The 110640-nt window shown below is 49.8% G+C and carries 95 protein-coding genes, 1 pseudogene and 1 riboswitch; of the genes and pseudogenes, 30 read left to right on the top strand and 66 right to left on the bottom strand.

The genetic code is table 11. The features are described from left to right. Together DFQ01_RS32295 and DFQ01_RS21025 are read left to right on the top strand one after the other, a co-directional pair. Positions 1-148: pseudogene (locus DFQ01_RS32295) on the top strand (transposase); the annotation flags it as partial. After that, positions 108-317: a transposase gene (locus DFQ01_RS21025; protein ID WP_174812787.1), complete on the top strand. Its 210-nt coding sequence runs from the start codon at positions 108-110 to the stop codon at positions 315-317. The pseudogene DFQ01_RS32295 and the gene DFQ01_RS21025, both read left to right, overlap by 41 nt. 82 nt (positions 318-399) lie before the next feature. Here DFQ01_RS21025 and DFQ01_RS21020 read toward each other — a convergent pair whose 3' ends face one another. Beyond that, positions 400-978, bottom strand: a complete 579-nt coding sequence (locus DFQ01_RS21020) for a restriction endonuclease (protein WP_110045881.1) — start codon at positions 976-978, stop codon at positions 400-402. A gap of 276 nt (positions 979-1254) precedes the next feature. On the opposite strand from DFQ01_RS21020, the gene DFQ01_RS21015 reads away from it, so the two are divergent. The 6 genes from DFQ01_RS21015 to DFQ01_RS20990 all read left to right on the top strand — a co-directional run bounded on the left by DFQ01_RS21015 (position 1255) and on the right by DFQ01_RS20990 (position 6661). Continuing rightward, on the top strand, positions 1255-1557 hold the full coding sequence (locus tag DFQ01_RS21015; protein ID WP_146216906.1) for a hypothetical protein: 303 nt from the start codon (positions 1255-1257) through the stop codon (positions 1555-1557). Next, positions 1547-1870 (top strand): hypothetical protein, encoded by a 324-nt coding sequence (locus DFQ01_RS21010; RefSeq protein ID WP_146216905.1) that lies wholly within the window; start codon positions 1547-1549, stop codon positions 1868-1870. The genes DFQ01_RS21015 and DFQ01_RS21010 overlap by 11 nt, the downstream gene beginning before the upstream one ends. Before the next feature lie 434 nt (positions 1871-2304). Further along, the gene (locus DFQ01_RS21005; protein ID WP_110045888.1) at positions 2305-3744 is read left to right on the top strand and encodes a SpoVR family protein; all 1440 of its coding nucleotides are present in this window, start codon (positions 2305-2307) and stop codon (positions 3742-3744) included. 662 nt (positions 3745-4406) lie between these two features. After that, positions 4407-4718: a DUF4183 domain-containing protein gene (locus DFQ01_RS31405; RefSeq protein WP_217490359.1), complete on the top strand. Its 312-nt coding sequence runs from the start codon at positions 4407-4409 to the stop codon at positions 4716-4718. A 73-nt stretch (positions 4719-4791) separates the two neighbouring features. Further along, the gene (locus DFQ01_RS20995; RefSeq protein ID WP_110045877.1) at positions 4792-5076 is read left to right on the top strand and encodes a DUF4183 domain-containing protein; all 285 of its coding nucleotides are present in this window, start codon (positions 4792-4794) and stop codon (positions 5074-5076) included. Between the two features lie 487 nt (positions 5077-5563). Continuing rightward, positions 5564-6661, top strand: a complete 1098-nt coding sequence (locus DFQ01_RS20990) for a peptidylprolyl isomerase (RefSeq protein ID WP_110045876.1) — start codon at positions 5564-5566, stop codon at positions 6659-6661. Between the two features lie 77 nt (positions 6662-6738). Here DFQ01_RS20990 and DFQ01_RS20985 read toward each other — a convergent pair whose 3' ends face one another. Both DFQ01_RS20985 and DFQ01_RS20980 read right to left on the bottom strand, forming a co-directional pair. Beyond that, complete coding sequence (locus DFQ01_RS20985) at positions 6739-7731, bottom strand: cysteine peptidase family C39 domain-containing protein (protein WP_110045875.1); 993 nt, start codon at positions 7729-7731, stop codon at positions 6739-6741. 13 nt (positions 7732-7744) lie between these two features. Then, positions 7745-8521 carry an RNA polymerase sigma factor gene (locus DFQ01_RS20980; RefSeq protein ID WP_174812788.1) on the bottom strand — a complete coding sequence of 259 codons (777 nt, stop codon included), beginning with the start codon at positions 8519-8521 and terminating at the stop codon, positions 7745-7747. Between the two features lie 352 nt (positions 8522-8873). Here DFQ01_RS20980 and DFQ01_RS20975 point away from each other — a divergent pair, with 352 nt between their 5' ends. Continuing rightward, entirely contained in the window at positions 8874-10475 is a 1602-nt protein-coding gene (locus DFQ01_RS20975; RefSeq protein ID WP_110045873.1) for an MDR family MFS transporter, read from the top strand. Between the two features lie 6 nt (positions 10476-10481). Then, positions 10482-11081, top strand: coding sequence for a PadR family transcriptional regulator (locus DFQ01_RS20970; protein ID WP_110045872.1), 600 nt, complete (start codon positions 10482-10484; stop codon positions 11079-11081). An 84-nt stretch (positions 11082-11165) separates the two neighbouring features. On the opposite strand, the gene DFQ01_RS20965 is transcribed toward DFQ01_RS20970, so the two are convergent. Together DFQ01_RS20965 and DFQ01_RS20960 are read right to left on the bottom strand one after the other, a co-directional pair. Further along, complete coding sequence (locus DFQ01_RS20965; protein ID WP_174812789.1) at positions 11166-13727, bottom strand: endo-1,4-beta-xylanase; 2562 nt, start codon at positions 13725-13727, stop codon at positions 11166-11168. Between the two features lie 361 nt (positions 13728-14088). After that, positions 14089-14754, bottom strand: coding sequence for an ABC transporter ATP-binding protein (locus DFQ01_RS20960; RefSeq protein ID WP_110045870.1), 666 nt, complete (start codon positions 14752-14754; stop codon positions 14089-14091). 308 nt (positions 14755-15062) lie between these two features. Between DFQ01_RS20960 and DFQ01_RS20955 the strand changes: the two genes are divergently transcribed. Further along, positions 15063-15686 carry a hypothetical protein gene (locus tag DFQ01_RS20955; protein ID WP_110045869.1) on the top strand — a complete coding sequence of 208 codons (624 nt, stop codon included), beginning with the start codon at positions 15063-15065 and terminating at the stop codon, positions 15684-15686. Between the two features lie 175 nt (positions 15687-15861). Here the strand turns inward: DFQ01_RS20955 and DFQ01_RS20950 are convergent, their stop codons facing one another. Next, positions 15862-16899, bottom strand: coding sequence for a glycoside hydrolase family 88/105 protein (locus DFQ01_RS20950; RefSeq protein WP_110045887.1), 1038 nt, complete (start codon positions 16897-16899; stop codon positions 15862-15864). 166 nt (positions 16900-17065) lie between these two features. Between DFQ01_RS20950 and DFQ01_RS20945 the strand changes: the two genes are divergently transcribed. After that, positions 17066-17935, top strand: coding sequence for a helix-turn-helix transcriptional regulator (locus DFQ01_RS20945; RefSeq protein ID WP_110045868.1), 870 nt, complete (start codon positions 17066-17068; stop codon positions 17933-17935). A gap of 301 nt (positions 17936-18236) precedes the next feature. Here the strand turns inward: DFQ01_RS20945 and DFQ01_RS20940 are convergent, their stop codons facing one another. From DFQ01_RS20940 to DFQ01_RS20885, 12 genes are all read right to left on the bottom strand, one after another. Continuing rightward, positions 18237-18581 carry a hypothetical protein gene (locus DFQ01_RS20940; RefSeq protein ID WP_110045867.1) on the bottom strand — a complete coding sequence of 115 codons (345 nt, stop codon included), beginning with the start codon at positions 18579-18581 and terminating at the stop codon, positions 18237-18239. 104 nt (positions 18582-18685) lie between these two features. Further along, positions 18686-19180 (bottom strand): hypothetical protein, encoded by a 495-nt coding sequence (locus DFQ01_RS20935; RefSeq protein ID WP_110045866.1) that lies wholly within the window; start codon positions 19178-19180, stop codon positions 18686-18688. 85 nt (positions 19181-19265) lie between these two features. After that, entirely contained in the window at positions 19266-20033 is a 768-nt protein-coding gene (locus DFQ01_RS20930) for a hypothetical protein (protein WP_110045865.1), read from the bottom strand. 2 nt (positions 20034-20035) lie between these two features. After that, positions 20036-26101, bottom strand: a complete 6066-nt coding sequence (locus tag DFQ01_RS20925) for a S8 family serine peptidase (protein ID WP_245946817.1) — start codon at positions 26099-26101, stop codon at positions 20036-20038. 10 nt (positions 26102-26111) lie between these two features. After that, positions 26112-28001: a LamG domain-containing protein gene (locus DFQ01_RS20920; protein ID WP_110045863.1), complete on the bottom strand. Its 1890-nt coding sequence runs from the start codon at positions 27999-28001 to the stop codon at positions 26112-26114. 363 nt (positions 28002-28364) lie between these two features. Further along, entirely contained in the window at positions 28365-28910 is a 546-nt protein-coding gene (locus tag DFQ01_RS20915) for a VRR-NUC domain-containing protein (protein WP_110045862.1), read from the bottom strand. 221 nt (positions 28911-29131) lie between these two features. Continuing rightward, on the bottom strand, positions 29132-29713 hold the full coding sequence (locus tag DFQ01_RS20910; RefSeq protein ID WP_110045861.1) for a hypothetical protein: 582 nt from the start codon (positions 29711-29713) through the stop codon (positions 29132-29134). 107 nt (positions 29714-29820) lie between these two features. Further along, on the bottom strand, positions 29821-30618 hold the full coding sequence (locus tag DFQ01_RS20905) for a TerC family protein (RefSeq protein ID WP_110045860.1): 798 nt from the start codon (positions 30616-30618) through the stop codon (positions 29821-29823). A gap of 29 nt (positions 30619-30647) precedes the next feature. Continuing rightward, on the bottom strand, positions 30648-31910 hold the full coding sequence (locus DFQ01_RS20900) for a TerD family protein (protein WP_110045859.1): 1263 nt from the start codon (positions 31908-31910) through the stop codon (positions 30648-30650). Positions 31911-31977: 67 nt separating this feature from the next. After that, positions 31978-32556 (bottom strand): TerD family protein, encoded by a 579-nt coding sequence (locus DFQ01_RS20895; protein ID WP_110045858.1) that lies wholly within the window; start codon positions 32554-32556, stop codon positions 31978-31980. A gap of 55 nt (positions 32557-32611) precedes the next feature. After that, positions 32612-33187, bottom strand: a complete 576-nt coding sequence (locus DFQ01_RS20890; protein ID WP_110045857.1) for a TerD family protein — start codon at positions 33185-33187, stop codon at positions 32612-32614. 332 nt (positions 33188-33519) lie between these two features. Then, positions 33520-34332 carry a tyrosine-protein phosphatase gene (locus tag DFQ01_RS20885; protein ID WP_245946816.1) on the bottom strand — a complete coding sequence of 271 codons (813 nt, stop codon included), beginning with the start codon at positions 34330-34332 and terminating at the stop codon, positions 33520-33522. A 397-nt stretch (positions 34333-34729) separates the two neighbouring features. Here DFQ01_RS20885 and DFQ01_RS20880 point away from each other — a divergent pair, with 397 nt between their 5' ends. Genes DFQ01_RS20880 through DFQ01_RS20870 form a run of 3 tightly spaced genes read left to right on the top strand, consistent with a single transcriptional unit; the run spans position 34730 to position 36715 of the window. Beyond that, a complete protein-coding gene (locus DFQ01_RS20880; protein WP_110045855.1) occupies positions 34730-35233 on the top strand; it encodes a hypothetical protein in 504 nt (167 codons plus the stop codon). Positions 35234-35249: 16 nt separating this feature from the next. Beyond that, positions 35250-35666 carry a hypothetical protein gene (locus DFQ01_RS20875; RefSeq protein ID WP_110045854.1) on the top strand — a complete coding sequence of 139 codons (417 nt, stop codon included), beginning with the start codon at positions 35250-35252 and terminating at the stop codon, positions 35664-35666. 35 nt (positions 35667-35701) lie between these two features. Further along, a complete protein-coding gene (locus tag DFQ01_RS20870) occupies positions 35702-36715 on the top strand; it encodes a phosphotransferase (protein WP_110045853.1) in 1014 nt (337 codons plus the stop codon). Positions 36716-36729: 14 nt separating this feature from the next. Here the strand turns inward: DFQ01_RS20870 and DFQ01_RS20865 are convergent, their stop codons facing one another. The 5 genes from DFQ01_RS20865 to DFQ01_RS20845 all read right to left on the bottom strand — a co-directional run bounded on the left by DFQ01_RS20865 (position 36730) and on the right by DFQ01_RS20845 (position 41290). Next, the gene (locus tag DFQ01_RS20865; protein WP_110045852.1) at positions 36730-37740 is read right to left on the bottom strand and encodes a hypothetical protein; all 1011 of its coding nucleotides are present in this window, start codon (positions 37738-37740) and stop codon (positions 36730-36732) included. 25 nt (positions 37741-37765) lie between these two features. Beyond that, positions 37766-38734: a hypothetical protein gene (locus tag DFQ01_RS20860; RefSeq protein ID WP_110045851.1), complete on the bottom strand. Its 969-nt coding sequence runs from the start codon at positions 38732-38734 to the stop codon at positions 37766-37768. A 2-nt stretch (positions 38735-38736) separates the two neighbouring features. Continuing rightward, on the bottom strand, positions 38737-39648 hold the full coding sequence (locus DFQ01_RS20855; RefSeq protein ID WP_110045850.1) for a helix-turn-helix transcriptional regulator: 912 nt from the start codon (positions 39646-39648) through the stop codon (positions 38737-38739). A gap of 148 nt (positions 39649-39796) precedes the next feature. Then, the gene (locus DFQ01_RS20850; protein WP_110045849.1) at positions 39797-39985 is read right to left on the bottom strand and encodes a hypothetical protein; all 189 of its coding nucleotides are present in this window, start codon (positions 39983-39985) and stop codon (positions 39797-39799) included. Between the two features lie 171 nt (positions 39986-40156). Next, the gene (locus DFQ01_RS20845) at positions 40157-41290 is read right to left on the bottom strand and encodes a zinc-dependent alcohol dehydrogenase (protein WP_110045848.1); all 1134 of its coding nucleotides are present in this window, start codon (positions 41288-41290) and stop codon (positions 40157-40159) included. Between the two features lie 132 nt (positions 41291-41422). On the opposite strand from DFQ01_RS20845, the gene DFQ01_RS20840 reads away from it, so the two are divergent. Then, positions 41423-42967 carry an FAD-dependent oxidoreductase gene (locus DFQ01_RS20840; RefSeq protein WP_110045847.1) on the top strand — a complete coding sequence of 515 codons (1545 nt, stop codon included), beginning with the start codon at positions 41423-41425 and terminating at the stop codon, positions 42965-42967. A 751-nt stretch (positions 42968-43718) separates the two neighbouring features. Here DFQ01_RS20840 and DFQ01_RS20835 read toward each other — a convergent pair. The 4 genes from DFQ01_RS20835 to DFQ01_RS20820 all read right to left on the bottom strand — a co-directional run bounded on the left by DFQ01_RS20835 (position 43719) and on the right by DFQ01_RS20820 (position 49124). Further along, on the bottom strand, positions 43719-44945 hold the full coding sequence (locus DFQ01_RS20835; protein ID WP_110045846.1) for an MFS transporter: 1227 nt from the start codon (positions 44943-44945) through the stop codon (positions 43719-43721). A 137-nt stretch (positions 44946-45082) separates the two neighbouring features. Continuing rightward, positions 45083-45439, bottom strand: coding sequence for a helix-turn-helix domain-containing protein (locus tag DFQ01_RS20830; protein WP_245946814.1), 357 nt, complete (start codon positions 45437-45439; stop codon positions 45083-45085). A 121-nt stretch (positions 45440-45560) separates the two neighbouring features. Further along, positions 45561-47759, bottom strand: coding sequence for a beta-glucosidase BglX (bglX, locus tag DFQ01_RS20825; protein WP_110045844.1), 2199 nt, complete (start codon positions 47757-47759; stop codon positions 45561-45563). 15 nt (positions 47760-47774) lie between these two features. Beyond that, complete coding sequence (locus DFQ01_RS20820) at positions 47775-49124, bottom strand: glycoside hydrolase family 30 protein (protein WP_110045843.1); 1350 nt, start codon at positions 49122-49124, stop codon at positions 47775-47777. A 74-nt stretch (positions 49125-49198) separates the two neighbouring features. Between DFQ01_RS20820 and DFQ01_RS20815 the strand changes: the two genes are divergently transcribed. Next, positions 49199-50056 (top strand): AraC family transcriptional regulator, encoded by an 858-nt coding sequence (locus DFQ01_RS20815; protein WP_110045842.1) that lies wholly within the window; start codon positions 49199-49201, stop codon positions 50054-50056. A gap of 76 nt (positions 50057-50132) precedes the next feature. On the opposite strand, the gene DFQ01_RS20810 is transcribed toward DFQ01_RS20815, so the two are convergent. The 9 genes from DFQ01_RS20810 to DFQ01_RS20770 form a co-directional block, all read right to left on the bottom strand. Continuing rightward, positions 50133-51032 carry a YhcN/YlaJ family sporulation lipoprotein gene (locus DFQ01_RS20810; protein WP_174812791.1) on the bottom strand — a complete coding sequence of 300 codons (900 nt, stop codon included), beginning with the start codon at positions 51030-51032 and terminating at the stop codon, positions 50133-50135. Between the two features lie 44 nt (positions 51033-51076). Next, positions 51077-51886, bottom strand: coding sequence for a polysaccharide deacetylase family protein (locus tag DFQ01_RS20805; RefSeq protein ID WP_110045841.1), 810 nt, complete (start codon positions 51884-51886; stop codon positions 51077-51079). Between the two features lie 148 nt (positions 51887-52034). Continuing rightward, positions 52035-52391 carry a YmaF family protein gene (locus tag DFQ01_RS20800; protein WP_110045840.1) on the bottom strand — a complete coding sequence of 119 codons (357 nt, stop codon included), beginning with the start codon at positions 52389-52391 and terminating at the stop codon, positions 52035-52037. Positions 52392-52489: 98 nt separating this feature from the next. Next, the gene (locus DFQ01_RS20795) at positions 52490-53425 is read right to left on the bottom strand and encodes a transglutaminase family protein (RefSeq protein ID WP_110045839.1); all 936 of its coding nucleotides are present in this window, start codon (positions 53423-53425) and stop codon (positions 52490-52492) included. Further along, a complete protein-coding gene (locus tag DFQ01_RS20790; protein WP_110045838.1) occupies positions 53422-54405 on the bottom strand; it encodes an alpha-E domain-containing protein in 984 nt (327 codons plus the stop codon). The genes DFQ01_RS20795 and DFQ01_RS20790 overlap by 4 nt, the downstream gene beginning before the upstream one ends. A gap of 22 nt (positions 54406-54427) precedes the next feature. Next, positions 54428-55885 carry a circularly permuted type 2 ATP-grasp protein gene (locus DFQ01_RS20785; RefSeq protein WP_110045837.1) on the bottom strand — a complete coding sequence of 486 codons (1458 nt, stop codon included), beginning with the start codon at positions 55883-55885 and terminating at the stop codon, positions 54428-54430. 442 nt (positions 55886-56327) lie between these two features. Continuing rightward, complete coding sequence (locus DFQ01_RS20780) at positions 56328-57671, bottom strand: MATE family efflux transporter (RefSeq protein WP_110045836.1); 1344 nt, start codon at positions 57669-57671, stop codon at positions 56328-56330. A gap of 213 nt (positions 57672-57884) precedes the next feature. Continuing rightward, positions 57885-58694, bottom strand: a complete 810-nt coding sequence (locus DFQ01_RS20775) for a class I SAM-dependent methyltransferase (RefSeq protein ID WP_110045835.1) — start codon at positions 58692-58694, stop codon at positions 57885-57887. 232 nt (positions 58695-58926) lie between these two features. Then, positions 58927-60822, bottom strand: coding sequence for a PrkA family serine protein kinase (locus tag DFQ01_RS20770; protein WP_110045834.1), 1896 nt, complete (start codon positions 60820-60822; stop codon positions 58927-58929). 267 nt (positions 60823-61089) lie between these two features. Here DFQ01_RS20770 and DFQ01_RS20765 point away from each other — a divergent pair, with 267 nt between their 5' ends. Next, positions 61090-61959: a DUF2161 domain-containing phosphodiesterase gene (locus tag DFQ01_RS20765; RefSeq protein WP_110045833.1), complete on the top strand. Its 870-nt coding sequence runs from the start codon at positions 61090-61092 to the stop codon at positions 61957-61959. 840 nt (positions 61960-62799) lie between these two features. Beyond that, a complete protein-coding gene (locus tag DFQ01_RS20755; RefSeq protein WP_110045831.1) occupies positions 62800-63129 on the top strand; it encodes an HIT domain-containing protein in 330 nt (109 codons plus the stop codon). A gap of 88 nt (positions 63130-63217) precedes the next feature. Here the strand turns inward: DFQ01_RS20755 and DFQ01_RS20750 are convergent, their stop codons facing one another. From DFQ01_RS20750 to DFQ01_RS20735, 4 genes are all read right to left on the bottom strand, one after another. Then, positions 63218-64438: an aminotransferase-like domain-containing protein gene (locus DFQ01_RS20750; RefSeq protein ID WP_174812792.1), complete on the bottom strand. Its 1221-nt coding sequence runs from the start codon at positions 64436-64438 to the stop codon at positions 63218-63220. Positions 64439-64526: 88 nt separating this feature from the next. Further along, complete coding sequence (locus tag DFQ01_RS20745) at positions 64527-65861, bottom strand: ABC transporter substrate-binding protein (RefSeq protein ID WP_110045829.1); 1335 nt, start codon at positions 65859-65861, stop codon at positions 64527-64529. Positions 65862-66006: 145 nt separating this feature from the next. Then, positions 66007-66846 (bottom strand): carbohydrate ABC transporter permease, encoded by an 840-nt coding sequence (locus DFQ01_RS20740; protein ID WP_110045828.1) that lies wholly within the window; start codon positions 66844-66846, stop codon positions 66007-66009. 1 nt (position 66847) lies between these two features. After that, on the bottom strand, positions 66848-67729 hold the full coding sequence (locus DFQ01_RS20735; protein ID WP_110045827.1) for a carbohydrate ABC transporter permease: 882 nt from the start codon (positions 67727-67729) through the stop codon (positions 66848-66850). A gap of 187 nt (positions 67730-67916) precedes the next feature. Here DFQ01_RS20735 and DFQ01_RS20730 point away from each other — a divergent pair, with 187 nt between their 5' ends. Both DFQ01_RS20730 and DFQ01_RS20725 read left to right on the top strand, forming a co-directional pair. Continuing rightward, positions 67917-69740, top strand: a complete 1824-nt coding sequence (locus DFQ01_RS20730; protein ID WP_110045826.1) for a sensor histidine kinase — start codon at positions 67917-67919, stop codon at positions 69738-69740. Then, entirely contained in the window at positions 69737-71374 is a 1638-nt protein-coding gene (locus DFQ01_RS20725) for a helix-turn-helix domain-containing protein (protein ID WP_110045825.1), read from the top strand. Before DFQ01_RS20730 ends, DFQ01_RS20725 begins: the two co-directional genes overlap by 4 nt. 271 nt (positions 71375-71645) lie before the next feature. Here DFQ01_RS20725 and DFQ01_RS20720 read toward each other — a convergent pair whose 3' ends face one another. Both DFQ01_RS20720 and trmL read right to left on the bottom strand, forming a co-directional pair. Then, a complete protein-coding gene (locus tag DFQ01_RS20720) occupies positions 71646-71894 on the bottom strand; it encodes an AbrB/MazE/SpoVT family DNA-binding domain-containing protein (RefSeq protein ID WP_110045824.1) in 249 nt (82 codons plus the stop codon). Positions 71895-72041: 147 nt separating this feature from the next. Then, the gene (gene trmL / locus DFQ01_RS20715) at positions 72042-72512 is read right to left on the bottom strand and encodes a tRNA (uridine(34)/cytosine(34)/5-carboxymethylaminomethyluridine(34)-2'-O)-methyltransferase TrmL (protein ID WP_110045823.1); all 471 of its coding nucleotides are present in this window, start codon (positions 72510-72512) and stop codon (positions 72042-72044) included. A gap of 210 nt (positions 72513-72722) precedes the next feature. On the opposite strand from trmL, the gene DFQ01_RS20710 reads away from it, so the two are divergent. Continuing rightward, positions 72723-73457 carry a response regulator transcription factor gene (locus tag DFQ01_RS20710; protein ID WP_110045822.1) on the top strand — a complete coding sequence of 245 codons (735 nt, stop codon included), beginning with the start codon at positions 72723-72725 and terminating at the stop codon, positions 73455-73457. Positions 73458-73541: 84 nt separating this feature from the next. Here the strand turns inward: DFQ01_RS20710 and serC are convergent, their stop codons facing one another. From serC to liaF, 12 genes are all read right to left on the bottom strand, one after another. Then, positions 73542-74630, bottom strand: a complete 1089-nt coding sequence (gene serC / locus DFQ01_RS20705) for a 3-phosphoserine/phosphohydroxythreonine transaminase (RefSeq protein ID WP_110045821.1) — start codon at positions 74628-74630, stop codon at positions 73542-73544. Positions 74631-75490: 860 nt separating this feature from the next. Further along, entirely contained in the window at positions 75491-76915 is a 1425-nt protein-coding gene (glnA, locus tag DFQ01_RS20700; protein ID WP_110045820.1) for a type I glutamate--ammonia ligase, read from the bottom strand. 260 nt (positions 76916-77175) lie between these two features. Continuing rightward, positions 77176-78237, bottom strand: a complete 1062-nt coding sequence (aroF, locus tag DFQ01_RS20695; RefSeq protein WP_110045819.1) for a 3-deoxy-7-phosphoheptulonate synthase — start codon at positions 78235-78237, stop codon at positions 77176-77178. A 356-nt stretch (positions 78238-78593) separates the two neighbouring features. Continuing rightward, positions 78594-79157 (bottom strand): DUF2062 domain-containing protein, encoded by a 564-nt coding sequence (locus tag DFQ01_RS20690; RefSeq protein ID WP_110045818.1) that lies wholly within the window; start codon positions 79155-79157, stop codon positions 78594-78596. Then, on the bottom strand, positions 79157-80110 hold the full coding sequence (locus DFQ01_RS20685) for a 4-hydroxy-3-methylbut-2-enyl diphosphate reductase (protein WP_110045817.1): 954 nt from the start codon (positions 80108-80110) through the stop codon (positions 79157-79159). The genes DFQ01_RS20690 and DFQ01_RS20685 overlap by 1 nt, the downstream gene beginning before the upstream one ends. A gap of 30 nt (positions 80111-80140) precedes the next feature. Next, a complete protein-coding gene (locus DFQ01_RS20680; protein ID WP_110045816.1) occupies positions 80141-81640 on the bottom strand; it encodes a sensor histidine kinase in 1500 nt (499 codons plus the stop codon). A 4-nt stretch (positions 81641-81644) separates the two neighbouring features. Then, a complete protein-coding gene (locus DFQ01_RS20675; RefSeq protein WP_174812795.1) occupies positions 81645-82334 on the bottom strand; it encodes a response regulator transcription factor in 690 nt (229 codons plus the stop codon). Between the two features lie 71 nt (positions 82335-82405). Then, positions 82406-84181, bottom strand: a complete 1776-nt coding sequence (locus tag DFQ01_RS20670; protein WP_245946813.1) for a S1C family serine protease — start codon at positions 84179-84181, stop codon at positions 82406-82408. A gap of 134 nt (positions 84182-84315) precedes the next feature. Then, positions 84316-84729: a YugN family protein gene (locus DFQ01_RS20665; protein ID WP_110045813.1), complete on the bottom strand. Its 414-nt coding sequence runs from the start codon at positions 84727-84729 to the stop codon at positions 84316-84318. Positions 84730-84845: 116 nt separating this feature from the next. Next, a complete protein-coding gene (locus tag DFQ01_RS20660) occupies positions 84846-85508 on the bottom strand; it encodes a response regulator (protein WP_110045812.1) in 663 nt (220 codons plus the stop codon). A 4-nt stretch (positions 85509-85512) separates the two neighbouring features. Continuing rightward, positions 85513-86547: a sensor histidine kinase gene (locus DFQ01_RS20655; RefSeq protein ID WP_110045811.1), complete on the bottom strand. Its 1035-nt coding sequence runs from the start codon at positions 86545-86547 to the stop codon at positions 85513-85515. Between the two features lie 6 nt (positions 86548-86553). After that, a complete protein-coding gene (gene liaF / locus DFQ01_RS20650) occupies positions 86554-87639 on the bottom strand; it encodes a cell wall-active antibiotics response protein LiaF (protein ID WP_219993706.1) in 1086 nt (361 codons plus the stop codon). A gap of 378 nt (positions 87640-88017) precedes the next feature. Between liaF and DFQ01_RS20645 the strand changes: the two genes are divergently transcribed. After that, the gene (locus tag DFQ01_RS20645; protein WP_110045810.1) at positions 88018-89313 is read left to right on the top strand and encodes an ammonium transporter; all 1296 of its coding nucleotides are present in this window, start codon (positions 88018-88020) and stop codon (positions 89311-89313) included. 57 nt (positions 89314-89370) lie between these two features. Here the strand turns inward: DFQ01_RS20645 and DFQ01_RS20640 are convergent, their stop codons facing one another. Beyond that, entirely contained in the window at positions 89371-89742 is a 372-nt protein-coding gene (locus DFQ01_RS20640; RefSeq protein WP_245946812.1) for a hypothetical protein, read from the bottom strand. 220 nt (positions 89743-89962) lie between these two features. Here DFQ01_RS20640 and DFQ01_RS20635 point away from each other — a divergent pair, with 220 nt between their 5' ends. Then, positions 89963-90412, top strand: coding sequence for an Lrp/AsnC family transcriptional regulator (locus DFQ01_RS20635; protein WP_110045809.1), 450 nt, complete (start codon positions 89963-89965; stop codon positions 90410-90412). Positions 90413-90546: 134 nt separating this feature from the next. On the opposite strand, the gene DFQ01_RS20630 is transcribed toward DFQ01_RS20635, so the two are convergent. From DFQ01_RS20630 to metA, 7 genes are all read right to left on the bottom strand, one after another. Continuing rightward, positions 90547-91104 (bottom strand): 3D domain-containing protein, encoded by a 558-nt coding sequence (locus tag DFQ01_RS20630; RefSeq protein ID WP_281272031.1) that lies wholly within the window; start codon positions 91102-91104, stop codon positions 90547-90549. A gap of 127 nt (positions 91105-91231) precedes the next feature. Further along, a complete protein-coding gene (gene thrS / locus DFQ01_RS20625) occupies positions 91232-93169 on the bottom strand; it encodes a threonine--tRNA ligase (protein ID WP_110045808.1) in 1938 nt (645 codons plus the stop codon). Between the two features lie 543 nt (positions 93170-93712). Continuing rightward, positions 93713-94627 carry a putative sporulation protein YtxC gene (ytxC, locus tag DFQ01_RS20620; protein WP_110045807.1) on the bottom strand — a complete coding sequence of 305 codons (915 nt, stop codon included), beginning with the start codon at positions 94625-94627 and terminating at the stop codon, positions 93713-93715. Between the two features lie 1455 nt (positions 94628-96082). Continuing rightward, a complete protein-coding gene (gene mqnC / locus DFQ01_RS20615) occupies positions 96083-97219 on the bottom strand; it encodes a cyclic dehypoxanthinyl futalosine synthase (protein WP_110045806.1) in 1137 nt (378 codons plus the stop codon). 222 nt (positions 97220-97441) lie between these two features. Continuing rightward, the gene (locus tag DFQ01_RS20610) at positions 97442-98644 is read right to left on the bottom strand and encodes a MalY/PatB family protein (RefSeq protein ID WP_245946811.1); all 1203 of its coding nucleotides are present in this window, start codon (positions 98642-98644) and stop codon (positions 97442-97444) included. Between the two features lie 4 nt (positions 98645-98648). Next, positions 98649-99809, bottom strand: coding sequence for a PLP-dependent transferase (locus DFQ01_RS20605; protein WP_110045805.1), 1161 nt, complete (start codon positions 99807-99809; stop codon positions 98649-98651). A 76-nt stretch (positions 99810-99885) separates the two neighbouring features. After that, positions 99886-100809, bottom strand: coding sequence for a homoserine O-acetyltransferase MetA (gene metA, locus DFQ01_RS20600; RefSeq protein ID WP_110045804.1), 924 nt, complete (start codon positions 100807-100809; stop codon positions 99886-99888). Between the two features lie 141 nt (positions 100810-100950). Beyond that, positions 100951-101065, bottom strand: a riboswitch (SAM riboswitch). Positions 101066-101594: 529 nt separating this feature from the next. On the opposite strand from metA, the gene corA reads away from it, so the two are divergent. Continuing rightward, complete coding sequence (corA, locus tag DFQ01_RS20595; protein WP_110045803.1) at positions 101595-102530, top strand: magnesium/cobalt transporter CorA; 936 nt, start codon at positions 101595-101597, stop codon at positions 102528-102530. A gap of 123 nt (positions 102531-102653) precedes the next feature. On the opposite strand, the gene DFQ01_RS20590 is transcribed toward corA, so the two are convergent. Further along, positions 102654-103895 carry an MFS transporter gene (locus DFQ01_RS20590; RefSeq protein WP_174812933.1) on the bottom strand — a complete coding sequence of 414 codons (1242 nt, stop codon included), beginning with the start codon at positions 103893-103895 and terminating at the stop codon, positions 102654-102656. Between the two features lie 318 nt (positions 103896-104213). Here DFQ01_RS20590 and DFQ01_RS20585 point away from each other — a divergent pair, with 318 nt between their 5' ends. From DFQ01_RS20585 to DFQ01_RS20575, 3 genes are all read left to right on the top strand, one after another. Continuing rightward, the gene (locus tag DFQ01_RS20585) at positions 104214-105116 is read left to right on the top strand and encodes a LysR family transcriptional regulator (protein WP_110045801.1); all 903 of its coding nucleotides are present in this window, start codon (positions 104214-104216) and stop codon (positions 105114-105116) included. Between the two features lie 16 nt (positions 105117-105132). Then, positions 105133-105942 carry a histidinol-phosphatase gene (locus tag DFQ01_RS20580; RefSeq protein ID WP_110045800.1) on the top strand — a complete coding sequence of 270 codons (810 nt, stop codon included), beginning with the start codon at positions 105133-105135 and terminating at the stop codon, positions 105940-105942. A 219-nt stretch (positions 105943-106161) separates the two neighbouring features. Beyond that, a complete protein-coding gene (locus DFQ01_RS20575; RefSeq protein WP_110045799.1) occupies positions 106162-107037 on the top strand; it encodes a DMT family transporter in 876 nt (291 codons plus the stop codon). 98 nt (positions 107038-107135) lie between these two features. On the opposite strand, the gene DFQ01_RS20570 is transcribed toward DFQ01_RS20575, so the two are convergent. The 3 genes from DFQ01_RS20570 to DFQ01_RS20560 all read right to left on the bottom strand — a co-directional run bounded on the left by DFQ01_RS20570 (position 107136) and on the right by DFQ01_RS20560 (position 109397). Continuing rightward, positions 107136-107963: a DUF695 domain-containing protein gene (locus tag DFQ01_RS20570; protein WP_110045798.1), complete on the bottom strand. Its 828-nt coding sequence runs from the start codon at positions 107961-107963 to the stop codon at positions 107136-107138. Positions 107964-108221: 258 nt separating this feature from the next. Continuing rightward, on the bottom strand, positions 108222-108950 hold the full coding sequence (locus DFQ01_RS20565; protein WP_110045797.1) for a pirin family protein: 729 nt from the start codon (positions 108948-108950) through the stop codon (positions 108222-108224). 48 nt (positions 108951-108998) lie between these two features. Next, complete coding sequence (locus tag DFQ01_RS20560; RefSeq protein ID WP_110045796.1) at positions 108999-109397, bottom strand: DoxX family protein; 399 nt, start codon at positions 109395-109397, stop codon at positions 108999-109001. Positions 109398-109603: 206 nt separating this feature from the next. On the opposite strand from DFQ01_RS20560, the gene DFQ01_RS20555 reads away from it, so the two are divergent. Next, positions 109604-109912, top strand: coding sequence for a winged helix-turn-helix transcriptional regulator (locus tag DFQ01_RS20555; RefSeq protein WP_110045795.1), 309 nt, complete (start codon positions 109604-109606; stop codon positions 109910-109912). 461 nt (positions 109913-110373) lie between these two features. Then, a partial coding sequence (locus DFQ01_RS20550; protein WP_110045794.1) for a transposase occupies positions 110374-110640 on the top strand: 267 nt, incomplete at its 3' end.

The raw sequence follows: 110640 nt of genomic DNA, 5'->3' as shown, positions 1-110640 counted from the left end.
GGACCAACTCTGCTTGCCAATGGATCTCGAAGAGGACATTCCCTCGAATCACCTCGTTCGTGTCGTCAATGCTGCCGTAAATCGGCTGGACGACAAGATCTTCGCCAGTGCTTATCCTGGCGGTGGCCGAGACAGTTACCATCCCAAGTGAACCGGAGAGTGTGTTTGGGCAAATAAAGAATAACCAGGGATTCCGGCGGTTTCTGCTTCGAGGCTTGCAAAAAGCAAGCCTTGAGGTCGGGTGGCTATCGCTTGCCCTTAATTTGTTCAAGAAGGTAGCGGTAGATAGAAAAATAGAAATGACGGTTCAGGATTGACCTCCCTGAACCGTCATTTCTTACTTTTTTCAATAAATTGATCTAGCTTATGAGTGAGCTGACCTACTTTTGGGACAGCCTCTTATACTTGAGGCAATGGCAGCAGTTCGCCCACGCTCTCCCGTTTATCATCTAGATAGTCCATCCATATTTCCACCAATTGCGTGCCGTTAATGAGATCGATGTTAAGCCCTTTGGCATAGGCATACGCATTCGGAGTAAACTTACTTGTGGTCACTACGTACCCTCCTACCGCATCCTGCTTCATCATCTGAGAGTGAATGATCGCGATAGGCTCATAACCAACTGGATCTTTGCAGCATTTCACTTGGCCAAGATAAAGCCCTTTGTCCGCTTGCTCCTCGATATCAATCCCATAATCGCCCGAACCTTTGGTGACGAATGTTCGCCCACCACGCACGGAAGTCATAATGTCCGCTACAAAATGCTCGAACAGCAGCGGGTCTTCTTCCTTATCTGCGTCTTCTTCTCTTTTGAAACGATTATATAATCCGATCCTCAATGTCTCCTTCATATCTTCATGCGAAGTAAAAGCCTCAAGTGCATGCGCACGATAGCTATTCAGTAATTTCCTCTGCTTATAATCCCGGAATAGGAGATAACAAATTGCTGCGATAGACAAGCTTAATAGGATATTCATACTCATCCTCCTTCTAGCCTTCAGCCTGTCCATAACGCTGGCCGTTCAATCCAATCTATCTACTGACTAAGCAACGCCAAGGTGCTTCAATTGGTGCATGAAAAACCCGACTCCAATCTAATCCAGAGGATTAAATAATTATAATTCATATGTCATTTCATCCGTCCCTTCATAGATAATACTATTTAAACGAATGAGCTAAATTAGCTTCCCATACCAGTGGTATATTAGCAAACGTGCTGTTGTGGTACAATGGATGAAAGGACGGTGATGGTGATGTCTTTATCCAAACACGAACTGGAGCAGAGCTTTAAAGACAAGTCCGTTGTAGAGCTTGAAGATCTCGTTCATCTTATCGAAGACCATTTCGGATACGATGTTCGATTAACTCGTAAGGAAGATCCCTCCCGCTTAACCGATATTCAGAAGAAGAAGATGACTGCAGCAATCTTCAATGATCCCGATGTCATTCATCAACTAACGCAAGCTGAGTTAGATCGGCAAAGAGGCATCTCTACCTACAGTGATGATGAGGAAGAGTTCGCACGCCTGATTGCCGAGGTCAAACATGACAAATAATCGTTACACGGTTCTATGGTCAAGTCATGCAAGAGTTTCTCTTGCACATATGCAGACATTCAAGGTGGATCCGATGAACGTCTTCCGCCGTTCCAAATCCATACTATCCTCAGAACCAGATAACAAGGCATATGGAATCTCGGACTTCCCTGGCTTTTCATTTAACGGCTATGCATGGACACTAGTCGGAAATGTTGTCATTGTATATAAGGTTGATGCAGCGATGCACAATGTTTATGTGGACGCCTGTTATTTCGCTAACTCTGGCAATGCTCATCATATCTTCTGGGGAATTGATCCCGATGAAGAATAAAGAATGCCAAGAAGCATGCATTGAAGCAGTAGTCTTGGCATTTTGTGTCCGTATTTATTTTCCCTCGCGATAATTCAACTTGCGTAATCGTATTAGCTCCGCAACACGCTCACGCTCGTTTTCCAAACAATAGACATATATCCACTAGCTGACTTTTCCCAAATAGAGCCCTTTGTCTGCATATTCCTCTATATCGATACCGAAGTCATCTGATCTCTTCGTGGCAAGGTTCTTCAACCGTGCACTGACGTCATAATGTCCGCCAGCGCCTTATTCATTTTTCGCAAATCAAAGCATGCATAACCGATTTCTATACGATATCTACCATTATATCTTCTATACTACTTTCCTTTTGGTTTAAGCAGGCATATCCTCCTCCCCTGAGACATACCTATGGTATGAAACGTATTATCTCGCTCGGAGGGATCATGCCGATGAAACAAGATGAAATTCGCCAGCTCGAACGGGCGATTGATGAAATTACAGAGATCGCCCAAGGGTTCGGCCTCGACTTTTATCCGATGCGCTACGAGATCTGCCCCGCTGACATCATCTATACGTTCGGGGCGTATGGCATGCCAACTCGGTTCAGTCACTGGAGCTTCGGTAAGACGTTCAATAAGATGAAAATGCAATATGACTTCGGTCTGAGCAAAATTTACGAGCTCGTCATTAACTCCAACCCGTGCTATGCTTTCCTGCTCGACGGCAACTCGCTCATTCAGAATAAGCTGATCGTCGCTCACGTGCTTGCGCACTGCGATTTTTTCAAAAACAATGCCCGTTTCAGTCAGACGAACCGGAACATGGTCGAGAGTATGTCCGCCACCGCGGAACGCGTTGCGCAATATGAGCTGGAATACGGCTCCGAGCGGGTCGAGAAGTTCATTGACTCCGTTCTTGCCATCCAGGAGCACATCGATCCGACAATCATCCGTCCGTACAACCTCGACAAGACGCGTTATATCGAAATGCTCGTGAAAGAAAATGCCCGATCCCTCAACCAACCGGAGGTCGAGGGCGCTTACGACGATCTGTGGTCGCTTGATCCATCGGACAACAGCGAGAATGCTCAGGATGCGAACACCATCCGGTTCCCGCCAGAGCCGGAGAAGGATCTTGTCTGGTTCATTGAAGAGTACTCCACCATTCTCGAGGACTGGCAGCGCGACATCATGTCGATGCTCCGTGATGAGATGCTGTACTTCTGGCCGCAGCTCGAGACGAAGATTATGAACGAAGGCTGGGCTTCGTACTGGCATCAGCGGATTATCCGCGAGCTCGATCTGACGAGCGAAGAAACAATCGAGTTCGCTAAGCTGAACAGCTCCGTTGTCGTGCCGTCACGGCATACGCTGAACCCGTACTACCTCGGGTTGAAAATCTTCGAGCACATCGAGAAGCGCTGGGATAATCCGACGCAGGAGGAGCGCGATCGGTTCGGCATGAAGCCCGGCAAAGGCCGGGAGAAAATCTTCGAAGTACGCGAAGAGGATGCGGACATCTCGTTCCTGCGCAACTACCTCGACAAGCAGCTGGTGAAGGATCTGGATCTGTACGTTTTCGAGAAGAAGGGTCCGGAGTGGAAAATTACCGACAAAACGTGGGCGAACATCCGCGATCAGCTCGTCACCTCCCGCGTCAACGGCGGCTTCCCGAGCATCGTCGTGCAGGACGGCGATTTCAACCGCGTCGGCGAAATGTATCTGAAGCATCGCTACGAAGGCGTTGAGCTCGATCTCAAGTATCTGGAGCGCACTCTCCCTCATATCGTATCGCTGTGGGGCAAGTCGATTCACCTCGAGACGGTGATCGAGGATAAGAAGATCGTGTTCAGCTGCGACGGGAAGAAGACGAGTCGGAAGTTTATTTGACCGAGCTTTCGAAACGATAGAAAACAACCCGTCTTGAGCCAACAAGACGGGTTGTTTTTGCATTTTCATCCAGATCGTCTTGCATGCCGAAATAGGCTGCCCCATCGGCTTATCTATATCGTCACCCACGCATTTGTTAATAAATAGAAACAAATACAAAACGTAGTTCATTCGTCCACTCTCCGAATTCGCTTACCGCATAAGAATAGGGCATACGCACCGCGTTCCTAAGGAGAGTGATTTATTTGAGGCGCCTGAGCAAAAGGAACGCCCGATTGAGAAAACGTAATTGCGGACGTTTGACGCGGAAGCGTGTATCTGCAAATAAAGACAAGAAACCAGCACGCATTAGAAAACCTCTTCTGAGTAAACGTAGATCAGGACACATCAAGCGTTGCAGGAAAATGATTCAGCCGCCCTCGCCCCATCATTCACTCGAGGTATCTGATCCATATCTTGTTCAGGTCAGCCCGGTATTACTTAAAGACGAAACCCGATACGTTTCCTTCGAAGAAACGAAGGCAGGATATGCAGGCCCGCAAGGGGATACGGGTTCAATCGGTCCTCATGGTCCGCAAGGAGATACGGGTCCGACCGGACCGCAAGGACCTCAAGGACCTCAAGGACCTCAAGGACCTCAAGGACCTCAAGGGAGCGTATCAGTGCCGGCAATCGTCGTCACATCGTCCATAAACCGCTATTTCTATATTCCGGATATCGATCTTGATTTAATATCGTCGATTACGCTTCCCGCCAATCTATTTACGGACGATACAGGAAATGCAGCAGCTGAATTTATAGGGCTCGGCCAAGGCAGCTATAACAACCTGTATGTCAATGGGATCATGCAGCCCGGCGGCATATATACCGTTAGCCCCGCCTCTTTGTTTTTTCCATCGCAGGACAGCATGATCTATGCCGGAACGTCGATCGTATTAGAAATCGTTCAATTGACTGCGCATGTCGACAATTAGAATATTTTGGAAAAATAGCCCTCGCATTGCTCGTCCATTTGGAATCTACTAGATGAGAAAGGAGTGATGATATATGCCAATCGTACAACCGTATCAAAATACTCGGAGATTCACTGCCACAATCGGTGATGGAACGGGTACAGGCGCGACGTTTGCAATCGCAGCTACAGTATTCACGAACGACACAGGGGGTACCGCAACAGCATTTCCGGGATCGTTCAATTATTACAATCTGTACATTAACGGGGTCATGCAAACGAGCGACACTTCGACAGTGACAACCACTACGCTCACTATCCCGGGAGGCGACGCTCTGGACCCCGGCGTTCCGATCATGGTTCAGTTTGTCGTCTCCTAAGGCTAGCCGAAATTAACTTTGTTGGACAAGGCTGCCTCACATCTTAGGCCCCTCGGGGCCTTTTTTGTGTGGACGACCGTTGAACCTGCGCCGCTTCTGCGGCGGATGAAAGATTGATCGGAAAACCCGAGAGTCGATTAATGACTTTTGGGATTTGCTTGTGTTCCGCGTTCCGTGTTCCGTTTTCAACACGTTCTTACGGTTGCAACAGAGCTTATTAGGTTGAAAAAGCGTCATTCCCAGCTCTAACAGTTGCTATATTGCTTATGGGATCATTTTGAATACATAAATGGGCCTCCAGCATCGGATAACCTTTGTCGCAACCTTTAGCGCTTCATTCGTGCCAATAATGCTGCAATAGGCGCTGTGGCGACCGTTACATCCAGCATATCGCTCCAAACGAAATGATAGGATATGTTCTTGCAGAAATTCACTATATAATGGTACTTGATAGACACATTCATCGAAATGGGGTCATTAAGCGATTATGTACAAGCTCAAGCACGTCATCGTTTCCTTCTGCGCGGGCGCATTGTTCTTCAGCGGCGTCAGCTATGCGGCGGATCCTAGCAAGATTGAGGTTATCGTCAAACCGTTGAAATTGTTCTTCGACGGCGTCGAGAAGAAAGTGCCTGACTCGCAGCCGAGCATCGTGTACAACGGCACCACATATGTACCGCTTCGTTTTGCAGCGGATGCGTTTGGACAAGGTGTGCGCTACGACGGTGCCAAGTCGTCCATCTACTTCACTACGCCGAAACAGCAGTCGGGCACCGATCTCGTTGCGACCGTTAATGGCATAGGTATCCAGCAGCAGCAGCTGTTCGAAGCACTCATTAAAGGCGGCAATGGAGATACGGTTCTCGGAGGGCTTATTACATACGAGCTTGTAAAGCAGGAAGCTGACGCACGCGGTATCTTGATCACCACGGACGATATTCAACGTGAACTGAACAATATCATCAATAACATGGGCTCCCGTGAAAACTTCGAGTTAGCGCTGCAGCAATATCATATGACCGAAGATGATCTCTATCCTGATCTGCTCGAGCAGGCTCAGCTGCGCAAACTTCTCCTTGCACAAATTAACATAACGGACAGTGCCATCCGTTCTTATTACAATCAGTACAAAGACTCGTTCAATACACCGGAGCAAGTACATGCCTCTCATATTCTTGTGGCGACTAAGGATGAAGCCGACGCGATCTATACGCAGTTGATCAATGGCACCGACTTCGCAGCGTTAGCGAAGGAGAAATCGATCGATACAGGGTCTGGCGCAAATGGTGGGGATCTCGGATATTTTGCACGCGGGGTCATGGTTTCTGAGTTCGAAGACGCTGCATTTTCGCTCAAGGTCGGTGAGATCAGCTTGCCCGTACAGTCGCAGTACGGCTATCATCTCATTCTTGTAACGGATCATAAAGCGGCTGTCACTAAGACGCTCGAGGACGTCAAAGATCAAATTAAGGAGACGCTAACCTCTCAGAAAATCTACGAATTGTCTCCATCCTATATCGACGAGCTCCGCGCCAAGGCAGACATTAAGAATCTACTGGGAACAAACAGTACAAGCAGCAAGTAACTTTATTTGCACAAAAAGAACAGCCGCCACGCCGGACTCCCTCCGGGCCGTGTGCGGCTGTTTCACTATTCTGAGCATTACGCCTCTGCCATGTTCAATTGCTCAAGCAGACGCTCTAACACGGCAATGCCAGCTGTCTCGCTGTCTCTCGCCACCGTCAACAGCTTAATCGCTTCCGCCGCTTGAACAGGGTCGTTGGGCTCGCCGCCATGCGGGAACGGGAAACGCAGTTGTAACGCGCGAAACGCTTCAACCACCCGTTCGAAATGCGGCAGCGCCTCCTGCGACAAGCTGCGAATCGCCAATTGTTCCTGACCGTCTCCGGTCCACTTCTCAGACAGTGAGCGAAGGAACTCCACCGCATACTCCCTTGCGTCACCAACAATTCTGGCGTTGTCAGCATTACCGAACGGATTGACCTTCCCACCTTCGAAAGCTTGTATCCACGCATCATAACCCGCCAAACCGTGCTTGAACGTATCCGATAAGGTAGGGGCCTTTCCTCGAGCGAACTGCACAATGCCAGCGAGCGCTGTCTTGAGCGCCGCCAATGGGTCCACCGTCAGCTCTCCAATGATTCGCAGCATAAAGACGAACTTCATCTGAAGCTCATTCAGCTTCGCATACGGCAGCGGACCGTCCTGCGCTCGGTCGCTGCAGTACAGCTCCTGCTTCTCATCGTCATAGCCGTAAATAACGCCGAATTCTGCCGTAAACAAGCTCCAGCCGATAGCAGGTATGCCGCGGTCGATCGTCTCTTGGGCGAAACGAATAGCCTGCTCCAGCTTCTCCAGCGGCGCCGGGGTTGGAAACCCGTACAGCTGCTCGGCAGCGAAGCCAAGATTGTTCAGACCCTTCTCGAGCAGTTCCGTCGGAGAGAACATCGTTGGCCCCGCAGGGCTTACATCCTCAGGATGAATATTGATACGGAAGGCATGTCCGGTCAGTCCCATCACATCCGTGAGCGTATAGCTATCCTTCTGACTGGTATACTGCAGCACGGCATAAATGGCACCTGCCGCAGCCGTGTACGTTCGGTTCTTCCGTTCTTCTTGCGTTATCCCCGTCATCTCTTTTCTCTCCTCATAATCGGACTGGCGGCGCAAGCACGCGTCTCGTTGGACGACCTGCCTGCTTCTTCTCTTCCGCATATCCTCGAAAATAGACGCGAATTCGCTCTCGCTGCACCTTTTTACGCGAACGAGAGATCGACGTATGAACAGCGCCAACCGACATGCCGAGCGCATCCGAAATTTCGATAGGAGACAATTGACGGAATACATGAGCTTCGAACACGGCGCGCTCCTTTGCATTCAAGCATAAGAGCAGTTCATACAGCCCTTCGAACATCTCCTTGCGCATTAGTCGGGCCTGTGGGTCCGTCTCATTGTAAGGCACCTCGCCATGCCGCTCGACTATTCGGAATAACATCCGATCAAGAAGCGAGCAATCATTCCACTCTTCTTCCGTGAGCTTGCCCAATCGGTGCGCAATCTCCGAGAAGGTGCTTGCTCTCCCGCCAGGACCGCTCCTGCGAAGCTTCATCATCGCCTGGTTGCGAACGATGCGCTCCAGCCAATACCGGAATCGGCTCGGCTCCATCAACGTCTCGATTCGTAGAAAAGCCGACACTAGCGCCTCTTGTACGATGTCTTCCGCAAGCTGCCCGTCCCTTGTAATCGTCGAGGCTACCCCTAGAGCTCTTGCCCGATGTCTGCGCACCAGCTCGCCGAACGCTTCTCGGTCACCGGTCCGTGCCAGCTCGACCAACTGCTCATCCTTCAACTCGGCTGCTGCGCCCTCATTGTCGAGCTCATCTTCGACGCTGCCCCACGCTGCAGCTTCCGTCACAACATGCATTACCGTCACCTCCTCCCGACTCATCTCGTCATCCGTCGATTCGCGGATGTATGATAGATGCCACTCGCACGGCAATCCTTACAGGTTCCGAACTATTATTTTTATTTTACCCCAATATCAGGTAGTAGGGAGATTATTCCATGCGAATCAAATCAAATACTAGCGCTATTCGCATCTAAGTCCTTCCTCCATCTCCACTCAACCGGGAAAAAATTTAAGATCACGTAAACCGACCATTTCCTGCAAATAAGGGAAGCGAATCTCCAAAATTAGCGGTTGTAATAAACTCAAATTTGAGTATAATAAGCAACGGCAATGAAATATTTGAGTCATACTTGAAAGGAAGTTGACAATGGATGCAAAGAAAAGCAACGTGAAGCTGGTCGTCGCAGGCCTGCTCCTCGGGCTGTTCATGGCATCGCTCGATCAGACGATCGTCTCGACCGCGATGACCACCATAATTAAGAAGCTTGGGGGCTTCGAGAGTTTCGTGTGGGTGTACTCCGCGTACATGATCGCGATGGTCGTCTCGACGCCGATTATCGGTAAATTGTCCGATATGTACGGACGCAAACGCTTTTTCCTATTAGGACTCGTACTGTTCATCGCAGGCTCTGTCCTATGCGGCACCGCTCAGAACATGGATCAGCTCATCATCTATCGGGCCATTCAAGGGATTGGCGGCGGCGCGCTGATGCCGATCGTATTTACGATTATTTTCGACCTGTTCCCAGCTGAGAAGCGGGGCAAAATGATGGGTCTGTTCGGCGCCGTATTCGGCATCTCCAGCGTGTTCGGCCCAATCTTGGGCGGCGCGATTACAGACAACTGGAGCTGGCGCTGGATTTTCTACATCAACGTTCCAATCGGCATTCTTTCGATTCTGTTCATCGCACAGGCTTATCATGAGAATAAGAATCCGCGTAAGCAAAGCATCGACTGGCTCGGCGCTATTACGCTCACAGCTGCGATTCTGTTCCTGATGTTTGGTCTTGAGCTCGGCGGTACGGACGGATGGGCATGGGATTCACTGAAGACGATCTCGCTGTTTATCGCTGCTATCGTGTTCCTCGGCTTGTTCCTCCTTGCTGAGAAGAAGTCGAAGGATCCGATCATCAAGCTCGGCCTGTTCGGTAACAAGCTGTTCACGAGCAGCATGATGATTTCGCTCTTGTACGGCGGCGTTATGATCGCAGGCGCAACGTATATTCCGATTTTCATCCAAGGCGTATTCAACAAAACAGCGACTGAAACGAGTACCGTACTTATTCCAATGATGCTTGGCGTCGTCGTCAGCGCCCAAGTCGGCGGACGAATCGCACACAAATTCGCATACCGCAGCGTTATGCTCGTATCCGTATGTGTACTCATCATTGGCACATCGCTGCTCGGCTACGCGCTCAGCGATGAAACGAGCCGTCTGGTCATTGCACTGTACATGATCATTATCGGTCTCGGCATGGGCGTATCGTTCTCGCTGCTTAACATCTCGACACTTAACGCCGTTCCGCCGCAATTCAAAGGTTCGGCATCGTCGCTCATCATGTTCTTCCGTACGATCGGCTCCGCACTTGCCATTGCCGTGTTCGGCGCGACGCAGAAGCATAATTTCCAAGAGGGTATCAGTTCCCTGCCGAACTTGAGCCCAGAGCTCGCTGAGAAGATCAAAGGCGGTCAAGCGCTGCTCGACCCTGAGGTACAGCAGCAAATGGGCATGCCAGCAGACGTTGTGAAATTGCTAATCGGCAAGCTGTCCGACTCCATTATTCACGGTGTATTCCAATGGACAGTCCTACTGCCGGTCATTGCATTCGTCTTCGTACTGCTGATGGGCCGCGCACGTCTAGAGCTGTCGAAGCCAGGCACGCAAGGCGCACCAGGCGGTCAAGGTCAGGGTCCTTCCGGTGCCGCAGGCGGCGCAGGCAAGCCAGACCCATCCTACCAGAAAGGTTGATCGATCATGTCAATGAGGCTGCTAGTTCTTGGACTGCTTATGGAAGGCAACAAGCATCCTTATGAAATCAGACAGACGATCAAAGCCCGCAACTGGAATGAAACGTTCAAGCTTCGCGACGGCTCGCTGTACTATGCCGTAGACCAGCTCCGAGAAGACGGACTGGTCGAAGCAGCAGAGATCGTGCCTGTTCCGGGCGAGAATCGTCCGGACAAGACGATTTTCCGCATTACGGACGCTGGCCGGGAAGCTTTCATTAAGCTCGTCCATCAGCAGTTCGAGCAAAGCTCCTATCCGCAGCATCCGGTCTTCATGGCGCTGCCGTTCGTGCGGCACTGTGAGCCGGAATCGATTATTGCTCACATCGAGAAGCAAATCGCAAGCTGTGAGGAGCGGCTTGCAAGACTGCGAATGATTTACGAGCTGAAGAGTCCATATATTCCAGCGGGTTCGTCCATGTTCGTCCGCGGCTGCATTCAATTCAGCGAGACGGAATTGAACTGGCTCAATGACGCGCTGGCGGAAGCCCGCTCCGGTAAGCTGTTCGAGGGTCCCAAGTGGTCCGCCGAGCAGATCGAGGCATTCCGTAAAGAAATGGGATTTTAAACACATAGAAGAAGCCGTCAGGCAGCGGAATATATCCGGCTGCTTGACGGCTTTTTCATTTGAACATACCCTATACTTATTCGATTAAGACGGCTCAACGCCCCACACTTTAACGCCGCTCTGGTACAGCGTGACCTTCGTCCAATCCGTGTATGTCGTCTTCGTCGCGTCGAACGAGTAATCGTTCGCTTCGTTGAAGGTCGACCAATCCGACTTATGCATGCGCAGCTGAATCTCGCCCGTCTGTGCACCAGGCTGGAGTGTTCCGGCCGACGACGAGAAGCTCAGCTCGACGTAGGTGTCAGCGTTCGTAGCGGACAACGTGCCGAACGTACGCAGCACATTGCTGCCGCCGATTTGCGCATAGTCGATCCACGAAGTCATATCCGCTGTGCCTTCCTTCGTGAAGTAGTAACGGATCGTCAGATCGCTAAGGTTGATTGCGGTCGTGCCTGTATTTTTAATATTGAAAAATGGCTGGATTGCGTTATCGGTTGCGTTCGTATTCCCTGCGCGGTATTGAAGCACGAGGCTCGACGTTCCGGTGCTGCCAGCCGTAGGCGTAACGCTCGCTTGTGAGGAGTTCGCGCTTTCGCCCGCACTGTTCACTGCGCTGACCACATAGTAGTACGTCGTGCCATTCGTCAGTCCTGTATTCGTGTAGCTCGTCGTTGTGACGCCCGTTGCTACCGTAGTATACGTACCGCCGCTTGTCGTCGCACGCTTGATATTATACGACGTTGCGCCGGATGAAGCCGTCCATGTGAGTGTCGCCTGTGTGTTACCTGCCGCCGCCGCTACACTCGTTGGTGCTGCCGGCACAGTCGTGCCACTCGTCGGCGTCACACTCGCTTGTGTAGAGTTTGCACCTTCGCCATTCGCGTTCACAGCGGAGATAACGTAGTAATAGGTTGTACCGTTTGTGAGTCCCGTGTTCGTGTAGCTGGTCGCCGTTACGCCTGTCGCTACATTCGTGTATGGACCGCCGCTCGTCGTTGCGCGTTTGATCGTATACGAGGTCGCACCTGTCGATGCCGTCCAGCTCAGTACAGCTTGCGCGTTGCCCGCTGTCGCCGTTACGTTCGTCGGTGCCGCCGGAACCGTCAATGCATTGACAAGCGACCAGTACGCAGACTTCGATTGAAGATTATCATCGAACAGCAGCGGCCAGTCGAGACGAGTGACTGGAGATGTACGCAGCCAGCTGTGAGCATCGTCTTGCCCCCAGAACGTAACGTTCGAGATCTGATCCTTATACTTCTTGAAAATCTCAAACAGCGCGGCATACCGCGTTGCCTGCTGAGTCGCAAGGGTAGTCGACAGCGACGTGTAGCTCTGGCTGCTGCTCGTATAGATACTCATATCGAGCTCTGTAATTTCTTGCGTAACGCCGAGATCCGAGAATTTCACAATCGAATCCTCGATTTGGCTGAGCGCCGGGTAATCGATATTGATATGCGTCTGCTCGCCGATGCCGTCGATTGGAACGCCTTTGGCTTTCAGACGCTGGACGAGATCATGCAGGAACTGCGCTTTGGCCGGAATATGCGTGTTGTAGTCATTAATGAACAGCTTCGCATCCGGGTCCGCAGCATGCGCGTACTCGAATGCTTTCTCGATATACTCATCGCCTGCGATCTGGTACCATAGGCTTCTCCGCATCCCGTCGGATTGCGATTCGTCAATGACCTCGTTCGCGACATCCCACGCATAGATCTTGCCTTTGTAGCGGCCAACGACGGCGTCAATATGCGCTTTCAACCGCGCATACAGCACTTCCTTCGTTACGAGCTGGCTGTTGCTGTCGTAGAACACCCAGTTCGGCGTCTGGTTGTGCCAGACGAGCGTATGACCGCGAACCTTCATGCCGTTATCGACCGCGAATTGCACGGCTTCATCTGAGCTTGTGAAGTTGAAACTGCCTTCCGTCGGCTCTGTCGCATCCCACTTCAGCGCATTACCTGGCGTTACGCTGGCGAAATGCTTTTTCATTAAATTCGCGTTCTCGCCGTACATCTCATCATTCGTGAATGCCGTACCGATCGGGAAATACGAAGCGAATGCCGTCTTCAGCGGCGTAATGCTCGCCTCGATTGGCGTCGCGCTCTTCTCGACGATGGAGAAATCGTCCACATAGAACGAGATCGTCGCACCCGCGGATTCAAAATAAATCGACAGCGCATCCGCCGCACTACTCAGCCGATACGTTGCCTCTACCTTCACCCAATCGCTTGCGCTCGCAGACACCGTCGCGAGGTTCTCGTACGTCGTTGTCGTGCCAACCGTCTTCTGCATCGACAGCGTCACATTCGTATTCGCCGTGCCGGAAGTCAGCTTCACATAGCCGGTCACCGTGTAGCTTGTCCCAAGCGTGAACTGGGACAACACATCCTTGCTCGCACCTTGGTAAGTTGCCGTTCGGTTCGCAACGAGCATCCCTTGCGATCCTGAACGTGCACCGGCCGTCCCGGCCAATGTAACGCTCTCACTGCCAATGCGTGGGGCCCAGCCCTGCAGCGTTCCGTCCTCGAACGTACTTGTTAATTTCACCGTATCTGCATGGGCAACCGGCAGCGTACTGCTCGGCGGCACGATTACCGCTGCTGCCAGCACGACGCCTAGTGCGGCAATTCCTAATTTTCTCACACAATTAACTCCCTTCTTATCGTTCATACTTCCCTATGCTGTTCATGCGTACTTGTTGTGTCTGGATGTGATATAGCTATCGCTTGTCTTAAGCGTGCTTTCCCCTCCTCTCCTGTGCGCGCGGCGAGTGATATGGGGCACTGTTACCGCTTTCACTACCAAAGAAGTTATCGTGAATCGCAGCATTGTCATAGGCAATTTGATGACTTGTTAATGGTAATTTGGGTACTAAATGAAAAAAACATGAGAGCGCGGCCCCCATGTTTTGTCGTTGCAATCGATATGGTTCAAAAGTGAAGTGACCTCCTCTCGCTAATAGGGCCTCGCAGCAGAGTATGAAGCTCTCCGTCTCTCACTTCTCCTACGCAATCTTCCCATCACGGATCGAGATGATCCGCTCCGCGCAGGCAGCTACGGCATGGTCGTGGGTAATCAGAATGATCGTCATGCCATTCTTATGCAGGTTGGCGAGAAGATTCATAATTTCAATTCCATTACGGGTGTCAAGCGCACCAGTCGGCTCATCCGCCAGCAGAATAGAAGGAGAAGCGACGAGCGCCCGGGCTATAGCGACTCTCTGCTGCTGCCCGCCTGACATCTCAGACGGCTTGTGACGGACATGGTTGCTTAACCCTACGGCCTCCAGCATATCCAGTGCAGCTGCCCGTCTTACTTTGCCGGACTTCCCTTGGTAAACAAGGGGAAGCTCAACATTCTCATAGGCAGATAACCCCGGCAGCAGGTTATAGTTCTGAAAAACAAACCCAATCTTCCGGTTCCGCACGTCCGCCAATTTATTATCGCTTATCGCCGATACTTCTTTTCCATCCAGCCAATACGAACCACCATCCGCTTTGTCCAAACAGCCCATAATGTTCATCAGCGTCGATTTGCCCGAACCGGAAGGCCCTTGAATCGCCACAAATTCCCCCTGCTCCACCTCAAGCGAAACCTCGTTCAGCGCCGTAAACCGTTCCCCGCCCATCCGAAAAAACTTCGTAATATCCGTCATTTGCACGATTGCCATCCTGATCCCCCTTTACTATAGAGGCTATTCAGGAGGCTCGGTTTATTTTCTACTATCTTATTGAAGCTGCGAAAGTTGAGCAACTAACTTCTCCCTCAATTCCAACTATGCAAAACCAGCTCAGTAATATACAATAGATTCTATGATTTATATAAAATGGTTAATTTAAGTATCAATTACCAAACCGGAGAGGATGTGATTGGGCTGATAAATACGAGCATCATCTATCAAAATAAAGGAGGTGACCCTAAAGAACATTTCAGATTTTGCATTTCCTTTCAACTACTAGGATCATAGGAGTGTGGCAAATGAACAAACTGCTTTCTTTCAGATCTTTTCGAATTGTTATGGCTTGCTTGCTGCTTTTGGCATTTTCCGTACCAGCGACAGTTTCCGCCAGCAATCTTGGAGATCGGCTCACTATAGGCAGCAGCTTTGCGAAAGGCGACTATCTCGCCTCCCAAGACGGCAGATTTGCGGCCATTTGGCAGAATGACGGGAATTTTGTCATCTATCAGAATGGTTCTTCTATATGGAGTACCAGCACTAACAATAGTTCAGCCATTTCGTTCAAGTTTGAACCGACTGGCAAACTGGTGATGTACACATATGGCGGATCTTATCAATATGTATATCAATATGCTTACCGCTATGGATTCAATCCTACAACATTGCAATACGAATATTACTGGGGTTGGGATTGGGATTATATCTGGGTAACTAATTATTCAACTCAGCAACCCCTTTGGTTAACCGATACCGCCTCATGGATTCCAACTCATCACGGCAGTGGTTTGCCAGCTAACACAACTGGTGACACTCTGGTCATGCAAAATGATGGTAATCTGGTTCTCTATAACACAACCTTAACAAATACCTACTATCCCAATAGTTGGATTCCTGTCTGGGCTTCAAATACGGGCGGGCGCTAGATTGGAGAGAGAGCCGCATGCAAATGCGGTTTTCTTATCTGTGAAAAGAATGATGAACGCAGGAAGAGTCTCATCTTTGACGGATGAGACTCTTCTGTAAAATGGCGATAGGATGCCTGGGAAACGAGTTTATCGTTTCCATGTATAACGTACTCAACTTTCGCAGCTCTGCAGTTTATATGGCACTAACCACTTTCGTATTCTGAAGCAGCGCGACCAAGTAAGCGAGCGTCAAGCCTTGGCCCCAGCCTTGCAGACGCTTCTTAGAGATAACCTTGTAATCTTCTACACTATGCATAACAGCAGTGCCCGCCGATACATTGCGAACCGAGCCGTCATCGTCGATGTTGGCCAGAATGCCCTCATACGCCTTCGCCATATAGTTTTGATGAAGCGGATGCGCGTAGATCGTCATCGCAGCTGCAATACCAGCGGAAGCGGACGTTTCTTCATAAGAGGACTCATCGTTCAGCACCGTACGCCACAATCCATTCGGCGACTGCAAGCGGACGAGCGAGCTCAACTGATCGCCTACTGCCCCGCCGAGTTGCATCCACATCGGCATGAATGGATTGAGCATTTTGTGCGCTTGCGCCATCGTATAAGCCGCCCACGCATTCGCTCTGCCCCAATAGATGCCGGACAGATGATCGCCTCTCACATTATCCCAAGCATGGTAGAACAAATTCGTCTTCGTATCCTGCAGAAACTCCTCATGCCAGTAGAATTGGTTCAGCGCATCCTCAATGTATTCCTTATTGTCCAGCTTGAAGCCAAGGCGTAGCAGGAAATACGCAGCCATGAAGAGCGTATCCGCCCATGCTTGCTCTGGGAAATCATTCTTCGAAGATACGGTATGCTGGAATACGCCTTCCCCGAATCGAATTGCATCCTTGCGGAGATATTCCGCTTTCATCAGTGCAAGATCGAGGTACTTCGCATCGCCTGTCGCCTCGTGCAGCGTCAGCATCGTATGACCCATCGCACAAGCATTGACCATCATTGGCGGGAGTCCAAGCTCTAGATACTCGTCCACCCAATGGACCAAATAATCGATATAATCTTGATTCTTCGTCACTTCCCAAGCTTTAGAGATCCCGTAGAAAGCTACGCCACAGGACCAATTCCATGTAAAATCCATCTCCATCGTTCTGCGTACAACGCGATCGATCAGCTGTTTAACTTCCTCTTCGTTGCAATTGAATTTGCGCATCGAATCCATCTCCCACCGTAGTGTCTGCTCTTCCCATTCCTTGTTCATGCTTCGAGATTAGCATAAGATAGGTGTGATTTCTCCGCATTTATGCGCAGTTATTCAATAAACCATGCAAATATTGATATAATAGACTTAGCTATCTTCAGGGAGATGAGAACTTGCCATGACAACCATCCAATCACTGCCCGACTCGCTGCGCTTCGGGTCGATGACCGAGCCCTTATGGATTGAGTTCGACCGAAGAGTCGGCTATCATTCCATGAACGAGACACACTACCATCGATCGTATGAAGTCTTTTATCTATATAGCGGCTCTAGAAAGTTCTTCATTCGCGACTCCGTCTACCACATCCAGCCGGGCGACATCATACTCGTCGACTCCAACGTCGTCCACCGAACCTCTGAGCTGAGCGAACCGAATCATGAACGTGCTGTCCTGCACTACGACCTTCCGTTCTTTAACGGAATGGCACCGGAGGAGACGGAGCTGCTGCTCGTTTCCTTCGCCGCGGATCATCCGATTATCCGGTTGAATATCCAAGAGCAAATGCATGTAGAAGCGCTGCTTGGTTCACTGCTGGGAGAGTTGAATGAACGTCCGCCAGGCTACTTGCTGCATGTTCGCAACAAATCAACTGAGCTGCTGTTGTTCATCGCTCGCTATATCCTGAAACGTAAGGCCGCGCCCGACAACACCCTTTCACCTGTCCAGCAGAAGGTTACAGCGATAACCCGCCACATTAACGAGCACTTCATGGAACCGTTGTTACTGGATGATCTCGCGAAGCAATTCTTCATTAGCAAAGGACATCTGTGCCGCGTCTTCAAGGAGGTCACCGGCTTCGGCTTCAGCCAGTACATCAATATCACTCGAATCAGAGAGGCGGAGCATCTCCTGCGGTCAACGGATTGGAGCATTACGTTAATATCGGAGCAATGCGGATTCGAGAACTTCTCGCACTTCGGAAGGGTGTTTAAGAAGATGGTGGGGATGAGCCCGAGGGAGTTTAGGGGGTTGGAGAGGGAAAATTAGAAAGTTATTATTTTCCATATTTCCTTAGGACGATGTATCAATGGAGGGATCTTTTTTATATGAAGGACGAAAGTAATTACAAGGACTATGACTCTTTTAAAGTGCTGCGTGAACAGGTCATGACTATATTACCATTACATTTATGAAAGCTACGAATGGACATTAAAAGAGATGACTTTAGGTAAATTCAAAAGCCATCTCTTGGCAACTTCAGGATTATAGAAAATGGGATTTAATCTTGCATAAATGAAGTTTCAGTTTATTGTTACACTCGCAAGTGATAATTATTATATTTCTATCCTCAATATTCTTCTCCCTCGTCACCGATTACGTAGGCATTGAGAAGAAGTGCAATTTGCTTCATTTTTTGAATTACCTTTGCATCAGGATATTTCACTACAATTCGTCCATCACGAAAGTCTAAGTAAGTTTGAGTAGTCTTCCCTTCATCTTCAGTATAGCTTAGAACAGCAATTCCATTATTATAATAATGAAGTTTACTGGAATCGAAGCTCTTCTCTAATTCATTAACAAAGTGGATGTTGGTATCGTGAGAAACAATTGTTCTCCATTCAATTTCTGTAATCGGACTGGACATACTCCTAAACCAGGGTTTTATTTTGGTAATATGAACATCGTAACCCATGTTACACCTCTCCAATACCAATAGATTCATACTACTATCTATCAACTTACCTTTTTCGATATTCGATTTATTAAATTAACACTATCTCCAGTGTGACGCCAATATTATTTTGAGAACAAATCGGCTAATTTTCCGGAAGATTTTCTGAATATAATTGTCAACATCAATGCGGTGATAGGTATGATAAACACGTAAAGTTCTCCAAAATCAAAATCTGAATAACTCTTTATAACAAAGAAGATAGTGACCCCTAATAATTGGATTGTAGTTTTAACTATAAAAATTGTGAAGATTATCTGCAAGCAACAAAACACCATGTACGTTAATTCTCTCGAACAAAGCGAGACTTCCCTCTCTGCTCCATTAACGCTAAAGGCAAATCTTTCAGCTTTAACATAAAGAATTAATCCAATAATAAGTGAAGCCATATTCGAAAAAAGAAGCTTCCCATTAGCCAAAATGTAAAAATGTTCAAAACTATTGACTCCAAAGTCCGTTATTAAAATTACAGTAGAGATGCCACCAGAAATACAAATATAACTAGCATAAAGCCTGAATATAATCTTTATTATTTGAGTATATGTTATATTATTTTCCACCAATTATCACTCCCACTTCTTTGCTTACAAGGAAGGGACACTAGGGGAATGCATCTGCTAATCCCACCTATGTGCCCCATCATTATTATTTAGTTTTTAATAACTCTTTAACATTTTCTGCGACTAAATCTAAATTTGTAGCACTTCTAAATGCCCATTGTCTATTTCTATTCTCAACATCTTCATAATTTAACGGGTTTGAGTAAAGTTTTACAAAGTATCCTCCATTTTTTAATGAAAGTACTTCTTCACACTCACTAAAAGCCTCGAACTCTTTACGATTAAAGTAATTAAAGTATTCGTTTCCATACCACATCATTGAGCAAGAGCCGAACCAAAGACCTCTATAATTATGATTGTGTCCTGGAAACTGCTCTATATCAACATTCCATCGATTTCTCATCTTTGGTATTGGAATAACTTTTATATCTTCTAATGAGCGATTACGACGCTTATAAACATCAACCGAACTATTATTTTGCCAAAAATGATCTTCAGTCGACACAATATATGCAAACAAACCATTGTTACTTACAAAAACCTCTGTGATTTCCTCAAAAAGATCACTAGAACTAAATAATTCAAAATTAATTCTACTGAAGAAAATTATTTGATTATTTTCTTTATTAACTGTCATACTATTTCCCGATGAATCTGACAGTGTGAAAATAAATGAAGGTTGTTCTGTGAAGATTGAGTTAATAAAGTCTACTAGCTTATTCTTTGTGTATACATCATCTAGTACATCAATTCTATTTGGACTAAACTTTAGTAGTTTTTCTAGACATAAATCTATATCAGAAATTTTCAGATTATCATACACTAACTTTAATCTAAATGATATTTCACTCATTTCTAAAACTCCTCTACTTGTATTATTATACCATTAGCATCTGCAAGCTCTTTTAGATATTCAATGTCTATATCATCTGCCTGTCCTGGCTTGACCCAAATATCTAAGATTCTGTTCTCATTCGCTACCTCCACTCCATCAACTTGAATATTAGCATCTCTTAATGCTATTACATAGTAAGTTAATTGCAGATACATTGCGTCTCTATTCGCATATGCTTTTGAGTCTGTATCCATAGTTTTAACACTGATCACCGTGTGATCTCTATCATAAAAATCAATGACAGGAAAGTAACCACCCATCAATGCTCCAACATTATCCCAGTCTGCATAATAAGATGTAGCTAAGAAGTATTCGATTAGCTTTCCTCTCTCAGTAGGCGAGAGACTCCAAGCTTTTTTACTAGCAAATATTTGTGTTACATATTCTCCAGCCATTTGACCTATAGCTTCTCCTGGGGTAGCTGGTTGGGATGCAGCATAATTATACATGAGCATAAGTGAATCCCAAAAACCTGGTGTATCTAGAAGGATTGTGTACTTTCTTTTTCCCTCCACATCAGTTGTCCATTTTACTTTGTGATTACCTGATGGATCTAGATAAATAAGCGGATTATTCTCCACATACGTATAAAGATTCAACGTCAAGGGATTCGTAATATCCCCTTCATACGTATCCTTATTTATAAAACGTCCCTCACTTGGATCATACCAGCGGGCTCTCAAGTATTGAAGCTGTGTCGTTGAATCCCACATCTCGCCTGAATACAGGAACGGATTGTACACCTTCTCGGACACTATATTAGGGCTACCCCATAGATCATAGGTGTATTGATTGACGAGTCCTCCGCTCTTATCGCGCAGCTCCGTCACATCTCCGTGCCCGTTGGTTAAGTAGTAATAGTTCTGACTCTGGGCGTCTATTGTACTGATCAGCCCGTTACCACGAACGTATTGCGCCTTCACGGATACAGTACCATCTGAATTGACGAGACCGATTGCCACTACATTCGTACCATCATAATAATAGCGGTTTTTCACGCCACTATCATCACGTTCATATAAGAGGCCGTCTCCGTTGTACGTATATTTTACCACTTTACTATCAGCGGTTGTAACTTGTGTCAACTGATTCCAATCATCGTATTGATAGGAAACCTCAGATGCCGTTCCAAGTGTCGCTGAGGATTGGAGTGTCGTCCGATTCCCTCTGCTATCGTAAGAATAGACTTCGCTATTGAGACTAGAGGTTTGGATTCGATTCAGTCCGTCATACGTAAATGTGCCGCTCTTGACATTATCTCCGGTTTCATTGAGCGATTGCATATTGCCATTCTTGTCATACGTATAGGAGTAGCCTTGGGTCGTGCTTGAACCGTTCTTCTTCTGCGTAAGAGAAGTTAGATTTGCACCATTGTATACGTATTCCACCGTATATCCGTTGCCGAGCGTCGACATTTTGGCCAAACCGTTCTTATAATAGTCATAATGTGCTGCTGTTGCGGAGCTCGATTTGACCGTGTCCAATTGGTTCATGTTGTTGTAGGTATACCCGACATTCAGACCGAATAGGCCGCTCATCGTTATCCGGTTTCCGTTCTCGTCATACGTGTATGTCAACGACTTCGTATCTGGGAATGTTACATTGCTTAACAGATTCCGATATGAATCATACTGGTAGGAGGTCGTCCCCGTTCCATCGGTCATCGTTTTGCGGTCTCCGTCCGCAAAATACGTATAGCTGATCGTGGAATTCGGTGATTGCTTGGACATTAACCAGTTGCGTGCATTATAGACGTAGTTGAAGGTCTGACCTTTAAGATCGGTTGTCTGAATGACATTTCCGTTACCGTCATAGAAGGTCTTGTCGGTCTTGCCATCCGGTCCAGCCTGTTTAATCAACCTTCCTAACTCATCATAAAATTTCGTGTCTTGTGTTTGATCCGGATGAATGATAGCCGTAACCAGATCCAAAGGATTGTACTTATACTGCGTTACTTCTGCTGCTCCTGTTTGCTTATCCGGTATTTGCGTAACCGAAGTTAGTCTTCCCAGAGCATCATAGCTGTAGGTGGTCTCGTTCTGATTCGGATCCGTCTCCTTTATTGTCAAACCAATAGAATTATACTGGAACGATTGGGTAGTCACTTCGTTTTTATTGGTCGTAGTCGTTACTGATACGAGTTGTCCCAGCTTGTCGAAGGTTTGAACCGATTTGTTCCCTTCGGCATCAATACTAGTCTTCGTTCGATGAATAACATCTTCTTCCTCGCTGCTCACACCTAAGTTCGGAGCAGTCACAGTAACTTTCGTACCCGTCGGAAGCAACTGATACCCGTAAGTGGTACGATTGCCCTTGGCATCTTCGGACCAAGCCAGTCGACCGTAATCATCGTAATCCTGTTTGGAGACGACATTAAAGACTGTAGTCAAATATCCTGTGGACTGCAACCGTCCGAGTGGATCATAGTCTATCTCTTGTTTCCTACCTTTTTCATCGGTAGATGTAATCGTGTTCTTCGTATCCGAATAAGCGACGGAAGCTTTTGTCACGCCTAAATCTGACAATTTCGGATACTGGATGCTCGTAAGCCGCCCGTATAGATCATAGGCATAGCTCGTCGTATTTCCATTTCCGTCCGTAATACTAGACAACAAACCGGTTTGAATATCATAGGTACCGCTAACGGCAACTGTTGAACTCGCACTATTGGCATCTATAACGGAGTTGGTTTGCTTTGTTGGAAACGCAGATTTATATGCCGTGCCATAGGTTAATGTCTGTGTATTAGTACTTACACCATCTGATACACTGGCAGATACGATATTCCCATAAATGTCTCGATCATAATGATATTGTTTAAGCAATGTTCCGTTATAGCTATTTTGTCTTAAATAAATATCAGCGATCCCGCCATACGAATCACGTTCATACGTCGTAACTAGCGTTTGCGTGGCGTCGATCGGTTGGGTGACCCTGTATAGCAGATGTGTCGAAGCGTCATAAGACTGCTGCGTCGTCACATTTAATGCATTTGTAGTAGAAGTAATATGCCCATAATCGTCGTATACCTGCGTCGTTACAACGGCCTCCGACTTCTCTTGCGTTTGCGTATTCGTATTCTGAATGGTAGTCGTATTCGGTATAGGCTTCAAAGTATCATTATATTGATAGCTCTGCGTTTGTTGTAAGCCCCCCGCAGTTGCGGACACGCTGGTTAACGCAAATGCCGTCGTGGTGGAGAGAGCCTTGTAATCTCTCAAGTACGTGAAGACCGTCGAACTCAGCCCATCCGACATTGTTGAAGAGAAAGTTTTGCTTGTATTATATTCACCACTCCCCATATCTGCATTGTAGGAGAGCGTTTGCACATTGACATCTCGCGTTGTCGGTGAATACAGCGCATCGGTATAATGATCATAGCGTTTGGTAAGACGGTATACTTCTCTCCAAGAATTTTGTTGATTTCTTGTAGTTGGAGCATTCTCGTACTCATAATGTGTCACGACTCCAGTAGGCCCTTGAACAGCAGTTAATAAGGCATATTTGTTCGACCCTGGCGTTCCCAAGTTTTCTTTGAAGTCTTTGATCTCATATTCATAATTTGTAGTGTTACCTTGTACATCCTTTACTGAACTTAATGTTTCAATCGTGCTTTGTTCATATGGTTCGGCCGGATTCGTATATGTCCCTGACGATTTCGTATAGATGACTTGCTTACTTCCAAGCGTCAAAGTGACCTGGGTAGGCGTGTAAGCAATATTAATTGTATTTCCTACGGGATCTTGAATGCTGGTCAACACATCCACATAGGAACCTTGCGTGGAATACGTGAACGTGATCGCGTTCTGATAATTATCCGCAATTTGAATCACTTTCCCACCCGCTGAGAAATAATACGTCAAACCTCCAGTTACCTTAACTGCAGTAGTTGACTGTACCCCATTCACAGTGATGGAAGTATTTGATGATACGGCGATATCATTCCAAGGATACTTCGACAACTTCGTCCCATCGATTTGGTAAGTCCCTTTCCCAGGCAGATGAAGGAATCTCAAACTTACGCCGTTTTCCTTCTCATACTCGATATATGGAACATTCCAGGACCAGCCTTTACCAATCGGAAATTGTATCTCATCCGCCGGTTGCCCCCATAGACGAGACTTGAACCCAAGATAGACTTCAGAACTCTGACTATAAACGAAACTCGGGGTTGAGGAGACTCCTACTACATTCCGAGTATAAACGCCTTTGCTATCTGGTCCTGACCAATCTGTTGTCGCATAGACTTGCCCTACTTTAGAGCCCAAATAGCTTCCGAACCGTTGCGCTGACCATACATTATTCATAAGACTGCCGCCAGAGTAAGGTTCTGCAGCCGAATTATAGGACACTTTTCCGGTGCTGTCAGATCCAGCTACTTTAGTTGGCTGTGTCGTGTCTGTCTTCGTTTCCTGATATTTGAAATAATTGAATGTGATGTTACATACACAATATAGGAAAGGCTCCATGTTTTCCTTATAGAAGATAGAATCTTCGGTGCTATAGGTACGGCTGAGTGTAAAAGACAAGCCATTCCTACCTGGTAATGTAAGATCGCCAGCCGAGATCGACAATCCGCCCGTCATCGTTGAGATGTCTTCGTTTAGTGCAGATTGAACCGAGTAAGGGGCTTGATCGGTTTTGAAGCGCATCGCCTGAAGACCTAGCTGTGAATTAGCGTCCAACGTATACGAAGCTGCTGGTTTAATCAATTGTTCTTCTAAAGGTTCATCATTGTCTGGAACGAATTCTGTCACCGTCTCAGGGAGATTCATGATTGGCAGATCACTATCGGATGTTTGGTCATCCGGTATATCGATCGGTGTAGTCGAATTCGCATCGTCTATAATGTTCATTACGGCTTGATAGGCATTAACCAGTCCATGTCCATAAACCGTCGGATCGCCAAGTGGTTTAGCTGTGGATTGCAGCTGGCTGCGCAGTTCATCTACGGTCAATGCCGGGCTCTTCTCTTTCAGAAGCGCCGCTACTCCTGTTACCTCTGATGCGGCAAAGGAAGTCCCGCTCTCCGGAATCCATTGATCCTCGAGGGACAAAACATCAACGTTGACGCCAGGTGCGACTAAATCTACTTTCCCCCTGTTGGAGAAGTCGGCAATCTGATTATTCGAATCGACCGCCCCTACCGAAATGACAGTGTCATAAGCTGCTGGATAACCGGCTTGAAAAGCTTGATCGTTGCCTGCTGCCGCGACAACTAATATGCCGTTTTGTTGGGCTTTATCGATCGCTTCCTTCAGTGCCTGCGAATAGGCCGTTCCCGTAAAGCTCATATTGATAATATCCATATGATTATCAATAGCCCAATCAATACCTTGAATGACTTGACTGTATGCGCCCGCCCCAGTCTGGTCCATAACTTTTACCGCATAAAGCTCTACATTAGGAGCAACACCTACTAAACCTTGCCCATTCCTAAGAGCGGCTAGCACACTTGCCACCGCCGTACCATGTCCATTCAAGTCATCATAAGTAGATTCATTGTCAACGAATGATGCCCCGCCACTAACAAATAGATCGCTAGATTCCGTATTTACACCCGTATCAAATACCGCGACCTTCACGCCTTGACCGGATACATTCTCTTCGAATGCTTTAGGTACATCGATTTGAATTTCTGAGAGACTAAAATCTTCGTCCGCCTTGTTAATTGCGGAATCCGGTTCAATATATTCCACATTGTCGTCCTGTTGAAGCGCGATCAGATCCTCTGATGTGAGCTCAACCTCAGTAAGTGAAATATTCTTATAATGTTTCTTTTCTTTCTTTGTTCTCTTGTCGAGGCTCTTCTTTCCTTTATCTGCATCCTTGAATTTAACAAGGTAATTCCCGTTTTCGCTTACTACTTGAGGTGTATCCGTTGCAGCCTCTGTTGCTTTGTCAGCAGAAACCTCACCTAAGCCATAAACATTGGACGAAAGCATCGAAATAATAAGTACGAATATAATAGGGTACTTGAATCTAAATTTTCTCACACCAAAACCTCCAACTAGAGTTAATCGCATCAACGACCATTTAACTTTCGATGATATAGAAATCATCTGTAACCATTTTCAGACTAGTTCGCGAAGATGTATTATCGGGGTAAACTCTGTACATATCGCTAATAATCTGATTCTGATCAAGTTTTTTATTCCATACCTGGACATTCGCTAGTTTCCCACTAAATTCGTATTTCCTCTTGGATCCTACTTCAAATGCACCTACACTTAATGTTTTTGACGCTAACACGGACGAAGTTGTCGTACCTGCAAGCTGTTGGATATTTTGCTTAACCCCATTGATGTACAATTCAGCTGTTGTTGTTGTCGGAACACCATTCGGGAATACAGCAGCGACATGGACCCAGGTTTTTTTATAACTAGTTGCATCAATACCGATTATGTCTGATTTAAAGGTATTAAACCCAAAATTACCCGAGCTGAAGTACAGGCCATATTGTGTACTCCATGCGAATGGCATATCACCCGATCCTCCTGCCCAATACATCCAGAACTCAACCGTGTTATATCCCCCGCTAGTGGTATTCACATCAACATCGGAATACGAATACGCATTTGTTACTAGCGTTGTTGCCTTTGACGGTTCCGATGCTAACAACCATTCCCCTGCCAAATTAGACTCACTGAGAGACAACGTTCTATACATATCGTTTTGAATATCTGCTTGTGTTCTACTACTATTCCAAATTCTTAAATCGGATAGCTTTCCGCCGAAGAGAGAAGAAGTTTGGCCTGCGTCGCTTTGATAGCCTCCAATATATGCAGTGGTGGAAGTTGCAACGCTTGAGGCTGTTGTACCTGCAGCTTGTGTCAACGTTTGTTTGACGCCATTCACATATAGCTGACAGGTATCCGCTTTAATCGTACTGTTCGGGAACACAGCCGTAATATGAATCCACTTATTCTTAAGATCTGTTGATGAAATCCCTATAAGATCAGAACTATTCGTACTAAATCCAAAATAACCATTACGGAACACGAGCTTGTAACCAGAGCTCCAAGTAAACGGGATCGAGTTCTCAACGCCATCCCAATACATCCAGAAGTCAACCGTATTGCCCCCACTGCTTACCTTATTCGTATCTAAATTAGCCAAGCTAATAACCTTTGTTTTATCAAAAGGCAATGAACTTAGCGGCTCACTTGGCATCAACCATTGACCTACCAGATTGGATTCATTGCCTTTCATTTCCTTGTAGAAATTACTTTGAATTTCTTGTCCCGTTCTCGCTTTATCCCATATTCTGAAATTCGCTAATTTCCCACCAAAAGCATACTTCTGAACGCCATCTTGTATATAACCACCAATGGTAGCAGATTTCGAAACAGGCCTTAATACAGTTGTTGTTCCTTTAACCTGTTGAATATTCTGCTTAACTCCGTCGATATACAATTCACAATTCGAAGGTGTTAATACACTGTTATTGGGGAAAACAGCCGCCACATGAACCCATTTATTAGCGAGTCCCGCAGAGGATACTCCGATAATGTCTGAACTAAAAGTATTGAATCCGAAATAACCACCTGAGAGGTACATACTTAATTTGGTGCTGAATGTAAAGGGCATAGCAGTACTTGAACTTCCATCCCAATACATCCAGAACTCAACTGTAGTTTTACCCGTTGTGGCCAAAGAGAGATTTGGAGAGATAGTAAGCACTTTATCTTTTGCAAACGTCAATGATGATTTGGGACTTATGTTTACTTTCTGTTTCTTCGTCGTGTTCCCATTAGCATCGTATATGTACTTGATATACGTCCCGTCGGAATTCTTAACGTATAGCAATTTCCCATCGTTTGTGTAAATGTAAGTCAAACTTCCCGCTGCGTTAGCTACTCCTGAAATAAGTAGTAAGAAACATAATAGAGCAATAGACATGAGTGTTATTCGTTTTGTGCTCATTCACTTAATCCTTTCTCTAATGGAGGTATGTAAATCATAGTTTAATCTCAATCAAGCAACTCCTAATCCCATTCTCACAACTAAGCCACCCTTTCATATAAATGGAAAACACCAAAATATTTTATAATATTTTAATTAATTTTACCATAATAATTTACAGACTGAATCATATCCAAATCCAAGTCAGTTAATATCATCACACGAAAAGATACAAATACTTCTTTTAAAAGAATATTCTCATTTCTCTAATACACCTCCAACAATCGCACTATGTCAGAAAGAAAGGGAATAAGTAATAGGCTGCTGCATTGGCTATTCACCAACGCAGCAGCCTATTTTAAAGTCCCTTGATTCTATCAGCACTTATGCGAACTCCCAGCTTATAGCTTTAGCTGTCTCCGCATCCTCCTCAGCGTAAACCTCACAAACTTCCACATCGCAGTTAAGTAATAACGCAAGCAGCGCCAGCCCTCGTGCCTGTGGCTCACGAAGATGGTCCTTCCTAGCTCTTTTCACTTCGACAAACTTAACGTAGGAGCAATCCTCGGAGAAAATCATTAAGTCCGGCAGTTCGAACTTGATGTTTCGGAATGAGGGATACAAACTCCTGCTTGCAATAAAAAGCTCATCTCCAAACCTTTGCCTCAGTATTTCATCTGACTCAGGGAAAGTTCCGATTTTGTTACCGCCAAAAATTCCGAATCTGTGCGTATAGCGATAACCTAACGATTCGTAATGCTTTCCTGCTATATACTCTACAAATCCGGTAACGGCATAGTTCCCATCACGACCCATCAGACCCTTTAGGTACTCATCAGAGCAATCTGATCTACTACCTTCCAACCAGTTCTGTAATTCATAAGGCTTATAAGTAATGATATTAGTAGGAAAAGTCATTGTTAAACCCATTGCAATTCTCCTGTTCACATTAATGTAGCGTACATACACTTACTCTCTTATAACGCTGGACCATTCATTGTTGTGATAGATATAGGGGATTCAATATATACTTTCCAGTTTTTGATCAATGATATTACTTAAAGAATCGCTAAAGCTGCAATTAAAAAGACTCCCTAGATAGATGTGCTCATCTACTAAAGAGTCAACAGCTGCGTATTTAATCTCGACAACTAAAACCTCTTCCGATTCCCCCCGCCAAAATCAAAATCCTTATGACCCGCGATCCGCTCTCGCGTTTCCTTGAACGTCCGCTGCAGGCTTTGGATCTTATCGAACTCTGGATCGCCGGGACCGAGGTTTTGCATGAAAACATATTTCAAGATCTCGCCGTAGAACTCGATCTTCTTGTCCAGCTGGGTCAGCTCGAGATCAATGATGTCGTCGATCGTATTGTACTCAATGAACTCCCGTATATCGTCAATTGAACCTGCCTCTGGTTCGGGCTCCCAGTCTGGCTCACGTCTTGCGCGCGTCTCGGGCTCCGAGGAGGATGGTTCCAGGTCGATTGTCGTGCGAAGACTCGACATGGCGATGCCCTGCTTGGCCAACATGATCTGGAACTCTTTGTTGCGAATCAGATCGGCAATGACGCTGCGGCACAGGTCGCGATTGCCCAGCAGCATGCCGTCGAACGGGTGAAGCGTCCATACGCCGTGGCGGAGGAACAGATTCAGAATAAATTTCTCACTGCCGTAAACATATTCGATATTGATCGTCGAATCATTCACGATTTCGAATGAAAATGGAATCATCAATTTTCCCCCAATCGTTAAGAAAACGCGCCAACGGGAGGTAACAACAAGTCCCTCCTATTATCATACAGGAGGGACTGCTTCATGGATATAAATGTTAGAGAATCTTAAGCCGTCTTCGCCTCGGATTCGTTCTTGCCGCGCACTGCGCTGTAGATCATCGTGCCGACGAACACCGCAATGAGCAACCCGAAGAACAGGTAGTGCGACACTTCGAAGCCGAATGCGCCGGCAATCATCTTCGCACCGATAATAACGATAAGGATGAATGCTGCTTGCTCAAGCTCAGGGAACTTGTCGATCAGCTTGAGGAACAGCTGCGCGACGCCGCGCATCATCAATACGCCGAGAATACCGCCGAGGAACAGGACCCATACTTGGTCGCTGACACCAAACGCCGCCAGGACGCTGTCGATACTGAACGCAATGTCCATCAGCTCAACGGCAAGCACCGTACGCCAGAAGCCAAGGCCTTTATTCTCGACTTCGCCTTCCTCGCCATCGTCCTTCTTGCCGATATACGGCAGGATCGGTACCCCGCCAGCCTTCACGAACTTAACTTCAAGACCGAACAGATTGCTGAGCGCAATCCACAGCAGATATACGCCGCCGGCTACTTTGATCCACGTGATTTTGACCAAGTACACACCGATACCGATCGAGATGAAGCGGAACAGATAAGCGCCGATAATACCGTAGAACAAAGCCTTCTTCTGCTGCTCCTTCGGAAGATGCTTAACCATGACGGCAAGCACAAGCGCGTTATCTGCCGACAATAGACCCTCAAGAATAACGAGCGTTAACACAAAGCCCCAGTTGGTTGGACTGGAGAGGACAGCCGACAGGTTGTCCCAGTTGAAGAAATCCGAGAAATTGTTAATGACACTGTTGAAAAAATCGACCATTGCTGCTTCCTCCACCTATAGGCTCACGATTATTTGGATCCTGCGACCCAACGCATTCCCCATCCGTATGCCTGATCTAATTCGCGATGTCCACTGAAATGACGAACGATCCGTTCGATGCTGAACGTCTCATTGCCTTGGTTCTCGATCATCGCGATTGCACACATCCGATGGTTATTGTCGTATTCGTCCAGCCTTACGATAATATCCGGCCCGCCATCCTGCTTCAGCGTTACGATGCCGTCTGCTTCGGACCAGCGGGATACGCCTTCGTAGATGAAGGTGAAGACGAGAATCCGCTTAATTTCGGCCACTTTAGCGCCATTAATTCGGATATTCTCACCCGTCTTGACCGAGCCTGTCCGGTCGTCACCATCCAGCACTATGTACGGCGCACGGTCGAGAGAGCCGAACCTTTCCCCTAACGCTTGGATAACGCCCTTCTCGCCATTCTTGAGCTCATAGAGACATGCAAGGTCTAGATCGATCGCTTCGCTCTTGCTGCCCCAGAAGCCGGATTTCTTCGTCTGCTGGTTCCAGTTCAGATTGATCAGAATCTCACCTAGTCCGCCGGACTTCTTCTGAAGGTTGATTTTCTCGCCCTTCTTCTTAAGTTCGATCTTAGACAGGTTCAATTGAACTGGCTGCTGCTGCTGCTGCGGCTGTGGCGGAATGACTGGTGGCGCTGCAGGCTTCGGCGGTGCTGGCGGAGGCGACTGCTGCGCGTTCACGGGCGGCACAGGTGCCTTGTCCTGCGTCTCAATTCCATAAGAAGCGCACAGTGCGTTCAGACCGCCGGAATAACCAGCGCCGATCGAGCTAAACTTCCATTCGCCATTGTATCGATATAATTCTCCTACGACGATAGCTGTCTCAATGGAGAATGGATTGCCGAGGTCATAGCGCAGCACTTCTTGGCCTGACGCTGCATTCGAGAATCGGATGAAGGCACCGTTCACTTGACTGAAGTTCTGGCGCCGCTGCTCGCCTTCGTAAATCGTAAGCGTAAACGCGATTTTATCCACTTGCGGGGATACTTTGTCGAGGCTAATCATTAACTGCCTCTCTGTTGCTCCAACCTCCGAGTAAGCGATGAAGGCGTTGGATGGGTTGCCATAAAAGATCAAATCGCTGTCTCCGCTCACTTTGCCGCTAGACGCAAGCAGGAATGCGGAGCAATCGAGCTCGATGTTCGCGGACGATGCCCAGCCTATCGTAACCTTCAGGTTGGACAGGGAGGGATTGCCCTTCGTAATGTCGGCTTTTTGTCCCTTCACTACCGAAACAGACATCCAGATTCACCCTTTCTTCGTATCAAAAATTCAGGGGATACGGTTACCCGTTCCCCTGCCGTTCATGCTATACGCTCAGCCCGTAGTTACGAACGAGCGAGATCAGGCCGCCAGCGAAGCCGCTGCCGATCGCTTGGAATTTCCAATCGTTCCCGTGACGATAAAACTCGCAGAACACAACCGCCGTCTCCGTCGAGAAGTCCTCGCCTAGATCGTAACGGAGCACTTCCACGTTATTCGCTTCGTTCACGACGCGTACGAATGCGCTGGAGACTTGTCCGAAGTTCTGATAGCGTGTTTCCGCCTCATGGATCGTAACCGTAATTCCGATCCGGCTGATGTGAGCAGGAATTTTGCTGAAATCGATAACGATCTGCTCGTCGTCGCCATCGCCCTCGCCTGTACGATTATCGCCTGTGTGCAGGACCGCGCCGTTATAAGCTTGAAGGTTATTATAGAAGACAAAGTCCGCTTCGCTCTTCGCTTTGCCGTCCTCGTGCAGCAGGAATGCCGACGCATCAAGGTCGAAGTCGCTTCCTCCGCTGTATTTGTTCGTATCCCAGCCAAGGCCGACGATTACTTTGGTCAACCCTGGGTTCGTCTTCGTAAGGTCAATGCGCTGACCTTTTGCTAGATTGATGCTCATTCTGCTCACTCCATTTTTGTAGAAATAGTGATTACGAACGATTAAGTAGTTGCTATTAAGCTAGACCGTAGTCACGCACAAGGCCTGCAAGTCCGTCTTTATAGCCGCTGCCGATCGCGGAGAACTTCCACTCGCCGGAGTGGCGGTACAGTTCACCAACAACGATGCCCGTCTCGATCGAGAAGTCTTCGCCAAGGTCGAAACGAATCACTTCTTCGTCATTCGCCTCGTTCACAATACGCACATACGCATTGGACACTTGGCCGAAGTTTTGATTGCGCTCTGCCGCTTCGTGAATCGTGATCGTGAATGCTACTTTCTCAACGTTAGCTGGAACGTTGGCCAGATCAACCTTGATTTGCTCATCGTCTCCGTCGCCTTCGCCGGAACGGTTATCGCCCGTGTGGACAACAGAACCATTCTCATTTTGTGGGTTGTTATAGAAAATAAAGTTTTTCTCGTGCTCTACTTTACCCGCGCCGTTCGTGCAAAATACGGACACGTCGAGGTCGAATTCGCCGCCAGCATCATATTTGTTCGTATCCCAGCCCAATCCAACAAGAATCTTCGTGAGTCCTGGGTTCGTTTTCGTAAGATCAACTTTCTGTCCCTTAGCTAAATTAACTGCCATAGCATATCCCTCTTTTCTAGTTCTTTAGTCCCGCTACTTTCATATATTATCATACCAAGGTAGGATAACCCATAAGATTTACACCCTATTTAATTAAAGTTTAGCTAAAGTTATTTGTTAAACCTCAATTAAAATAGATGTTTTTTAACAAATCAGCCAGACAATCTTACATTTCTGCTGCCTGACACTGTTCCAGTTCCCTTATTCCAATTACACATATTGTAATATCGGCTAAACCACTCATTCATTAAAGTTTAATCCTATAATTTGTTATCAACTAAAAAAGCCTCCGTAAAGAGAGTCTCCTCCCTCTACGAAAGCTATCCATTCCATCATTCATGCGCCTCTCGCTCATCCGAGACTAAGCTCTCGCGCAGCACCTCAATCGTCCGCTCATCTACCCCGCAAGCCTGCACGAGATAGGATTCAATTGTCCCATACTTCGCAAACAGCTCGTCCAGCACTTCCTCCAAGTATTCATGCCGAACCTCCAGCAGCGGCAGCAGCCGCTCTCGGGATAGACGGAAACAGGTGAAGATTCGTAAGTATCTGATCGCACGATCCGTCTCGCTTTCATTCAGCGGGTTAGACAGCATATAGTCCGTCATGACCTCGTTACGCGGAACGCCGGCCAGCAGCTGCAGAAGAGCAACGATCATTCCCGTCCGGTCTTTGCCGCTCGCGCAATGAATCAACGTTGGTGCACCGCCTTGTTCAGCGAGCAGCGTCATGACAGCTCGAATCTGATCGGTGCTATCGAATAACACCTTACGGTAAAAATCTCGCATGATCTGATGAAAATCAATCGTTCGAACGGTGCTTAGAATCTGCTTGAAAATTTGAAACCTCGTATAGTCCTCATCGTTCTGATAAAACGGGATGTTCACTGTCCTCGTGCTGCTCTCCACAAAACGCGGGAGCCTTGTTCTTCTCTCGTTGGGCGTGCGGAGGTCACAGATGAGCTTCAGATTCAGACCATTGAATTTGTTCAGGTCCTTCAGTTTCAGCTTATGCGGTTCATTCGAGCGATACAGGATCCCCGTCCTCATGACACGTCCGTCCACAATCGGCAATCCCCCGACGTCGCGGAAATTGATCAAGCTGTCCATTTTGCGTATGCCTCGATCCACATTCACTGCTGCCACATGATTCAATACCCACAACCTCCTGACGAGCCAGCTTGACTCCTCACCAATCTAATAATTCCAATTACACATATTGTAAGATACATTAAACCATTATCGTAGCAAAGCGCAATCCTCAACGTCTATTCCAGCACGAAAAAGCTTCCGCAGAGAGATTCTCATCCCTCCACGGAAGCCGATATCGCGCTACTCCCTGACTACTCCACACTCAAATCCTTCCGATAAATCCCTGTCATAACGCCGTTCGTCATGGGTGCGTGATTAAAGAAACTTCAGTTTTTTCCAAAAAATTCCTATTTCAAAATGAAACTTTTTACCATTAACCGGTGTCTACAGCTATATACAGCAAGGCAGCGGAGCATTCGGCTTATTTTCAAACCAATAGAGGAGGATTAAGATGAGAGGAAAAGTGTGGCTGCTGCCACTATTGCTGCTGCTTCTAGTAGGATGCAGTGCGGGGTCGAATGAACGCAGTGAAACGACGACTACACCCTCTGCAACCAACCTTACGTATGATCCGCAGAAGGTCAAAGTTGGCGATCAGCTTGGCCTAATGACGATCAAGAGCGCTCAGGTCACGCCGTTTATGGAGAACCAGCCGCTTGTCGATATTGAATTTACATCAGAGCCTATCGAAATCAGCGGTACCTACCATCATGATCCCGATCGAGACGGGATCACGTTCATACCTGATTCGAGTTCGCAGCAGCTGTTTCCTAAGCACAATCTATTCGAGTACGAGACGAGGTTGTATTTTACAGAGGAGAAGGATGCCAGCTTATTCGGAAATCAAGAAACAGGCGAAGCCACCATCGAGATTGAAGGCTATCATGAGATTGTGAATTACAAGGATGAGGTCACACAAAATAGCCGATTAATTCGAATGAAGGACATTCATTAGGAGTGAAGCGCGTCGCATGAGATATTTGATTCTATGGTTTGCATCCGTCGTCATGTTCAATGGAGCCTTCATCGGACTTGAACTACTGGAGGGCAACAAGATTACGACAACGGAATATTACGGACTGCGCAATATGGGCGTGGCCTTCTTGTTCATCACCTTTTTCTTATCGATCGTCGTTTCAGCTATATATCTACTTGTTACAGCCGCGCTGCATCTATTGGCTCGTCGCGTCTGGCCGCTCCACTATGCGCTATACTGTGGCTTGGGAATATACGCAGGATCGTATTTTTTTGACGTCTTGTACAATGAATCCTTCGTGAGAGAATTTCATCTCCATAAGAGCAGCGCGTATATGCTATTCGGTCTGGCCGGGGCGCTGTACAGCATTCTGGATACCGCGTTTGGTAAGGCGAAGGCGCTGAAGCAATAAGCTGACAGCTTGGATGAACAGGAGGAATCGCAGTTATGACAGATACGATCGATACGATTATTGAACACTATTTTCCGCTCGATCATGTAAGCACAGAGCCCGTTCCCTTCGGGCTAACGAATACGACAAGGTTCGTAACGGTGCAGGACCGTAAATATGTCGTTCGTCATTATAACCGTTATACGAAGTCTCAGGATAGCTTGAGCTTAGAGATGAAAGTGACGTCGTTTCTAAACGAACTGCCGCTAGCTTTTGAAATCCCTGCGTTTCTGCCTACAAGGAATGGCGAGGGATATGTGATATTATCGGATGGGACACTGGGGGCGCTCGTCACGTACATCGAAGGCGCTGCTCCCCCGCTTTCAACGCTTGCTGATGCGAACGCGTTAGGACAAGTCGTTGGTGAAGTTAGCGTGAGGCTTAGAGAATTTGGAGAACTGAAGGATTGCCATCCTTACACGGGCATTCCTTTCACCGATTTCTATCGGCTTCATCCTCTTGCCACTCGAGAGGCAGCTGCTGCTTTCTGGGAGACGCCGCCTTTTCCCATTACGGATGAGCAGCGGCGTATATATGAGGAATCGCTCGCTTCGGTTGAAGCGAATCGCGATGCACTGTCCGCCTTGCCTAGACAAGTGGTGCACCACGATTTGCTTGTCTTCAACCTGTTAGCTGTTGAGCAGCGTATAACGGGCGTGTTGGATTTCGATTTCCTTGCGGAAGATATTCGGTTCCTGGAGTTCGCGATCAGCCTCAATCATGTGCTCCACATGTCAGGCGGCTCGCTAGAGATGGCGCAAGCTTTCATTGAGGGATATGCCTTGTATGGCGGCTGCACCTACGAGGAAATGCAGCAGCTTCGCACCTTAACCCGCTTGTACCATATTGCTGTCTTACATATCTATATTGGACAAAATCGTTCTGGCAAAGACAACGCAGCTGCGTTTGCTTATATTGCGAATCAGCTCATCGAGCGGGACAACTGGCTGCAGTGTCACGAAGATCAGCTGAAGACGCTGCTAGAACCGCTATTGCGGGCGGTAAAATAGCACGTCGAGTCGAGTTATCGCAGCCCCACATCATGGAACCGATTGTCGACCGTCTCACGAACAAGCTGCCGAAGCGCTTCGATCGCCTGCGTCTCGGCCTGCTTGGCCTCTTGGAATAATCCGCACAGCTCATCTACTTGATTGATTGCCGCAGCCTCGATACCTGTGAAAAGCTCCGCAACACGATAATAATGCGCTGCCGCCTCAACAGCCGCCGGCCATCGCCGCTCCGCCTCGGACATATACGCCGCAATGTCCCGCTTCGCAACCGCCATGCATCGGAATGTCTCGCTTGCCCCCGCCTGATCATAATCGCCGCTGCGGAGTGCCTGAAGGATTGCATCATACACCGCTGCTCCGCAAGCATAGTCCTTCTCCGGCAGCGTACCGTCATGCGTCTCCCATTTGAATATCGCCTGCAAGAACGACTCCTTCATCACAGCCGCCTCATCCATTGGAATACAGCCTTCGAATATCTGATAATACCAATACGGAGATGGATTCTCGCGATCTTCTCCAACTCCGAAATCCCTATCGTTGAACGGCTTAACCTCATCAGACCATCCATCGGCATAGAACAACCTGACTGAGTCATTCCCAGTGCCGCCACTACCTGAGCCGTCTTCGACATCCTCATAGCCCACAATCGCAACGAATTGCCCGTTATGCCAGCAGATAGCCGCAATACCGCGGTCGATCGAAGAGCGTATATCTCCGATCGCCTGCTTGCGATAGAGCGGGAACGTTCGCTTGAAGGTGAATTCCGCCTTGGAGCTGCACATTACCCCAATGAAATCCGCCGCGAGAAAATGCTCCGCATGCCAGTTGTACGCCGTCGTCGACTCGGCCGTCAGCCTGCGATGGACCGCCATGCGAAAGCCGTTCACCGTCATCCCCGCCAGCATCGGCTTGGACAACGTCGTCCAGCCTGCATGCGTCAATACCGCATGCATCGCATCAAGATACGGTCTCGACTCCGCCTTCATATGAAAATGCTGAAGTTTATTTGCTGTAAGGGATACCATCGCTTCCACGCCTCCAGTCTCAACACTACCTTGATGAATGTGTGTTCCATCTTGTCTCAATCGTCCGAGACGGATCGGCATAACGTACGGACAGCTTGCTGAACTGTTGAATCGCCCGATCTTCCAGCTGCGCCGCTGCCGCAAGCTTATCCTTCATCGCCGACACGCCTCCGCTATGCTCGAAGCTTATATCCGCGATGAGCCCACTCAGTTCTGCGTAATACTTGTAAGCCTCCGCTATCTCGGGCCACAGAGTCTGCATCTCTGAGAGATAATCGCGAATCTCTTGCCGTGCATACCGATACGAATCTAGGATGTATCTTCCTCCGCCCTCATCGAAGTCGCCGCTCTTCAGCGCACCAATGAAAAACTCGTATGCAAGCTTGCCGGATGCGATGTCCTTGTTCGGCAGCGTTTTGAACGGCGTATGCCAATCGTGGATCGCTAACCGCGCCGATTCCAGCACTTGCTCCTCAAGCGGTACAGCGACTTTCTCCCCGAACATCTGTACATACCAGAACGGCGTGAAATTCAGACCCAGATTGTCATACAGCACAATATGATCCTCCTGCGACCATCCATCCTGTAAGAAGAACACGCCGTCGTCATCGTCATACCCATGAATAATACCAAACTCTGGAATCCAATGGATGACGCCTAGACCACGGTCAAGGCTGGCTTTTATCCAGTTGACTGCATCCTTCTGGTAATGTTCGAACGTCAGATGACGAGTGCGGCCCCCATCCCATATCGTGAGCAGTCCAAGATTGTCTACCGCTGGACCATGTTCAAGTCCCCATTGACCGTACGCCGTCACGGACAGAGGAAGCAGCCGTTCATGCACTGTGAACTTGAAAGCCATGCCCGATAAACCCGACAGCCTATACTTCGGTCCCTCGAACAAGCCTGCAGCGGTTAATATCGCATACATGCTATCGACGAATGATTTGGATTCCCGTTTCATTCGTATATGGTGTAAGTAGACGCTCGACAACGTTACCGCTCCTTATCCAATCGCGTCAGCACGGCCGAGCAATGCAGGCGCAGCTTCTCCCGCAGCCATTTCGGCGCGAGCAGCTCGTCCCACTCGGCCACCATCAAGTGCCGCACAAACGCATTCGTATCGTAAAAATCAACCTCGTACAGCAGCGGATCAACATCTGAGCACGCTGAAGAAAATCCGTTCCATGTCTCGCCGCATTCAAGCGGCTCCACGAGACGGACCTTCGCTGTGAAAGGCTTTCGCGCAGGCGCCCCGCTCTCATTCCCCGTGGACGCTCGAACATTCGTCAGACTCGCGATCGCAGCCGTCTGCTCAACAATCGTCGCATGCGCGATCGCAGATAGACGGAAATGCCGCTGCTCCTGCCCGTTATCACAGTACGCCGCTACGTAATCGTCATTATAGCGAGACAGCAGCCGAGTCGGCTGAATCGTTAACTGCTCGCCCTCATAAACAAGTTGAACGAGCCGCGAGCGCTTGATCGCCTCCGTCAGCAGCAGTACCAGCTGCATCATGCGCGGATCGGCATTAAACATCGGCAGCCGATCGTATAGTTCCGACTCCGATTCATCCGTGAATCGGTCTAGCAATCGGGCGACGCGATGCGCCGTATCGGCGTGATCGTAGTTATACTGACTGTACCGATGGACGAGATACTTCAATACCCGCTTCTCGTCCTCCGTCATATAGAGATGCGGCAGCACATAGGCCGAATCGTCATAGCTGTATCCGCGCCGCTTGGCATCATAGACAAGCGGCGCTCGCAGCGAGGCTCCCATATATTCAATATCGCGCTGCGCCTGCCGCTTCGATATTTCGAACCGCTCCGCCAGATGGTTGCTGTTCGGATAGCGGGCTTCTCTTATTTGCTGATCGAACCATTGAATCCGGTGCGTGTTGCTCATTGTCCGTTCGTCACCTCATCGCCAAGCTGCTTCTATTGTATTAAGCGTAACGGAAGCTAGAAAAGCTTGGCAACTTTTTTTCCAACATGAGAAAAGAGCCCTTCCTCTTACTAGCAAGAAGAAGAGCTCCTTACAGGTTCGCGGTCGTTCAGACCGGAATACGATCGATCGCTTCAACCGCTGCGTTCTGGCATCTTTTGCATACCTTGACGGACTTACCGTTTGTCTGGGAACGTGTATACAGCAGCTTAATGCGCGTCGCATGGCAGACCGGGCATGTGCCGCGGCCGCGCGAAGGCAGGCTCCAGAGAACGCGGCCTCGTTTTGTTTTGACCATTGTGAGTGACAACCCCTTGTTCGATGATGAGCGTTGGTGTAGATCGTGGTGTACATGCTCATCATACGGGAGTTGGTACGACATAGAATGTCGCAGCAGTTTCAAGATTTCAAGATAGGCATAACGTACCCTAGTAAAAAATGAGGGAGATTCCTCTCCCTCATTCCAATATTACGGCTTCAACACAACTTTCACGCAGCCATCCTCATGGTTATTAAAGATATGATAAGCATGCGCTGCCTCTTCAAGCGGAAGCCGATGGGTGATGATCGCTTTCGGATCAAACTCGCCCTTCACGATTCGCTGATAGAGCTCGGGCATATAGTGAACCACCGGTGCCTGGCCCATTTTCAACGTAATATTGCGCGCGAAGAAGGCGCCGAGCGGGAACATGTTGTAGGTGCTGCCGTATACGCCTGTAATTTGAACCGTCCCGCACTTACGGACAGCTTTCGTAGCGATTTGGATTGGACCAAGCGTTCCTCCCTGAAGCTTGAGCTTTTGCTCCAACCATTCGAGCGGCGACTTCTTCCCGTCCATCCCCACGCAATCAATGACAACGTCTGCTCCGCCATGCGTGATTTCTTTCAGGTATTCCCCCATATCGTCATCCCGCGTGAAATCATACGTTTCAACCTTGTTGATCTCCTTCGCATGCTTTAGCCGATAGTCCAAATGATCGACTGCGATGACGCGCTTCGCCCCTTTCATCCAGGCGAACTTCTGCGCCATCAGTCCCACAGGCCCGCAGCCGAGCACAATAACGGTATCGCCGGACTTCACCCCAGCGTTATCGACGCTCCAATAGGCCGTCGGGAGAACGTCCGATAGGAAGAGCAGCGATTCATCCTCCAGCTCGCAGTCCTTCGGAATGACGAATGGTGCAAAATTGCCGAAATGCACGCGCAAATATTGAGCCTGCCCGCCCGGATAATTCCCGTATTTCTCCGAATAGCCGAGATAACCGCCCGAATCATAGTGAGGATTGCTGTTATCGCATTGGCTCTCCATCTGGTGCTGACAATAATGGCATCGTCCGCACGAGACGTTGAAAGGAATGACGACGCGGTCGCCTTTTGACACTCGGGTAACACCTGGTCCTACTTCCTCCACAATTCCCATGGGCTCGTGGCCGATGACATAACCCGGCGGAAGCGGAATGCTTCCTTCATACAGATGCAGGTCCGAACCGCAAATCGCTGTACTTGTAATGCGTACAACGATATCCTCTTTATCCTCAATGGCGGCATCCCGCACTTCTTGTACTTCAACCTGCTGCACGCCTTGGAACGTGACCGCCCTCATAGATACACCTCGCTTTGATGGTTAACATCTGTAGTATCGGTATTAATAGGCGCACTATGCTCAAGCCTGTCATAAGTTTTTGGATTATATGGCATCATATAGAAAAACCACAAACCAGGAGACTGTATATCCATGACGAACGATTCATCTCTATCCTATGCCGGACTGCCCGAGGCACCAAGCTCCTATTGGCTCGAGTCGACGGAGCGTGAGCAGTTTAGTTCCCTAGACAAAGACGTGGAGGTTGATGTTGCTGTCGTTGGCGGCGGCATTACCGGCATCACACTGGCTTGCCTGCTCGCAGAAGAGGGCAAGCGCGTAGCGCTGCTCGAAGCGGGACGTCTTCTTACGGGCACAACAGGGCATACGACGGCCAAAATATCCGCGCAGCACGATCTCATTTACGACGAGCTCATTCACCATATCGGTGCGGAGAAAGCCCGCTTATATTATGAAGCGAACAGCGAAGCGCTTGCCTTCATCCGTGAGCGCGTCAGCAAACATCATATTGAATGCGATCTGACTAGGGAGGATGCTTACGTCTACACGACGACGGTAGACAATATTGAGAAAATCGATAACGAATGGGTCGCCTATCAGCGGCTTGGCATTCCCGGCGAGCGTGTTGAACGCATTCCTTTTGAAATTGATTCTAAAGCCGCGATCGTCATGAGCGATCAAGCGCGATTCCACCCTGTTGCATATTTGCAGCATCTGGTCAAATCTTTCGTTGAACGGGGCGGACTCGTGTTCGAGAATACGACGGCCCTAAGCATCGATCATGGAGATCCCGCCAGTATAGTGAAAACGGCTGCCGGCCATACCGTGACCTGCCGAGATGTCGTGTCATGCTCGCATTTTCCTTTTTACAGTGTGCAAGGGTTCTATTTCGCTCGTATGTATGCAGAACGGTCTTATGTGCTCGCACTTCGGATGAAGGATGAATATCCTGGCGGCATGTATCTAAGCTGCGACGACCCGCCCCGCTCGATCCGACAAGTTCATTACAATGGAGAGAATCTGCTCATTGTCGGCGGCGAGAAGCATAAGACGGGGCAAGGAATTTGCACGATTAAACACTACGAAGCACTGGAGCAATTCGCACGGGAGACGTTCGGCGATCTGGAGATTGCGTACCGCTGGTCCGCTCAGGATTTGACGACACTGGACAACATCCCCTACATCGGGCGCGTTACCCAGAACGAGCCGTATGCCTTCATCGCTACCGGTTATCGCAAATGGGGCATGTCTACGGGTACAGCTGCCGCGCTGCTGCTGAAGGACATGATTCTTGGTGTCGACAATAAATATGAGGAGCTGTTCTCGCCGTCGCGCTTCTACGCCGACCCTGCATTCCGCCACTTCCTCTCGACCAATACCGATGTCGCTGTGCATCTGCTCGCAGGCAAATTGGAGCTCGTTCGCCGCCATCCGGACTCGGTTGAGCCTGGCGAAGGCAGTGTCGTGCAGGTGTATGGCAAACGCGCAGGCGCTTACCGCGAGGATGACGGAACGCTCCATCTGGTCGATACGACCTGCACGCATATGGGCTGCGAAGTGGAATGGAACGAAGGCGACCGGACCTGGGACTGCCCGTGCCACGGCTCGCGTTTCTCCTACAAGGGCGAGGTGCTCGAAGGTCCAGCGAAGAAGCCGTTGAAGTCGTATACGGAGTAAGCATGCGGAGTTGTTGTGGTGCAAAAATGAAGCCGCCGGCGCCTCGTGCGTCGGGCGGGAAACATACGTAGGTACGGTGCGTAACTTCAACCTAAATGGCGTATACGGACGACGACTGTCGTTGTAGATCTGATCGATCTGCACCAAGTCGGTCATGTACGCCTCTTTCTCGTTGCACATGTGCACCTTACACGAGCAACGTCTCTGTACTAACGTAGTGCAGAAATGCACCATATCCTGCTCCACCCGCTGCCGGACCTCAAATATAGTGCATATCTGCACTATATTTTGCCGAAAGTTCTACCCAAACTCCCATAAGGTGCAGATATGCACCTTATCAGTCATTTTGCAGCATCAGCCAAACAATAAGGTGCAGAAATGCACCTCGTTCACCGTGCCGTAAACCAGCTAACCAAGCCGTATCACCACCAGCCTGCACGACCAACGAAGTGCACCAACTGGCGCAGCTTATCGTAGTCCCATTAATGGGCGGTGACTGTTGGGCACGCACGAAGTAAGTATGCAGGCGATAGACCGTGCCTAGGTACTTCGAACAGAAGCTTTGCCGCGAATGCGGCAAGGGCGGGCGCACGAATCACATCATCAAAATCGCGTCCTTGTAGGGAGTCCAGAGGGCACACGCCCTTTGGGGCCCTCCCTAGCAGGGAGGGTTTGGGTGGGTAGAAATTCAACAACACAAACAACCCCCGTCCTGCACGAGCAACGCTCGTGTAGGACGGGGGCTCCAACTCTATTTCCCCTTTTCAGCCTCGCCCATCTGCTTCGGCCGTATCGCGAACAATGCGACTGCGCAGCTTGCGAGGCTGACTGCGGTGAAGATCCAGAACATGAGCCGCTCGCGGTCGAGCATGACCGAGGCGAGCAGCGGTCCTGCCGCAACGCCAATGAACCGCATGCTGCTGTAGAGCGACGTAATGGTACCGCGCTGCTTTTTGTCGATCCCCTCCGTTATGAGCGCATCCAAACTTGGCAGCACCAGCCCAATGCCCGCGCCAGCAATCGAGATTAGCAGCATCAGCATGAACAGTCCTTTGGGCGCAAGCATTGCAATCGCCGCCATGGAAGCAGCCGCTGCCGCTGTGCCGATTACTGTCAGCCACTTCATGGCTGTCTTGTTGCTCCCGATCTTCTTGCCAACGATGAAGGAAGCGAGGCATATCGCACCAAGCGGAATGGCCAGCACCAGCCCTTTGATGACCCCATCAATGTGGTGCTTCTTCTCCAATACCGATGACAAGTCATACAAAAAGCCGAACATGATGTACATGCCAAGACAGCCGATCGCGAATATGGCGTACAGCCATCGGCCGTTCTCAGACAGAATGGCCCGCACTCCCTTAATGAATTCCCGCACTGACGCTTTCGTTTGCTGCTGCCCCTTCGGCTTATTGACGAAAACAGCGACCGCAACGATCGAGATGAGACAAATAAACGGAATAACGATCAACGGCAAATACCACACAACAAGCGCCAAGGCGGATCCGGCGATCGGACTGACGACCTTTCCGAGCGTATTCGAGCTCTCGATCATCCCAAGTCCACTGCTCACCTGCTCCTCTTCCTTCAGCATATCGCCAACCAACGGAAGAACGATCGGGAACGCCCCCGCCGCACCAATTCCCTGAATGAACCGTCCTGCGATGATCCACCAATATGCAGCATGTCCATCCATTAACCAGGCCGCACAACCAGACACTACACCACCGGCGGCTGCGATGGAAAGTCCGACAATAATAATGAGCTTGCGTCCGAAACGATCGGACAAATATCCTGCAATTGGGATACAAATAATCGATACAGCGGCATACACGGTAATGATGAGGCTTGATTGGAGCGACGTAATACCCAGCTTCCGCTGCATTAACGGCAGCACAGGAATAAGCATCGAATTAGCCAACGTCATAATTAACGGAATTGTGGCAAGCGCGGCCAAATCCCGTTTTTTCTTCTCGTGCAAGTGGGTCCACCTTCGTCCTTCATATGCTGCACACTCCGTATAGAGTGTCACCAATCTGACATCTCATACGCTTCGGGCACAAGGTAACTTCTATGCGTTTTATCGGATTTCGGCATCATCCGCACTCATCCAGCCGCTTAACCCAACTTCTTATAACTCCCCGGCGTCATCCCGTACGCCTTCTTGAACGTACGCGTGAAGTACGTCAAGCTCTTATAGCCCACTTGGTCAGCCACTTCATAAATCTTGAACCGCTGAGACTGCAGCATCTCCTTCGCACGATTCATGCGCAGCCCGACGAGGAAATCGTTGAAGCTGATGCCTACCTGATCTCTGAACAACACGCCAAAATAGTTCGGGGAGTACGCGAATCGATTCGCTACTTCCTTCAACGTAACGCCGCGCGCCAAACGTTCAATCACATACCGTTCAATATCCGTATACAAGGACCAGACCGGCTTATTGACCCTGCTCGCTTCCACCGCTTGCTTCATATGGTTCACCACTTTTTTACAAAAGGGCACTGACGCTCGATGCCACATCGATGGTCAATGCCCTTCATTTTTTATAAAAATAATGTCAATGAACGAGCTGCTTCCCGACTCTAAGAATGCTCTACTCCACTACAATCGACACCGCATCGCCGCTGCTCGCGTTGGGACCAACCCAAATCGTGAAGCGTCCCGGCTCAACCGTCCGCTTCATGTCTTTATCAAGGATCGCCAGCTGCCGCTCTCCGATCTCGAAGGCTGCGTATCCCGATTCGCCTGGCGCAAGCTGCAATCGGCAGAAGCCGATTAGCTTCTTCAGCGGCTGCGTGACACTCGCAACCTCGTCGCGAATGTAGCATTGCACGATCTCCGTACCCGCGGTATCACCTGTATTGGTTACCGTAACAGATACACTACTCTTGCCAGCCACACCGATTGAAGCATCCGACACCGTAATTGCGCTGTATTGGAAAGCGGTATAGCTCAGTCCATAGCCGAACGGATACAGCGGCTCAGTCGTCGAATCGATATAGTACGAGGAGTACACGCCGCCAGGAGGTCTGCCCGTCTTCTTACGATAGTAGTAGATCGGCACTTGACCAACGCTGCGCGGAACCGTAACCGGCAGACGCCCGCTCGGATTGTAGTCACCGAACAGTACATCCGCGATCGCATTGCCGCTCTGAACGCCCAGGTGCCAAGCTTGCATGATAGCCGATGCATATTGCTCCAGCCATGGCAGCGCAAGCGGACGACCGCTCATGAGTACGGCCACAATGGGCTTGCCAAGCGCAGCTACCGCTTCAACGAGCTGGCGCTGTGCACCCGGCAGGTCCAGCGACGTACGCGAGCGTGACTCGCCGCTCATCTCAAGCGATTCGCCTAGCGCCAGCACAACGACGTCGGATTGCCGCGCTGCTTCAAGCACCTGTTCGATATTCGCTTCCGTTAGACCGCTGGCTGCCATCGTATCGACACTTACGCTGCAGCCTTCCGCATAGTGAACCGCTGCGCTGCTGCCTACTGCGTGGCGAATGCCATCAAGCAGACTGACGACGTCCTCTGGCTTGCCGTCGAACGCCCAGCAGCCAAGCGGGTCTTTGCGATTATGTGCAAAAGGTCCAATAACCGCGATCGAGCTGCCGCTCTTCTGCAGCGGAAGCACCTGCGCTTCATTCCGAAGCAGCACGATGGACTGCTGCGCAGCCTCTCGCGCCAGCGCTGTGAACTGTACCCGCGCAGCTTCAGCAGCTTCGACGGAAGGTACTTCAACGAACGGCTGCTCCAGCAAGCCGAGCTTGATTTTGACCGCTAGAATGCGAAGGACCGATGTGTCGACGACAGATGCTGGTACGCGACCTTCACGAACAAGCTTCGGCAGGTGACGCATATAGAAGCCCGAATGCATGTCCATATCGCAGCCCGCCAGCACAGCCAGCTCACATGCCTCTTCTTCACTGCCAGCGACCCCATGAACGATCAGCTCTTGCAGCGCATTATAGTCGCTCGCCACAATGCCTTCGAAGCCCCATTCATCACGTAGAATGGTCTTCAGCAAATACTCGTTCGCACAAGCCGGGATACCATTGATCTCGTTGAAGGAGGCCATAATGCTTAGCGCACCTGCTTCAACCGCCTCGCGGAAAGGAGGCAGGATGACATCGCGCAGCTCGCGATCCGACAGATCGACTGTGTTATAATCGCGTCCCGCTTCCGCCAGACCATATCCAGCATAATGCTTCGGACAGCTGGCCGTTGCCTGACCTGGCGCATCTGCTACTTGCGAGCCTTCGACCCATGCTCTGCTGTACTGTGACGTCAGCAATGGATCTTCGCCGATACTTTCAGCAATCCGCCCCCAACGAGGGTCGCGGCTTACATCGATCATCGGTGCGAATACCCAAGCAACGCCGTCCGCCATCGACTCGCGGGAAGCCGCCTCTGCGGTGCGATAAGCAAGTGCCGGATTCCAGGCTGAAGCTTGCGCCAATGGAATCGGGAACACCGTCTTATAGCCGTGGATAACATCGCGTCCGATAAGCAGCGGGATGCGATGCTCCGTATGTTCCGCTATGAGCCGCTGCAGTTCATTCGCTTCTTCTGCACCAGATAAGTTGAAGATAGAGCCGACGCGCCCTTGACGGATTTCATCCCGAAGCAGATCCCGTACCGAGACGCCTGTCTCCGGGTTAATCGGGTTAAAGCCCCAATCGTACTGCGTCATCTGTCCAACCTTCTCATCAAGCGACATGCGGGCAATCAATTGCTCCGCCTGCTGCCTGATTTCAGGTGTCAGCCATGCACGAGTCGAACGCTCTGTCATCGCTGCCGCCTCCTCCTATAGATTGAATAACAGCGTTTGGATGCCGTGTGCTGGAATGCTGCCTTCCGCTACTTGCTCGCGGTTGCGAAGCACATAAGGCTGCTGCTCGTCCGTACGGTTAAGAATAACGACAACAATTTCGCCATCCGGATTGCGGAATGCGGTCGTTTGAAGATTTTCCGTATATTTCGTGCATCCAATGCGGACCGCACCCGGACGAATATATTTGCTGAAATGTCCGATGTAATAGTAAGACGATTGGAACGTCAGCGAGTCGTTCTTCGTATCCGCAATGATTGGCGTATCGCAGTAGTTGCCGACATGATTCGGTCCGCCCTGCTCATCGAGCACGATGTTCCAGTCCGTCCAGCCTTCCATGCCGTTGTTCAAGTTGCCGATGATATCATGCGCATACCGTTCGCCGCTCTTCCAAGAGCCGAGCTGTACGCCGCCCTCATGGCAGCCTTCTGTGAAGATCAGACCTTTCGACGGGTAGCGGTGCTTCACCGCCTGCAGCGCTTCGAAGTGGTCGCCAGAGTACCAGTGGAAGCCGAGGCCCCAGATATACTTGGTCGCTTCTGCATCTTCGAATGCCGTTCTAGCACGATCGTAGACGCGCTCTTTGTTATGATCCCAGATCATAACTTTCACATCTGCACGGCCAGCACGATGCAGCTCCGGTCCGAGATAGTCACGAACGAAGTCGCGCTCTTCCTCAGCCGTATAGATGCACGAATCCCAGATCTGAACGGCTTTCGCCTCGTTCTGAACGGTAAGGCCCCATACCGGCAGACCTTCAGCCTCGTATGCTTCAATGAACTTCACATAGTAACGAGCCCAAGCATTGCGATATTCCGGCTTCAGCTTGCCGCCGTTGTTCATCTCGCCAGTCGTCTTCATCCAAGCAGGCGGGCTCCATGGCGATGCATAGAACGTGAAGTTATCGCCCGCAAGCGCCTTCGCTTGTTGAATGTAAGGAATCATCAGCTCGCGGTCGTGGCCGATGTCGAAGCTTTCGAGCTCTGCATCGTCATCCTGAACATACGTATAGTTGCCAAGCGAGAAGTCACAGCTGTTAATGTGCGTGCGGCAAATCGTGTAGCCGATGCCGTCCTTCTGATCATAATAAGCATCAAGAATACGCTTACTGTTCGCTTGGCTCAGTTTCGATGCCGTTACAACGGAAGCCTCCGTGATAGCGCCGCCAAAGCCAATAATGGATTGGAACTCTACATCTTCATATACGTTAATCACTTTATTCTCAATGCCTTGTACATCATCGCGCAGCTCAATTGGAAGCGCCTCTGTTAACCGGTCCTGTGTGCCTTGTGCCGTTTGAATCGTTCTTACTGTACGAGTCGTCATCTGCCTTGCTCCCCTTTCCTAATTCCTCATGCATTTATTATAATAGGAGCCAGTCAATCGCTTGAAGAAACAATATGCTTGAAAACATCAACAATCTGACTGAAGTTATCCGAGTCACAGTGAGAGGGGAGCCAGACATCACGATGCAGGAGATTCATGTCGACCTCAGCGAATATTCGAAGCACCAGCATCCATTTCACCATTTATTTGATCAGGGTCTAGATACATACATCGTTCGCCTTCAAATTGAAGGATTCTGCCAAGCCTTAGTTGATGGTGAAATTCGCGATATCAAACCGGGGGATCTGCTGCTGTTCAAACCAGGCGATATCTACGATTTGCGCATCGGTTACGGACAGGAAACGTTTACACAATCCGGTGATTACTATGTAATGAGCAACGGGCCAGGCATGAAGGAATGGTGGGAGATGAAGCCTCGGCCAACGCTGACGAAGATCGCGGAGGACACTCGTCTGCAGGCGGTATGGCGGCAGATTATTTTGGAGAAAAGAAGACTTGATGGCGGTAACCCCGCAGTTGTCACTGCGCTAGCCTGGTCCCTTCTGCTGCTGATCGATCGTGCTATTGAAGAGGCCCCAGAGGATCAATCACCCGCTGCCTATCATGCACTTCGCATGCGGCAGTATATCGAGGAGCATGCGGCTGGCGAGCTGACGCTTGCCGATGTGGCTCATCATACCGGGCTGAGTGTGTCGCGTGCGGTCTATTTGTTCAAACAGCATTTTGGCACTTCAATCATTCGTTATACGCAGCAGCTTAGGCTTGCCCACGCCATGAAGCTGATGGATCACAGTCTGTTATCACTTGAGCAAATCGCATCAGAGACGGGACTTGGCAGCTATGCTTATTTTCACCGTCTGTTCCGCGAACGATATGGCATCTCCCCTGGAGCATATCGAAACAAAAAATGAATGAGTATCTCCAAACAGCAAAAAGGACAAGCCGCGCTCAGCTGTGCAGCGGCTCATCCCTCGTTTGGTATTTGTTTTAGCGGAGTGGGGCAGTTACGGCATTGCCGATATCATCAATGATGGCACGAATATCATTGCCAAACGTACGAATCGGGTGTCTCAGCCCATCCGTACCGTTCGTGCCATACAAGTTATACGTACCGTTCGTCCCCAACGATTGGTAGCTATTGTTCAGACGATTATTCAGTCCAAGCGCATTTTCAGTACCATTGTGCGTGCGGTTGAACGTGCCATTGCCAAGACCGTACGTAGTCGTGTTGTCATAACGGCCGTTCGTGCCTAGACCATTATACGTTCCAGTCGTTCCGTATGGACGTACGGAAGTGCCATTATTGACACCTGTACCTGTACCCGTACCCGTACCCGTACCCGTACCCGTACCCGTACCCGTACCCGTACCCGTTAATTGTCCATACAACGAACGAATACGCGTATGAATATTTTTGTCGCTTGTAATATGAAGCTTTAAGCCCTTCGCCTCGGCGCGTACACTATCATGAACCTTCTGCTCGACCTTGCGAGTATTCTCGCCAGTTTTCACATCGACACCAATAATCGCATCATTGCCATAGACAACTGCCGTTGCATGACTTACTCCTCTAACAGCTGCGGCTTTCTTCGAAAGCTTCTCTGCCAATGCACGGTTATACGAGCTTGCATTGACGTTGTTGTTCGTGTTCGTGTTCGTGTTGGCATTCATGTTCGTACTTGTGTTTGTACGGTTGAGGTGATCCATGCCAGTTACGCTGTTCAGGCTATAACGATTAGCATCCTGGTGGTAGTTCCTTACCGATTGAGACTGATACCGGTTCGTTGTTACACCGTTTTTGTTACGTTCATTGTTGTACGTACCACAAGCCGTCGTTGTCGCCATCATCAAAGAAAGCAGCAGCACTGCGCCAGTTGTTTTGCGCAAGCTCAATCACCTCCGCAACATATAATGCGAGGATTAGTTCGCCGTTACTCAGGTAATAGATGACTCTGCTGCTCTGGGTTGGCATCCCGCATAAGCTCGGAGACCGTAACGAATCGGAATCCCCTGCGTGCAAGCTCGGGCAGGATCGTCTCAAGCGCTTGGATCGTCTGCGACTTCCCCTCGATATGGTCATGAAACAACACGATGTCTCCATTATGTGCATTGCGCAGTACCTTGTTCGTAATCTGAGCAACGCCAGGGCGTACCCAATCCCTCGTATCTTGATGCCATGACCAAATAATCGGTTTCAATCCCATCGAGTTGGCGGTCGTAACCAGCTTTTCATTAAACATGCCGCCTGGCGGGCGGAATAAAACGGAATGCTGTCCCGTCGCTCGTCGAATCGCCTCTTCGGTCTTCTTCAGATCCGCTTGAATTTGGGCTGGAGAACTGTTCTGAAAATACGTATGGTTGTATGTGTGATTGGCAATTTCATGCCCCTCTGACACGATACGCTGCGCCGTAGTCGGGAAAGCGTCCACCCTTTTACCAACAACAAAAAATGTACATCGCGCCTCATACCGCTTCAATAAATCCAATATGGCATTCGTCTGCGCAGGATCAGGCCCGTCATCAAAGGTTAGTGCAATAAGGGGCTGGTCGGTTTTGACCTCCCATACGACATCGCCACGTTTCTCATAATAATAACGATCTTTCTTGACCGGTACCGCCTCTGCATGTGCATGAGCGCTTACCTGGTGGAACGGGTGCAATAGTGTCGAATACGGAACCAAGGACTGCGGGACAAGCAGAGCGATGCATGCCGCAGTGGCTGCCCAAGTACGAAATGGCATGTCAGTCTCCCTTTTTTTTCTTTCAGGTTGCCCGACTGCTGTCATGTTTATGCGGGTGCAAGCCCGTTCGCATTTTACTCGGTATTGAGAACAAACGAAAATAAGCCTCCTTCTCCGAGAGCGTCGGCGAAGGAGGCGCAGCTGCAAGTTATACTAATGGCTTATCGATCAACGTTGCAAATTTAAACTGATGCACATGTCCATCGTTGAGCGTCGTTGTGCCTTGCACAAAATGAACATGTTTTCCGTTTCCAACGGGAATAGCAGGTCCTGTGCGAATTTTGCGCACTTTATGAAGATGATTGAAGAAATCGGTATTCGTCAGCTTGATCTCGTGCACATGGCTGTCGCCGACTGGAATAACCTGGCCCGTTACACCTGCGAATCGATGGTTGTGACGGTCGTTACCTTCCTCCGCTAATTTCGTGCTTGCGACGAACTCGTGAACATGCGTTTGTCTCCGTCTGCAACGCCCTGTGTTTCTGCCTTTTCTAAGATTGCTCATTCAACCGATGCCTCCCATAGTTCGTTAGGATACTCAGCATCATATTAAATGAGAGGCATCACTGCACAAGACGTTCGCTTATCTCCGCGCCATTATAGTCATTCGTCAACTCTCCGAACATCGACTGTCACTTGCAAGCGCTGCTTGCCTGTGCCCTGATAAATCCCCTTTACCGGAACGATGTCCTTATAGTCGCGGCCATGGCCAAGCTTCACATACCGCTCCCCGATTGGCGACTCATTCGTCGGATCGAAGCCGCACCAGCCAAGCTTCGGCACATAAGCTTCCACCCAAGCATGCGATGCCTGCTCGAAGTCTGCACTGCCGCCTTGAAGATCGCCGACAAAGTGATAGCCGCTTACGTACCGCGCAGGAACACCTCGGGCTCGGCATACCGCCAGCATCAGATGGGCAAAATCCTGACAAACGCCGCGCCGATTCGTAATCATCTCCGACGCCTTCGTCCGCACGTTCGTCGCGCTCGGATCGTAGATAAAGCTGGAACGGATATACTTGCTCAGTGCAGACAACCATTCATACACACCAACCGCAGGCGTCACATCCACCGTCACATTGCCTTCCGCTGCAATAGCGGTTTCACGCACAGCGCCAACGACCGGCACTTGGTCCATGAACGCAATAATCTCCGGCGTAATTTCGGTATACGCGGTCGGAAGCAGAAATTCGATGAACCGATCGACCGATTCATCCGAAGTCAGCCGGGCCCACGCTTCCGCCGGCTTGAGCCGCTGCTTATGCCCGCTTTCTTCTTTATTGAAAGACTCCGTCGTCACTACCGTTAGATTCGTCCGAATGGTCAACTTCGTGTGAGGAGCGTTAACAGAGAATGCATGTACGCGGTTGCCGAAGCCGTCTTCATACGTAAACAAGGAAGCGTTTGGCTCGATCGAGATCGAATGGTTGTAGCACGCCTGCCGCTCGTTCGTACACGGGGTGAGCCGAATTTCATTGACACTGTCTGTAATGGGATCTGCGTAGCTGTATCGCGTCGTATGTGAAATTTGCAGCTTCATGCACTGGCTTCCCCCATTCGAAAGAACGTCTTGGCAAACGCTACCCCAAGCGATTCGCATGCACTGAGCAGATGCGCGGTAATATGACCATCACGATCTAAGACTAGATCTTCCCGCTCCAAGCAGCCGATGTCGGCGATGACTTTGCCCACCTGCCGCAAGATTCGGTCATGCGCCACACGCAGCTGCTTATCCTGCAGATCCAGTGCTCGAATATGTTCAACAAGCTCTTGCAGGGCAAAATGGACGGATCGCGGAAAAATGGGGTTGAGCACGACAAATTCCACGATAGCTTCTACCGCAACACTGTCGAGATAATAGCGGCGGAACGACTGGTATCCACTTACCGATTTCAACACGGCATGCAGATACGGGTACGCATTCGTGCTGTTCCAGCCCTCGCCTTCTGCTGCATGCTCAACAGCTTGCATAATGCGCAATGTATTCTCCGCACGCTCTAAGTATTTTCCGCACTCGATAAAATGCCACTCATTCTCTCGAGGCATCACGGACTGGCTGTACCCTTGGAATAAAGCCGTCCAATCTTTCGTCTGGCCAAAAAACTGATGAGGCGATTCACGGGTCAAATCTTTGGACTGCTTCTCTCGCAGCCATAGATAGAAGCCGTTAATCGTATCCCACAGCTCGCTAGGCACCTTCTCCCTAAGCGTTCGCAAGTTGTTCCGAGCATGATTAACGCATGAAACGAGTGAATTCGGATTGTCACGATCGAGCGTCACATACATGAGCACTTCCTGCTCATCGTACGAGTCATATTGCTGCTCGAATGCCTGCCTGCTGCCTAGCGCATCGACGATGCGTGCCCACTTGCACATCGTCTCTACCGGTTCATCACCGCTGCTTGCATTCAGCTCTTCCTGCTGCAGATGATAATGTACATCGATCAGCCTCGCATGGTTTTCTGCACGCTCCATATAACGGCCGATCCAGAACAGCGCTTCGGCATTACGGTTCAACATGTCAATCCCTCCTCGAAAGCATTTAACGACTGAGCACCCACGTATCCTTCACGCCACCGCCCTGCGAAGAGTTGACGATTAGCGATCCCTCATTCATCGCAACACGTGTGAGACCGCCCGGAATAACATGGGACTCCGTCCCTTTCAATACGAAAGCTCGCAAATCAATATGTCTTGGCACCATGGCGCCATCGAGCATGATCGGTGCACGCGATAGCTGCATTGTCGTCTGCGCAACATATTTCTCTGGTGTCTTGCGGATGGCATCAGCGAACATAGCTATTTCTTTCGATGAAGCAGCAGGACCAATCAGCATCCCATAACCGCCGGACAATGAGGTCTCCTTCACAACAAGCTCCTCCAGATGGGAGAGCGCATATTCCCTGTCCTCTTTCCGGGTCAGAATATAGGTCGGTACATTATGAAGGATCGGCTCTTCGCCGAGATAGTATCGGATCATGTCTGGCACATAGGCGTAAACGGCCTTATCGTCCGCTACACCAGTGCCTGGCGCGTTCGCGATCGCGACATTGCCCGCCCGATATGCATTCATAAGTCCTGGCACACCCAATAAGGAGGTTGGATTAAATGCAAGCGGATCAAGGAAATCATCATCGATGCGACGATAGATAACATCTACCTGCCGCAGGCCGTTCAAGCTGCGAATGTAAATTTTGTGGTCCATATAGACAAGATCGCGACCCTCAACAAGATGAAGGCCCATTTGCTGTGCTAGGAATGTATGCTCGAAGTAGGCAGAATTATAAGGGCCTGGGCTAAGAAGTGCGATGACAGGATCTTTTTTACCCGTTGGACTTAGCGATTTGAGCGCGCTGAGAAACACGTTCAAGCTGCGTTCAACGTCCTGCACCGAAGAGGACAGGTACAAATCGTGGAATAGCTCACTCATCATCGTACGCCCTTTGTATAAGTAAGAGAATCCCGATGGTGAGCGCAAATTATCTTCCAGCACATAATATCGACCACGCTCGTCACGAATGAGGTCTATGCCGGATGCTGTTATATAGATGCCGCCAGGGACGTCGACCCCGACCATCTCCGGACGAAAATACGTATTCGATACGATCATCCGGCGCGGAATAACGCCATCCTTAACAATATGCTGTTCATGGTAAATATCATGCAAGAATGCATTCAGCGCTTGCACCCGCTGGCGGAGACCACGTTCAATCGCTTCCCATTCATGCTTCGGAATGACACGTGGAATAAAGTCGAATGGTATCGTCCGCTCCAGTGGCTCCTGCTGATTCGGTTCATAAAGCGTGAATGTAATGCCCTCTTCCAGCATTCTCTGGTTCAGCGCTTGCTGCCGAGCGGCCAGCTCTGCTGGCTTCATTCGGGAAAACAACCGATATACCGGATCATAGTGCGGACGAACGGTGAAGTCCGTGTCGAACATTTCGTCGTAGAACGATTGTGAATCATAATACGGTGTCTGCGACTGTCTGGCCGTCGACATGTCAACCGCCTCCTCCTAGGTGGTGCAGCAACCTTTCTCAATCGTGCCATCCGCCGTTACGCTAAGTATATGTCACGAATTGTTACACAATAGCCGCAATTTGGGAATGAATTTGATTTGATCCTACTATATTCTCGTCTTAGATGTCAACTTATATAACATAAAGTAGAAGGTTCTGGTACAAGGAAGACAGGACCCAACGAATTGGATCCTGTCTTCTCGTTATCCGGGCTCCGAGCTGCGCCTTTCACCTTCACCTAATGATGATTCGACAGAACGACTTCCTTTTCCTTCCTGAAAGTTCGTCCGAACGCGCCTCGAAATGGCAAAAGTACGCCTTACTGGAGTATATGTGAGCCCCTATGGAAATATGCTTGCCTTACTGGCAATATTTTTGTCAAAAGTTGACGGAACCGTTCGCACGGTGCCGAATCGTCACTTTTTAGTGGCCAGCCGCTTCTTTCACACGAATCAATGACCAATCCGTTCGATAAAAGCGGATCATTACGCCAATGCCGAATACGGTCAAATACAAATACAAAGCAAGCCACGCTCCCATGCTGCCCCAGTCAAATACGAACAGGAACAGGTAAGCAAGCGGTACGAAGATGACCCAGGAGCAAATAACCGAAATGCGCAGCAGGAACGTTGTCTCGCCCAAGCCCCGCATACAGCCTGCGTATACGTTAAGCAGTCCATCAAAAATTTGGAGATAAGCTGACACGCTGATCAGATGTGCAGCAAGCTTGTACACATCCGGGTCGCTCGTATAGATGTGTGCAATTGGCATCGCGAATATGAGTTCAAGCGTGCCTAGCGCAATAAGGAACAAGGTACCGAGAATCGCCACATCGGTGCCTGCTCTGCGGCCAAGCTTCGGCTCTCCCTGTCCGACATGGCGGCCAACGAGAATCGTTGCCGTCGAACCAAAAGCAAATGCAGGCATAAAGCCAAATGACATAATGCTGAGCGCTACCTCATTGGCTGCCAGCGCTTGGTCGCCAAGCCGCGCAACGAATGCGGTGAACAGATACATGGCGAGGCTGAGCGAGAATTCTTGAACACCCAGCTTGCCGCTCTCTGCAGCGATCAACCGCATTTCCCGCCAGTCCAGACGAGCTGGAACACGTGTCTTGTACTTGCGATTCAATGGGAACCAGAAGACGAATGCGCAAACCAGTGCTTGAATGCCTTCCCCAAGCAGAATGGCGAGCCCGGCTCCCTTCAGCCCAAGATCAGGCATTCCCCAATGGCCATAGGTGAGCGTGTAGGTACCGAGCAGCATAATCGCATTGGCGATAATCGATATGACCATGGACATCCGTGTAGCCCCGATACCCCTTAGGAAGCCATGGAAGGCAAAGTTGAAAATACCGAATGCCATCGCGTAGAAACGCAGCTCCGTATAGAACGACCCTGCCTCGACCAGCTCAGCGGAACCGCCGGTTAACCGGAGCAGATCGTCCGCGAACAGCCATCCAACCGCTATGAGGAATACGGCGAACAATGCACATAAATAGAAGGCGAAGTATGTACGCTCGATCCCTTTGCGCATGTTGCCTGCCCCATCATTTTGTGCGACAAGGTAGTTGACCGTGTGACCGATGCCGGAGAAGATGGCAAATGCGTTGTACATGATGATGTTAACGACACCTACAATTGCGATAAACAAAAAACCTAGCTTGCCGACGATAATAAGGTTGAGCGTACCTGTCATCGTCTGTCCTGCGAATGCAACCAGCGACGGGATCGCCAGTGCGAGAATCGTTGTCCAGCTTCGTAACATGTTAGTCTCCTCTAGTGCTGAAGTTGCCCTAATTGTGCAGGAGGGAACGGGACATGTCAACTGCATTGACGTTGGGAAATTGTAATATGATTAGAAGTGTTCATACAAGACAGCTGCCTGCCCTAAATAATTGTACTAATCTGAAAGCGGACAAGTGTTTAACAACCAAATAGCGGCCACCATGGGCCGCTATTTGTGATCTCTTGTATCGTGTTATTTGCGCGTTGCCGTTACCCGCAGACGGCGATAGTCAACATTCCACTCGCCATTGCTGTACAGCGCCGGACGAAGACGTTCCTCCGCCCAACGGACGACTGCATCCGCCTCTTCGGCCGGTAATGCGGACAGAATGCCATCTGCGAATGTAGCTAACCATCCCCGCAGTCCATTGTCTCCATTCGCCTGCTTCGTCGGCCGATCGAACAAAACAGCTGAATTCGCCTCGAAGCCCGCTTGCTGCAGCACCATCCCATATTCCCCGATCGTCGGGAAATACCAAGGGGATTGATACGGCTGGCTGACGCCAACAGCATCAAACGCCTCGCGAAGCGCATCTGTCACCGCCTTGATGTTGCCGTGGCCTCCGAATTCAACGACAAGACGACCACCAGGCTTGAGTGACGCCGCCATGCTAGCGGCTACCCCTGCCGCATCCTTCATCCAATGGAGTGCAGCATTGCTGAATACCGCATCAACCGGCTCGTCAGCAACATAGCGCTGTCCATCGGCTACCTCAAACTTCAGTGCCGGATATTTGGTACGCGCACTGGCTATCATCGATTCGGAGAAATCGATACCGAACACCTCTGCCCCTTTCTCCGCAATAGCGGAAGCGAGGTCTCCAGATCCACATCCCCAATCAATGACGGTCTCACCTGGCTGTACTTGAAGCAGCTCGATTAACGGTGCACCATACGCCGATACGAATGCCATCTCTTTATCGTAGACTTCCGGTTTCCATTTCTGCTGTTGGCCTGCTGCCTTCTCTCCGTGTTGATCCATGCTCACTCGTTCGTTAACCATCTCTCCCACGCCCCTATCAGTTGCGATTCGTTTCCTTAAGATGGTTATACCATGAGTAAAGTTGATTGGTGAAATATATAATGTCTATTTACTTAATAGTTTGTAACTATAAATGGAGAACATCTAATAACTCAGCGTCGTATCTTCGCATGTTGGGCTGCTGTCGATAGAAGCAGCAATCGCCCTGACCGGCCGAATGGCCGTATCAGGGCGATTGCATGTTGGGCAACGCTTATCGGTTCAACAGGCTTCCCACATAGCGCAGCAGCTCATTCGCGCACACTGGGCAGTAATGGTGGTCGTCGATCAGACGTTTCGTTACTTCGTTGATCCGCTTCAGCTGCGTCTCATCCGGCGTTTTCGTGGACGTCGTAATCTTCACGATATCCTTCAAATCGGCGAACAGCTTCTTCTCAACCGCTTCACGCAGACGCTCGTGGCTCGAGTAGTCGAACTTTTTGCCTTTGCGCGAGTACGAGGAGATACGGATCAGAATCTCTTCGCGGAACGCTTTCTTCGCATTCTCGCTTACGCCGATTTGCTCCTCGATGGAACGCATCAGTCTTTCGTCCGGATCAAGCTCCTCGCCCGTGAGCGGGTCCTTGATTTTCGTCCAATTGCAGTAAGCCTCGATGTTGTCGAGATAGTTCTCGAACAACGTGCGAGCGGACTCTTCGAACGAGTAGACGAACGCCTTCTGAATTTCTTTCTTCGCCAGCGTGTCGTACTCTTTGCGGGCGATCGAGATGAAGTTCAAATACTTCTCGCGCTCATCCTTCGTGATCGACGGATGCTGATCAAGTCCTTCCTTCATGGCACGCAGCACGTCGAGTGCGTTAATGCACTGAAGGTCTTGGCGGATCAAAGCGCTTGAGATTCGGTTGATGACATAACGAGGATCGATGCCGGACATGCCTTCCTCGATAAACTCGCTTTGCATTTCCTTCAGATCGGCTTCTTTGAAGCCTTCAACCTCTTCGCCATCGTACATGCGCATTTTCTTCACGATGTCGATGCCTTGCTTCTTCGTCTCTTTTAGACGAGTAAGTATTGAGAATATCGCCGCGGCCTTCAAAGCATGCGGCGCAATATGAATGTGCTTCATGTCGCTCTGCGCAATCAACTTCGTATAGATTTTTTCTTCGTCCGTCACTCGCAGGTTGTATGGAATCGGCATGACGATCATCCGTGATTGAAGCGCTTCATTCTTCTTGTTGGCGATGAACGCTTTGTACTCCGATTCGTTTGTATGCGCAATGATGAGCTCATCCGCTGAGATCAACGCAAACCGACCGGCTTTGAAGTTGCCTTCCTGCGTCAGTGACAGCAAGTTCCACAGGAACTTCTCATCGCACTTCAGCATCTCTTGGAACTCCATCAGACCGCGGTTTGCTTTGTTCAGCTCTCCATCGAACCGATAAGCACGCGGGTCGGATTCGGAACCGAATTCGGTAATCGTCGAGAAATCGATGCTGCCCGTCAGGTCAGCGATATCTTGCGATTTCGGGTCCGAAGGGCTAAATGTGCCGATACCGACGCGATTTTCCTCCGAGACGATGACCCTTTCTACTTGTACGTTCTCGATGTCGTTGTTGAATTCCGTCCTCAGCCTCATCTGGCAGGATGGGCACAAACTTCCTTCAATACGTACACCAAGCTCACGTTCAACTTCTTGACGAAGCTCATGTGGGATGAGATGCAGCGGATCTTCATGCATCGGGCACCCTTTGATGGCGAAGACAGCACCGCGCTGTTCACGCGAATACTGCTCTAGACCGCGTTTGAGCATCGTAACAATCGTTGATTTACCGCCACTGACTGGACCCATGAGCAGCAAAATTCTTTTGCGAACATCCAGTCGTCTGGCAGCCGAATGAAAATACTCCTCAACCAGCTTCTCGATCGCACGATCGAGGCCGAATATTTCCTGCTCGAAGAAGCGGTATCGCTTATGCCCGCCTACCTCCTCGACGCCATACGATTCAATCATATCGTACACCCTGGCGTGCGCGGTCATGGCCGGTGTCGGATCATTTCTCAACAGGTCTACATACTCTTTGAACGTCCCTGTCCAGGCAAGCTTATCACTCTCTGCTCGATACTCTGATAACCGTTTGAATATATCCATGCCTTGCCTCCTCCCATCGCTCGCGATCTGCCCTATCCCTGATTCCGCCTTGGGATTTCTCTGTACCGCCCACCGTGCCTAGATGCTGATTATGAAGTATTACATTCCTATGCGTAGCCGAGCAGGAAATTGACCACTTTTTTAGACGACTATTCGCTAACGCTCGACACACCGCATTCGTTCTCCTATAATGAAACTCGACTAATACGAATAGGTGTTCCTGCAGAGGACACGGACGGCTGCATTGGGGAACAGGAGGAAGACGGGATGGCTGTAAAGGAAGAGGCGGAATTGTACGAGCCGGTGAAGCGGTATTTCGAGGCGCAAGGTTACGAAGTGAAAGGCGAAGTGCTGCATTGCGATCTCGTTGCAATCAAGCCTGGAGCCGAGACCGAAGACGGCATGGATATCGAAGAAGAAGTTATAATTGTAGAAATGAAACGAACGTTCAATCTCGCACTGCTGCTGCAAGGTGTGGAACGGCTGCGTATGAATCCGTTGGTCACGCTCGTCGTGGAGCGTAATCGGAAGAAGAGCGGCGCCGTTAACCAGCGCTTCGGCGACATTACGGAGCTGTGCCGGATGCTGGGACTCGGACTAATGACCGTTACGTTGTTCAAAACAAAACCAGCGCTCGTCGAAATGTTGTGCGAACCAGGCGATCCGCCCCGAGCCCGTTACCGGGCCAAGCGTCATGATCGACTGCTTCGCGAGTTCCGTGAGCGCTCAGGCGACTACAATGTCGGCGGCAGTACGAAGCGCAAGCTAATGACCGCCTACCGGGAGAAGTGCCTCCGCATGGCTGACGCGCTGCGCCATGGCCCAGCCTCGCCCGCTTCGCTTGCTCGGCAGACGAGCAATAGCAAGGCCGGGGAGATGCTGCGGACGAATTATTATGGCTGGTTTGAGCGGGCAGAACGAGGCATATATCGGCTCACCGTGAAAGGTACGGCGGCGCTGACGGAGCATGCGGAAGTGATTGCCGGATGGCCGGCGCAGGAGGCAGCGGTGGCTGTTGATGTTGAGGTAAGTGAAAGTTCTAAGCCAAGTGAAAGTGCTAAGGCAAGTGAAAATGCAAGTGATTATATGGTGAAGCCGAAGAAGAGAAGTAGGAAAAGGAAACCGGAGAAGGTTTAGGTTACTGGCGGGGGAGATACGTTTGAGCTATAGCCCGCTTCGGTGCGGAATGTTCTTCCGATCGCTGTTGTCCTCGGATTGTTCTGATTATATAAATTCAGAAAAGGTAACAATCCGAGTGACAAAGGCGACCACTTCGTTTCTCCAGAACAATTCCGCACCTTCGCTTTACGGGTGCCTTCATGCCTCCTTTTTAAAATAGGTTTGGTCGCTCGTCTTATAACCTGACTCGCGTAAGTAGAAAGTTACTGGCGGGAGAGATACGTTGGTGCTATAGCCCACTGCGGCGCGGAATGTTCTTCCGATCGCTGTTGTCCTCGGATTGTTCTGATTAGAGTAGATCAGAATAGGTAACAATCCGAGTGACAAAGGCGACCTAAAAGCTTTCCGGAGGAAAGCTGCATCGGAAGCATATGCTAATCGTTTCTCCAGAACAATTCCGCCCCTTCGCTTTACGGGTGCCTCCATGCCTCTTGTTTAAAATAGGTTTGGTCGCTCGTCTTATAACCTGACTCGCGTAATGAAATTTCAATACACTCCCTCCTTTCTGGGTACCGACCCAGTAAAGACGGCGCTAACGGTTCCCTCAGCGCTTATTTAGATAGAAATAGCCCATTGCAAACGCTAACGGTTGCGGGTGGGATTATTTGCTTATTTTATATTTGAAAGCCCCATTTTCGAGCTAAGTAAGCTCTAGCGCAACCGTTAAAAACTTAGATACTTACAGAATCACGACATAGCCTCTATGGCAACCGTTAGCATCCGTCCCCGAGGAGATAGAGTTTGAACAATCAAAATTAGTGTTAATAAAAGGGAAACAGCACTTGTGGAGGGTTAGTGATGACGGAGGATTTCTACTGCGATGAAGTGTTAAGTGGTCGGACAGCGGTACAGAAAGTATGGGAGACGGATAACGTTCTAGCCTATCATCACACTCGCCCTTTCTATCCCATTCATATTGTTGTGATTCCGAAACGGCACATTCCGTCTCTACTAACCTTGGAGCAAAACGATAATAATCTCTTAATTGAGTTGATGGATGTGGTTAAAAAAGCGGCGTCTCAAGTTCAGGCTGAGCATGGCGCATGCCGTGTGCTGACAAACTTAGGTAAGTATCAGGACTCCAAACATCTTCATTTTCATGTTTATTATGGCGAAGCATTACGTTAATTTTTCTAGTACTTGTCTTAAATAGCTGCCGTTGGAGAAGCGTCAGCGACCGGAAGAATGATCTGCCATCGGAGCGGCCGCACATCTCTCACCCGTCACTCCACCGCCCAGTAAAATCTCTTATCGCTTCACCGACAATCTCTATTCCCCGCTCAATCTGTTCAACGCTGCAGCCCGTAAAACACAACCTCACCCTATTCCGCATAGCCTCACCTGCATAGAATTGACTCCCTGGAGCGATATCCACACCCATTATCATCGTTAATCGCCGCAGCGCGTCGGCGTCCAGCCCATCCGGCAGCGTCAGCCAGAGAAACTTGCCGCCTTCCGGCTCCGACCATGTCACGCCCGCGATCTGTTGGATTCGCAGCTGCCGCTGCATCGCGTACATTCGCTCACGATAGGTATCGGCAAGCCTCCTCACATGTGCATCGAGATCGAAATCAATCAGCAGCTCAGCCAGCACCAACTGGTTCCTTACACAGGCTTCAGCATCAGCTGAATCAACCTCCTCCCCTTCTTCCAAACAACACTCACCAGTACCCACACCAAGTCCAACCATCATCGTCCGTTTCCCCGCAACCCAACCAACCTGCACCGAAGGCGCAACAATGCTCTCGAAGCTGCTGACATACACCACACCGCCCGCCTCTCCTGCCAACGCATACAATGTCGGTACACCGGGTGCATCTCCATGAAACTTCAGCTCTCCGCACGAATCATCCTCGATTATGCAAACTCCATGAGCGCGACACAAACCAAGCACCTCCTGCCGCCGCTTCAAGCTCCACACTCGCCCCGTCGGATCACCGTACGTAGGCGCAACGTACAACAAGCGAGGCTTCACGGAAGCCGCACCTTCACCTGCCAGCAATCTCTCCAGCTCTTCCACCTGCACGCCTTGGTCATCACAATCCACCCCAATCACCTGCACCCCACATCGCACCAACACCGACAGTCCTGCCAATCCCGTTGGTCGCTCAACTAACATCGCGTCCCCAGACACTGTCAGCCTACGAACCACCCATTCCAACGACTGCTCCAACCCGCTGGTCAGCACAATCCCATCCTCTACCACCGACACCATGCTCCGCTTCCGCATCCGTTCCGCAATCCACTCACGCAGCGAAGCCAGCCGATCCTCAGTATCTTCCCCAAACGCCCTGCCTTCCGCACAATCCTCAAACCACGCATTCACCCTCGCCGCAGCGACCCGAAGCGCATCCCATGGCACCAGCTCCAGCGCCATATCATCTTCCGCCAACGAAATAGGCTCCGCCGCGTCACCCATCGAGAACCGTTCCGCCACACCCATCGCCCCCTTAGCCGATAAACGCAAAAAACGTTCCGTTACCACATCATACGCGGTAACGGAACGTCTTCAGCTATAACCTATTTTATTTCTTCGCCAGATTGCTCCAGCTCTTATCTACGGTTTCGAAGAATGCTGCTTTGTCCAGCTTCTTCGCGATGTACGCTTGCATTGCGGAGCCAAGCTCTTGCGTCAGACCTTCTGGGTAGCTGAACCAGTTCCAGCTCTTCGTTTTGCCTTCTTTGCTGTAGGCAATAACGTCATTGGCAATGTCGCCGAGAATGGCTGGGTCTTTCACTTCAACCGACTTGAACGCAGGGATGAACTTGAACTCTTCAACCGTATACTTTTTGCCGATATCCGATGTTGCGAGCCAGTTCAGGAATTCCTTCGCTTCTGCTTTCACCTTCGAGTTGTTGTTAATTACCCAGTTGTTCGGAACGCCAACATACAGATTGTCATTTTTCGCTGCATCATCGCTGATTGGCATTGGCATGAGTCCAAGGTTCAAGTCCGGGTTGATGCCATCGATTTGCACTTGCGTCCAGTTGCCTTGCTGCATCATCGCCGCTTTGCCGGAAGCGAACAGCGTTACTTGCGTGTTGTAGTCCGTCGTCAGCGGGTTCGGATTGCTGTACTCAAGCGTCAGATCAAGCAGGTTCGTCCATTGATCGAATACAGCGTTGCCTTCCACTTTGCCCGTGCCAGCATTCATCGCGTCTACAAAGCCCTTCGGATCATCTTGGTTCGCAACGGCAACGTTGAAGTTATGAATGCCGAGAATCCACCATTCTTGATAGCCGTTAGCAAAAGGCGTAATGCCCGCGTCTTTCAGCTTCTTCGCTGCATCCGCCAGCTCCGTGATCGTCTTCGGAACCGTCGTGATGCCCGCTTGCGCAAACAGATCTTTGTTATATACGAAGCCGTAGCCTTCGAGATTCATTGGCATGCCGTAGATTTTGCCGTCCTTCGTCATTGGCTCTTTCGCAACATCGACTGCGTCGGAAACCCAAGGCTGATCGGACAGGTCCTCCAGATGGCTGAGCCACGTTTCCATTTCATTAAAGCCGCCGTTGTTGAAAATATCTGGCTCTTCGCCGGAAGCGAACTTCGCTTTAAGCGCCGCGCCATAGTCTGCACCGCCGCCCACCGTCTCGATATCGAGCTTGACGTTTGGATGTGTTTTCTCATATTCGTCTTTCAAACGATTAAGCGCTTCCGCGATTTCGACCTTGAATTGGAACATATGAATCGTAACCGGTTCGCCGCTTGCTTCTTTGTTATCTTGGTTTTCCGTCTGATTCGTTGCTGTACCCGTGCTAGTGTCTGTGCTCGTATCTGTCTTCTTGGATGAATCGCCACATGCTGCCAAAGCACCAGCCAGTACGCAGGACATTAGGATAAGCGATGTTTTTCTCATAGAAAGAGCCTCCCTTTTTTTCTTAAAAATCCAAGAACTGTTTGATCTCGCGTTTGTTCGAACAATCTCAGTATAGCGAACCGGTTTCCTCGGTCACACCGACCACATTGAACAAAAAGGTGGAATTTGTTGATATTTGATCACACTATCCCTTAACCGAACCTGCTGTAATGCCTTCGATAATGTGCTTCTGCAGGAACAGGAAGAAGAGCACAATCGGCAGTACGCCCATTACTAGACCCGCCAATGCGAGATCCCATTGCTTCGTATATTGACCGAAGAAGGAGAACGTCGACAGCGGAATCGTCCGCAGTCCTGCACGGCTGAGCATCAGCTGCGGAAGCAGGAAGTCATTCCAGATCCATAAGCTGTTCAGGATAATAATCGTCATCGTCATTGGCTTGAGCAGCGGGAACACGATACGCCAGAACACTCCGTATGGCGAACAGCCGTCTACAACAGCAGCTTCTTCGATCTCCAGCGGGATCGACTTCACGAAGCCGTGGTAGAGAAAGATCGTCAAGGACGAGCCGAAGCCGATATAGCATACCCAGATTCCTGGAATGCTGTTCACGAGGTGGAACCAGCTGCCTACCTTCATGAGCGGAATCATGATCGACTGGAACGGAATAACCATCGCTGCAACGAATACGGCAAACAAAATGCGGTTGTACAAGTTGGGCTTGCGAACCATCCGGTAAGCGGCCATGGAGCCGAACAGGGTCAGACCAAGAATGCTGCTAACCGTAATAACGAATGAGTTGCGGAACGCTCGTGGGAAGTTCATTACATCGAACGCCTTCGAATAGTTGTGCCAATTCAGCGCTTTCGGCAGCGCCGCCGCATCTAGCAGTATATCGGCATATGGCTTAACCGAGTTGACGAGTAGAAAATAAAACGGAACCAAGAACACAAGTGCGAGCAGAACTGCTGCTCCCTCCAGCGTCCACGTACGTGCACGCAGGGTACGATTGATTGTCTTCATCTTAAGCCTGCACCTCCCGCTTCTTCGTCAGCTGTACTTGAACCGTCGTAATCGCAGCGACAACGAGGAAGAAGATGAGCGCTTTCGCCGTACCCAGTCCATAACGGTTGTTCTGGAATGCCTCTGCGTAGATGTTAAGCGCAACCGACTGCGTCGAATTGAATGGTCCGCCTTTCGTCAGCGACAGGATGACGTCGAATGCCTTGAACGACCAGGAGAGCGACAAGAACAAGCCAATCGTGATAGCCGGCATAACGAGCGGAAGCGTAATGTGGCGCAGTCTCGTCAGCGCGTTCGCTCCATCGATCGACGCTGCTTCATTTAGCTCCTTCGGTACATTGATCATCGCCGCAATGTAGATGACCATCAAATACCCCGCACCGCTCCACATGCTCACGATGACGATCGCCCAGAAGGAAGTCGACTCGTCTCCGAGCCACGGCAGATTGAACAGATGCCAGTTCGTTGCCGTGCCGATGGCCGCGAACCCTTTGACGAATATAAACTGCCAGATGAAGCCGAGCAGCAAGCCCCCGATTACGTTCGGCAGGAAAAATACAGTCCGGAGCGCTCCGCGCATCCGAAGCGGCTGCGTCAGCAGCAATGCCAGCAGGAAAGCTAGTACGTTCGTTAGTATGACAGCCGCCGCTGTCAGCTTGGCCGTAAACAGGAAGGAATTCCGGAATCCTTCATCCTGTACCGCCGCCTTGAAATTGTCGAAACCGACGAAGGAAGCCGTATCGGCGACGCCGTTCCAATCGGTAAAGGCATAATACATTCCCAAGAAGAACGGAAGCAGCACTATAATTGCAAAAGCCGCTGTCGCAGGTCCTGTAAACACAAGCTGCTGCAGCCAGCTGGACAGCCACCATTTTCTAGTCATTGTCAATGTCCCCCTATCACTTACTTTGTAAGCTTAGTATAGGGAATGCGCAACAACGTGCACACCGACGACAATGACCTCAAAGGTGGAACATATTGATATCTGAATGGACAATCTCTATAATAGCCAATATTCATACTCATGTCCTAATCGACGTCATCATTACATTTACGAAGGAGAAGGTTGAATGCGGTTACACGCCCTGCGCCGCAGTCTGCGCGCCAAGCTGGTCATCTTCCTGCTGCTTGCGATCACCCTGCCGTTGACTGCTTCCATTATCATTACGAACCTGCGAACATCCTCCATCGTAACCGACGACAAGGTGAAAACCGCAGCGAATTTGCTGTATCAGGGCAAGACGAATCTCGAGCATTACATGACGACGGTGACGCAGGCTTCACTGCTTGTTTACAACGGAACGACAGGCGGCGGCGACACGCTGTATCGCATCCTTGAACAGGGCCGCGAGGACTACTTGTCCGAGCAGGAAATATATACAAGCCTTCAATCCATCGCTGTCGCTGTGAAGGAAGTGCATCAAGTCTACCTGCATGCAGCGAAGGCAGGACGCGGATACGTTATTGTCGGCGGCAACAAAAAGAAAACCGATCAGCCGCAGCCCAGCAATGCGTATCTGCTGGAGCAGGTGAGCGTAGCTCCCGTGTTCGAGCCCACCCATAAAAGCGGTGATTACGGCATTCTGCAGCCGCCTTATTCCGTTAGCAAGCGTGTCGTTTCGATTCATCGCAAAATCATTGCAATTCCATCCGACGTACAGATCGGAACACTGTCCATTGATATTAATACATCGATCATCGACGCCATCTGCCAGCAGCTCTATGACAATACGAAAGAACAGCTGTACCTGCTGTCCAAGGACGGCACGGTTGTTTATGGTCCAACCTCCGCTGAGATTGGCTTGAGCTGGCAGGATACAACCGGCAAGGAGCTTCTTCGGACGATCAAGGGAAGCGGATCCTCGGTCGCAAACAGCGATACGTTCCGCGGCGTTTATGTATATGATCAGTTAGAATTGAACGGTCTCGACTGGACGCTCGTTAAGCTTATTCCGAACTCGACGCTGCAAGCCGGCACACGCCAGGTTACGATGGTGAATACGGTCGTCTTAACCATCTCGGCCATTATCGTTGCGATCGTGGCGGTGCTTATCTCCTTCTGGATTACGTCGCCAATTCGCAAGCTGACCGAATATGCAAACCGAATTCAATCCGGCGAGCTCGACATCGATATCCGTCTCAATCGAACCGACGAGATCGGCGCACTTGCACGCCGCTTCCGACTCATGATGGAGACGATCAACAACCTCGTCCTGCGCGAGTATCGACTGGAGATCGCGAATAAGACCAATGAGCTGAAGGCGCTGCAAGCGCAGGTTCAGCCGCATTTTCTATACAACGCTTTGCAGATGATCGGAACCTCAGCCCTTCAAAGCGGCGCACCTGGCGTATATCAGCTCGTCATGCTGCTCGGCAAGCTGATGCGCTATTCCATGAGTGGTTCAAACAAGCCTGTAGCGCTGGCGCAGGAGATTGAACATACGACGGCATACCTGGAGCTGCAGCAGCAGCGGTTCGGCGATAAGCTGCAGTATACGATTGATATGGCACCGGGTACGGGGATACTTCCCGTTCCACGCATGATTTTACAGCCACTCGCAGAAAATGTGTTTAAGCACGCCTTCGATCCTGCAGGCGGTGTCCTGCGCGTAACCGTTCAAGCCTTGCGCCGTGATGAGCAGCTGCTCATCAGCGTTGAGAATGACGGGCCTCCAATCCCAGACAGCCGATTGGATGAGCTCCGAACGCTGATCCATCAACAATCGGAGCGCAGCGATCAAGAGCATATTGGCTTGTCCAATGTATTGTCGCGGCTGCGGCTCAATTGCGGTGAAGAAGCAAGCATGACACTCGAAGGTGGCGCAGGCGGCGGACTACGTATCACGCTGCATGTGCCGATTCGGCAGGATTCGAATGAGGAGGTGCAGCTATGATTGTCCTGATCGTTGATGATGAGCAGCATGCGCGCGAGGCCGCGAAGCTGCTTGTCCCGTGGGAGCAGCTCGGTGTAACCGAACTGCTCGAAGCCGAGAATGGCGCAGAAGCACAAGTCATGATTGCTCAGAAGCATCCCGCTATTATCGTTACGGATATGCATATGCCGCTGAGCGATGGGATGCAGCTTATCGAATGGGTCAGCGACAATGAGCCCGATGCCAAACTGATCGTGATTAGCGGTTATAACGATTTTAAGTATGTCCGCCACACGCTCAAGCACGGCGGAATCGATTATTTGCTTAAGCCGATTGATCCCGCGCAGCTGCTCACCGCCGTTCACCGGGCAATCGAGCTTCGGCAGCAAGAGGAACAAGAACGGATCAAGAAGATCGAGCAAGGCATTACGATGAATCAGTACAAGCCTGTGTACCGTGATTATTTGTTCGGCCAGCTCATTGCGCCCAAGCATAGCGAGACAGAGGCGATTATTCGGCAGCTGGCGGATCAGTTTCCGAAGATCGCCAGCGCATCAGAATGCCGAGCTGCCTTGTTCCCGCTCCATGCAGTGATGCACAAGCTGCTCCGGCGATTTGGCGGCGATCGCGATTTAGCCGTCTTCGCCCTGCAGAACGTGCTGAACGATTTCATTGTGAACGAATGGTGCAATGGCTGTGCTTTCCGCTCCCCTTCTGATCCCGAGGAGCTTATCGTGCTCTTCTGGCAGCAGGATAACAACGGTCAATGCTGTGAAGGATGTACGGAACAACTCGTTCAGGCGCTGCGGAACACATTCGATATGCCCTTTTACGCTGGATTGAGCCGTGTATTGCCCTTCCCGCAAAGTGCTGCAGATGCAGTTGAATCTGCAAGACGAGGCTGTCTAAGCCGCAATCTGTTGGCGGATGGCGGCACAGCTGTCTGGAGCGAAGCTTCTGCTGCCGCACAAGCGCAGGAAGCCGCGGCCTCTCCGCTGCCGGACCTGACAACGCTTGCTGAGCCGATCCGGCTTGCGCTGCTCGGTCGAGACGAGCCTTCACTGCGTGCCACACTAGAACCTTGGTTCCGTGCAGCAAGCAAGTTGACTGTCATCAGCCCGCTTCAAGTGGAGCGCTGGCAGAAGCAGCTCGACATTGCCGCATCAAGATGGCAGCATCGAGACAATGAAGAGCAGGAGAAATCGCTTGTTCAGCCGTTCTCGCTCCCCTTCATCTATGATGATCACGGCACGCTATCTCTTGAACGAACGAAGCAGCATTGGCTTGAGCGGCTGCTTGAGCATGCGGAAGCGATGGCTCGTCTGCAACGACAGGAACGCAGCGTAATCGCCGATATGATCGAATATATTGAGCGTCACTTGCAGGAGGATCTGTCTCTCCAGCAGCTTGCTGCACGTTTCTTCCTAAGCAGGGAATACGTCTCCCGTCGGTTCCGTCAGGAGACCGGCGTAACGCTGTCCGAATATGTCGAACGGCACCGGATGGAGCATGCAACGAAGCTGCTTGCGAACCGCTCGTATAAGGTTGCAGACATCGCTGAAATAGTCGGATATACGGATGAAAAATATTTTAGCAAAGTGTTCAAGAAGCATACGGGATTGTCGCCGCAGCAATATCGAAAATCCGACTCGTAACAAGTTGTTCACAATTATAATCGTTTTCTTTTTCCAATAGGTTGGTTATAATAAAAACAATAATTGGAGGTGTGCGTGATGTCGATCAAATTTCTTATCGTACTCACTACCATGGTATTGTTCGTCGTAGCAATCCTGACAGCGTCTTACAATGACGATAAAACGAAGGGCTTGTAATTCGACCATAAGTAAACGCAAAATAGCGGCGCAGGGAGCTTCACTCTCCATGCACCGCTATTTTTGTTGATCGCAATAACAACGTTCTCAATTATTATCGACGAAGCTGACTCATCTCCGTTACACATTCTGCACACAGATAACGGTCCTTGAACTCACGTACCTCTTCCATGTTACCGCAGAATACGCATCTTGGACGGTAGCGCTCCAGAATAATATGGTCACCCTGCACCAAAATTTCGACAGGATCTCCCTCGTTCATTGAATACCGTTTACGCAGCGATTTAGGCAGTACAATACGGCCCAATTGGTCAACCTTCCGAACAACACCTGCCGGTTTCATGTTCCTTCACCCCTAATGTCTTCATTCGCAACCAGCTTTGAGAAACCTATGCTTTATTAACTTTCGATGGTTTTCGAGCTTTTCCTTCCCACATCCGTTATTTCTTAAAATCCTGCAATAATTATGACATTCTACCTCTGCTGTAGCTTATTTATCGAACAAACCTGGAAAATCATTCTGCCGAAGCGCTTCATACACAACGATTGCAGCCGAGTTAGCCAGATTGAGCGAACGCACTTTATCCGTCATCGGCATCCGAATGAGCGTATCCGGATGATCGTCGAGCAGCTGCTGCGGAAGCCCTTTCGTTTCTTTACCGAAAACAAACAAGTCTCCATCTCGATATTCAAAATCACTGTAGCGATGTGTTGCGCGTGTACTTGCCATGAAGAAGCGGTGTCCTTGGAACCGTTCCTTCACTTCGTCAAAGCTGTCGTAATACGTCAAATTTACAGCATACCAATAATCCAGACCCGCGCGCTTCAGCGTCGCGTCGTCCGTACGAAAGCCAAGCGGCCGAACCAGATGCAGATGCGTCCCCGTCGCAGCGCAGGTTCTAGCGATATTGCCTGTATTTGCCGGAATCTCCGGCTCAACTAATACGATATGGAATGGCATTGGGAATTTTGTCCCCTTTCACTATTTTTGAACTACTTCTATTTGTTTACAATTTATGAGTAACATTTTTACATCCGCTTAACGTTACCATAATGCTGCGCGTACGGTACTGCCTCATAATGAAGCAACATAACCGATCATTCATCGATGTTTTTCGTTAACCAATGAATTGTTACCGCTAAATATATCTGTAAGAAGGAGCCTTAGCCGATGACCAAGAAGAAAATCCTGATCGTCGATGACGAACCATCCATCTCGATGCTTATTGAGTTCAATCTGAAGCTGGCAGGTTACGATGTACGCTGCGTTCACGACGGAGAAGCCGTTTTCGAACTGCTGAAGCCATTCCGTCCTGATCTCATCGTTCTCGACCTGATGCTGCCTAAGATGGACGGTATCCAAGTATGCCGTGAGCTTCGTCGTCAAAATAATGCAGTGCCCATCATTATGCTCACTGCTCTGCAGGACGTTACAGACAAAATCGCCGGCCTCGACAATGGCGCGGATGATTATATGACGAAGCCGTTCAGCCCGCAAGAGCTTATCTCACGCATTCAAGCGATCTTTCGCCGCACGCAGTCACTCCCAGGCGCAGGCGAGCCTGTCGTCTACGAATACGGCCGGTTGACCGTTCTGCCTGAGCAGCGTGAAGTGCGCATCGACGGCAAAGCGATCGAGCTGACGCCAAAAGAATTCGAGCTGCTGCTGTTCCTGTGCCGCCATCGCGGTAAAGTGCTCAGCCGCCAACAGCTGCTGCATGGCGTATGGGATTATCATTTCCTCGGCGACACGCGTATCGTTGACGTTCATGTCAGCCACCTTCGTGACAAGATCGAGCGTAATGCGCGCAGCCCGGAATACATTATTACGATTCGCAATGTCGGCTATAAGCTGACAGGACCGCAAGCAGCCGAACCACCTTCACCTACGCAAGCAACGATCTAGCCTATGCATGACAGAAGACCGCCCTCTTCCCCCGGTTGGGAGAAAAGGGCGGTTGTTGTCGTTCTATTAGAAGCTTGCGGACGCTTAGCCGTGGCGCTTCTGGAATTCAGCCATAAATTGCACGAGTGCTTGGCAGCTTTCGAGTGGAACCGCGTTGTATGTCGAAGCGCGGAGACCGCCTACGCTGCGGTGGCCTTTGAGACCAACAAAGCCTTCTGCTTCCGATTCCTTCGCGAACAGCTTCTCGAGCTCTTCGGATTGGAGACGGAACGTGAGATTCATAATCGAACGGCTCTCTGGTTGCGCGAATCCGCGGTAGAAGCCGCCGCTGTTATCGATTGCGTTATAGATAAGGTTCGTTTTGTCGCGGTTGTATTGCTCCATTGCAGCAACGCCGCCTTTTTCCTTCAGCCATTTCAGTACCAGGCTAACCATGTATACCGAGAACGAAGGAGGCGTGTTGTACAACGAATCGTTCTTCGCATGCGTGTCGTAACGAAGCATCGTAGGGATCGTTTTAGGGCTGTCTTGTGCAAGATCTTCACGGAGAATAACAATCGTTACACCCGATGGACCAAGGTTCTTCTGAGCGCCTGCGTAGATCATGCCGAATTTCGACACGTCAACCGGACGGCACAGAATATCACTCGACATATCCGCGATCAGTGGCACATTGCCCGAATCAGGATACGATTGATACTGCGTACCTTCGATCGTTTCGTTCGACGTCACGTGCAGGTAAGCTGCGTTCTCTGGCAGAACCAGCGACGATACGTCTGGGATACGGTTGAATTTGTCCGCTTCCGACGATGCCACGATAGCCGTCTCGCCGAACAGTTTCGCTTCTTTATATGCTTTTTCCGCCCAGCTGCCCGTCGCTACATAAGCGCCTGTCGTGCCTGGACGAAGGAAGTTCATTGGAATGGAAGCAAATTGCGTGCTTGCGCCGCCTTGAAGCAGCAGTACTTTGTAATTGTTCGGAATATTGAACAATTCGCGAAGCAGCGATTGCGCCTCATTGTTCACTTGCTCGTACAGCGCGCCGCGGTGGGACATCTCCATAATGGACATGCCTGCTCCATGGTAATCTACGAATTGCTCCTGTGCCTGCTGCAGTACCTCAAGCGGCAGTGCTGCTGGTCCAGCGTTAAAGTTAAATGCGCGTTTCGTCACCGTACACACTCCTGTCATCATTTTCAGAAATGAAAGCCTCTCCCCTGTTTCTCTCCGAGATGAAGCATGTCCGTTTCCGTTTGGATATGGTTATGATAGCAAGTTTAAGCTCATGCATCAAGTGTCTAAAAGTCGAACAAACTATATTATCTTGTAAAAATCATTCGGATTTTAGGATTTCACCCGTCTGATTCCTCCTTGTTGGGAGGAGTTTAAGGGACGCTGCCTCTTTAACCCCGATTTTTCAATTATTCTACCCACCTCTAAATCCTCCCTGCTAGGGAGGACCCCATGGGGCTCCCGCCCCCTGGACCCCGGAAGGTTGTCGTGGGAGAGACGTTGGTGAAGGTATGATAATGCGCGATAGGAGTCGTGTGCCCTTTGGGGCACACCTTTTGTTCGAGTCGATGCTAAGATTACTTGCCATGTTGGCAGAATCGAGTCGGACCTTCGATGAGTTCAGACCCTTGGCAGGATGCAGCTGAGGTTCTGCGCGATAAGAGTCGTGTGCCCTTTGGGGCACACCTTTTGTTCGAGAAATAACTATTGATACGCGAGTTCATGATGTATTCGACCTGTAATGAATCCTACAGACGCTATTTACAGGGTTACGCAGTCTGTTTATTTTTAACGGATCACAGCGACCTTATTTATGGTGAACCTTCGGTTTTCACCTCAAAATGGTGTCAATAACGTCTCTCTGATCCGTTACATGTTAAACATCGATAATATTTCGTATATAACGTCTACTCAGTCCGTTACATTCAGACGAATTTTGCGTTATTTGCCATCAAGACCAAGGTCGTACGCAAAAAGCGGACCCGAGGGTCCGCTTTGATAAACGAATGATTGCAATAAGATTAGCAGCCGAAGTACAGTTCGTACTCGTGTGGATGAATGCGCACTGCTACTGCTTGTGCTTCTTTGCGTTTAACCGATACATAGTTGTCGATGAAATCTTTCGTGAAGACGTTGCCTTCCGTCAGGAACTCATAGTCAGCCTCGAGTGCGTTGAGCGCTTCGTCGAGCGTACCTGGAACGCTGCGGATTTCACGTTTTTCTTCATCCGACAGATGGTAGATGTTTGTGTCGAAAGGACCATAACCAAGTGCCACTGGATCGATTTTACGTTTGATGCCGTCGAGACCTGCAAGCAGCATTGCTGCGAATGCGAGGTAAGGGTTAGCCGTGGAGTCCGGTGTACGGAACTCGATGCGGCAGCCTTTAGGCGTAACAGCAGCGATTGGAATACGAACTGCTGCGGAACGGTTACCTTTGGAGAATACAAGGTTAACTGGTGCTTCATAGCCAGGAACCAGACGTTTGAACGAGTTCGTCGAAGGGTTCGTCAGCGCGATCAGTGCTGGTGCATGGTGCAGAATGCCGCCCATGAAGTTCATAGCAAGCGGGCTCAGGTTCGCATATGCTCCTTTCTCGTAGAACAGCGGGGAATCGCCGTTGAAGATCGACATATGAACATGCATACCGCTGCCGTTGTCGCCGAACAGTGGCTTAGGCATAAACGTTGCTACTTTGCCGTATTGGTGAGCTACGTTGTGAACGATATATTTATATTTCAGCAGGTTGTCAGCTGTTTTCGTCAGCGTGTCGAAGCGGAAGTTGATTTCGCCCGCGCCAGCCGTGGATACTTCGTGGTGATGACGTTCTACACGAAGGCCCGATGCTTGCATTACGCTAACCATTTCGCTGCGAATGTCTTGTTGGGAGTCAACCGGTTGTACTGGCACATAGCCGCCTTTTACAGGCACTTTGAAGCCCAGGTTGCCGCCTTCTTCTTTACGTCCCGTGTTCCAAGCTGCTTCTTCCGAATCAACTTCGAAGTACGATTTATTCATGCCGCTCTCGTAGCGAACATCGTCGAAGATGAAGAACTCGGACTCAGGCGCGAAGAATGCCGCCGTGCCGATTCCTGTCGTTTGAAGGTACTCTTCTGCTTTTTGTGCGATCGAGCGTGGGTCGCGGTCGTAACGATCGCCTTCTGGCGTGTGGATGTTGCTCATTACGATCAGCGTTTTATGAGCTGTGAACGGATCGATGTACGCCGTTTCAGTGTCAGGAATCATTACCATATCTGAGCTTTCAATACCACGGAAACCAGTAATAGAGGAACCGTCAAATGCTACACCATTTACAAAAGTATCAGCGTCTACCTCAGTGGATGGCAGCGTAATGTGGTGAGCGCGGCCTGCAAGGTCAACGAATCGGAAGTCGACGAACTCGATGTTGTTTTCTTTAATTGTATTCAATACGTTTTGAACTGACATGTTAAAATCCTCCCATTTCCGAACATTAAAGTTGGTTTGATCAGTAATCGTTCAAGTTTTCTTTCGTTCCATGTGGCTATTATAAGACCGACAGATTTACATGGTCAATAGTTATGTCAGGTATTTTTTGTACTTATGTAAGGTTTGCTCACAAGTTTTAGCTAAAGTTCACATCTCTGCCACGGTTCTTGCTTAACAAAAAACCGCGAACCCCTTGTCTCATAAGGGTTTCGCGGTTTTGGAAACATATGCCTTGAGTATTATTTGGTCCATGTAGCAAATGCTTCTGCAGGCTCTTTCGTCGTGTCGAATCGCTTCCCAACGATAGGTGCAAGCTTCTCAAGATCTTTGAGCAAGTTTGCGAATTGATCCGGGAAGAGCGACTGTACGCCGTCTCCTGTCATCGAATTATCCGGATCGGTGTGCATTTCGATAATCAAACCGTTCGCTCCGGCTGCAACCGATGCTTTCGACATTGGTTCAACCAATTCTCTGCGGCCAGTACCATGACTTGGGTCCGATATGACCGGAAGATGGCTGAGCGACTGCAATACTGGAATAGCTGACAAGTCTAACGTATTGCGCGTGTAGGTCTCGAACGTTCGGATTCCGCGCTCGCAGAGCATTACGTTCGGATTTCCACCGGCGAGAATGTACTCGGCTGCATTCAGGAATTCATCGTACGTAGCGCTGAAGCCGCGTTTCAGAAGAACAGGCTTGTTAATTGTACCGAGCTTGCGCAGCAGATCGAAGTTCTGCATGTTACGCGTGCCGACTTGCAGGATGTCCGCGTATTCCGCACATACATCTACGTATTCCGGCGTCATGACTTCCGTAATCGTCAGCAGTCCGTGCTTCTTGCCTGCCTCTGCCATCATGATCAGCCCTTCAACGCCAACGCCTTGGAAGCTGTAAGGTCCCGTACGGGGCTTGAAGGCACCGCCGCGAAGCACTTGGCCGCCAGCGTTCTTCACCAGGCGAGCGATCTCATCGATCTGTTCTGGCGACTCAACCGCGCAAGGTCCGCCCATAATGACGAGATTGTCTCCGCCGATTTTTACCCCTTTAATATCGATAACCGTATCTTCCGGATGGAACTCACGGCTAGCAAGCTTGTAGGACTTCGAAATCTTAACGACGTTGTCGACGTCCTTCAGTTGACGCAGATGCTCGCCAAGCGTTGGCTCCGCCTTGCCAATAATACCGATGACTGTACGATCCGTCCCACGTGATACATGCGCTTGCACGCCCGACTTCTCAATAATTTGAACCAGTTCCTGAATTCTTTCTTCCGTAATGTTCGATTTCGTAATGACGATCATCTTCATCTCTCCCTTAATTTATTACGGTAGCTTCCTTGTTTGTGATAGGCAGCAAAAGCTGCATCGGAAGCATCCGCTATTCGCAATCCTGTTTGGACAGGCGTTTTCACACTTCAACGCTTTTATGCTTTTTAACTTTTATGCTTTTAAGCTTTTATGCTTTTAACCGCTAAAGTGAATATACAGCATGCCGCCTCTTTTCGTCAACCACAATCTGAAAAATAATCGGTCCTGTATGTCCTTCGCACTAGAATCTGGCATTACAAGCTGCACTTACCTGATGTTAAGGTTACTGCCATCACTATCTAACAAAAAAAGCTGCAACCAAATGCGAACATTGGTTACAGCCTTTTCTTCTATTGTTCGGTTACAGACTTAGGCGCTGGCGTTTCGCTGCCCCGCTTCAGTTTCCGGTTTCTCCGTCTACGCTCTGTGAAGAACCCAATACCGTACTTCACAGGGAAATAGAACAAAATGCCGAGTATGATCCCGTTAATGGATCCACCGACGATCAACTTCAAGTTGATCGCAATGAATCTGTTAACGAAATGCGGCAAGAACGGAATATGGACCCTCAGATGATCTGGAAGAATCCAGCTGCCAATCATTCCGCTGATGAACGCAATCGGAATGAAAATAATTTTGCCAACGACGAAACCAACCAGCGCTCCTGCCATACTGGCACGCAGCAGATAAACGAGCGGGAACATCAGGAAGAACGCAAGGCCAAAGGTAGGCAGCGTAATCATCTCGATGGCGATCCCAATCGAAAATCCGAGTGCGACAATGGACGGTCCGCCTGGTGCACGCATCAGCATAATGAACTTATGGCGAATCCAGCGTTTCAAATGCAGCGGCTTGCGTGCGCGACGGCCCTCAACGGAGCCGCCCTTCTGCGCACGACGATTCGCGGCACTCATTAGGCACCTGCCGTTTTCGTGCGAATCGTAGGAAGAAGCTTATTCATATTGATCGTACGCCGCTTCTCCCATGTAGATGGATCATTCGAATCGAATTGCTCGATAAATGCAATAACTTCCTTCGTAATTGGCGTCGGCGTCGAAGCGCCGGATGTAACCGCAACACGCTCCAAGCCTTTGAGCCATTCGATGTCCAGTTCGCCAAGATCGGCAATACGGAACGCTTTGACGCCTGCGATTTCTTCCGAAACTTGAGCCAAACGGTTGGAGTTATTGCTGCGGGGATCCCCGACAACGATAACAAGCTGCGCTTGATCAGCCTGACCGGCAACTGCCTCTTGGCGCACCTGTGTCGCAAGGCAAATCTCGTTATGGACTTCCGCATGCGGGAACTTCTCCTGCAGCTTCGCAATAATGACGCGGATATCCCACTGTGACATCGTCGTCTGGTTCGTGATAAGCAGCCGCTCATTCGTGAAATTCAGCTTCTCAATGTCCGCTTCTTTCTCGATCAAATGAACATGCTCCGGCGCAATGCCAATAGCACCCTCCGGCTCCGGATGACCACCTTTACCAATATAAATGATTTCAAAACCTTCTGCCGTCTTCGTCCGGATCAGGTCATGCGTCTTCGTAACGTCAGGGCATGTTGCATCCACAACGGTCAGCCCTTTGTCTGCAGCGCGCTTCCTTACTTCAGGCGATACGCCATGTGCTGTAAATATAACCGTCCCTTGTTCGATCTGCTCCAATATCTCCAGACGATTCGGGCCGTCAAGCGTAATAACGCCCTCCTGCTTGAACGCTTCCGTAACATGTGCGTTATGAACTATCATGCCTAGTATGTGAATAGGTCTAGGAAGATCCTGATTTTTGGCGGTTTGCAACGCAAGCACCATTGCATCAACGACGCCATAGCAGTACCCGCGGGGTGATATTTTGACTACTTCCATACTCCAGCACCTGCTTTCTGCCGAAACCCGCTAGTTTGGTCGGCGATCCATTCCCTCCATTATAACCGAATCAGCGTGTCGAGAAAAGGCGACCGGTAACCATACCGTAAAGGTCGTCCCTTCTCCTTCGCGTGTCTTCACTTCGACAAAGCCGTTATGCTCATCAATAATCCATTTGGCGATCGACAATCCGAGGCCCGTTCCCGCTGTTTTACCTCGCGAGACGTCTGCACGATAGAACCGCTCGAATATTTTGGGTACCTCTTCACGATTCATACCTATGCCTGTATCGCGTATAATAATGCCCGCTCGATCCTCACGACTTACCGCACTTATCTCAACAGTACCGCTAGGCGTGTATTTGAATGCATTCTCGATAAAAATGAACAGCAGCTGACGCAAGTAATCCGCACTGCCGTATACCTGCACCCCTTCAAGTGCAGAGAAACCATTAATGATCCATTCTGCGTTACGGGGCAAATGCTGTGCGCGTCTGCACACATCCTCTACGATTGGAAGCAAGTCTTGATTGGATTTCTCCATGACAAAGCCCGCATCCGCGCGTGCAAGCGAGAGCAGATCATTGACGAGTCGGCTCATGCGAATCGCTTCTTCCGATATGTCTCGCATCGCTTCTCTGGACATTTCTTCGCGTGCCGCTTCCACTTCGCTAAGTGCCGGCGACAAATTGTCGCCGTCGACCATAGGCCGCCACATTTTCTCCAGCAGCTCGATATTGCCGCGAATGGTCGTAAGCGGCGTCCGAAGTTCATGCGAAGCATCCGAAACGAATCGGCGCTGCGAATTATAGGCATCATCCAGCTCGTTGTACGCTGTCTGCAATCGCTCTAGCATGCCATTAAGTGTATCTGTCAGCCGTCCGATTTCATCATTCGGCGTTTCTCTCGGGATTCGGTAGCTTAAATCTGAGCCCGTCTCGATTTTGCGTGAAGCTCGAATGACGTTCTCGATTGGCCTTAATGCTTGACGTGCAAAAAATAATCCTGTAGTGAATGCGATCAGCACTGCTGCTAGCGAAGCTATAATTAGAATCGTACGTAGATCGTAAAGATAGTCCGCCTGGCTGCCTGTGAAAGCGCCAATCTGAACAACCCACACATTGTTGTTGCTATCAAGAAGCGAGAGCTCGCAAAGCATGAATGGATAACCCTTCACCTTCACAGTGCGATAGACAAGCTCCTTCTCAGCCGTCTTATCCGGCATCGGGAAACTTAACTGTCTCGCAGTCATATTAGATGTTTTGTCGAAAATATACCCGCCTGTCTTATTGACCACTTGCACATATAATTCACTCTGAATGGAGGTATTCGTTAATTCATTAAGGTAAATCCGACCATCCCAAGCCCCTCTGCTCTCCGCAATCAACTGCTTGGCCCCATCCTGCAGCCGATTTTTTACCTCACCATACGAATTCACATACGTAATAAAGTAAATGGCACCGCCGAGCAGCATGAGCGTCACCGTTAGCAGTCCAGAGTACCATAATGTGAGCCGAAGTCGAATCGACATGTTGTCAGCCGCCTTCCCCACGGAGTACATAGCCCGTACCGCGAACAGTCTGAATGATCCGTTTCTCCGACCCAGTCTCCGTCTTCTGCCTCAACATGGCAATGTAGACCTCAAGCACGTTGGACTCACCGCTATAGTCGTAGCCCCAAATTTTGTCCATGATCGAATCTCTCGTCAATACGCGGCGTGGATTTTGCATGAACAGATGAAGCAGATCGAATTCCTTCGCCGTCAGCTCAATCCGTCTGCCACTTCGGAGTGCCTCACGAGAATCGAGATCAAGCGTCAAATCTTCAAATTGGAGACGGTTGTCCGACTCCTGCTTGTCCGGCTTGCGGCGCAGCAGCGCGCGCACACGCGCAAGCAGCTCCTCCAGCGCGAACGGTTTAATGAGATAATCGTCTGCACCAAGATCAAGACCTTTCACCCGATCTTGAATGTCGTCTTTCGCCGTCAGCATAAGAACCGGGACACTGCTTCCCGCTTCACGGACGCGTCTGCACACTTCCCAGCCGTCCATGATAGGCATCATTACATCCAGAATCAGCAGATCCGGGTCTTCCTGCTGCAGCAGCTTCAAGCCGCTTTGGCCATCATTAGCGATGTTCACTTCATAGCCCTCGAAGGCTAAGCTGCGGCGCAGCAAAGAAGTTATTTTCTCATCATCATCCACGACAAAAATACGTTGTCTCATCGTCATCCGCTCCCGTTACAGTAGAAAAACGCAGGCGGTTATTCGCCGGCCTGCGTTCGTCATTATCATTATTATTGTTGTTGTTGCTGTTGTTGTTCCGTCGAGAATTGGTTCTTGTCGCCGATCGTGACCGTCAGTTCGATCTTCTTGCCATCGCGGATAACGTTAAGTACCACTTTGTCACCGACTGCATGGCTTTGGATCACTTCGACAAGTTTATCCGACGTTGCATAGCTCTTGCCATCTACACCTGTAATGACGTCATATTGGCGAACATCGGCCAGATAAGCTGGCGATTTATAGTATACACCAGTTACGAGGACGCCGTCAGTAGTATCAAGGCCAAGCTGTTTCGCATATTGAGCCGTCAGATTCGCAAGCTCGATACCGATGAAAGGTACCGGCGCTTTCGGAATCTCTTGATTGTTCTTCAAGCTGTCGACGACTTCTTTAATCGTGCTTGTCGGAATCGCAAAGCCGATACCTTGTGCTTGCGAGCTTACTGCTGTGTTGATACCAACAACTTCACCTTGCAAGTTGAGCAGCGGACCACCGGAGTTACCAGGGTTAATCGAAGCATCCGTCTGCAGAAGGTGCTTATAATTACGCGTTCCATTATCGTCTTGAATATCGATCGGGCGCTCTTTCGCACTCAGAATACCGGTCGTTACCGTGTGATCGAAGCCATATGGGTTGCCGATTGCAACGACCCAGTCGCCGATGTTGATGTCATCGGAGCTGCCAAGCGCTAACGTTGGGAACGCCTGCGTGCCTTCAACCTTCAATACAGCCAAGTCGAGATCGTAGCTCGAGCCCAGCAGTTTCGCCGTGAATGGCTTATCGTAGCCTTGAACCGTAACTTGGATTTCATCGGAATCCGCGATTACGTGCTGGTTCGTCAGGATATAGCCACTTTCATCGAAGAAGAATCCGGTACCGATACCTGCTGGCGTCAACTCGCTCTGACTGCTGTCGTCTTGTTGATTGTTGCTTTGTCCTTGCGAGTCATCCCCGAAAAATTGACGGAAGAATGGATCATCGAACATACCGTTGCCCGTAGAGCTTGAACGCTGCTGCTGCTTCACATACGTCTCGATTTTTACAACAGCTGGGCTTGCCTGTTCGAAAATTTTCGCGATATTGTTTGGTCTCACGACATCAGCTGCGTTCGATACACCGGCACCGGAATTGTCTGCGCTTGCCGAAGCCGTTACCGCGCTACCCGAGCTGCCGCCCAGTGCTGCCGATCCGTTATTCGTGAACCAGTTGTTCGTATCTGCTGCATACATGAGTGCGCCGATCGTAATGACACCAGCCAGATAAGCGGCGAGTATGCCTCTCATGCGGCCGCGGCGTTTCTCTTTCATCTTCCAGCCGCCGCGTGGTTGAGCTGCTGCGGATACCGGCGCCAGACGCAGATGCTGCGGCTGCTCGATTGTTGCGTATTCCACTTGTTCTTGCGCTGGCGATTCTTCGAATTCATCTTCCCCTTGCTGCGCATTCGAAGATTGATAGTCTTGGTTAACCGTACGTTCTTCCGTGTGGTCACCAGCTTCTGGCTGCTGACGGAAGCTATTATAGCGACCATCCTGGGAGCCTGGCTTGTAAGGACCATAGGAGTAATAGTAGGTTGATTTATTGGAATTAGGATCGCCATTCGCGTTGCCATCCTGATCGTATTCATCCTCGTGTTGATTCGCTGAGTAGTGGTCGTCTGCCTTTGCCTCACTGCTCTTCTCACCTTCTGGCTTGTTTTCGAAAAACTCATCAAAAGGATTTTTTTTGTTCTGATCGTCCACTTTTCTTCCCCTCCACATCGTTAACTGCCGTTTCGTTATCTCTATCATGCACATTCTACCTTAAAACAAACTTAAAAAGAATTAAAACGATCATGAAATACTAACGATAAATAACAAAAAACCTCTTCTACAACAGCCGAAACACGATCGGACTGGATGAAAGAGGTTTATACTAGTCTATTTTATGAAAGCAGCTGACGCTCCGCTTCTGAGAGAGCTTGCTTCGCTTTGTCGATCCATTTCGGATCGATATGCGCATCAGGATCGGTTGGCGATTGGAATTGATCGAATAAACTTCCAACGACGCGTACGGAAGCCTCTTCGTCGTTTCCTTCTTTATAGAGATGTCTCAAAACATAGGGCTGACCAATTCGTATCGTTGCATTGTTGTCCGCCCGTTCACTGTCGATCGACCCCGCCGTCGCGACAAAAGGCAGCCGAATCCACACTTTGTGCTCATCATCCAGGCTGCGGTCGAATGAACCACGGTCATATTCCCAGTTGCCGCCAAGCGTGAACTGCGCACTACTCAGCTTTTCCTTCGCTTCAGCGAATTCATATTCTTTGGCTTCGATATCGGAATGGAGCGTAATCATGGTTTGTATCCCCTTTAGACTGCATTACGGCTTCGAACAGCCGTAATTGCTCGCTATTGATAGCACTAGCGTTCCCAGCCCTTACAGGGATTATGCCCGATGGAAGCCTCGGAAGATTATGACTGAGGCTTCGCCCATCCTTTGCGATGCGTATAGACAGCAAGCTGTGTCCGATCCTCAAGCTCGCATTTCATCAGAAGATTGCTTACGTGCGTCTTTACCGTTTTGACACTAATATGAAGCTCTTCGGCAATCTCCTTATTGGACATGCCGTCCGCGATCAGCAGAAGCACTTCCTTCTCCCGATCCGTCAATCCTTCGTCCGCGCCTTGAGCAGAGCGTTGGCGCAGCCCACGTGTCAATGCCTGGGATACATCTCCGGTCATAACCGGCATTCCCTTGGCAGCACCCATCAAGGCGTAAATAAGCTCCTCGGCCGATACCGTCTTCAATACATAGCTGACAGCTCCTGCTTCAACCGCAGCAAGTACTTTATCATCCTCTAGAAAGCTCGTAAGCATGACGATCTTCAGCTCGGGATAAAGCTTCATCATCGCTTCCGTCGTCTGAACGCCGTCCATAACAGGCATCATCAAATCCATCAGCACGAGATCCGGCCGCTTCTCCATGTTCTCCATCTTGGCAAGCGCATCTTTGCCATTGCTCGCTTCCGCTACAACCTCGAATTTGGGCTCCAGCATCAAGTATGTTTTCAGCCCTGCCCGTACCATATCGTGATCATCGACAATCATGATGGAATAATTCGCATTCCCTGACATTCGCTCAACCTCGCTTGTCCGTATATTTCGGAATCGTAACGCGTATCCGCGTTCCTCCGCCTGGCTTGCTGAACAATATAACGTCCCCGCTCAGCTTCTGCGCCCGCTCACGCATCGTCGAGAGTCCATAGGAGCCGACGCGCACTTCACCTGGACGGAAGCCAACGCCATCATCCTGCAGCGTCATCATAATCTGATGCTCCGACTCCGATATGGACAGCACCGCATGCTGTGCATGCGCGTGCTTCACAACGTTCGCCATAGCTTCTTGTATAATTAGGAACAATTGATGCTCCTTCGCTTCCGATATGGAATCTTGTATACGCCAATCCAGCTCGCCTTGCAGTCTATTCTGGCGGCAATAATCCGGAAACCATCTGTCGAGCGCCTGATGAAGCGAACGCCCATCCAGCTCCATTGGCCGCAGCTGCGCAATGAATCCTCGCATTTGCTTCTGGGCGAGCGTCGACATTTCAATAAGTTGTCCCATTACATCGGATGCCCGATCTGGATTGATTTCCAGAAGCTTCGGCAGCGATGATGCCGACATATGTATGGCAAACAGCTGCTGGCTAACCGTATCGTGAAGGTCTCGTGCCAGACGCTTGCGCTCCTCCAGGACAGCTTCTTCATTAGAAGCTTTCTCGCGCATAACCTGCTCTTCACCTGCGAGCTGTGCCACCTTCAGACGTTCCTCAACCGCAGCTGCCATCTCATTGAACTCTACATGCACCGCTTCGAACGATCTTGCACCGCTAAGGGGCATCCGAATCGCCCAATTCCCGTTATTTGCTTGTTTAAGCGCAATAAGCAGCGCGTCGATCCGCCGCTGGATCGTCTGCGCGGTCCAATAACCAAAGCATGCGCTCACGAGCAGCAATACGAGGATGACGCACAAGCCGAATTCGATCGGCGGCATGTCACCCTCGTAGACGAGCCACTCCCACAACGCATATACACTCCCGGCTGACAGCAGTGCAGAGACGGAGAACATCGCAATAATCTCGAGCTTACCGCTCCGCAGCAATCGAACCATCATCGTGAATCACCCAACCTTCGTAACCCGCACATCACCGATAAACGTGCTGCACACCAGCTTAATTTTTTTATCCGTATCCTTATAGGCCGGCGTCTCGACATCCATGCTGCGGAACAATCGGCTGTCGCGCATATCAAGCACACGAGCATCACCAATGAATGCACTGGACACCACATGAATGCCTACCTCGTAATCATTCGGCAAATAAATCTTCACATCGCCAATGAACGAAGAAATCGTAATGCGCGTCTCACCAAATGGAATGTGCGCCTTCGTCAGGTCAATGACCGTATCGCCGATAAAATGAGAGATGTTGAGCGGCTTCAGCTCCCAATGATCGTGACCGATATGAATATCGCCAATGAACCCGGATCGGTTCTGCACGCTCGGATCATTCTCCCACCACTCTACCCGTTCCCACGGATTCGAATGCTGGCGATGCCTTTGAATTTTCTCTTCGATTCTGTCTCGGCGCATCTGAAGCTTCTCTCGACGTTCTTCAAGCTTCTCCCGACGCATCTGATGCTTCATCTCGATATGCTGCTCATGCTTCGACAGATTCGGACGAAACGGAGGCGTTGGCGGAACAGGCGGCTGCATAGGAGCTGCTGGCGGCTCTGCATGATTAGCGGAATCGCCTGAAGCCGCTGTTGGATCAGGATGCAGCGGTGGTGCAGGCGGCACATAGCCTCCTGGACGATAAGCCTGCCAATCATCCCGATGCTCATGGTTCTGATGGCGATGCTTCGAACTGCCTCTCGGACGGAACACCATATTCAGTCCGAACAGAATGAGCACGACCGGCCCGATGAACCGGATCATATCGCCGATTGACCAGTCGAACCAATCGAGACTGCGGCCTAAGAAAATGAAGCCGACCGTAATGAGGACACATGCACCAAAAGCATTGCCTCCATGGCGCGCAGTTAGCAAATTATTCAATCCTGCGACGATAAGTATAACCGGCCAGAATGTGGAAACGATATCACCGATGTCAAGCGAAACGATGCCGAGCTGATTTAACAGAAAGCCCGCTCCTATGGCAACGATGAATAACCCCCACAAGATACGGCTTGCATAATGACGATTCATCCTAGTCAACTCCTAATTGTGCCTTGTCTGCCACTTAAGAATTTATAAGCTGCTGATCATCGAGATCCGTTGCCCAAATTCTTATTGGCGATATAAACCCACCTCTAAGCGTGGTTAATCGTCTGCAAATGCTCGATAGTGGTTTTCTTTACAAGTTCATTATATCGAAAGAACCAGCTAGCTTTAACCGTCAATTGATTGAATCTGGTATCCGTCTAGAGACCGAGCTGTACTGTTTTTCGTGCGGTTTAAAAGTTGTGTTATATATTGTGACATATTGCGTTGACATAGTTAACTTCGCCTCCTTATAATGAAGGACGACTGGCGATTTTACGACTATTTTTCGACGTTATCTGCATACGTCTTAGGAGTGAGTGAATGAATGTAGCTACGCTATCACAAGGACTGGATACGATTTGGCTCGTCCTTACCGCAGCGATGATTTTGCTGATGGAAGGCGGCTTTGCTTTACTAGAGGCTGGCTTCGTCCGGCAGAAAAATGCAGTCAGTATCATTATGAAAGTATTCGCTGATATTACGTTTGGAGCTCTCGTTTATTTTGCAATCGGTTTCGCGCTTATGCATGGCAAAGATCTAGGCGGCTGGATCGGCACAACCGGCTTCTTCATGCGCGGCAACTTAGAACATATCTCACTGAATGTATCGATGGACACATTCTGGCTGTTCCAATCTGCGTTCGTTATTGCCGTTATCTCTATTGTATCAGGCGCAGTAGCCGAACGGATTAATTTCAGCGCATATTTATTGTATGCAATTGCCATGACGGGCATTATCTATCCCATCGCAGGCCATTGGATTTGGGGCGGCGGCTGGCTGGCTTCGCTTGGCATGATTGACTTCGCAGGCTCTGCTGTCATTCACGGCTTAGGCGGCTTCGCTGCATTGGCTGCAGCTATCTTCATCGGCCCGCGAATCGGTAAGTTTACGCCTGATGGACAAGCGAACATCGTTCCTCCGTCTAACCTTCCGCTCGCATCCGTCGGCGCCTTCATCCTGTGGTTCGGGTGGTTCGGCTTTAACTCCGGCAGTACGCTTAGTGCAACGAACAGCTCCATCGGTCATATCGCGGTTACGACGATGCTGTCTGCAGCAGCCGGCGGTGCCGTCTCGATCTTGTTCACCATGCTTCGTTACAAGAAAGCCGATCCCCCGATGGTCATTAACGGGGCGCTGGCAGGACTTGTTGGCATAACGGCAGGTTGTGCATTCGTTACAGACGCTGCAGCCATCTTGATTGGTGTCATATGCGGTATCGTCATGATTCTCGTCTCCGAGCTGCTTGAAGGTTTACAAATCGACGATCCTGTCGGCGCGTTCGCCGTACACGGTGTCAGCGGCAGCATCGGAACTTTAGCACTTGGATTGTTCGCGACAAAAGATCTCACCGCTGCAACTGGACAAGGCTACTATGGTCTCTTCTACGGCGGAGGCTGGCAGCTTCTCGGCATTCAATTCGTCGGTCTACTCGCCATTGCGATCTGGGGCTTCGTGCTCACATGGCTGGCTCTGAAGCTGATTAATCGTTTCGTCCGCGTTCGCGTCAGTCGTGACGAAGAATTGGTCGGACTAGATGTCGGCATTCATGGTGTCCCTGCATACAGCCAGGCGCATGATTTTCTAGACATTAATGAACTGAAACAGAACGATCGATAATATGACAAAAAGAAACGCCCTGACTGATCATCACCGATCAGGTACAGGGCGTTTTAGTTAACGAAAAGAATCAAGCTCCGACAGCTTAGATGATTCTGGCGCTGAGCTATCGCGCAATGCACGGGCACGCTCGATCTCTTGTCGAAGTAAACGCGCACGCTCCATTGGCTGCTTAATGTAGTGAATGTATTCAACGGCCAGGTGATGTGCCGGCTTCCTGCCAGACAGCAGCTTCCGCAGCGAAGACATCGATTGGTACGCACGCTCTTCTTTCAACCGGCGTTTCTCGTAACGACTGACCATCTGCTCAATCTCTGCGATTTCTTCTTCTTTCTTGGCAATGTACGCTTCCAGGAATGGAACAACATCAGCCGGTTTATGCGGCATTCTTAAACGATCTTCATTCGTTATAATCATCGGATCAGCCACAATTCATCACCATACTTTGCATCATGTAATAAAATATAACATGCAATCAATAATCTCATTGTACATGAACGATTCGAATTTGAACACCCCCAAATCGACGAAAATTTGTGAACAGATTGCGAGGGAAAGGAACACTTTGTATTTTTCACTCGTCAATCTATTTCCAAACGACCGCTTTTATGTTATGTTTTATTACATATAAAAGGAGAGGTGACGGCTTATGGTGCTTCCTCACTTGGACGAAATCGATCAACGCATTGTCAATCTGCTGCTGGAGAACGGTCGATTGCCATATGCGAAGATCGGTGAATCGCTATGTCTGTCCCGTGTTGCCATACAGAAGCGGGTAGAATCGCTCATCGAAGACGGCATTATCGAACATTTCACGATCCGCGTTAATGTCGCAAAGCTAGGCAAGCCTGTCGCCGTCTATTTCGAGATTGTCGTTGAACCGCGCTTAGCGGAGCAGATCGGCTATCAATTGGCGGAGCTGCCTGACGTCATAAACATTTATCAAATGACAGGGCCAAGCACACTTCATATGCAGGCCCATCTCAGAGATGAAGAAGAGCTGGAGAAATTTCTGTATGAGAAAATATTCGCGCTCGAAGGTGTCGTCAGTGTTGATACGCAGCTTGTCATCCGAAACTTTAAGCCGACAGGCATATAAGATTCTGCAGCCTCTTGGCCCCTCAGCTTGCAAGCACATCGCTGCCGTACAAAACAAAAACAAGCATCCTCGTACCGTCATTTGCGGTACAGGGATGCTTGTTTCATTTTATTAAGCAGCCAGATGGTTATGCATTAAGATTCGAGATACGACTGCGGAATGGAGCGATTCACCGTAAGCGCCTCGTTGACTGAATTGAGCCATGCCTGCGACAGCTTGCCATTACCTCTCTTCAACACTCGCACTTGAACCTTACGCTTGCCCCACTGCTCGTAAACTTGCTTAATGGTGTCGAAGTATAAATCGATTCGCTTGCCTTTAATCGCCGAACCCGTATCCGCTACGACGGCGTAGCCGTAATCCGGGATGTAGAGCAGCGTGCCGATTGGAAACACCTTCGGGTCGGCTGCAATCGTCGACAGCCTGCCTCGTTTCACTTTCACGCCTGAATACGTAATTCCGTACTGCGGGTGCCCTGGACGTTTGCCGGTCGACTCCACGCCAGCCGTATATCCAGTCGCTATAACCTCAATTGTTGCAATCACGTTCCCGTCCGGTATAACGGGGGCTGCCTCAGCTGCAGCAGATACGGCTGGCCGCCCATCAGCGATTTCTGCTTCGTACATAAGCACGGACAGGCCAATGAGCGCACTAACACAGCTCCTCTGCAGCATAGGTAAGCTTGATAACATACGTTAACTCCTTACATCAGGATCTTTGAACGGAGTTCAAAATCACTCCGCTGCTCCATCAGGATCTTTGAACGGAGTTCAAAGTCACACCGCTCCTGAGTAGGAGGTTGCCCCGTCTTTCGGAAAGCTATACCGTTTTTGCTGCAATTTCTCCAGTCAGCATTTCAATCAGCTCAGCGACCGACTTCACGCCGATGTCGCCTTCGCCGCGTTTGCGTACCGATACCGTGCCAGCTTGCGCTTCGTTATCGCCAACGATGAGCATGTATGGCATCTTCTCGAGCTGCGCTTCACGGATTTTGTAACCCAGCTTCTCGTTGCGAAGATCGGACTCTGCACGGACGCCTGCTGCAAGGAGCTGCTCTTCCACTTGGCGCGCATATTCGTCATATGCGGACGATACTGGAATGATGCGTGCATGCGTTGGCGACAGCCAGAGCGGCAGTGCGCCTGCGAAGTTCTCGATCAGGTAAGCCGTCATACGCTCCATCGTGCTGATAATACCGCGGTGGATAACGACTGGACGGTGCTTCTTGCCGTCATCACCGACATACTCAAGCTCGAAGCGCTCAGGCAGCAGGAAGTCCAGCTGTGCCGTCGACAGCGTCTCTTCTTTGCCAAGTGCCGTCTTGATCTGTACGTCGAGCTTCGGTCCGTAGAACGCCGCTTCGCCTTCTGCTTCGAAGAACGGCAGGTTCAGCTCCTCTACAACCTCGCGCAGCATGCGCTGCGACATTTCCCACATGTTGTCGTCTGGGAAGTACTTCTCCGTATCCTGCGGGTCGCGGTACGACAGACGGAAGCGGTATTCCTTGATGCCGAAGTCAGCATACACTTGGCGAATCAGGTTGATGACGCGAGCGAATTCTTCCTTGATTTGATCCGGACGCGCGAAAATATGAGCGTCGTTCAGCGTCATCGCACGAACGCGGTGGAGACCCGTCAGGGCACCGGACATTTCGTAGCGGTGCATCGTACCGAGCTCGGCTACGCGGATCGGCAGATCGCGGTAGCTGCGCATGTCGCTTTTGTAAACCATCATATGGTGCGGGCAGTTCATTGGACGAAGGACAAGTTCTTCGTTATCCAATGCCATGAGCGGGAACATGTCCTCGGAGTAGTGCTCCCAGTGACCCGAGATTTTGTACAGTTCAACGTTAGCCAATACTGGCGTATAAACGTGCTGGTAGCCCAGACGCTCTTCAAGGTCAACGATGTAGCGTTCCATCGTACGGCGAACACGAGCGCCGTTCGGCAGCCAGAGCGGCAGGCCTTGGCCAACCTCTTTGGAGAACGTGAACATTTTCAACTCTTTACCAAGCTTACGGTGGTCACGTTTCTTCGCTTCTTCCAGGAAGTGCAGATGCTCGTCCAGCTGCGCTTGTTTCGGAAATGCCGTTCCGTAAATGCGCTGCAGCATTTTGTTCTTCGAATCGCCGCGCCAGTATGCGCCTGCAATGCTGAGCAGCTTGAACGCTTTGATGCGGCCCGTCGACGGAAGATGCGGTCCACGGCAAAGGTCGAAGAACTCGCCTTGGTCATAGATCGTCAACTGAACGTCTTCTGGCAGGTCACGAATCAGCTCCAGTTTGAGCGGGTCGCCCAGCTCCGTGAACGTCGCAATCGCTTCATCACGGCTTACTGCACGACGGCGGATCGGCAGGTCTTCCTTAATGATCTTCGCCATTTCTTTCTCGATTTTCACGAGGTCTTCCGGCGTCAGCGACTGCTCCAGATCGATATCATAGTAGAAGCCATCCTCGATGACTGGACCGATACCGAGCTTAACCGCCGTATTGCCATACAGACGCTTGATCGCTTGTGCCATCAAGTGAGCCGTACTATGACGGTACACTTCCACACCGTCTGCCGAGTCGAGCGTTACGATCTCGACTTTAGCATCCTCGTTAAGCGGCGTGTAGATATCGACTACTTTACCGTTAATTTTGCCAGCAACCGCGTTTTTCTGAAGCCCCTTGCTGATGGAGGCTGCAACATCATCAATTGTTGCGCCAGCCTCGTATTCCCGGACGGCTCCGTCCGGCAGCGTAACTTGAATCGCCATCGTTCATTCTCCTTTGTGATTCGACTAGTTCCTTTAATTAGGTTGGTGTCGATAATAATGTAAGCAGCGGCTAGCGTACTTCTTCTGTTGGCAAAATAAAAAGCAGGCCCCACCTTAAACGGCGAAGTGCGTTTCATTACAGGAAAATATAAGCCTACGTATGCAAAAACCATATGGTCTTATATTCGGACACAATGTCCAGACAACAAAAAAAGCACGCGTCCCCGCAAAGGGACGAGTGCTTGTATACTCGTGGTTCCACCCTCATTCGAATGCAATCATCTGCATTCCTCATGACATCCGATAACGGGGACGTTCCGTTACAGCTTACACACCGTCTGCTTCCTTATGAAGCATTAGGATTCAACCGTAAAGCTCTGAAGGGGTATATTCTCCGCTGCCTCGGAAGAAGCTTGCAGCCTAAGGCTTCTCTCTCTGAACCGTGCATATTCGGCGAATCATTGGCTTCATCGACGCTGATCACGTTAATTAAACGTACTGTACCCCATTATACAATTGCCGCCTTGGACGGTCAATAGGACATCAAATCCTGTTCTCGAACGAAGCGTGACAGGATACACAGCCAACACAAACGGATACGCGAAGCCCAAAAATGGATTCGATTGTCCGAATAATTTGGAGCTCTGGCTGCCGCGTATGAATGACGATCTGCTTCGGCGCGATCGTCACAAGCGTGCTGATCACCATGTCCTCCACATTCATCTCATACTCCACCATCTCGGCAACGATCCGATCGACCGGCTTATGCTCAAGTGGCTGAAGCCGTTCATCACATACGATGAACTCATGGCCTGTTTTGTGCAGCAGATTAACCAGCGGAAGCTTTGGCTCCTGAAGGTCTACAAAATATCGAAGCAGCGAGATGAATTCCTGATACTGTTTATCCATAACAAACTCATCCACTGCATATTCCGCCGCATCGCGCAGCTCATTCCAATACGTCTGGAGCCGGAATGTTACAAAGCCAATCAGATTAAGCTCTGTATTGTCCTGAAGGAACAGCTCCAGCTCGTCCGTTACCTTCTGCTTCCTACGCTTTCGATCTGCTTCGCCGAACGGATCACGTTCCGCCGGATCAGATTGAATAGAGCCAAGCATCTCGAGGCAAAAGCGCACAATCGTCGCAAGCTCCTCTTCTCGCTCGATCCGGTATTGCTTGCGAATAATGGAAGTCAGCAACTGCTCTTCCAGCTCCGATACGATGTATTCGGCAAGCGCGGCTGCAGTGCTTCGATACAAAGGCGGGCCATGCTCAACCAAGTGAAACTCAGGGACTGTATCGATCCTGCCCGTTAACCGATTCGACTCGTTATTCCATTCGAGCCGCGGCGTAACAGGAAAGTTATGTAGCTGTGTATACTCTTGAACCAGTAAATCATGCAGTTTCTGGCGCTGACTTGATTCAGCGTCGTGCAAGGATATGGAAAAAAGCTCCATGCGCTCACCCCTTTCCTTCCTTTAAAGTATATGCCGCAGGCTCACGTATATACGAGGAGCAAATTGGGATGTGGAATTGGGATGAGGGTTGGCTTGGGGTGCTAAGCTAGTGTGGTTAAGTTAGGAATGATCAAAAACTGAACAGATAATGGGCTGGTGCAGTCACTACACAGACGAATGTTCTTCCGATCGCTGTTGTCCTCGGATTGTTCTGATCTTATGAATTCAGAAGTTGTAACAATCCGAGTGACAAAGGCGACCACTGTCGTTTCTCCAGAATCATTCGTCCGTTTCGTTCCTACGGTCAGCCTATCCCAATTTAGGGAGGGAGGTTGATTCCTGTCGCCTTATATTTTGGCTCCAGTCATTTTGCATTTAGTTAGTTAACAATGATCGGGTTTGCGCAGTCACTTCACAGACGAATGTTCTTCCGATCGCTGTTGTCCTCGGATTGTTCTGATCTTATGAATTCAGAAGTTGTAACAATCCGAGTGACAAAGGCGACCACTAACGTTTCTCCAGAATCATTCGTCTGTTTCGTTCCTACGGTCCGCTTATCCCAATTTAGGGAGGGAGATTGATTCCTGTCGCCGGAATATTGGCTCCAGTCATTTTACATTTAGTTACTTGACAATGATCGGGCTTGTGTAGTCACTGCACAGACGTATGTTCTTCCGATCGCTGTTGTCCTCGGATTGTTCTGATCTTATGAATTCAGAAGTTGTAACAATCCGAGTGACAAAGGCGACCACTGTCGTTTCTCCAGAATCATTCGTCCGTTTCGTTCCTACGGTCAGCCTATCCCAATTTAGGGAGGGAGGTTGATTCCTGTCGCCGGAATATTGGCTCCAGTCATTTTGCATTAAGTTAGTTGGAAAGAAAGGTTCTAGCTCAGTTTATTGCGATTCCTGCAAATGCGCAGGAATAAGCAGCTATTTGGTCGGTTATGGTGGAATACCTGCGATAGTGCAGGTATTCGGCGAATGGTTACTCCAAACTGCGCTATACGACAGTTAAAGATGCATTTTTGCAGCAATCGGATTTACTTTAGCGGGCACCTTCAGAAAACTGCACAATTGCAGGAATTGAGTTCAGGGAAGGATCTAAGACGCTAAATGATGTTGAACAGACGCCTACGCTCGAACCAAGTAACATGAAATATAAAAAAGACCATCACATAACTGTGATGGACTTGAGTGCAGTTCACTTTCAAGGCTGAGGTATGGCAGCCTTGCGACTATACCGGGACGGAATAGTCGAGTGATATTTTTATTGGTTTGAGCGACTAGAACGGAGCAGGTGAATGATTTCTGGAGAAGCGTAGCGTTCGCCTTTGTCAACCGGATTGTTACCATTACAGAATCTATATAATCAAACAATCTGGGGACAACAGCGATCGGAAGAAACATTCACTTGCGAAGTGACATCTCGCCCAACTCTATAAATTCACTCCGACTAATTCTGCATAATGAAGTCTTTGTCTGCCGTTTCATTCTCTTCGTACACTTTGAGGATCTCGTACTTCGTGTTGCGTTGGGCTGGGATTTTGCCAGCTTCGCGGATGAGCTTGAGCGACAGGTCGATGTTGACCTTGTGCGTCGTGCCCGCAGCGGAGACGACGTTCTCTTCCATCATCGTACTGCCGAAGTCGTTGCAACCGTATTGGAGCGACAGCTTGCCGTATTCTGGACCCATCGTGACCCATGACGATTGGAGGTTGTCGATGTTGTCCAGGAAGATGCGGCTGACCGCGACCATCTTGAGATACTCTTCCGGCTTCGATTTCTCGACACGCATATTCGTGTTGTCTGGCTGCAAAGGCCACGAGATGAAAGCAAGGAAGCCTTTCGAGTCGTAGTTGTTCGCCAGACACTCGTCTTGCGCATCACGAACGCGCAGCAGGTGAAGCGCACGCTCTTCCATCGTTTCGCCGAAGCCGTATACCATCGTTGCCGTCGTGTTCATGCCATGCTTGTGAGCCGATTTCATGACGTCCATCCAGTCCGTCCATGAACCTTTCAGCTTGCTTACTTTACGGCGCGTACGGTCGTCGAGAATTTCTGCACCGCCGCCCGGCAGCGAATCAAGACCTGCTTCATGCAGCTGGCTGATGACCTCGTCAAGCGACAAGCCGTTCGATACTTCTTTCATCTTCATAATCTCGGCTGGCGAGAAGGAATGCATCGTAATGTTCGGGAAGCGTTCTTTAATTTTACGAAGAACATCCGTATAGTACGTAAATGGCAGGTTCGGGTTCGTGCCGCCCTGCATCAAAATTTCTGTACCGCCGACGTCTTCGGTCTCTTGAATTTTTTGCAAAATCGTATCGTCCGACAGCACATAACCTTCCGGCGAGCCCGGTGCGCGGTAGAACGCGCAGAAACGGCAATATACATCACAGACGTTCGTATAGTTAACGTTACGTCCAACGACGAACGTAGTAATTGGCTCAGGATGCTTGCGCAGCATTAGCTCGTTTGCAACTTTCCCCATTTTCTCGATTTCATCTGACTCTAGAAGCACGACGCATTCCTCGAACGTAATACGCTCGCCGCGTAGTGCCTTCTCTAATACGGAATCAACTGTTAGCATGCTGGAAACCTCCTAAAGGTTTTGTGGTAGCCCCTACCCGATAAAGGGAAGGAGATGCAGCAAAAAGCCACATCGGAAGCATACGCTGTAAATAGATTTATAAGACCGATCTGAAGCTATCAACTAATCCTAACATAAAAAGGCCACGGCAGTCACTCGACAGAAATGTGACTACCGCGGCAGTTTGATCCAATTGCCGTATGAGATTGCTACATCATATTTCTATTTACGCGCCTCAATCGCTTCTGCGAAACGCTCAAGCGCTTGTACGAGAATCGAGCGCGGGCATGCAATGTTGACACGCAGATAACCTTCACCTTGCTTGCCGAACACCGAACCTTCGCTGAACGCGATTCCCGCTTCTTCGAACATCAGCTTCTTCAGCACCTTCGGGTCCTCCGAGATGGCACGGCAGTCGAGCCATACCATATACGTGCCTTCTGGACGCATCGCTTTAATCTGCGGCAGACGTTTAGCGACGAAGTCGAGCAGCGTATTGAGGTTGCCCTCCAAATAAACCATCAGCTGATCGAGCCACTCATCGCCATGGTTGTAGCTAGTTTCTACAGCTGTCAGACCGAAGTAGCTCTCCATATGAATCGAGAGCGTCTTCAGCAGGAAGTTGTACTTGCGACGGATTTCATCATTCGGAATGATGATCGTCGCTGCTTGCAAGCCTGCCAGGTTAAATGTTTTGCTCGTTGCAATGCACGTAATCGATTGCTGCTCGAACGCCTTGGACAAGCCTGCGAACGGATGATGCTTATGACCTGGGTAAACGAGGTCGTGGTGAATCTCGTCCGCTACGATCAACACATTGTGCTTCACGCAAATCTCGCCCACACGCACAAGCTCTTCACGCGTCCATACGCGTCCACCTGGGTTGTGCGGTGTGCAGAGCAATAACAACTTGGCTCCGTCCGCCGCTTGCTGCTCCAGCAGATCGAAATCCATCTTATAACGTCCGTCTGCATCCAGAACGAGCGCATTGTCAACGACGACACGATCGTTCATTTTGATAACATCGTAGAACGGATAATAAACCGGCGATTGCAGGATGACCTTGTCACCTGGCTTCGTGAACGCTTGAACCGCAAGGCTCAGTGCAGGCACGATGCCCGGGCTCGATGTGATCCATTCGTCCTTGATCTCCCAGCCATGGCGGCGGGACAGCCAGCCGCGCACTGCATCGTGATAACCTTGCGTACGAATGGTGTAGCCGTAGATGCCTTGATTTGCCCGCTCTTTGATCGCTTCAACAACCTCTTGCGGCGGCTGGAAATCCATATCCGCTACCCACAGCGGCAGTATATCTGCACGTCCGAACAGTTTCTCCGATTGATCCCATTTGTACGAAGCTGTACCGAAACGGTCAATGACTTTGTCAAAATCGTATGTGATCTTTGATGTCTTAGCCGTACTCATCTTCTTACGCCTCCTCAATCTCGCGCTTCGCTGCATCAAGCGCTTGTGACAGGTCAGCGATCAGATCATCTACATGCTCGATACCGACCGAGAAACGAAGGAGACGCTCGTCCACACCGATCTTCTGGCGAATCTCAAGTGGAATATCCGCGTGCGTCTGAACCGCAGGGTACGTCATCAGCGACTCCACGCCGCCAAGGCTTTCCGCGAACGCGATCAGCTTGATGTTCCGAAGAATCGGCTCAATATAGCGGGCATCCTTCACTTTGAAGGAGAAAATACCGGTGTTGCCGGACGATTGACGGTTTTGAACCTCATGACCCGGGTGCTGCGGCAATGCTGGATAGTAAACTTCCTCAATGGACTCATGCTCGAGCAGGTACTCTGCAATCTTCGTCGCGTTATATTGATGACGCTCCATGCGCAGCGCCAGCGTCTTCATACCGCGCATCAGCAGCCAGGAATCCTGCGCGCCAAGCACCGCACCGATCGAGTTGTGCAGGAAGCCGATCTGCTCCGACAACTCTTGGCCCTTCGTAACGATCAGTCCAGCAAGAACGTCATTGTGGCCGCCAAGATACTTGGTTGCACTATGTACAACGATATCTGCGCCAAGCTCGAGTGGACGTTGGAAGAACGGCGTAAGCAGTGTGTTATCAACGATTGTAAGCAATCCTTTGGACTTCGCCCATGCGCTGACACGCTCAATGTCCGTAATCATCATAAGTGGATTCGTCGGCGTTTCGATCAGGATCGCTTTCGTACTCGGCGTAACCAGCTCGCCAATTGCATCGATGTCATTCGTATCGACATAAGATGCCGTTACGCCGAAACGGGACATAATCCGCTCAAGCAGGCGGTACGTACCGCCGTACAGATCAAGCGACACAATCAGGTGATCGCCTTGGCTGAACATCGAGAATACGACTTGCAGTGCGGCCATGCCGGTACTACACGCGAATGCTGCATCACCCGACTCCAGCTCAGCTGCTGCTTCCTCCAACACGGAGCGCGTTGGATTTTTCGTACGGGAGTAGTCGAAGCCTGTGCTTTCACCAAGCTTAGGGTGGCGGAATGCAGTCGAATTGTAGATAGGGAAGCTGACTGCACCTGTTTTAGGTTCTTTAATAGATCCAATCTGTGCCAAGCGGCTTTCAATGTTCATGGACGATTACTCCTTTATATAAGCATCGAATGGTTACTACCGGTGAGGAAACCTCAATCGATCCGTTGAGTTGAGGTTAAATATAGGCGCCCATGTCAATCTCATAAGGCGTCTCTTGGTATACGTAGTAGTTCAGCCAGTTCGAGAACAGCAGATTCGCATGTGCCCGCCACGAAGATCTTGGCAGCTTCGAAGGATCGTTGTTCGGGAAGTAGTTAACCGGCACTTCAATGTCCATTCCTTTAAGAACATCTCGGTCATACTCCCACTTAAGCGTCAACGGATCATATTCGGAGTGGCCAGATACGAAGACCTGCTTGCCGTCCTTGCTCGCTACAATATAGATACCGGATTCATCCGATTCGGACAAAATCTGAAGCTCTGGCACCTTCTCGATATCTTCACGGCGAACTTCCGTATGGCGCGATTGCGGTACGTAGAACAGCTCGTCGAAGCCGCGCAGCAGCGGAACGTTCTGTTTCTCCGTCGTATGCGGGAAAACACCGAATATTTTCTTATCCACATCGTGCTTCGGAACACCATAGTGATGGTACAATCCAGCCTGCGAGCCCCAACAAATATGAAGCGTTGAAGTGACACGGCGCGTCGACCAGTCCATGATGCGCTGCAGTTCTTCCCAATAAGTGACGTCCTCGAACGCCATATGCTCAACCGGAGCACCTGTAATAATAAGTCCATCATACCACTGGTCTTGAATTTCATCGAATGTCTTATAGAACATTTCGAGATGTTCTGCAGATGTATTCTTCGATACATGCGTCGCCGGATGCAGCAGCACAACTTCAATTTGCAAAGGTGTATTGCCAATAAGGCGCAGCAGCTGCGTTTCTGTTGTTTCTTTCGTCGGCATCAGATTTAGGATCGCAATCCGAAGTGGTCGAATATCTTGTTGATACGCCCTGCTTTCATCCATGACGAAAATATTCTCTTCCGCCAAAATTTCTCTTGCCGGCAAATGATCAGGTACTTTAATCGGCATGTTCATTCACTCCTTCTGTTCTGCACGAATTTCGTGCGCTATTCTGATCGGTTTAACTACCACATGTTGAACAGCGGGGAATTCATAACGTAAAAAACCCGCTCGTCAAAAATGAGAGGGGTTTATTAATATCCATAAACTCTCTCATCTCCCAGACTCGAAACAACTGTCTCAAATCCGCAAGAATTAGCACCGTGCATAAATGCCGGTTGCCGGGCTTCATCGGGCTAGTCCCTCCGCCTGCTCTTGATAAGAAAGATCCATATTCAATTGGGAGCCTTACTCGCTTCCGTAACCATTAATACGGAGCTTCAATATAGTCTATACTATAGATTATTCTCCATGGGTGCGTCAAGCCGAAATTAGCCCGTCCTATTTGGGAAAACATGCCGATTTCATCCACTTTCAAACCGTCCCTTCGAATGACGCATAAAGCGTGATCCAGCACGGTTATTCCCCCATTATAGAGCCGCCTACAATCCCTCTTGTACGGGTACCCTTGCAGGAGTATACTAGACAAGAATTAATTCGACTATACCACTAAATTGTCCATTCGTAAGGGGGTAAAGGCATGGAAGGCGATGGGTCTAGTCCGCAGATGAATGATTCGCGCAATGCGATCCGACGGCCGAACTGGCGTCCCGTAATCGCCTGCCATGTATGATCGCTGTAAGCGCCGGTTAATCCGGTAGCTCAAGCCATCTACCCGGCGCGGCTGCATTCGGTGCGTTTGTTCGTCATGGCCGTCCGGTATCGGATGACATGACGAGAGGAGAGAATGCGGCATGAAAATCCGCCACGTTCATAACGGTGTTTTCACCCCGACAGAAGATATCCAAAGCGTACTTGCTCCACCAGAGAAGGGCTTCTTTTGGATTGATGCCGATCTGGAGGATCTTGTTATTCTACAACCGCTGTTCGGCTTGCATGATCTGGCTGTAGAAGACTGCCTCAGCGAAGAGGAGCAGCGGCCGAAGATCGAAATTCATGATGGCCATTATTTTATCGTTATCAACAGCATTCGATTTGACGACGAGGAGATTTTCCTCCGCGCACTTAATATTTTTCTCGGCCGGCATTTCATCATTACGGTTACGAAACAGAAGATCAATGAGCTTCGCACGCTGAAGCCTGTCCTATGGGAGCAAGAGGTCGACAAGCCTGACCGGTTCCTGTATCACCTCGTCGACTTGGTGGTCGACAACTACTTCTTCGTTGGTGATCGAATCGAGGTTCGCATCGAGAATCTTGAGGAAGACATTCTAATGCATACGAAGAAAACCCATCTGAACGAAATTATCGGTCTTCGAAGCGAGATTTTGTGGCTGAAGAAGGTGCTTGGACCGCAGCGCGACGTCATCGCGACGCTGAACAAGAAGGATCTGAAGCTCATCGACGATCAGCTCCAGAAGTACTTCAGCGACATCTACGAGAACGCCGTGAAGATTTCGGAGACATTCGAAACGTACCGCGATCTGATGAGCAACTTGCGAGAAGCATATCAGTCGAGTCTGTCGAACCGCGCCAACGAAATCATGCGCGTGTTTACCGCTCTAACGACGATCTTCATGCCACTGACGTTTATTACAGGCGTATACGGAATGAACTTCGACTTCATCCCCGGCATGCATGTCCATAACGGCTCCTATATTGTACTGAGCTTTATGATTCTGCTCGGGCTTGGCATGTTCTATCTGTTCCGCAAGAAGGATTGGTTGTAAGAAACTCGGTATCGATGATATAAAGTACGCCTTAACTTAAAGAATGGCTTACTTGCTAATAAAAAGGCGGTGCGATCGGCATTACGAATGCCGGACGCCCGCCTTTTAAGCATTTACTGTTAGTTACACACTTTCTTCTGCAAGCGCCTCTTGTTTTCCTTTGCTCAGGTTAACGAACCGAAGCAATACAATTCCGACTACGAAGAAGCCGATAAGTGACAAAATGCCGATGCGGCTCGAATCCGTATTCCCTGCAACGAGTGCAAATACAAACGGTCCGGCTACCGACGAGAATTTGCTCGAGATGGTCAAGAAGCCGAAAAACTCTGCAGCCCGAACCGGCGGCACGAGATCCGCATAGATCGACCGCGCGATTGCTTGGCTGCCGCCCTGAACAAGACCAACCAATGTCGCGAGGATGAAGAAGTGTGCTGCATTCTCCATGAAGAAGCCAAGAGTAACGATAACGATATAAAGAGCTAGCGTAATGTACAACACTTTCTTGGCACCGAGCTTGGATGCATATCGGCCAAAGAGCAGCGTGCTTGGAAACCCAACGAGCTGCGTAATAAGCAGTGCTGTAATGAGCGACCCCATCTCAATGCCAATACTGCTGCCGTAGGCTGTTGCCATTACGATAACCGTATTGATTCCATCATTGAAAAACCAGTAAGCGATCATATATTTCAGCAGTTCAGGATAACGTTTGATTCGGCGAAATGTCTGAGCGAGTCTTGTGAATGCCTGCTTGACAGCTTGACCAGCGGACGTGCTGCTTGCCGGCTTCCGTTCCTTCACATGACGAACGAGCGGAATGGCAAACAGCAGCCACCACACCCCAACGGTCAGGAAGACCATTCGTGTCGCGCTCTCACTGCTCGAGAAGCCGAATGTATCCCACGCCTGGATCATCGCAACGTTAATGCCAAGCAGCAGGCCGCCTCCGAGGTAGCCCCAAGCATAACCCTGCGCACTGACCTTATCCCGCTCTGCGGGAGAGGCTACATCAACAAGCAGCGCATCGTAGAACGTGTTACCTGCAGCAAAACCAATCGTACCGAGGATGACGAGCACAGAAGCGAGCAGCCAATCCCCTTCGCCAATGAGCGCAGCCAACATGCTGGCAATGGACCCAAGAATGGCGAAGAAGCTGACAAACTTCACCTTCGAACCGGTGTAGTCGGCAATTGCGCCTAAGATCGGCGATAGGATCGCAACGATAAGCGCTGCAATGCTCTGCGTGTTCGCCCAGTAGACGGTCGTGACATTCTCGCCTAGTCCCTTCCCAGCAACTTTATCATAATAAACCGGCATAACAGCGGCGATAATCGTTGTGACAAAAGCCGAATTCGCCCAGTCGTACATGAGCCATCCACGAACTGCTTTCCGATCGCTCAACGTATAGCCTCCTTTAAATGACTATTTCACACAAAATATACGGGTTCTTTTCGACAATGTACATCCTTCTCCTCCTTAAAGTTAAGTAAAGATTATAGACACCTTTGCCTCATTCGGTTATTTCCTTTATAATAAATGTAAATGTGATAAATATCTCTTATCATCGCTGTATATTTTGCTTATTAAGCCTAAGTGATATGACCTTTATCGAGACCATTCAAAGATCATGATCGGCCGCGCTTAGAGGTACCTTTTATCGCCAATAAACAGACAAGGAGGCTGTTCATGAATATAAACCAGCTTGAAACGCTCCTTACGATTTCCAAGACCATGAGCTTCCGCAAAGCAGGTGAAATACTTAATCTGACGCAGCCCGCCGTTTCCGCTCAAATCAAAAGTCTTGAGGATGAGTTCAAAACGGTGCTCATTGACCGCAACCAGCCTGTAACGCTAACTGACCGCGGCGTGGTGTTTCTCGAGCATGCCGAGCGCATACTAAACATCGTTGAGGAATTGAAACAAAAGCTGTTGGATTTGAATCAAATTCCACAAGGCCATATCGTTCTTGGCACAACCAGCACGATTGCCGTTCAGATTTTGCCGCGCGTCCTAACCTATTTCCAGAACCAGTTCCCAATGATCAAGACGACCATTCACTCCATGCCCTCCTCGCATATTACGCCTGCTGTCGAACAAGGCACGCTCGATATCGGCATCACGTATATTCCAGAGAAGAATACGAGCATCGAGACCTCTACCTTGTACTATGACACTTATGAGCTTGTTGTGTCCCCTTCGCATCCAATGAGCAATCTTAAGCATACGACCGTCGATGCCCTAAAGGATATTCCGATGATTATGCTGTCTCCTGATACGTTCGGCCGTCGATTCGTCGATCAGCTGTTTAACAAGTATGGCATTCAACCGAATATCGTCATGGAGCTGTCCAGCAGCGAGGAAGTAAAACGAATGGTTGAGCTGAATCTTGGTGCTGCTGTTGTGTCCAAACTATCGATCTCAAACGAGCTGAAGCTGGGCACACTGCGGATGATTAAAGTCAACGAGCTGGAGCTGGCGCATCCGGTTGGCGTCGTCTACCGAAGCGGACGTTATTTGAACTCCGCAATCAAACAGTTTATTAGCGACTTGAAGGGTATGCCAGAGAATCAATTTATAAGCACTGAATAGTCAGGAGGCTAAGCCGATGAAATTCGATTTGCACACACACCATTATCGTTGTGGACATGCTGACGGAACGATCGAGGATTACATTAAAGCCGGAATTGAAGCAGGTCTTGGGGTCATCGGCATTTCCGATCACTCCCCTTACTTCGGGCATGAGGAAGAACAGCCTTTTCCGAAAATCGCAATGGCGCGCAGCGAGCTCACTCATTATATCGATGAAGTGCTCCGACTGAAGGCGAAGTATGAGGGTAAAATCGACGTCCTGCTAGGAATGGAATCCGACTTTTTCCCAGAATCGTTCGAAGCTTACCGTAATGTATATGCCAACTATCCTTTCGATTATCTTATCGGCTCCGTACATCAGACAAGCGGTGTCAGCATTTTTAACCGCAATCGGTGGAAGCATCTCAATCATGAGCAGCAGATCGAAGAGAAACGGCGCTATTACAAAATGATTGCGGACTCCGCTAGGACGGGCGTATTCCAGATCCTCGGCCACATTGATGCGATGAAGGGATACTACCCTGCCTTCTCCGATCTGCCAGCGCAGGATACGATCGACGAGACGCTTCGTGTCATTGCCGAATGCGGGGTAGCGATCGAGATCAACACATCGGGCAAAACGAAAGACGTCGGCGGCTGGTACCCGTCGTATGCGATATTAGAGCGTGCGCTTCATTATGGCGTTGAGGTTACCTTCGGTTCAGACGCGCATGTGCCTTCCCGTGTTGGCGATGACTGGGAGCTCGTACGTGCAATGCTGAAGGAAATCGGATTTAAACACTGGGTTTATTTCAAGAACAAGAAGCGTATCGAGGTTAGCCTGTAATTGCAGCAGAACGAACGATTCGAGGCATGCAGATAGCCATTTCCGATCACATAGACAAAAAAAGGAGCCTTCCCTCGGGAAGGCTCAAAACTTTATATTAAAAAAGGGGGTCTTGCTTATTATACTAGCCGACTTATGTAATGGGACCGTAACAGGAACATTACACTTTCATTACAAAATCTCCCGGGCAAGCACCTTCCTACAGGAGCCAATACGAGCATGTGGTTGCTAACTGCAATTGGCAGTGCCATCCTATTTGGTCTGGCCGGCTGGTGGATGAAGGTCAGCCAGATGAAAGGCGGCTCGTCGAACGGCCTTCTGTTCGGACTTTATGTATCCGGTACGCTTGGCTTCGGCATTCACAGTCTTGTTGAAGGCACGCTGGACCAATTGGCCGATTGGCGTTTGCTGCTCGCAGGCATCATCATTGGTGCAGGCTCCGCTTGGGGCAATGCCGTGTTCATGAAAGCATTGGAATGCGGTCCCGCCAGCTTGACATCCCCATTAACGAATATGAACATCGCCCTTGTGATCGGCATGGGCATAGTTGTATATGGCGAGCCTATCTCGGCTGCTGAAGCTGTCGGCATAGCCCTGCTGCTTTTCTCTGTTGTCTTGATTTCGATTCGCTTCCGAGAATCGATGAGCGTTACGCAGCGCCGCTGGTTCTTGTTTGTTGCAGCTGCCATCCTGCTGTTCGCCGTTCGCAATGGCGGCTTGAAGGTGACGGAGCAGCTTGATCTCCCCAGTGCACCCGTACTGCTCGTTGGCTATGCATTGTCTATGCTCTGGTTCGGCCTCCTCGACCGTTCTGAGCGCAATCAAATCATCGCTGCAACGAAGCCCAACCCTATACGGACAAGCCGTATTGGCTTCCGCTGGGGTCTGCTCGCAGGCATTTTCTCTTACGCTGGTCTGCAGCTATACGCAATCGCGCTTGAGACAGGCAAAGCGAGTATTGCTGCCCCCATCTTCGCCACGAACAGTATAGTCGTTGCGCTAGGTGCCATCGTGCTCTACCGCGAACGGCTGACCAAACAGCAGTGGTTCGCGTTCGCGTTGACACTTGCCGGGCTTGTTGTCATTAAGTTGTAATAGGAAAGTATTGGTATTGGTATAAAAAAACGGTTATTCCGCATCGCAGACTATGCCTGCATGTGGAATAACCGTTTTTTTTGTGTAAACCCGATAAGTTACTTCGGCAATCCGTTGCGTTTGCCGCTTGCAGCGCCTCCGAAAAACCGGCGAACCGCCGCAAGTATGCGAGCCGACAGCGACAGCTGCATGGCAGAACCCCAGCCGTCATACTTGCCTTCGGTTCCTTTCAGCAGCCGATACAGCTCATCGACACGCCGATTGAGCGTATCCAGTCGTACATCATCCGTCCGACTAATGACGAGCGGATACGGATAATCCGGTTCTGGATCACCCTTCTTCCCTTCTTCGATCCGATAGCCCATACTTTCGAGCGTAAGCTTAATTCCGACACGGTCGTCATTGTGCCGAAATAGCAGCCAATGGTATACCGTCCGCTGACGACTAATTTGATCGCCATGATGAGCGAGTGCATAGACCATCTGTGCATTATGAATGAGCAGCTGCTCCCGATCGTCGGGCAGCATGAAAGAGTAAAATTCCCATTCCGGATCAGGCTTCCGATACAGCTGCGCCCTTACATCCTGTTGGCTGCGAATGAGCGCTCGAATGGCACTGTCATCATAAGACTCATTCACATAGTAATAAAACTCCAGCTTCGATTCCGTATGAAGCCGACCCACATAATAAAAGTCGCCCGAAGTCCGCATAATCCCTTCTAGATGAGCAGTCCAACGCTCCAGCTCCGCAATTGCATCCATCTTCCGCTTGCCGCTGTGCGACAATCGATATACGTTCACCGTAACGGACATTAGTTCATGATAGTTTTGTATAGGATAAGCGTCCTTGTAGCCGGAATTGACAAGCAGCCGTAGATGCTCGCCATTCGCTCGACGCTCAAAAAATCCCCAGTCTTCTTCCGCCATCTCCCGACTATTCCCTCTCTATCCAGCCATGATGTCGCTCAATGTCCAGCCCTAATCAGCCAGTAAGTTAAGCCGCTGAGCCTATTATACTGCACGCCGATGAGAAGAACCAACCTACGATTTGCCTAGTTTGTTATGCTAGCGTATGATTGAGCGCCTAAATAGGTGCATCAATAGGCAAACAGACTGCGCCCCGAAACGAATGTTTCTTGACGCAGCCTGCTCGTTCTAGGCCGATGGACCAGATTGATTATACAATTATGGAAGATCAATAAGCATGACGCGGCTGCTGCCGCTTGCTTTGCCTGTTACGGTCAACTCAGCTTCGCCTTCGATGCGGGCAGAATCGCGACGGGATAGCAGCGCATCCTGCGTTCCGCCGTTCACGTTAACGCCACCCTCCAGCACGAACAAGAATACGCGGCGTCCTTCCTCTTGCTGGAACCGCACCGACTGACCCTCCGCCAGTTCAGTCAGATACATCGTCATGTCCTGATGGATAACGGCAACTTTACCGGGCTGCTGCAACTCTGAGGTGCCGCTCACAATCGGTACAAGCTGTCCTTGCAGCGACTGTGGATCGAACGAAGAGGTCTCGTATGACGGCTCAAGCCCTTGCGACGCTGGTATGAACCACATTTGCAGCAGCTCGACAGGCTCTTCTTCCGATGGATTCATCTCCGAGTGGAAAATACCGGTTCCGGCAGACATGCGCTGAATGCCTCCCCAAGTCGTGTTTGCCTTGTTGCCCATGCTGTCCTGATGCTCAAGCCGGCCGCTCAGCACAAGCGTGACGATCTCCATCTCACGGTGCGGATGCATGCCGAATCCTTCTGCTGCTGCAATGTAATCATCATTCAGTACGCGCATCGGACCAAATTGTATATTGTTCGGATCATAGTAATCCGCGAACGAGAAGCTGAAGCGGGATTCGAGCCAGCCATGGCTGGCGTGATAACGTTGATCTGCTGGATAAATGGCAATCATAGCGGATGTCTCCTTTACGGTTGAGTACTGGATGTTAGGTCACGTTTATTATTTCAACAAATGATCGATCGAGTATTCGCCTGCTCCGATGAATGCAATGCCAAGTGCGACGGCGATGAGCACCAAATTGTACTCGTAGCCATTTTGTGTAACCCACAGCCCGTTTGGAAAATGTACTTTCACCATAGCCATGAGCATCGTTACAATCAGCAGCGCCGCGCCAAGCCATGTCACAAGTCCTAGACCGAATAGCAAGCCGCCTGCCAGCTCCGATACACCTGCAGCGAATGCCATCAGTACGCCAGGCTTCATGCCAATCGATTCCAGCCAACCGCCTGTGCCTTTCAAGCCATATCCGCCAAACCAACCAAACAATTTCTGAGCGCCATGCCCAATGAACAAAATACCAATTACTGCACGAATGATGAGAAGTCCTGTATCTACCATCTTTAACCCCGACCTTTCTGTTCCCTTGCGTGTTTATTTGAAGGAACGTAAGAAGTTTGTTTTGTTTCGATGGACTAATCATATTATAAGTTACTTACTTTAGTCAAGTAAATATAAAATATAAAGTATTTGGATGTTCCAACCCGCCCTCACTTACCTTTCCTTAGTTCATATGGTACAATAGAAGCAGAAGAGGGGTGATACGGTTGGATTACTCGAAAATGTGTCCGAAATACGAATCCGCCGCCGAGCTGCTCGGCAAGAAATGGACAGGCCTGATTATACGAGTCCTGCTGGGCGGACCCAAACGGTTCAAAGAGATTAAAGAGCAAATTCCTGATATGAGCGATAAAATGCTGACCGACCGCATGAAGGAGCTCGAAGCGATTCATATCGTGAAACGTACCGTCTACCCAGAGATGCCGGTACGTATTGAATATGAGCTTACGGATAGAGGTCATGATCTCGAACCGGTCATTTCATCCATTCAAGACTGGGGCGAAAAGTGGATGTAAGACCAACAAAAGGCATCGTCTCCACATTACTGTGGTGGACGATGCCTTTTGTTTTTAGAGTGACCACATTCACCCAAACCGCTCAGGCGACGACCACTCCGTCGGGCGACCACTCCCTCCCAAACCCTCAGGTGACCACTCCCTCCCAAACCCTCCCTCTCCAAAGAGGGAGGGCTCCAAAGGGCTCCGCCCTCTGGACTCCTGGAAACGCGGTTTAGATACCGTTGGTGGTGGGAGTCGCTTTCGTCCCTGTTCGGGACACGCTTTACGTCGGGCGTACCTAAGTACGGACTATTTGTGGAGTTAATGTATCGATGCTCGTCCCTAGTACGTACAATCTAGCCGCTTGTCGTCCCGATGGGACACGCTCTTGGTTAATGCTCTGGAGTGCTACGATAAAAATGCAGTCGAAAAACACCCTCGTATGAAATAAAATGAAAGCTGACGAGGGGACGGAGACAATGAAACGGTACGACAAAGTATTTAAAGAAGAAGCAGTAAGATTAAGTGATGAGATTGGACCAAAGAAAGCCGCCGAGCAATTAGGCGTGGCCTACTATACGTTGCAAGAATGGAGAAAGCGTAGAACCCTACATGGCGACGGAGCGCACATAGGGAGTGGTCGCGCTTATGCATCTGCCGATAAGACAGCGCGTGAAATCGAACTAGAAAGAGAAATAGGCGAGTTGCGTAGAGCGAATGAGATTCTCAAGGACGCACTCGGTTTT

Origin of the sequence: Paenibacillus cellulosilyticus, from assembly GCF_003182255.1 — a bacterium.
GTDB classification, from domain to species: domain Bacteria; phylum Bacillota; class Bacilli; order Paenibacillales; family Paenibacillaceae; genus Paenibacillus_T; species Paenibacillus_T cellulosilyticus.
This window is presented reverse-complemented; position numbering and strand designations above follow the sequence as displayed.

Bases quoted from the DNA above. Each gene is read 5' to 3' on its own strand.
- DFQ01_RS20580 (WP_110045800.1), top strand. From the start codon at position 105,133: ATGAAATTCGATTTGCACACACACCATTATCGTTGTGGACATGCTGAC.
- metA (WP_110045804.1), bottom strand. From the start codon at position 100,809: ATGCCGATTAAAGTACCTGATCATTTGCCGGCAAGAGAAATTTTGGCG.
- glnA (WP_110045820.1), bottom strand. From the start codon at position 76,915: ATGTCAGTTCAAAACGTATTGAATACAATTAAAGAAAACAACATCGAG.
- DFQ01_RS20560 (WP_110045796.1), bottom strand. From the start codon at position 109,397: ATGGTAGATACAGGACTTCTCATCATTCGTGCAGTAATTGGTATTTTG.
- corA (WP_110045803.1), top strand. From the start codon at position 101,595: ATGAAAATCCGCCACGTTCATAACGGTGTTTTCACCCCGACAGAAGAT.
- DFQ01_RS20870 (WP_110045853.1), top strand. From the start codon at position 35,702: ATGACAGATACGATCGATACGATTATTGAACACTATTTTCCGCTCGAT.
- DFQ01_RS20985 (WP_110045875.1), bottom strand. From the start codon at position 7,731: ATGACGGGGATAACGCAAGAAGAACGGAAGAACCGAACGTACACGGCT.
- DFQ01_RS20780 (WP_110045836.1), bottom strand. From the start codon at position 57,671: ATGTTACGAAGCTGGACAACGATTCTCGCACTGGCGATCCCGTCGCTG.
- DFQ01_RS20740 (WP_110045828.1), bottom strand. From the start codon at position 66,846: ATGAAGACAATCAATCGTACCCTGCGTGCACGTACGTGGACGCTGGAG.
- DFQ01_RS20655 (WP_110045811.1), bottom strand. From the start codon at position 86,547: ATGATGGTTCGATTGCTGCGGAGCGGTAAGCTCGAGATTATTGCGATG.
- DFQ01_RS20795 (WP_110045839.1), bottom strand. From the start codon at position 53,425: ATGAAGCTGCAAATTTCACATACGACGCGATACAGCTACGCAGATCCC.
- DFQ01_RS20670 (WP_245946813.1), bottom strand. From the start codon at position 84,181: ATGATAGAGATAACGAAACGGCAGTTAACGATGTGGAGGGGAAGAAAA.
- DFQ01_RS20905 (WP_110045860.1), bottom strand. From the start codon at position 30,618: ATGGTCGATTTTTTCAACAGTGTCATTAACAATTTCTCGGATTTCTTC.
- DFQ01_RS20635 (WP_110045809.1), top strand. From the start codon at position 89,963: ATGGTGCTTCCTCACTTGGACGAAATCGATCAACGCATTGTCAATCTG.
- DFQ01_RS20840 (WP_110045847.1), top strand. From the start codon at position 41,423: ATGACGAACGATTCATCTCTATCCTATGCCGGACTGCCCGAGGCACCA.
- DFQ01_RS20855 (WP_110045850.1), bottom strand. From the start codon at position 39,648: ATGAGCAACACGCACCGGATTCAATGGTTCGATCAGCAAATAAGAGAA.
- DFQ01_RS20775 (WP_110045835.1), bottom strand. From the start codon at position 58,694: ATGGTTAACGAACGAGTGAGCATGGATCAACACGGAGAGAAGGCAGCA.
- DFQ01_RS21020 (WP_110045881.1), bottom strand. From the start codon at position 978: ATGAATATCCTATTAAGCTTGTCTATCGCAGCAATTTGTTATCTCCTA.
- DFQ01_RS20735 (WP_110045827.1), bottom strand. From the start codon at position 67,729: ATGACTAGAAAATGGTGGCTGTCCAGCTGGCTGCAGCAGCTTGTGTTT.
- DFQ01_RS20755 (WP_110045831.1), top strand. From the start codon at position 62,800: ATGACGGAGGATTTCTACTGCGATGAAGTGTTAAGTGGTCGGACAGCG.
- DFQ01_RS20665 (WP_110045813.1), bottom strand. From the start codon at position 84,729: ATGATTACGCTCCATTCCGATATCGAAGCCAAAGAATATGAATTCGCT.
- DFQ01_RS20975 (WP_110045873.1), top strand. From the start codon at position 8,874: ATGGATGCAAAGAAAAGCAACGTGAAGCTGGTCGTCGCAGGCCTGCTC.
- DFQ01_RS20575 (WP_110045799.1), top strand. From the start codon at position 106,162: ATGTGGTTGCTAACTGCAATTGGCAGTGCCATCCTATTTGGTCTGGCC.
- DFQ01_RS20800 (WP_110045840.1), bottom strand. From the start codon at position 52,391: ATGAGCAATCTTAGAAAAGGCAGAAACACAGGGCGTTGCAGACGGAGA.
- DFQ01_RS20765 (WP_110045833.1), top strand. From the start codon at position 61,090: ATGGCTGTAAAGGAAGAGGCGGAATTGTACGAGCCGGTGAAGCGGTAT.
- DFQ01_RS20845 (WP_110045848.1), bottom strand. From the start codon at position 41,290: ATGAGGGCGGTCACGTTCCAAGGCGTGCAGCAGGTTGAAGTACAAGAA.
- DFQ01_RS20925 (WP_245946817.1), bottom strand. From the start codon at position 26,101: ATGCGATTAACTCTAGTTGGAGGTTTTGGTGTGAGAAAATTTAGATTC.
- thrS (WP_110045808.1), bottom strand. From the start codon at position 93,169: ATGGCGATTCAAGTTACGCTGCCGGACGGAGCCGTCCGGGAATACGAG.
- DFQ01_RS20970 (WP_110045872.1), top strand. From the start codon at position 10,482: ATGTCAATGAGGCTGCTAGTTCTTGGACTGCTTATGGAAGGCAACAAG.
- DFQ01_RS20730 (WP_110045826.1), top strand. From the start codon at position 67,917: ATGCGGTTACACGCCCTGCGCCGCAGTCTGCGCGCCAAGCTGGTCATC.
- DFQ01_RS20645 (WP_110045810.1), top strand. From the start codon at position 88,018: ATGAATGTAGCTACGCTATCACAAGGACTGGATACGATTTGGCTCGTC.
- DFQ01_RS20660 (WP_110045812.1), bottom strand. From the start codon at position 85,508: ATGTCAGGGAATGCGAATTATTCCATCATGATTGTCGATGATCACGAT.
- DFQ01_RS20685 (WP_110045817.1), bottom strand. From the start codon at position 80,110: ATGGAAGTAGTCAAAATATCACCCCGCGGGTACTGCTATGGCGTCGTT.
- DFQ01_RS20605 (WP_110045805.1), bottom strand. From the start codon at position 99,809: ATGAACATTGAAAGCCGCTTGGCACAGATTGGATCTATTAAAGAACCT.
- aroF (WP_110045819.1), bottom strand. From the start codon at position 78,237: ATGATCGTCATTACGAAATCGAACATTACGGAAGAAAGAATTCAGGAA.
- DFQ01_RS20815 (WP_110045842.1), top strand. From the start codon at position 49,199: ATGCTTGAAAACATCAACAATCTGACTGAAGTTATCCGAGTCACAGTG.
- trmL (WP_110045823.1), bottom strand. From the start codon at position 72,512: ATGCCATTCCATATCGTATTAGTTGAGCCGGAGATTCCGGCAAATACA.
- DFQ01_RS20940 (WP_110045867.1), bottom strand. From the start codon at position 18,581: ATGGGTTACGATGTTCATATTACCAAAATAAAACCCTGGTTTAGGAGT.
- liaF (WP_219993706.1), bottom strand. From the start codon at position 87,639: ATGAATCGTCATTATGCAAGCCGTATCTTGTGGGGGTTATTCATCGTT.
- DFQ01_RS20910 (WP_110045861.1), bottom strand. From the start codon at position 29,713: ATGATTCCATTTTCATTCGAAATCGTGAATGATTCGACGATCAATATC.
- DFQ01_RS20725 (WP_110045825.1), top strand. From the start codon at position 69,737: ATGATTGTCCTGATCGTTGATGATGAGCAGCATGCGCGCGAGGCCGCG.
- DFQ01_RS20880 (WP_110045855.1), top strand. From the start codon at position 34,730: ATGAGAGGAAAAGTGTGGCTGCTGCCACTATTGCTGCTGCTTCTAGTA.
- DFQ01_RS21015 (WP_146216906.1), top strand. From the start codon at position 1,255: ATGTCTTTATCCAAACACGAACTGGAGCAGAGCTTTAAAGACAAGTCC.
- DFQ01_RS20820 (WP_110045843.1), bottom strand. From the start codon at position 49,124: ATGACGACTCGTACAGTAAGAACGATTCAAACGGCACAAGGCACACAG.
- DFQ01_RS20895 (WP_110045858.1), bottom strand. From the start codon at position 32,556: ATGAGCATCAATCTAGCAAAAGGTCAGCGCATTGACCTTACGAAGACG.
- DFQ01_RS20950 (WP_110045887.1), bottom strand. From the start codon at position 16,899: ATGCGCAAATTCAATTGCAACGAAGAGGAAGTTAAACAGCTGATCGAT.
- DFQ01_RS20570 (WP_110045798.1), bottom strand. From the start codon at position 107,963: ATGGCGGAAGAAGACTGGGGATTTTTTGAGCGTCGAGCGAATGGCGAG.
- DFQ01_RS20955 (WP_110045869.1), top strand. From the start codon at position 15,063: ATGAACAAACTGCTTTCTTTCAGATCTTTTCGAATTGTTATGGCTTGC.
- DFQ01_RS20865 (WP_110045852.1), bottom strand. From the start codon at position 37,740: ATGGTATCCCTTACAGCAAATAAACTTCAGCATTTTCATATGAAGGCG.
- DFQ01_RS20830 (WP_245946814.1), bottom strand. From the start codon at position 45,439: ATGAAGCAAGCGGTGGAAGCGAGCAGGGTCAATAAGCCGGTCTGGTCC.
- DFQ01_RS20675 (WP_174812795.1), bottom strand. From the start codon at position 82,334: ATGAGACAACGTATTTTTGTCGTGGATGATGATGAGAAAATAACTTCT.
- DFQ01_RS20980 (WP_174812788.1), bottom strand. From the start codon at position 8,521: ATGCATGTTGTGACGGAAGCTGCAGCGTGGGGCAGCGTCGAAGATGAG.
- DFQ01_RS20630 (WP_281272031.1), bottom strand. From the start codon at position 91,104: ATGTTATCAAGCTTACCTATGCTGCAGAGGAGCTGTGTTAGTGCGCTC.
- ytxC (WP_110045807.1), bottom strand. From the start codon at position 94,627: ATGGAGCTTTTTTCCATATCCTTGCACGACGCTGAATCAAGTCAGCGC.
- DFQ01_RS20745 (WP_110045829.1), bottom strand. From the start codon at position 65,861: ATGAGAAAAACATCGCTTATCCTAATGTCCTGCGTACTGGCTGGTGCT.
- DFQ01_RS20785 (WP_110045837.1), bottom strand. From the start codon at position 55,885: ATGTCGACGGCCAGACAGTCGCAGACACCGTATTATGATTCACAATCG.
- DFQ01_RS20890 (WP_110045857.1), bottom strand. From the start codon at position 33,187: ATGGCAGTTAATTTAGCTAAGGGACAGAAAGTTGATCTTACGAAAACG.
- DFQ01_RS21010 (WP_146216905.1), top strand. From the start codon at position 1,547: ATGACAAATAATCGTTACACGGTTCTATGGTCAAGTCATGCAAGAGTT.
- DFQ01_RS20610 (WP_245946811.1), bottom strand. From the start codon at position 98,644: ATGAGTACGGCTAAGACATCAAAGATCACATACGATTTTGACAAAGTC.
- DFQ01_RS20900 (WP_110045859.1), bottom strand. From the start codon at position 31,910: ATGTCTGTTTCGGTAGTGAAGGGACAAAAAGCCGACATTACGAAGGGC.
- DFQ01_RS20680 (WP_110045816.1), bottom strand. From the start codon at position 81,640: ATGTCGATTCGACTTCGGCTCACATTATGGTACTCTGGACTGCTAACG.
- DFQ01_RS20850 (WP_110045849.1), bottom strand. From the start codon at position 39,985: ATGGTCAAAACAAAACGAGGCCGCGTTCTCTGGAGCCTGCCTTCGCGC.
- DFQ01_RS20720 (WP_110045824.1), bottom strand. From the start codon at position 71,894: ATGAAACCGGCAGGTGTTGTTCGGAAGGTTGACCAATTGGGCCGTATT.
- DFQ01_RS20805 (WP_110045841.1), bottom strand. From the start codon at position 51,886: ATGCCATTTCGTACTTGGGCAGCCACTGCGGCATGCATCGCTCTGCTT.
- DFQ01_RS20585 (WP_110045801.1), top strand. From the start codon at position 104,214: ATGAATATAAACCAGCTTGAAACGCTCCTTACGATTTCCAAGACCATG.
- DFQ01_RS20770 (WP_110045834.1), bottom strand. From the start codon at position 60,822: ATGGATATATTCAAACGGTTATCAGAGTATCGAGCAGAGAGTGATAAG.
- DFQ01_RS20945 (WP_110045868.1), top strand. From the start codon at position 17,066: ATGACAACCATCCAATCACTGCCCGACTCGCTGCGCTTCGGGTCGATG.
- mqnC (WP_110045806.1), bottom strand. From the start codon at position 97,219: ATGCTAACAGTTGATTCCGTATTAGAGAAGGCACTACGCGGCGAGCGT.
- DFQ01_RS20915 (WP_110045862.1), bottom strand. From the start codon at position 28,910: ATGGGTTTAACAATGACTTTTCCTACTAATATCATTACTTATAAGCCT.
- DFQ01_RS20995 (WP_110045877.1), top strand. From the start codon at position 4,792: ATGCCAATCGTACAACCGTATCAAAATACTCGGAGATTCACTGCCACA.
- bglX (WP_110045844.1), bottom strand. From the start codon at position 47,759: ATGACAGAGCGTTCGACTCGTGCATGGCTGACACCTGAAATCAGGCAG.
- DFQ01_RS21005 (WP_110045888.1), top strand. From the start codon at position 2,305: ATGAAACAAGATGAAATTCGCCAGCTCGAACGGGCGATTGATGAAATT.
- DFQ01_RS20920 (WP_110045863.1), bottom strand. From the start codon at position 28,001: ATGAGCACAAAACGAATAACACTCATGTCTATTGCTCTATTATGTTTC.
- DFQ01_RS20790 (WP_110045838.1), bottom strand. From the start codon at position 54,405: ATGTTGAACCGTAATGCCGAAGCGCTGTTCTGGATCGGCCGTTATATG.
- DFQ01_RS20710 (WP_110045822.1), top strand. From the start codon at position 72,723: ATGACCAAGAAGAAAATCCTGATCGTCGATGACGAACCATCCATCTCG.
- DFQ01_RS20990 (WP_110045876.1), top strand. From the start codon at position 5,564: ATGTACAAGCTCAAGCACGTCATCGTTTCCTTCTGCGCGGGCGCATTG.
- DFQ01_RS20930 (WP_110045865.1), bottom strand. From the start codon at position 20,033: ATGAGTGAAATATCATTTAGATTAAAGTTAGTGTATGATAATCTGAAA.
- DFQ01_RS20565 (WP_110045797.1), bottom strand. From the start codon at position 108,950: ATGATTGCCATTTATCCAGCAGATCAACGTTATCACGCCAGCCATGGC.
- DFQ01_RS20875 (WP_110045854.1), top strand. From the start codon at position 35,250: ATGAGATATTTGATTCTATGGTTTGCATCCGTCGTCATGTTCAATGGA.
- DFQ01_RS20690 (WP_110045818.1), bottom strand. From the start codon at position 79,157: ATGAGTGCCGCGAATCGTCGTGCGCAGAAGGGCGGCTCCGTTGAGGGC.
- DFQ01_RS20960 (WP_110045870.1), bottom strand. From the start codon at position 14,754: ATGGCAATCGTGCAAATGACGGATATTACGAAGTTTTTTCGGATGGGC.
- DFQ01_RS20590 (WP_174812933.1), bottom strand. From the start codon at position 103,895: ATGTACGACTGGGCGAATTCGGCTTTTGTCACAACGATTATCGCCGCT.